Consider the following 92,028-nt stretch of genomic DNA (forward strand, 5'->3'; position numbering starts at 1 on the left):
CGGCAGCAGCGCAGCAGCGGCGGCGCGGCAGCGGCGCGGCAGCAGCGCAGCAGCGGCGGCGCGGCAGCGGCAGCGGCGCGGCAGCGGCAGCGGCAGCGGCAGCGGCGGGCAGGTGTGCCGGTCAGTTGTCCCGGTAGGACTCCAGGAGCCTCAGCCATACCTCGCTGATGGTCGGGTACGACGGGACCGCGTGCCACAGGCGGCTGAGCGGTACCTGGCCGGCGACGGCGACGGTCGCGGAGTGGATCATCTCGCCGACGCCGGGGCCGACGAAGGTGACGCCGCGGACGATCTCGTCCTCCAGGTCGACGACCATGCGGGCGCGGCCCTTGTAGCCGTCGCCGTACAGGCTCGCGCCGGCCACCGTCGCGAGGTCGACGTCGACGGCGCGGACGCGGTGGCCGGCCTGCTCGGCCTCGGCCAGGGTCAGGCCGACGGACGCCGCCTCGGGGTCGGTGAACACCACCTGGGGGACGGCGTCGTGGTCGGCGGTCGCGGCGTGCGCGCCCCACGGGCCGGAGTCCAGGTTCGGCACGCCGGAGGCGCGGGCGGCGATGGCGGCGCCCGCGATGCGGGCCTGGTACTTGCCCTGGTGGGTGAGGAGGGCGCGGTGGTTGACGTCGCCGACGGCGTAGAGCCAGTCCTGGCCCTCGACTCGGAGGCTGTCGTCGACGGGGAGCCAGGAGCCCGGTGCCAGTCCGACGGTGTCCAGGCCGATGTCGTCGGTGCGGGGGACGCGTCCGGTGGCGAAGAGGATCTCGTCGGCCTCGACGCGGTCGCCGGTGTCGGTGACGGCGACGACGGTGCCGCCCTCGCGCTTGACGGACTCGACGGAGGTGCCGGTGCGGATGTCGACGCCGGCCTCGGTGAGCGCCTCGGCGACCAGTTCGCCGGCGAACGGCTCCATGCGGGCGAGGAGGCCGTCGTTGCCGCGCACCAGGAGGGTCACCCGAGAGCCGAGGGCCTGCCAGGCGGTCGCCATCTCGACGGCGACGACTCCGCCGCCGACCACGATCAGTCGGCCGGGCGCGCTCTCGGCGCTGGTGGCCTCGCGGCTGGTCCAGGGACGTACCTCGGCGAGTCCGGGCAGGCCCGGCAGGGCGGCGCCGCTGCCGGTGCAGACGGCGACGGCGTGCCGGGCGGTCAGTACCCGGCGGGTGCCGTCGGGCGCGGCCACCTCGACCGTGCGCGGCCCGGCGAGCCGTCCCCTACCGCGGTACAGGTCCGCCCCGATGCCCTCCACCCACTGGACCTGGCCGTCGTCCTTCCAATGGGAGGTGTACTCGTCGCGGCGGGCGAGGACCGCCGCCGTGTCGAGTGGGTCTCGCACCGACTGGCTCAGACCGGGCAGGCGGCGGGCGTCCGCGCGGGCGAGGACCGGGCGCAGCAGGGCCTTGCTGGGCATGCACGCCCAATAGGAGCATTCGCCGCCGACCAGTTCGCTCTCCACGATCGCGGTGGACAGTCCGGCCGCACGGGTACGGTCGGCGACGTTCTCCCCCACGGGGCCCGCGCCGATCACGACGACGTCGTACGCGATGGAATCCGATTGCGTCATGGGGTCAGTCTGGTGGGTGGTGTGCGACGTGGCCACATGGGTACGTGCGCGGAATACCCACCAGGTCGGCAGTGTTGTGCCGACGGTTTACGCCTCGAACGCAGGAAGAGGGATCACCCATGACCAGCACCGTGGAGCTCACCAAGGAGAACTTCGACCAGACGGTCACGGACAACGAGTTCGTCCTGATCGACTTCTGGGCGTCGTGGTGCGGTCCGTGCAAGCAGTTCGCCCCGGTCTACGAGAAGGCGGCCGAGGCCAACCCCGACCTCGTGTTCGGCAAGGTGGACACCGAGGCGCAGCCCGAACTGGCCCAGGCCTTCGGCATCCAGTCGATTCCGACGCTGATGATCGTCCGGGAGCAGGTGGCCGTGTTCGCGCAGCCGGGCGCGCTGCCCGAGGAGGCCCTGACGGACGTCATCGGCCAGGCCCGGAAGCTGGACATGGACGAGGTCCGCAAGGCGGTCGCCGACCAGCAGGCGCAGGCCGAGGGCCAGGCCGGGCAGGACGGCCAGTAGCACCGCTCAGCACCAGTAACAACGGAACGAAGCCGGCCGGCCGGTCAGCTCGACTCGCGGTGCACCACCGCCGCGCCCAGCACCTCGTGTCGCTCGGGCGCGGCGCCCGGGTCGTGGACCGCGCGGTCGACCAGGGCGGCCAGGTCGCGGCCGGAGGGCAGCTCCAGGTGGACGGTGCTCAGCCGCGGCCGCAGCAGGCGGCCCAGCATCAGGTCGTCGGCGCCGATCACGGCCGCGTCGCCCGGGATGCCGAGGCCCTCGTCCTGCATGGCCCGCATCAGCAGCATCGCGTACTCGTCGTTGTACGCGAACAGGGCGTCGAGCCCGAGGGAGCGCCAGCGGGCGGCCAGCCGGGCGGCGTCCCGCTCCTCGTAGGCGAGGGGCAGTTCGGTGACGGTGGCGTCGGTGTCGCGCACGGCGCGGCGGGCGCCGGCCAGGCGCGGTGCCGAGAAGACCTCCAGCCCGTCCTCCGCGGGCACGACGACGCCGATCGCGCGGCGTCCGCGGTCGTAGAGGTGACGGGCCGCGGTGTGGCCGACGGTCTCGTGGTCCATGAGCAGTGCGTACGCTCCCTCGACGGCCTCGGGACCGAGGGTGACGACCGCCCGGGCGCCGGAGCGTTTGAGGACCTCCACGCCCCGCGGGCCGAGACCCGAGCCGGGTACCAGGACGGCGACCGGGCGCAGTTCCGCCCACGCCCGGGCGGCCTCGTCGTCGTGCGGGCCGACGGTGCCGTACTGCACGACGGTGTAGTCGAGGCGGCCGAGGGCCCCCTGGAGTTCGCTGAGGAACCGGCTGTAGAGCGGGCCGGCGGGGAAGGACGGCGCGGGCATCAGGACCGTACGGCTGTGCCCGGCGCGCAGGGAGCGGGCCGCGGCGTGCGGGACGTATCCGAGTTCCCGGGCGGCGTCGTGGACGCGGCGGCGGGTGGGTTCGCTGATCCGGACGGCGCTGGTGTTGTTGAGGACGTAGGAGACGGTCGCACGCGAGACGCCGGCCAGGCGGGCCACATCGGCGCTCGTGGGGACGGAGCGCGGTGCGAGGGATGCGGGGGCGGGCGGTTTCGGTATCTGCACCATGACGTACGGCATCTTGGCAGAAGCCGGATACGGGGCGGCGGGCGGGGCGACGCCGTCCGGATCGGACGAAATCGCTCCCCGTGGGCGCGGTGGTCGTCGCGGAGTCAGGCCGGGCGCTCGGTGCGGGTCACCCGCGCGATTCGGTGCGGGTCACCCGCGCGACGAGGTCGAGCCAGCCCGCCTGCAGCCGCGCCGGCGGTACCCCGCACTGTTCGGTGAGGTGGTGGACCAGGGCGGCGTCGAGGTAGGCCAGGAGCGTGTGGGAGAGCAGTTCGCTGTCCCCGTCCGGGACCGCCTGCCGCAGCAGCAGGGCGACGTGGCCGCGCAGGAAGCGGCGCGGTGCGGAGGTGTAGCGGCGTTCCGCGCTCGGCTCCGCGGCCAGTTGCAGGTCCATTTCGTCGATGGAGCGGCGCAGCATCGCGCAGCCGAAGGCGCGCAGCCGCTCGACGGGCGGCGCCCCGGGTCCCAGGGGCGGCGGGCCGCCGAGGAGTGCGGCCTGGAACTTCTTCTCGGAGTGGTCCAGGAGCGCCATGAGCAGGCCGGTGCGGTCGCCGAAACGGCGGAAGACCGTGCCCTTGCCCACCGAGGCCGCCGCGGCCACCGCCTCCATCGTGACGCCCGCCGCGCCGTGCTCGGCGACCAGCCGGGCGGCGGCCTCCAGCAGCCGGGCCCGGTTGCGCGCGGCGTCCGCGCGCAGGCAGGGCTCGTCCTCCTCGGCCCCCGTGCCCACTTGCAGCAGCTCGGGGGGACCGGCGGTCTCCTGGGGCTTCGGGAAGGGCGGCAGGGCGGCGGACATGACGCCAGCGTAAAGCATCGGGAAGAAAACTGGACCGCGGTCCGTTTGAGATGTTAGAAATTAAACGGACCTCGGTCCGGATCCTTATACGGCAGTGTTCCAGCAGCGTCTGTTCCCGCAGCCTCTGCTCCGTCAGTGGGAGTACTCATGTCTGTCCGCATCCTTGCGCTCGTCGGCAGCCTTCGCGCCGGTTCGCACAACCGCCAGCTCGCCGAGGCGGCCGCCAAGTTCGCGCCGGAGGGCGCCGAGGTGCAGCTGTTCGAGGGGCTGGCCGAGATCCCCTTCTACAACGAGGACATCGACGTCGAGGGCAGCGTCCCGGCCGCCGCCGCCAAGCTGCGCGAGGCCGCCCAGGCCGCCGACGCCTTCCTGTACTTCTCGCCCGAGTACAACGGCACCATCCCGGCCGTCCTGAAGAACGCCATCGACTGGCTGTCCCGTCCGTACGGCGCCGGCGCCCTCTCCGGCAAGCCCGCCGCCGTCGTCGGCACCGCCTTCGGCCAGTACGGCGGCGTGTGGGCGCAGGACGACACCCGCAAGGCCGTGGGCATCGCCGGCGGCAAGGTGATCGAGGACCTCAAGCTGTCCATCCCCGGTTCGGTGACCCGCTTCGCGGAGACCCACCCGGCCGACGACGCCGAGGTCGCCGCCCAGCTGACCGAGGTCGTCGCCCGGCTGCACGGCCACGCCGACGAGGCCGTCGCCGCCTGACCGGCACGCAGGACGCGTACGGGACCGGAGCTCGCCGAGCTCCGGTCCCGACGTGTGTGACGGCGGCGTGTGCAGGGGCGGCGTGCGTCCGGCGTGTGCGTCCCGGCGCGTGCGTCCCGGCGCGTGCGTCCCGGCGTATGCACCGCTGTACGTCAGGCCACCGCCGGCGCGGCCAGGTTGCGCAGTTCCTCCAGTGCGGCCGCGACCGCCGGACGCCGGTGACCGCCGCTCCGTGTGCAGGTCAGCAGCTTGCGGTGCGGCCGGTTGACGCAGGGCACTCGGACGATCGGCAGCTGCGGGGTCAGCTGGGCGAGCCGGGGTATCAGCGCGACGCCGAGCCCGTGGGCGACCAGGTGGGCGATGACGTTCCAGTCGAGCGCGTGATGGACCACGTCGGGAGTGAAGCCGGCGGCACCGCACGCCGACATCACGTGCGGGCGGCAGGGGCTCTGCGGCACGGGGGCGATCCACGGCTCGTCGGCCGCGAGGGCGAGATCGACCCCCTCCCGTCCGGCCAGCGGGTGGCCCTCGGGTACGACCAGGTCGAAGGGGTCGTCGAGGAGCGGCCGCTGGTCGAAGCGCGCGTCGGCCGACGGCGGGTTGGACGGGGTCGCCTCGACGACCGCCAGATCGGCCTCACCCTCGAAGAGCAGGTCGAAACTCTCCGCCACCTCGACCTCCCGGATCCGGACCGACAGCCGTGGATACCGTTCGCGCAGCCGCGCGGCCATCGGTGCCAGCAGCACGGAGACGGCCACCGGGAATCCCGTCACCCGCAGCGGCCCGGCGGGCGTCCCCTCCCCCGCCCGCAGGTCCAGTTCGGCCTCGTCCCAGCGGGCCTCGATGGCGTCGGCGTGCGCGAGCAGACTCTCCGCGGCCGGGGTGAGCCGGACCCCGCGGCCCTGCGGCTCCAGCAGGTCGACGCCCAGGTCGCGGGCGAGCTGGCGGATCTGCTGGGAGGCGGCGGACGGGGTGAAGTGCAGGGCGCGGGCCGCCGCGGTGACCGTGCCGTAGTGGGAGACGGCCCTGAGGACGTGCAGCCTGCGCAGGTCAATCATGAAGTGCACGCTTCACGGTGGAGTCCGTAAAGTCAACCTGGACGTGAACGGATCCGGGACCGCACCCTGTCAGTGGAGCGAGGATCGAACACCCGCCGACCGACGAACGAGGAGTCGCCATGTCCAGCACGACCGGTGTCGTCTGCCCGCACTGCGGGTGGCCCGACGGTGCCGAGCCCTTCCAGGTGGTGTCCGCGCACCCGACCGCGGCGGGCGGCACCCTGTGGACCCGGTGCGCCTGCGGTTCGCTCCAGGCCCGCGTCGTCGACGATCACGGCACCCGTGTCGTCTCGCGCGGCAAGCCCTCTCCGGCGGGCTGCTGAGGCGCCGGTGACCTCGGCGCCCGCGAGCAGCACCGAGCGGGAGTCGGCAGGAGCGACCCTCACACGTCCGAGGTTCACGCGGGAGCCGTCGTCTTCTTGACTGGTCGCGCAACAGAAAGACGCGCGACCTCATGGGGGTACCTATGCACCGCAGGAAGAACGTCCGCAGGAAGAACGTCGTCACGGCCGGGCTGGCGGCCACGGTCTCGGCCCTGGCCCTGACCGCCGCCGGCTTCGCGGTTCCGGCGCAGGCCGCCCCGTCCGCACCGGCGGCGGCCGGCGTGGACTGCGACGGCTGGGTGCACAACAACAACCCGGACCACGGCATCGCCGGCTGCAGCAACAACACCGACCGCACCGTCACCTTCCGCGCCGAGGTCGTCTGCGGCTGGGCGCCGGACGTGTCCGGACAGTGGGTGACGCTGGCACCCGGGCAGTACGGCGAGTCCTCGGGCGTCTGCGCGATCTACAGCTCGGGGGTCGGCAGCGTGGGCTGGACCATCCAGTAGGCCCGCGTCACGCGCCCGGCCCTCCCTGCCCCTGATCCTGGCTCCTCGCGGCCCACAGGCTCGTCGCCGTGGTGACCGCGAGGACGATCACGATGAAGCCGAGCGAGAAGGGGATGCCGATCTCGGGGACGTGGACCCCGGACTCGTGCAGGGCGTGCAGGATCAGTTTGACGCCGATGAAGCCCAGGATGACCGACAGGCCGTACGAGAGGTGCACCAGCTTCTTCAGCAGACCGCCGATGAGGAAGTACAGCTGGCGCAGGCCCATAAGAGCGAACGCGTTGGCCGTGAACACGATGTACGGGTCCTGGGTCAGGCCGTAGATGGCGGGGATGGAGTCCAGGGCGAACAGGACGTCGGTGGAGCCGATCGCCAGCATCACGACCAGCATCGGGGTCATGACCCGCTTGCCGTTCTCCTCGATCCACAGTTTCGTGCCGTGATAGCGGTCGGCGACACCGAAACGGCGTTCGATCGACTTCAGCAGCTTGTTCTCCTCGTACTCCTCGTCGTGCCCTCCCTTGCGGGCGTCCTGGATGAGCTTCCAGGCAGTCCAGATGAGGAAGGCGCCGAAGATGTAGAAGACCCAGGAGAAGGCGGAGATGATCGCCGCGCCGGCCGCGATGAAGGCGGCGCGCAGCACCAGGGCCACGATGACCCCGACCATCAGCACCCGCTGCTGGTACTGCGACGGCACCGCGAACTTGGACATGATCAGGACGAAGACGAAGAGGTTGTCGACACTGAGCGACTTCTCGGTGATGTAGCCGGCGAAGAACTCTCCGGCCGGCCCGCCGCCGGCGACCACGAACAGCCCCACGCCGAACAGGCAGGCGAGGACCACCCAGACGGCCGTCCAGATCCCGGCCTCCCGGATCGACACGTCGTGCGGCTTGCGGCCGATGAAGAAGTCGGCGGCGACGAGCACGCACAGGCCCGCGACGGTCAGCAGCCAGACGCTGAGGGAGACGTTCACCGGTACTCCTGTGACAGGCGACGGAAAGGGACCACGTACACGTTCTTGGTCAGGGTGTTTCCGCTGAGCGGCCCAGGCAACCCGGCACCGTGCGCGGCCTGCGCACCGAGGCCGGCGGGCCGGCCGACTCCGACGTGACGGGAGCCCCCGGATGACCACTGCCCCCTCGCATCCGCACCCCGCCCGGCCGGGCCCGCGCATCGGCGTGCTCGGCTCCTACGGCGGCTTCAACATCGGCGACGAGGCGATCCTGACCTGCGTCCTGAGCTGCCTGCGCGCGCAGCGGCCCGACGCGCACCTGATCGTCCTGAGCCGGAACGCGGAGCACACCCGCGCCCACCACCCCGAAGTCGACGAGGTGGTCCCCTGGGAGGGCGTCAGCCGCAACCACGTCCTGGACGTGCTGCCCGGCCTGGACCTGCTGGTCCTTGGCGGCGGCGGCATCCTCTACGACGGTGAGGCACGCCGCTATCTGCGGCTGGTGCACGCCGCGCAGACCCGGAACGTACCGACCTTCGCGTACGCCGTCGGGGCCGGGCCGCTGACGGACGCCGAGGACCGGGACGCGGTGCGCACCGTGCTGGCGGACATGGACGACGTCGTGGTGCGGGACGAGGAGTCCCGGCTGGTGCTGGAGGAGGTCGGCCTGGAGCGCGAGGTCGCCGTCACCGCCGACCCGGCCCTGCTGCTGGGGCCCGAACCGTTCACCGAGGCCATGATGCGCGACGAGGGCATCCCCTGCGGTGCCCGGCTGGTGGGGATGTCGGTGCGCGAACCGGGGCGGGCCGCGGAGAAGCTCGACGAGGGCGACTACCACGCGCTGCTCGCCGACGTCGCGGACTTCCTCGTGCGGCGGCTGGACGCGCACGTGGTGTTCCTGCCGATGGAGCGGCACGACGTACGGCACGCGCACGCCGTGCTCTCCCACATGACCGCGCCGGACAAGGGCCGGATCCTGCACGGCGACTACAGCCCGGGGCAGGTTCTCGGCTTCATGCGCCATCTGGACGTGGCCGTCGGCATGCGGCTGCACTTCGTGATCTTCGCGGCGCTCACCGGCGTGCCGGTACTGCCGCTGCCCTACTCCGGCAAGGTCTTCGACTTCGCGCGCCGGCTGGGCGCCCCGGCGCTGGTGGGCGTGGCGCGGGAGCAGGCCGGGCTGCTGCTGGCCGAGGTGGACCGGCTGTGGGACGAGTATCCGCAGCGCCGGGAGGACCTCCGGTCCCGGATCCGGGAGCTGTCCGCGGCGGCCCGGGAGACCTGCGTGCGCTGCGGCTCACTGCTGGACGAGATCGACGCGATCGGCGACGGACCGCGGGCACGGACGGCGGGGCACGAGCCGTACGCCGACGAGCCGCGGCCGTTGCACGCCTGACCCCCGAGGAGAGCCATGCCGATCCTGGAAGAGCCCCGCGAGCCCCGCACGGTCACCCTGCCCCCGCGGCCCGCCCGGCACGGGGGCCGGTGCGACGTCCTGGTGGTGGGCGGCGGTCCGGCCGGGTTCGCCGCCGCGGTCGGCGCGGCCGACGCCGGGGCCGATGTCGTGCTGGTGGAGCGGTACGGGTTCCTCGGCGGCAACGCGACGGTGGCGCTGGTGATGCCCCTGATGTCGTTCCACAACGAGCACAAGCAGGCCGCGTTCACCGAGTCCGGGGACACCTCGCGGCTGCTGCCCACCGACCACGGCGAGGGCGAGCCGGTGGTCGCGGGTGTGCTGTGGCAGCTGCTCGACCGGCTCATGGGGCGCGGCGGCTGTCTGCCGCCCTCGCCGAAGACCGGGTACACGGTCCCCTTCGACCCGGAGCTGTTCAAGCTCTCCCTGCTCGAGATGATGGACGAGTCGGGGGTACGGATGCTGTTCCACTCCTTCGCCTCCGGCGCGCTGCCCCTCGACGACGGCTCCGGCTGGCGGGTGGTGTTCGAGACGAAGTCGGGGCCCGTGGTGATCGACGCCGGGGTGGTCGTGGACGGAACCGGCGACGGTGACGTGGCGACCGCCTGCGGGGCGCCGTACGAGATCGGCCGACCCGAGGACGGGCTGGTGCAGCCGATGACGCTGATGTTCCGCGTCGCGGACTTCGCGCGGCCGGACTTCGCCGACTACGTGCGCGAGCACCCCGACCAGTGGCGCGGGGTGCACGGCCTGTGGGACCTGATCGAGGAGGCCAGGGCCAACGGCGAGCTGCGGCTGCCGCGCGAGGACATCCTCTTCTTCGCGACCCCGCACCCGCGCGAGGTCGCCGTCAACAGCACCCGGGTCAACCGCGTGCTCGGCACCAGCGTGTGGGACCTCACCCGCGCCGAGTACACGGCCCGGCGCCAGCTCTCCCAGATCGACCGCTTCCTGCGCACCCGCGTGCCCGGTTTCGAGGAAGCGTACGTGGTGCAGAGCGGCACGCACATCGGCGTACGGGAGAGCCGGCGCGTGCTCGGCGACTATCAGCTGACCGGCCACGACATCCTGGCCGCGCGCACCTTCCCGGACGTGGTCGCGCACGGCGCCTATCCGGTCGACATCCACAACCCGCGCGGCTCCGGCACCATCCTCAAGCGGGTTCCGCAGGGCAGCTTCTACGACATCCCGCTGCGCTGCCTGGTGCCCCGGGACACTGAGCGGCTGCTGGTGGCCGGGCGCTGCATCTCGGGGACGCACGTGGCGCACTCCTCGTACCGGGTCATGCCCATCGCGATGGCGACCGGCCAGGCGGCCGGGGTGTGCGCGGCGCTGACCGTCCGGCACGGACGCGGTCCGCGCGGCCTGCCCTACCGGATGGTCCAGCACGAGCTGCTGCGGCAGGGGGCCCGGCTGCGCGTATAGGTGTGCTGCGCGTATAGGTGTGCTGCCTGCCGACCCGGTCAGCTCGCCCAGTCCAGGAGGCGGTCCCGGGTCTCCGGGGCGCGGAGGTGGGCGAGGGACGCCTTCTCCAGCTGGCGGACGCGCTCGCGGGTGAGGCCCACGTGCTGTGCCACCTGGTGCAGGGTGCGGGGGCGGCCGTCGTGCAGGCCGTAGCGCAGGCTGAGGATCAGGGCCTCGCGGGGCGCGAGGGTGCCTACGGCCTCCCGCAGTTCCTCCGCGAGCGCCCGGAACTCGGCGACCTCGGGGGCCTGGAGCACCTCGGCGTCGGGGATGAGGTCGCCGACGACGGTCTCGCCGGTCTCGTCGACCGGGGTGTCCAGGCTGACGGCGTCCCGTCCGACGCGGCGCAGCCAGACGACCTTGTCCCCGTCGATGCCGCTCTCGGCGGCCACCTCCTCGGCGGTCGGCTCGCGGTCGAGGCTGCCACGGAGCTTCCGTTCGACCTTGGCCAGCTTCTGCAGCTGTTCCACGACGTGCACCGGCAGCCTTACCGTGCGCGCGTGGGTCGCCAGGCCCCGCTCGATGGCCTGGCGGATCCACCAGGTGGCGTACGTGGAGAACTTGAAGCCCTTGGTGTGGTCGAACTTCTCGACGGCCCGGATCAGGCCGAGGTTGCCCTCCTGGATGACGTCCAGGAGGGGCAGCCCGCGATGGGCGTGGCGCTTGGCCATCGACACCACGAGCCGCAGGTTGGCCCGCACCATGTGGTCCTTGGCGGCCTGGCCGTCGTGGACGGTCTCCTCCAGTGCGCGGCGCCGTCCGGGGGTCGGGGCGGGCTCGCCGGTGTCGGCCGACTCCAGTTCCTCCATGGCCCGGACACCGGCCTCGATGCGCCGGGCCAGGCTCACCTCGTCCTCGGCGGTCAGCAGCGGGGTGGCGCCGATCTGGGTCAGGTACTGGCCGAGCAGGTCCGGTTCCTCGTCGGGTTCCGGGATCCGGTTGCGCAGTCGCGCGGTGCGGACGGGTGCCCTGCGGTCCTCCCCGGGGCCCGCCGCGCGGGTTGGGATTCGTGCCGGGGGAGCCATGTCGTTTCCTCCGTCCCCTTCTGGAGTCCTGGGGTCAGTGCGGGGCGGGGGTGCCCCGCTCCCGCCGCAGCCGGCCGGTCACGACCATCAGGTCCGCCGCCGCCAGCAGGACGAACGCCGCGCACACGGCGGCGAGGGCCACCAGGCTGCCGCGTCCGGGGCTGTCGCCGGGGCCGGTGCCCGCGGCCCAGACGCCGAAGAACGCGGCCCCGGCGACGAACAGCGGCAGGAAGACGGCCGACAGCAGCAGTCGCAGCCGCAGCGGGCTCTGTGCGGTGACCGGTTCGGTGCCGGTGCGCGGGAAGCGGCGGCCGATCGCGCCGGACCGCGTGCGAGGGGCGGGTTCCGTGGCCCCGTCGGGGCGGCGTCGGTCACTCATGCCGTTCCTCCGTGGCGGTCGTGGACGTCGGTGGTGGGGGACGTCGGTGGTGGGGGGCGTGGGTGGTGGCGGACGTCGGTGGTCGGGGTCGGTGACCGCGCGCCTCGGTGACCGCGCGCCTCGGTGACCGCGCGCCTCGGTGACCGGGCGCCTCGGTGACCGGGCGCCCCAGTGGTCGGGGCGCCTCGGTGGTCGGGGCGCCTCAGTGGTCGGGCGCGGCCTTGCTGATGTCCGCCAGGGCGGAGTGGGGGTCGTCGGCGGCCGCGAGGTCGCCGAGGGTGACCACGCCGACCGGGACGCCGCCGTGCTCGACGACGGGGAGCCGCCGGACCGCGTGACGTCGCATCAGCTCGGCCGCACGCTCGGTGGTGTCGTCGGGTTCGAGGGTCACGACGGGCGGGGGCGTGCACACCGAGCCGACCGTGGTGTCGTCGGGGTCGCGGCCGTCGGCGACGCTCCGGAGCACGATGTCGCGGTCGGTGAGCAGGCCGAACAGGTCGCTGTCGTAGGTCACCAGGACGTCACCGACGTCCTCCTCGCGCATCAGCCGGGCCGCCCGGGCCACCGTGGTCATGGGCTCGACGGCCACCGCGGCGGGTGACATCACGTCTCGGATGCGCCGTGTCATGGTCGCGCCTCCCGGGGTGTGGGTCTCGGTTCCGTGCGGGCCGCGTAGCCCGCACCCGAGCCGGTAAACCGCTCTCCGGCGGCCGGCTCAGCCGAGGTCGATCAGGGCCAGGCCGATGTCGGGGCGGTGGGTCTTGGCCAGCTCGGTCGGGCTGTCCCGGACGACGACCTCCAGCGTCGGCCAGACCCGCCCGGACAGCAGGTGGCCGCCGCGGGTGGAGCCGTCGGACAGGCCCACCACGGCGTGCAGGTGCGGGGTCGGCCCGTCGTCGCCGACGGCGACGTCACCGATGAGCGACAGCACCTCGCACTGCTCCTGCACGGGGATGGGCCGGTAGTCCTTGGCCTGCCGGTCGAACCAGCCGACGACCGCCTCCGAGAAGGCGCCCACGGCGGTCACCTGGGAGGCGCCGAGGGAGCGGTCACGGGCGAAGGCGGTGAGTTCGGCGACCGCGTCCTCGCCGGGGTCGAGCACCACCACGTACACCGCGGACGGGCCGTCCTGCACCTGTTGCCACTTCATGCCCGCCGGGTACCCGGCACGGGTCGGGGCAACCCGCCCGGCCGGAGAGGGGAGGCCGAGTGTCCTTGGCCACCCTGCCGGGCGCGATCACCCTCGCCACCCGCCACGGACCGGGTGTACGGCCCTGACCGTCGTACTATTCCCGGCCGCCGGTTCCTCCCTGGTTCGGCCCCGCCGCGGCGGGGCCGAGTGCCCGGCGGAGCGCGGCGAGCCAGTCGTCGACCGGTCCGGAAGTGAGCAACCCGCTGCCCGCGCCCGCCAGTTCACCGGACGCGGGCAGCAGTCGTCCGTACGTCCGCTCCAGGGCCGCGCGGTCGCCGAGTTCCAGGGCGAGTGCGGCCTCGGCGCAGCACAGGGCCTCGTACAGGAGGTCGGGCGGGGGCTCCGGGAGGGCCCCCAGTGCCGTCCGGGCCTCGGCGTCGCGGCCGTCGGCGAGGAGGGCGAACGGTTCGGCCCAGGGGCGGTACGGCCCCCAGTCCGCGCGCGGGTCCACCTCCGCCGGCCGTCCGTGGGCCAGGCGCAGACCGAGCAGGGCGAGCGGCAGCAGTCCGCGTTGCAGGCCCGGCATCCCCGCGCCGTCGAGCCCCGCGGCGGCGGACCGGTAGGCGGCCGCGGCGCCGTCGTACGGGCTGCCGGTGGCGGCCCGGCGCAGGGCTCGGTACCACTCGGTGAAGACGGCCACGAGCGGCCGTTCGTGCCGTTCGGCCAGGCGGTCGACCGCGGTGGCGTGCTTGTCGGCGGCGGTGAGGTCGGCGAGTGCCGAGCGTGCCTGGAGCCGGATGAGGTGGCCGAGGACCACGTGGTTGACCAGGCCGTGCCGGGTGGCAAGGGCGACGAGTTCGGCGCCGATCGCGTCGCGGCGCGGGGCCAGTCCGGCGGTGGTGCAGGACTGCATGAAGACGCCGTTGAGGGCGAAGGCGAGCAGCGCGGGGTCGTCCAGGCGGCGGGCGATCCGCTCGGCCGCGTCCGCCGCCCGCGGTCCTTGCGGGGACCGGACACCCCGGGACTCCAGGGCGACGGTGGCCAGCAGGCGGCAGCGGTCGGCTCGGGCGGTGGTGTCGTCCGGCAGGGCGGCGAGGGTGCGCTCGGCCGCCGCGACGATCCGCCGGGCCCGTTCGGGGTCGTCGCTGCGGGTCCAGTTGGCGGGCACGTCGTAGGCGCCGATCACCCGGGCCGTCAGTTCCGCGTCGCCCGTCTCCTCCGCCGCCGCGACGGCCGTCGTACGGTGCTCCCGGGCGGCCTCCAGACCGCCGCCGCCGGTGACCGCGAGGGAGCGCAGCAGGCCGACGGTCGACTCCAGGCGGGCGTGGGCACCGGCGGCGACCGTGCGGTCGTACGCCTCGGTGGCGCGGGCCCACAGCCGGGCCGCCGCCTCCGCCGGCTCGCTGGGCGGGTCCAGGCCGGGGTCCTGGGCGAGGATGCCGGCCTCCAGTCGGCGCAGCCGGGGCCCGGGGTCGACGCCCAGCTGTCCGGCGAGCAGGGCGCGGGCGCGGCGCAGCACGGCGAGGGCGTCCGCCTGGCGTCCGGTCCGGTACAGGGCCAGGGCGAGCAGGCGCCAGGCCTCCTCGCGCCAGGGATGCTCGGTCAGGTGCGCGTCCAGGTCGGGGACCGCCTCGGCGGCGCGGCCCAGCTCCACGAGCAGTTCCGCGCGCCGTTCGACGGCACGCAGCCGCAGTTCGGTGAGCCGGGAGCGCTCGCCGCGGGCCCACTCCTACCCGCTGAACTCGGCGTAGGCGGGGCCCCGCCACTCCCCCAGCGCTGCCCGTAGCCGGTCCGGCGCCTGTGCGGCCGGCAGCCGGTCGGCCTGAGCGACGGCCGCCTCGAAACGCCACGCGTCCACCGCCTCCGGTGCCGCGCGCAGGGCGTACCCGGGCCCCTCGGTGACCAGCAGCCGGGCCGGGGCCCGCGGCGGACGGTCGGGTTCCAGGGCGCGGCGCAGATCCCCGACGAAGGTGCGCACCGCTCCCACGGCCCGCGGCGGTGGTTCGTCCCACAGGTCCTCGACGAGGCGGGCGAGCGGGACGACCCGCCGTCGGGCCAGGAGGAGGCGGGCCAGTACGGCGCGGTGCCGGGGGCCCTTGAGGGCGAGTACGTCGCCCGCGCGCTCGGCCGTGACCGGTCCGAGCACACCGAACGTGACCGCTTCCATGTTCCGTCCGCTCCGATCCGCCACCGTTCGCGCGATCACCACGGTACGCGTGCTGATCGGTTGCTGATCGAGGCCCGGCAGGCTCGAAGGCGTCATCAGCGAGACGCGAACAGGACCGATGTGAGCGGACCTGATGTGCGCAGACCCGATGTGACCAGACCCGATGTGACCAGACCCGATGTGACCAGACCCGATGTGACCAGACCCGGTGTGCACGGGCCTGATGTGACCAGAGAGGTACAGACCAGCCATGGAACCGACCATCCCGGGCTTCACCCACGACCGCGTGACGGTCGCCGACGGCGTCGCCCTGCACGTGGCCGTCGGCGGCTCCGGCAGCCCTATCGTGCTGCTGCACGGCTTCCCGCAGACCCATCTGATGTGGCGGCACGTCGCCGCCGACCTCGCGGCCGACCACACCGTCATCTGCCCCGACCTGCGCGGTTACGGAGACAGCGACAAGCCGGCCGACCCGGACGGCACCGCCTACGCCAAGCGGACCATGGCCGCCGACGTCGTCGCCCTCGCCCGGGCGCTCGGGCACGAGCGGTTCGCGCTGGCCGGACACGACCGGGGCGCCCTCGTCGCGGTGCGGGCGGGGCTCGACCATCCGGACGCGGTGACGCACCTGGCCGCGCTGGACGTGCTGCCGACCCTCGACATGTGGGACGTCCTGCACGGCACCACCGCGGCGGTGGGCTTCCACCTGTACCTGATGGCGCAGCCGCCCGGGCTGCCGGAACAGCTGATCGGCGCCGCGCCGGACGCGTTCTTCGGTCACTTCCTCGACAGCTGGACGCGGGACCCGGACGCCCTGCCCGCCGACGTACGCGCCGCCTACCTGAAGGCGTCCCGCGAGGCGGTGCCGTCCATCGTGGCCGACTACCGTGCCTCGGCCGGCATCGACGTCGCCCACGACCGGACCGACCGCGCCGACGGCAACCGGCTGCGGATGCCCGTGACCGTCCTCCAGCAGGACTGGGGCGCCGCCCTCGGCTACGACGCCGCCGCGCTGTGGCGGGCCTGGGCCCCGGACCTGCGGCACGACACCGTCGACTGCGGCCACTTCATGGCGGAGGAGGCGCCCGGCGAGGTCGCCGGGGCCTTGCGGAAGCTGCTGACGCGGTAGGGCCCGGGCGGGCCGGGCGTCGGCGGACCGGCGTACAACGGCCTGTTGTGCGGGGTCTCCGAGCGGTTGTTTGATCGGCGGGGCCGACACTCGCTTTGATGTCGGGCGTGACGGAGTCGGGCGTCGTGGGCGGCGGGTCGCTGGGGCGGCAATTCGGGTGGCTGTGGGCCGCGTACTCCGTCAGCACGTTCGGCACGCGGCTGGCGTTCGACGCCTTTCCACTGATCGCGGTCGTCGTGCTGGACGCCGGAACGGCGCAGGTGGCGGCGCTCGCGGCGGCCGGTCTCGCGGTGGGGGCGCTGGTGGCGGTACCGCTGGGGCCGTGGGTGGAGTTCCGGCGCAAGCGGCCGGTCATGGTCGCGATGGACCTGGTCCGGTGCGTGGTGCTGCTGAGTGTGCCGCTCGCGTTCGCGTTCGGCCGGCTCGGCTTCGCCCAGTTGCTGGTCGTGTCGGTCGTCGTCGCCGCGGCCGACATCACCTTCAGGGCAGCCGCCGGTTCCTGTCTCAAGGCACTGGTACGGCCGCGGGACCTGCTGACCGCGAACGGCCGGTTCGAGGCGACGGCCTGGACCGCGACGATGCTCGGGCCCCCGGTCGGCGGGGCCGTGGTCGGGATCTTCGGGCCGGTGGTGACCGTGGCGGTCGACGCGGTCAGCTATCTGCTGTCGGCGCTGGGGATCCGGGCGATCGGCGGCGGGGAGCCACGCCCGAGACGCGCCGACCTGCCTCGGCTGCGGGCCGGTGACCTGCTGGACGGCTGGCGGTACGTCCTCGCCTCGCCGGGTCTGCGTCCGCTGTTCCTCAACACGGTCCTCGTCAACGGCCTGATCATGGCGACCGCACCGCTGCTCGCCGTCCTCATGCTGGGCGATCTGGGCTTCGCGCCCTGGCAGTACGGTCTCGCCTTCGCGGTGCCCTGCGTCGGTGGACTGGTCGGCTCCCGGCTGGCCCACCCGCTCGTGGCACGTTTCGGGCCGCACCGGGTGCTGGTCACCAGCGGGGTGCTGCGCGTGTGCTGGCCCGTCGGGCTGGCCTTCGTCGGCCCCGGCACCTCGGGGCTGGTCCTCGTGATGGTCGTCGAGTTCGGGCTGATCACCTCCGTCGGCGTGTTCAACCCGGTGTACGCCACCCGTCGGCTGGACCTGACCCCGGCGGACAGGGTCGCGCGTACGCTGTCCGCCTGGACGGTCAGCGGGAAGCTGGCGACCGCGGGACTGACCGCGGTGTGGGGCCTGTTGGCGGGCCTGACCGGAACGCGTGCGGCCGTCGCGCTCGCGGGCGTACTGCTCCTCGCGACCCCGCTGCTGCTGCCGCGGCAGGACCATGTGTCCGGCCAAGCCCTGGTGGGGCCTACCAGTGACCGGTGAAGCCCAGTCGTTGTCGTTCCACGGGCCGCCCGACAGGAGCCCGTCGCCGCCCTTGCCCTTGCCCACGCCACGCCACGCCACGCCACGCCACGCCACGCCACGCCACGCCACGCCTGCAACGATTGACCCATCCCAACTCCCGTGCGGAACCCATTGCTTGCTACTGCGGCGGCACGCCCCGGCCGAGGGCGGGGAACTCCCGGCGGGCCTCGGCGAACAGGGCCGGGTAGTCGGTGCCGTGGGTGACCGCGGCGGCGAAGAGGGCGTCGAGCGCGGCACGCAGCGGGTCCGGTTCGGCCGCGGCACGCAGTGCGGGCATGGCCATGACCTGTCGCAGCGGGTTGCCGCGGCATCCGTCGAACGCGTCCGACGCGGTGCGAGTGATGCGGTCGTCGGTGAAGAAGCGCTCCCAGGCCCGCCGGGGGTCGTCGAACGGGGCCGGCAGGGGCTCCCCTCGGTCCAGCGCCGCCAGCGCGGGCGTGATCCAGTCGACGTCGTCCAGCCCCGCCGCGGTGAAGGCCCGGTGGGCGGCCCACCGCGCGAGGCGCCGCTGCGTCGCCGGACACACCGCGTCGACGGCGTCGAGCAGCTCCCGGTCCAGCGGGACGAGCCCGCGTGCGTCGCCGCCGACTTCCCGAACTCGCGGGCTGGGCAGCCGACCGCCCCAGGACAGGGTCTCCGCGCGTTCTTGCGCGCCCTCCGCGCTGCGTGAGGTCTGCCGGACGACCCGGTCCGCGGCGGGCGGGGCGGGCCAGAACTGCAGCAGACAGTGGCCGACCGGCCCGGCGACCTCGGCCGCGGTGGACTCGGTCTCCGCACTCCGGTCCATGCCACGTCCGCAGTAGCGCACCCGGTGGTCGGCGGGCGGCAGGTCCATCTCGCACAGCACCCCGTGACCGCAGGGCAGAACGGCGGTCGAGGGGGAGACTGGCCGGAAGGACGCCTCCACCACGTCCTCCCAGCCGTCGTCGAGCGGCGGGGCGGCCCCGTGCACCTCGACGGTCAGCCCGACCCTGCCGGTACGCAGGCCGGTACCCAGGAGGAGACGGCCGGGGACGGCCGCACCGCACAGACCGTTGATCTGTCCGGCGCAGGCCTCCGACGGTCCCGGACCGTGCGGGTCCCGCCGGCTGTCCACGTGGAACCGCCCGTGGACAACCGCCAGTTCACCGCTGTACACCCTCCGCATGACCGCCCCCTGATCGCGTCCGACTCACTGAGACCACCAGTATGCGGAGGGGGTCTGACAACGGGCCGGGCGACAAGTACGCCGACGGGTGTGCGGACGCCGATCAGCGCGCCCCGGGAACGTCCTCCGTGACGCCGTTCAGCGGCGACGACGGGTCGCTGCCGTAAGGGCGGGTGAAGGCCTCCATGGCGTGCCCGGAAGGGTCGATGAAATACACGCCCCGCCCGCCGTCGTTGCGGTTGATCCGGCGCGGGTGCCGGCCGTGCGGGTCGGCCTGAATGGGTACCCCGCCCTCCACGAGCCGGGCGAGGATCGCGTCGAACTCGCCCTCGGAGACGAGGAACGCGTAGTGCTGCACGGGGATGTCGATGTCGACGGTGGCGAAATCGAGGGTGACGCCGTTGGCGGTCGTCACGGGCAGGAACATTCCGGCCGGCTCGCCTACCTCCAGCCCCAGGGTCGCGGCGAGGAAGTGAGCGGACTTCTCCCGGTCGCGGGAGAGAACGATGGTGTGGTTGAACTCGACTGACACGGGTCAATGCCTCCACGGGCATCTCCGCGGCGCCTCCATGCCTCACCCGGACGGTGACCGACACGCGATGCCGCGCTGGGGATCTTAGACAAGGCGGAGCGAGGTGTCGATGCCGGGCGAAATCCCGTGGAACGCGGTGCGGGGCCCGTGGTCGAGCGGTCGGCCGTCGTCTTCACCGCCCTCAAACTGGCCGGCGCCGCCTACCTGGTGTACCTCGGGGTCGAGGCGCGAACGCGGGCGCCTGCGGGCCGCGTTCGCCGGTGACGGACGCGGAGATCGCGGTCGTTGCTCAGGTGGACGCCTGGTCGCTGTCCTTCATCGCGCCCCAGCCGTGCCAGCGCTCCACCTCGATCCAGGCACTGACCCGGGGACGGACCCGGTCCGGGTACGGATTGCCCGTGTAGTGCCTGGAGAGGCGGTCGATGCCGGTGAGGTCCTCGTCGTCGCGGGTCTCGGTGACACGGCCGATGAGGGTGACGTGGGTGTACCAGTCGTCGCCCGCGAGGACGGTGAGGGTCACGCGCGGATCGCGGCGCAGGTGCCCCAGGCGCACCCGGCCCTCGTCGAGGTTGATCAGGACCCGGCCGTCGTCCTCCCACAGGTACCAGGTGGGCGTGGAGACGGGGGCGCCGTCCGAGCGGAGGGTGGCCATGACGCACGGGTTGGGACGACGCAGCAGGTCGACGGCCTCGGACGGCAGCGGCGGCTTGGACATGCGAACTCCTCTGTTCCTTGGTGCTTTTCTTGGTTGTTCCACCCGGTACCCCGGGTGCGCTCAGTACCCCGGGTGCGCTCAGTCGGACGGCTTCTCGTCGAAACTGGCGAAGTACGCCGCCGCCATGTCCTCGTCGCCGTGCCCCTGCGCGGCGGCGCGCGCCAGGCGTTCCGCGCCGGCGGCGGCCACGTCGAGGCGCACGCCGTTCGCCTCGCCGGCCTCGACGATCAGCCGGGCGTCCTTCGCGGCGGTATTGACCGCGAACTGGGCCGGTGTCAGCGCGCCGTCACGGATCATCGCGGTCTTGGCGCGCAGGTAGCCCATGTCGAGCGGGCCGCCGGCGATGGCGTCGAAGAAACCGTCCGGGTCCACGCCCAGTGCCTTGGCGAGCGCCAGGACCTCGCCCGCCGCGTTGGTGGCGGCGAGGACCCAGCTGTTGGCCACCAGCTTCAGCCGGGTGGCGCTGCCGGCGGCGCCGTCCTCGCCGGTCCACACCGTGCGGGAGCCGACGGCGTCCAGTACGGGTGCCACCGCGTCCCGTGCGTCGGCCGGCCCGGCGGCCAGGACCAGCAGTTGTCCGGCCTCGGCGGGCTGGCGGGTGCCGAGGACGGGCGCGTCGAAGAAGACGAGGTCGTGTTCCCGGGCGAATGCCGCCAGGTCGGCGACCGCGTCGACGCCGGCGGTGGTCGACTGGACCCACGCGGTGCCGCGGCGCAGGCCGGGGGCGGCCTGCCGCATGACGTCGAGGGCTGCCGGACCGTCGTACAGCATGGTGAGGACGACGTCGGCGCCCCGCACCGCCTCCTCGGGGCCGCCCGCGACGTGCGCGCCGTCGGCGGCCAGGGGCTCGGCCTTGTCCCGGCTGCGGTTCCAGGCCCGGACGGTGTGCCCGGCCCGGGCGAGGTTGCGGGCCATGGCGGCACCCATGATGCCGGTGCCCAGGACGCTCACGGTGAGCTGGTCGGTCATGACGTCGGCTTTCTGTGCTCGTTCGGGTCGGTGGCCGGGGTCCCGGGCGCGGGACCCGGTGATCAGCCTGCCACCCGGTGGCGGGCGGCGCCGGTCGGATCCGGCGGGCCGGGCCCGGTGGCCGTCCACCGGGTCGGCGTCTCCGTGGCGCGGGCCGACGCGTGGAGGGCCGCGCCTGCGCGTCCCGTACGGTACGGCCGTGAGCGCCTTTACCGACGACACCGCCGACACCGCCGCCGACGACGACGCCGCCCCCGGCCGCTACGGCCCCACCGCCACCACCGAGGCCGACCCCCGGGACGTGGGCCGGGTGCGTACCGAGTACTCCCCCGCGCACGACGGGGACCCGGATCCCGGCGAGATCGTCTGGACGTGGGTGCCCTACGAGGAGAACGACGGCCGGGGCAAGGACCGGCCCGTGCTCGTCGTCGCCCGCGAGGCCGCCGGCACGCTGCTGGCCGTGCAGTTGTCCAGCAAGCGCCACGACGGGGACCGGGAGTGGGTACCGATCGGGAGCGGTCCCTGGGACCGTTCCGGGCGCGAGTCCTGGGTCGACGTGGACCGGGTGCTGCGGTTGCACGACGCCGGTATGCGCCGCGAGGCGTGCGCCCTGGACCGGATGCGGTTCAACCTCGTACGGCAACGGCTGCGGGAGCGCTACGGCTGGAGCTGACCGGGGCGGTCCGCCCCGTCCGGGAAGGCACGCGCGAACGCCTCCCGGACCGTGCCGCCCGGCGTGCGGTCCAGGATGCCGAACGCCACCCGCTCGAAGGCCGCCGCGAACCGTCCGCCGGGCCCGAGCAGCCCCCGGAACGCGCCCGCGACCTGGGCGGGGTCGTTGCGGAAGACCCCGCAGCCCCAGGCACCGAGCACCAGCCGCCGGTAGCCGTGGGCCGCGGCCGTCTCCAGCACCCGCTCGGCGCGTGCGGCCAGGGCGCCGGGCAGCTCGGCGGCCCGCTCCGGGGCCGTGCGCAGCACCACGCCCGCGTTCGGCGCGGCGGACGTGAGGAAGGCGGCGGTGTAGGGCTCGTCCAGCAGGCGGCCGCGGTCGTCGCGGAAGACGGGCACGGCGGGCGAGTGGATGACGCGATCCGTGTAGAACGGGTCGCGGTGGGCGCGGTGGTGATCGTAGAACCCGCGCGCCCGCAGCAGGCAGGTGTACAGCGCGGAGGCCCGGCACAACGCCTCCTCCTGCGCCTGGGCGCCGTTCAGGTAGCCGCCGCCCGGATTGCGGGCGGAGGCGAAGTTCAGCACGGCGACCTCGCCGCCGAGCCGGCGGGCGGCCTCCAGGCTGCTCTCGCCGGTGACCTCGAAGACCGTCCGCACCGGAGCGGAGGGGGCCGGCTCGACGGGCTCCGGCCCGTACATTCGCGTACCGTCGCGTGCCGCCTCGACCGCCGCCGCGATCGGCACCTCGCGCCCGTCGGGCGCACGGTAGGACCCCGCCGTCACGATCTGTTCCGTCCGCTGTGCGATACCCCGCAGGCGCGCGCTCACGGCGCCACCCCCGTGGACGCCGTGGCCGCGCGCCGCGCGGCCTCCCCCGTCGTGCTCATGAAGGAATCCTGGGTGATGCTGGTGATGCGGTGCAACGGAGTTTCCCGACCGGCGAACGACGGGGAAAGCCCCCGGAAACGGACGGGTCGCGGAGATTACCGAGCTGGAACGTCCCGTTATGCACCCTTGTGCGGAGCGACACGAGGGTCTTGGGTGGGACGAGTGTGCCGACCCGGCCCACCGTAAGAGGGTCGGCGGCATGGATGGAATCTCAGGAGGATCCCGACATGTCCGATGCGGTAAGTGGCTGTACCCGGCCACGCACCACCGTCACCGAAGCCGAGGTCGAGGCGCTGGTCCACGGCATCTGCTTCAAGACCGGTCCGCCGAGGCGCCTCGGTGTCGAAGTGGAATGGCTCGTCCACGAGCTGCGCGCGCCGCGGCTCCCCGTGTCACCCGAACGGCTCGAAGCGGTCTACTCCGCACTGCGGGCCGTGCCCCTGAGGTCGGCGCTGACCGTCGAACCCGGCGGCCAGCTGGAGCTGAGCTCGCTCCCCGCCGCCTCCCTGATGGAGTGCGTCGCCACCGTCTCCGCCGACCTCGACGCCGTCCGAGCGGTACTGCGCGAGGACGGTCTCGCCCTCGTCGGCCTCGGCCACGACCCCTGGCACGCGCCCCGCCGCTACCTGCGGCAGCCGCGCTACGACGCCATGGAGGCCTGCCTCGACCGCACCGGCCCCGCGGGCCGTTTCATGATGTGCACCTCCGCCTCCGTGCAGGTGTGCCTGGACGCCGGGCACGAGGAGCCCGGCCCCCTCGGTCACGTACGCCGCTGGTGGCTGGCCCATCACCTGGGCGCGGTGCTGCTGGCCGCGTTCGCCAACTCCCCGCTGGCCGGGGGCCGTCCCACCGGCTGGCGGTCCACCCGGCAGCTGCGGTGGACGCAGATCGGCACCGGCCGGGCGGGCGGCCCCCCGCTGGACGCCGACCCGCGCGGCGCCTGGACCCGGCACGTCCTGGACGCACCGGTGATGTGCGTCCGTCGGGATGGCGGGCCCTGGGACGTGCCCGAGGGCATGACCTTCCGGGAGTGGACCAGGACCGGGGTGCCGAGGCCGCCGACCCGGGAGGATCTCGACTACCACCTCACCACGCTGTTCCCGCCGGTCAGGCCGCGCGGCCACCTGGAGCTGCGCATGCTCGACGCGCAGCCCGGGGACGACGGCTGGATGGTGCCGCTCGCCGTGACGGCGGCGCTGTTCGACGATCCGGAAGCCGCCGAGACCGCCTACCGGGCCGTGAAGCCCCTGGCCGAGCGCACCCTCGGGCTGCCCGCCCCGCACAACCCGCTGTACGAGGACGCGGCCCGCGACGCCCTCACCGATCCGGAGCTGCGCGAGGCGGCCGTCGCGTGCTTCACCGCGGCGCTCGCCGCCCTGCCCCGGCTCGGTGCCACGACCGAGGTGACGGACGCCGTCGCCGGGTACCTGGAGCGCTACGTCCAAAGGGGCCGCTGCCCCGCCGACGACCTGCTGGACATGCCGGACGGCGCGAGCCGTGGCCCGCACGGGAGGGAGACCCGCCCATGACCGACCCCGCCATGGAGACCGCCACCGACACCACCGCCGACACCGTCGCGGCCGGTGAATCGGCCGTCGACGCCGAGACCCTGCGCGAGCGGGCCCTGACCACGCTCGTCACGGCCCGGGACCGCACCACGCTGCTGACCAGCTGCGTGGAGGGCCCCGACCTGACCGACCAGGTGTCGCCGCTGATGTCCCCGCTGGTGTGGGACCTGGCGCACATCGGCAACCAGGAGGAGCAGTGGCTGCTGCGCGCCGTCGCCGGGCACGAGGCGATGCGGCCCGAGATCGACAGCCTCTACGACGCCTTCGAGCATCCGCGCGCCGAGCGGCCGGGGCTGCCGCTGCTGTCGCCCGCCGAGGCCCGCCGGTACGCGGCCGACGTGCGCGGCCGGGCGCTGGACGTGCTGGAGGGCACCGCGTTCCACGGGACGCGGCTGACGGAGGCGGGCTTCGCCTTCGGGATGATCGCCCAGCACGAGCAGCAGCACGACGAGACCATGCTGATCACGCACCAGCTCCGCAAGGGCCCGCAGGCCCTGACCGCCCCGGACCCGGACCCCGTGCCCCTGTTCACCGGCCCGGCCGAGGTCCTGGTGCCCGGCGGCCCGTTCACGATGGGCACGTCGACCGAGCCGTGGGCCCTGGACAACGAACGCCCGGCGCACCGGCGCGAGGTGGCGCCCTTCTACCTCGACACCACGCCGGTGACCAACGGCGCCTACCGGGCGTTCATCGACGACGGCGGCTACGACGACCCGCGCTGGTGGACTCCGCAGGGCTGGGACCACATCCGCCGGCACTCCATCACCGCCCCGCTGTACTGGCGCCGCGACGGCGGGCAGTGGCTGCGGCGCCGCTTCGGGGTCACCGAGGCGGTTCCGGCCGACGAGCCGGTGGTGCACGTGTGCTGGTACGAGGCGGACGCGTACGCCCGCTGGGCCGGGCGGCGGCTGCCCACCGAGGCCGAGTGGGAGAAGGCTGCCAGGTACGACCCGGCCGGCGACCGCTCGGCCCGCTACCCGTGGGGCGACGCCGACCCGGGCCCCGAGCACGCCAACCTCGGCCAGCGGCATCTGCGCCCGGCGCCCGCCGGCAGCTACCCGACCGGTGAGTCGCCGCTCGGGATACGGCAGTTGATCGGCGACGTCTGGGAGTGGACGTCGAGCGACTTCGCTCCGTACCCGGGTTTCCGGGCGTTCCCGTACAAGGAGTACTCGGAGGTGTTCTTCGGTCCCGACCACAAGGTGCTGCGCGGCGGTTCGTTCGCCGTGGACGCGGTGGCCTGCCGGGGCACGTTCCGCAACTGGGACTATCCGATCCGGCGGCAGATCTTCTCCGGGTTCCGCACCGCCCGGACACCGGAGGCTTACTGATGTGCCGTCACTTCGCCTACGTGGGCCCCGAAGAGCCCCTCGGCGGGCTCCTCGTGGCGCCGCCGCACGGCCTGTACCGGCAGTCCTGGGCGCCCAGGCACCAGCGCTACGGCACGGTCAACGCCGACGGGTTCGGCGTCGGCTGGTACGCCGAGGGCGACCCGGCGCCGGCGCGGTACCGCCGGGCCGGGCCGATCTGGGCCGACCAGTCCTTCGCCGACCTGGCCCGGGTGGTGCGGACCGGCGCGCTGCTCGCCGCCGTGCGGGATGCCACGCTGTCGGGTGCGGACGCGGAGGCCGCGGCGGCGCCGTTCGCCTCGGGGACCTGGCTGTTCAGCCACAACGGTGCCGTGGCGGGCTGGCCCGGTTCGCTGGCGCGGGTGGCCGGGACGCTGCCGCCCGAGGAACTGCTGTCGCTGGAGGCCCGGAACGACTCGGCGCTCGTGTGGGCGCTGGTCCTGGCCCGGCTGCGCGCCGGGGACGACGAGGGCCGGGCGCTCGCCGAGACGGTCCTGGAGGTCGCGGCGGCGGCCCCCGCCTCCCGGCTCAACCTGCTGCTCACGGGCGGCGCCACCATCACGGCCACCACCTGGGGCGACACCCTGTGGTATCTGACCCGTCCCGGCGGCGGCACGGCGGTCGCCTCGGAGCCGTACGACGACGACCCGCGCTGGCAGGAGGTCCCCGACCGCACCCTGCTCGTGGCGAGTCGCACGGACGTGCAGCTCACTCCGCTCAAGGACCCGGGCGACAACGCCCTCGCAGACGCTTTCGTCTCCCCGAAGGAGCCCCGCACGTGAGCCCGTTCCGTCTCACCCGCACGCTGCCCGAGGACGCCACGGGCGCCGCCCTGCGCGCCGACGTCCTGGCGGGCCTGACGAGCACGCCCAAGTGGCTGCCGCCCAAGTGGTTCTACGACGCCCGGGGCAGCGAGCTGTTCGAGGAGATCACCGCGCTGCCCGAGTACTACCCGACCCGGGCCGAGCGGGAGATCCTCGTCGACAGGGCCGGCGAGATCGCCGCGGCGACCGGCGCCCGCACCCTGGTGGAGCTGGGCTCCGGTTCCTCGGAGAAGACGCGGTTCCTGCTCGACGCGCTGACGGGTCTGCGCGGCTATGTGCCGGTGGACGTCAGCGAGAGCGCCCTCACCCAGGCAGGTCAGGCGCTCGTCGCGGAGCGGCCGGAACTCCAGGTGCACGCGCTGATCGCCGACTTCACCGCAGGGCTGACCCTGCCCGAGACGCCGGGTCCCCGGCTGGTGGCGTTCCTCGGCGGCACGCTCGGCAACCTGCTGCCCGGCGAGCGCGCCGCGTTCCTGACCGCCGTCCGGGCCCTGCTCTCCCCGGGCGACGCCCTGCTGCTGGGCACCGACCTGGTCAAGGACGAGCGGGTGCTGGTCCGGGCGTACGACGACGCGGCCGGGGTGACGGCCGCGTTCAACAAGAACGTGCTGTCCGTGCTCAACCGTGAGCTGGAGGCCGACTTCGCGCCCGCCGCCTTCGAGCACGTGGCGCTGTGGAACGCCGAACGGGAGTGGATCGAGATGCGGCTGCGCGCGCGTACCGCGCAGACGGTCAAGGTCCAGGCGCTCGACCTGGCCGTGGACTTCGCCGAGGGGGAGGAGCTGCGTACCGAGGTGTCCGCGAAGTTCCGACAGAAGGGGGTGCGTGCCGAACTGGCCGCGGCCGGCTTGGAGCTGGCCCGTTGGTGGACGGACGGCGAGGACCGGTTCGCGCTGTCGCTGAGCGTGGCGCGATGAGCGTCGTACGGTGAGTCCGCTGCGCTGACACCGCGGCGCGTCAGCGCGCGAGCACGCGTCAGCGCGCGTCAGCGCGCGTCGCGGTCCAGCAGTTCGGTGATGCGGTCGGAGGCCTTACGGGCCTCCGACTCCGCGTCTCCCCCGGTGAGCACCTTAGTCATGTACTCCTTGATCGGATTGTCCGCCTCGACCGCGCCCCAGCGGGGCGTGCCGGGAGTCGCCCGGCCCTGCGCGGCGCCGGCCGCCATGGCGGCGACCCCCTCCTCGTCCGCGACGGCCTTGGCGAGCGACTTCTTGTTCGGGACGTAGTTCATGGTGCGGGCCAGGTCGGTGTTCCATTTGGTGCCCACGAGCGCCTCCACCACGGCGAGGGCGCCCTCCCGTTCGTCGGTGTTCTTCGGGACGACGAGGTCGGAGCCGCCGGTGAAGACGGCGCCGGGCTTGCCGGCCTTCTTGCCGGGCACGGAGAAGAAGCCCAGTTCGCCCTTGAGTTCGGGGTTCTCGCGCACGATGGACTGGGCGAGCCCCGGCACCGCGATGATCTGCGCGACCTGCCCGTTCGCGAACACGCCGGCCTGCGGCGGGTGTTCCTCGTCGGCGTCCAGCGGACCGTCGCCCAGGGTCTGCAGCTCGCGGTAGAAGTCCATGCCGCGCAGGGCGGCCTCCGAGTCCAGGGCGCCCACCCAGGTGCCGCCCTCCTGGGTGGCCAGCTCACCGCCCTCGTCCCAAATGAAGCCGGAGAGCGTGTACCAGTCCTGTCCGGCCAGGTAGATGCCCTGGTCACCGCCCGTGTCGAGCTTTTCGGTGACGGTGAGCCACTCCTCGCGGGTGCGGGGCGGCTCGGTGACTCCGGCCTGCTCGAACAGGTCCTTGCGGTAGATGACCACGCGGTTGGCGGCGTACCAGGGGATGCCGAACTGCTGGGACATCCACTGGCCCGGTTCGGCGAGGCCCGGCAGCCAGTCGCGGATGCCCCAGTCACGCATCGACTCCAGCGTGAGGTCCAGCAGCCGGCCGCCCTCCGCGTACTGCGGGACCTGGGTGTTGCCGACCTCGATGACGTCGGGGCCGTCCGTGCCGTCGGCCTTCAGCGCGGTCTGCACCTTGTCGCCGATCCCGGTCCACGACTGGATCCGGATGTCGAGGTCGAGGTCGGAGTGTTTCCGCTCGAACTCCTCGGTGAACCGCCGCAGGAAGTCCTGCGAGGCGCTGTCCTTCATCAGCCACACGGTGACGGTGCGCCGCTCGTCCCCGCCGTCCTGCGATATCAGGCCGCAGCCGCTGAGCAGGGAGGCGGACACACAGACAAGGGCGAGCAGGCGACGTCTCACGAGGGGTCCTTCTGTCTGACGGACAGGGGGCGGAGCGGACAGGGAGGTCCTGCGCACGCGAAAGGAGACCCGACGTGGGGGGACGAGCCCGAGGCTCGAACGGGTGTCTGGGATTTTGGTATGGACCAATGCCTAGGTCAAGGGGTGACGGGCGGTTACCCTGCCGGGCCCCCGGACACCTCGCGCTCCGTCGCGGCTTGGGGCACGGTTGGAGTGATGCACGACACACCGCCGCCCCGCGGAAGGAGCACCCGCATGTCGAACCACACCTACCGGGTCACCGAGATCGTCGGCACCTCGCCCGACGGCGTCGACCAGGCCGTCCGCAACGGCATCACCCGCGCCTCGCAGACCCTGCGCAACCTGGACTGGTTCGAGGTGACCCAAGTGCGCGGCCAGATCGAGGAAGGGGAGGTCGCGCACTGGCAGGTCGGCCTGAAGCTCGGCTTCCGCCTGGAGGAGTCGGACTGACGCCCCGCTGGCTCACAAGCTCACGGGCTCACGGGCTCACCGTGACGGTCAGGTACGCCCCTCGCGCTCCTGTGCCACGCGCAGCTCGGCCGAGCGGGCCGCCCAGCGTGCCCGGACGACGGTGAATCCGGCCCGTTCGGCGTCGTCGCACACCAGCTCGTCGTCGTCCACGAGGACCCGGACCTCGCGGGTGCGGGCGAGCCGCTGAAGGATCTCCAGCTTGGTCCGCCGGGCGGGCCGGCGGTCGGCGTTGCCCCGCATGTGCACGGGACCTTCTGGCAGGCCGTGCGCGGTCAGCCAGTCGAGCGTGTCGCGCCGGCAGCGCTCCGGCCGCCCGGTCAGATAGACGATCGCGCACTCCTCGGCGCTCTCCCGCACCAGTGCGATGCCCTCCGCGAGCGGCGGATCGTGCGGCGCGGCGGCGAAGAAGGCGTCCCAGTCGCGCGGCCGGCGCTCCAGGAACCGCTGCCGGTGCGCGGTGTCGGCGAGGGTGTTGTCCAGGTCGAACACGGCCAGCGGGGGCCTGCTGCTGTCGGTCACCCGTCCACCCTAGGACTCCGTGCCGGGAATCCTGACGCCGCCCGGACGTTGAACACCGTGTGAGCTCAGTGACCGCGACCACCCGCTTCTCCGTCCTCGACCGCTCCCGCATCCGCGAGGGCCACACCGGCGCGCAGGCGCTGCACGACACCGTGGAGCTGGCGCGGGAGGCGGAGCGGCTCGGCTACCACCGGTTCTGGGTGTCGGAGCACCACGGCGTGCCCGGAGTGGCCGGCTCGGCCCCGACCGTGCTGGCCGCCGCCGTCGCCGGTGCCACCCGGCGCATCCGGGTCGGCACCGGCGGTGTGATGCTGCCCAACCACCGGCCCCTGGTCGTCGCCGAGCAGTTCGGCGTACTGGAGTCGCTCTTCCCCGGCCGGATCGACATGGGGCTCGGCCGCTCGGTCGGCTTCACCGACGGCGTACGCAGGGCGCTGGGCCGGGACAAGGACGACGCCGAGGACTTCGCCGCCCAACTGGAGGAACTGCTGGGCTGGTTCCGGGGCACCTCACCGACCGGAGTGCACGCCCGCCCCGCGGAGGGGCTGGCCGTGCCGCCGTTCGTGCTGGCCATGGGCGAGGGCGCGGCAGTCGCCGCCCGGGCGGGCCTGCCGATGGTCATCGGGGACCTGCGCGACCGCGACCGGATGCGCCGCGGCATCGACCGCTACCGCGCCGGGTTCCGCCCCTCCGAGTGGAGCCGGGAACCGTACGTCGTGGTCTCCGGGACCGTCGCCGTGGCCGACACCCCCGAAGCGGCCCGGCGGCTCCTGCTCCCGGAGGCCTGGTCCATGGCCCACGCCCGCACCCGGGGCGCCTTCCCTCCCCTGCCGCCGGCCGAGGAGGTCGAGGCCCGGACGATGACCGCCAAGGAGCGCGACCTGTACGACTCCGGTCTCACCGGGCACATCTCGGGCACCGAGGAACAGGTCGCCGACGAGCTGGAGTCGCTTCTCGGGGACACGGGCGCGCAAGAGGTGCTGGTGACCACGAGCACGTACGACCGCGAGGCGCTGCTCGACTCCTACGCGCGGCTCGCCCGCGTCGTCGGCGCCGGGGCGGCCACCGCCGCGGAGTAGAATCGCGGCGTTTGTCCCCCCGCCCCCACCGGTCCTACCAGCCCCACCGGTCCCGCCCAACGGCCGTCGCCGAAGACCGTACGGAGTTCCCCGCGATGCACAGCCCCCACGACCCGTACGTCCGGGTGCGCGACGCCCGCGAGCACAACCTCAAGAGCGTGGACGTGGACATTCCCCGGGACGTGGTGGCCGTGTTCACCGGTGTGTCGGGGTCGGGGAAGTCGTCGCTCGCGTTCGGGACGGTCTACGCGGAGGCGCAGCGACGCTACTTCGAGTCGGTCGCGCCGTACGCCCGCAGGCTGATCCACCAGGTCGGAGCCCCGAAGGTCGGCGAGATCACCGGGCTGCCGCCCGCCGTGTCGCTGCAGCAGCGCCGCTCGGCGCCCACGTCCCGCTCCTCGGTCGGCACGGTCACCAACCTCTCCAACTCGCTGCGGATGCTGTTCTCCCGCGCCGGCGACTACCCACCGGGCGCGCCGCGGCTCGACTCCGACGCCTTCTCGCCGAACACGGCGGCGGGGGCGTGCCCGGAGTGTCACGGGCTCGGCCGGGTGCACCGTACGACCGAGGAACTGCTGGTCCCGGACCCGTCCCTGTCGATCCGGGACGGCGCCGTCGCGGCGTGGCCGGGCGCCTGGCAGGGCAAGAACCTGCGGGACGTCCTCGACGCGCTCGGGTACGACGTGGACCGGCCGTGGCGCGAGCTGCCCGCCGAGCAGCGGGAGTGGATCCTTTTCACGGACGAGCAGCCGGTGGTCACCGTGCACCCCGTGCGGGACGCGGGCCGCATCCAGCGGCCGTACCAGGGCACGTACATGAGCGCCCGACGGTATGTGATGAAGACGTTCTCGGACTCCAGGAGCGCGACACTGCGGGCGAAGGCGGAGCGCTTCCTCACGAGTGCGCCCTGCCCGGTCTGCGGCGGCGGCAGGCTGCGGGCCGAGGCCCTGGCGGTGACCGTCGGCGGGCGCACCATCGCCGAGCTGGCCGCGCTGCCGCTCACGGAACTCGCCGGGATGCTGCCGACCGGCGGCGAGACGGCCCGGGTGCTCACCGGGGACCTCACCTCCCGCATCGCGCCCGTCGTCGAGCTGGGGCTCGGCTACCTGAGTCTCGACCGCCCGACGCCCACCCTGTCGGCGGGCGAGCTGCAGCGGCTGCGGCTGGCGACACAGCTGCGCTCCGGGCTGTTCGGGGTCGTGTACGTCCTGGACGAGCCGTCCGCGGGACTGCACCCGGCGGACACCGAGGCGCTGCTGACGGTGCTGGAACGGCTGAAGGCGGCCGGCAACTCGGTGTTCGTGGTGGAGCACCACCTCGGCGTGATGCGCGGCGCCGACTGGATCGTGGACGTCGGCCCACGGGCGGGCGAGCACGGCGGGCGGGTGCTGTACAGCGGTCCCGTCCCCGGGCTGGCCGAGGTCGGGGAGTCCGCCACGGCCCGCCACCTCTTCGACCGCTCCCCCGCTCCCGCCCGTGCGGTACGGACTCCGCGGGGCACGGTGACGGTCGGTCCGGTCACCCGGCACAACCTGCGCGGGGTGACGGCCGAGTTCCCGCTCGGTGTGCTCACCGCGGTGACGGGCGTCTCCGGCTCGGGGAAGTCGACGCTCGTCGGCGAGATCACCGAGGACCTGCCGGGAGTGGGTCGCCTGGTCTCCGTCGACCAGCGGCCGATCGGCCGCACCCCGCGCTCCAACCTGGCCACGTACACGGGCCTCTTCGACGTCGTACGCAAGGTGTTCGCGGCCACCGACGAGGCGCGGAAGAGGGGTTACGGCGTCGGGCGTTTCTCCTTCAACGTGGCCGGTGGGCGCTGCGAGACCTGCCAGGGCGAGGGGTTCGTCAGCGTCGAGCTGCTGTTCCTGCCGAGTACGTACGCGCCGTGCCCGGACTGCGGCGGGGCGCGGTACAACCCCGAGACGCTGGAAGTGGCGTACCGGGGACGGAACATCGCCGGTGTGCTGGATCTGACGGTGGAGGAGGCGGCGGAGTTCTTCGCGGACACGCCGACGGTGTCACGCAGCCTGGCCGCGCTGCTCGACGTCGGGCTGGGCTATCTGCGGCTCGGCCAGCCGGCGACCGAGCTGTCCGGCGGCGAGGCGCAGCGCATCAAGCTGGCGAGCGAGTTGCAGCGCGGGCGTCGCCGGTCCACCCTGTATCTCCTCGACGAGCCGACGACCGGTCTGCATCCGGCCGATGTCGAGGTGCTGATGCGCCAGTTGCACGGCCTGGTCGACGCCGGGCACACGGTGGTCGTCGTCGAGCACGACATGGCCGTGGTCGCGGGCGCCGACCGGGTGATCGACCTGGGGCCGGGCGGCGGCGAGGCGGGCGGCCGGATCGTCGCCGCGGGGCCGCCGGCCGAGGTGGCACGGGCGAGCGGGAGTGCCACCGCGCCGTATCTGTCCCGGGCCGTGGGCAGCGGGACGCGCCGGTGAAGGCGCTTCACCGGCGCGGGCCCTCGTGGTGACGGGCGGGGACGGTTACTCGCGGCCTCGCCGGGTGTCGTCCTCGGTGAAGGCCTCGGTGTCGGCCTCGATCCGCTCCTTGCGGACCCGGCCGCGTACCGTCTCGTCCTCGATGTGCTCCTCCGTGGTCATCCGGACGCGCTCCACCGGCACCGTCTCGGTCTCCACGACGGGGCGTTCCTCGTGCAGCGTGACCTCGTGCTCGTCCTCGCTGATCTCCGGTCCGGAGAGCGCCTCGCCACGGTTGGCGTCCGTGATCGGCTCGCGCTCCACCCGCACTTCCTCGTGGCTCACCGGAACGGTCTGCTGGACCTCTTCGGTGACCACGTACTTGCGCAGCCTGGCCCGGCCCGACTCACGCCTTTCGACGCCTACGTGCATCTGCTCCTCCGAGCGGGTCATGGCGTCGTCGCCGCGCATGTCCGTCCGGTCCGGCGTCTCCTGGTAGCCGGTCGTGCCGCCCGCCGCGCCGGCCATTCCGGCCGTACCGGCGGCTCCGGCGGCTCCGGCCGCTCCGGCCGTGCCCGTTCCCGCCGCCCAGCGGCCGTCGTCGGTCCGCTCGGCCTCGGACAGCACGCTGTCCCAGTTGATGCCGTAGTAGTCGTAGAGCCGGTGTTCCTCGGTCTCCGACAGATGGCCGCCCGCGTCGACGTCGACATTGGGCGCGCCCTTGACCTGGTCCTTGCCGTAGGGGACCTCGATGTGGTCCTGCACCAGCGCGGCGTCGCGGATGGGCACGAAGGACTCGTTGGAGCCGAACATGCCCGTCTTGACGCTCACCCACTCGGGGCGCCCGGTCATGTCGTCGAAGAAGACGTGCTTGGCGTCGCCGATCTTGTTGCCGTCACCGTCATAGACCGGATGGTCCAGGACGTTGGCGATCTCTTCACGGGTGATCATCTGGCATCACCCTCCTTCCGGAGTGCCTGCTTTCCGGATGTCCGCATCAGAGGTACGGAAACGTACGGAAGCGCACCATACGTCACAAATGCCACATACTTTTCGAAGGTGCTTTCCCCTGGGCGGCGTGGGCGAGCGAGCGACGGTCGGGGTGGCCGCCCGGTCCGATGACCGGCCGTACCTCCACCTCCGCGGTCAGCCCGCGCGCCGACGCCACCCGCCACAGGGAGGCGAGCAGGGTGTCCTCCCCGACGAACGCGGGCGCCGTACTCACCGCCCGCTCCCCGGCCCGGTACCGGATGTGGACCGGCTGGACCGGCACTCCGGCGTCCAGGGCGGCCTGGAAGACGGCCCGGCGGAAGGGCCCCTGAGCCCGTCCGCACCAGGTGCTGCCCTCGGGGAAGGCGGCGACCGCGGCGCCCGCACGCAGGGCCCGCGCGAGCACGGCGACCGTGTCCGGCAGGGCCCGCAGCCGGTTCCGCTCGATGAACAGAACCCCTCCGCGCGCGGCGAGGGGCCCCGCCACCGGCCAGCGCCGGATCTCGCTCTTGGCCAGCATCCGCGCGGGGCGCACGGCGGCGAGCAGCGGGATGTCGAGCCAGGAGACGTGGTTGGCGACGAGGAGCAGCCCGCCGGCGGGCGCGGCGGCGCCCGTGACGCGAACCCGGACGCCTGCGGCCCGCACGATCCACCGGCACCAGCGTCGCACCACCGCCGCGGGAACCTGCCTGCCGAGCGGGGTCAGCACGATCGCGATCCCGGCCAGCAGCAGAACGGCGACCGCCGTCAGCCGCAGCACGGCGCGCGGTACGGCGGCCGCCGCCCGGGACGGCTCCACGCACGCCCCGGGGGTGCAGGGCGCGGCGGGCAGCCAGGCGCTCATCAGGCCGGGACGAGCGAGAGGAAGTGCCGCAGATAGCGCGGGTCGACCCGGCTCATCGGCAGCAGCACGTAGAGGTCGGCGACGCCGAAGTCCACGTCGTGCGCGGGTTCCCCGCAGACCCAGGCGCCGAGGCGGAGGTAGCCGCGCAGCAGGGCCGGCAGTTCGGTACGGGCGGCGGGCGCCGCGGTGCGCGGGACCCACGGGAGCAGCGGCCGTACCCGGAACTCCTCGGGGGCCAGGTGCTTGGCCCGCACCCGGTCCCAGGTGCCCGCGGCCAGGGTGCCGCCGTCGGCGAGCGGGATGGAGCAGCAGCCCGCCAGCCACTCGTGGCCCTGGTCGGTCATGTAGCGGGCTATGCCGGCCCAGATGAGCCCGATGACGGCACCGTCGCGGTGGTCGGGGTGCACGCAGGACCGGCCGACCTCGACCAGCCCGGGGCGGATCGCGTCCAGCGCCGCGAGGTCGAACTCGCTCTCCGCGTACAGCCGCCCGGCGACCGCCGCGCGCTCCGGCGGCAGCAGTCGGTAGGTGCCGACGACCTGCCCGGTCGTCTCCTCCCGCACCAGCAGGTGGTCGCAGTAGGCGTCGAAGGGGTCGACGTCGTACCCGGGCTGCGGGCTCGCCAGCAGGGCACCCATCTCCCCGGCGAACACCTCGTGCCGCAGCCGCTGCGCGGCCCGCACGTCCTCCTCGTCGCGGGCGAGGGCGACGGTGTAGCGGTGGGGTGCGGCGGGCTTCGGGGGGCGGTCCGCGGTCAGTACGCCGGTCATGGCACTCTCCTGGTCACGAGCGGGGGCGGCGACGGCGGGCCGACGGTGTACGGTCCGCCGCACCTGTTCTTCCGCTGCCGGTTGGCCGGTGCGTGACCTGGGCCGGGAGAGTGGATGTTGGGCTGTTGAATGCCAGGGGCCAAAGCGAGACGGGGCCGGGAGGAGCACCTCCCCCGGCCCCGTCCGTCCGCACCTTTCGGCGAACGTTGTGTCGGCTACCGCTTCGCCACCTTGCGCGTCGCCCGCAGCCACTCCTTGTTCATGCTGGTGATGGAGACGAGCGGAATGCCCTTGGGGCAGGCCGTCGCGCACTCGCCGGCGAGGGTGCAGCCGCCGAAGCCCTCGTCGTCCATCTGCGCGACCATGTCCAGCACCCGGGTCTCCCGCTCGGGCGCCCCCTGCGGCAGGACGTTCAGGTGATTCACCTTCGCGGACGTGAAGAGCATCGCCGCCCCGTTCGGGCAGGCCGCCACGCAGGCGCCGCAGCCGATGCACTCGGCGTGCTCGAAGGCGAAGTCGGCGTCCGGCTTGGGCACCGGGGCGGCGTGGGCTTCCGGCGCGGCACCGGTCGGCGCGCTGATGTAGCCGCCTGCCTGGATAATGCGGTCGAAGGACGAGCGGTCGACGACCAGGTCCTTCACGACCGGGAAGGCGGACGCCCGCCACGGCTCGATGTCGATGGTGTCGCCGTCCTGGAAGGACCGCATGTGCAGTTGGCAGGTGGTGGTGCGCTCGGGGCCGTGGGCGTCGCCGTTGATGACCAGCGAGCAGGCGCCGCAGATGCCCTCGCGGCAGTCGTGGTCGAAGGCGACCGGGTCCTCGCCCTTGAGGATGAGTTCCTCGTTGAGGGTGTCGAGCATCTCCAGGAAGGACATGTCGCGGGAGATGCCGTCCACCTCGTACGTGGACATGGCGCCGTCGGCGTCGGCGTTCTTCTGCCGCCATACGCGCAGGGTGAGCTTCATGCGTAGCTCCGCTGAGTGGGGTGGACGTACTCGAAGACCAGGTCTTCCTTGTGCAGGGCCGGGGCCTCGCCCGTGCCCGTGAACTCCCAGGCGGCGGCGTACCCGAACTCGTCGTCCCTGCGGGCGGCCTCGCCGTCCGGGGTCTGGGACTCCTCGCGGAAGTGACCGCCGCAGGACTCGGCCCGGTGCAGCGCGTCGAGGCACATCAGCTCGGCGAGTTCCAGGTAGTCGACGACGCGGTTGGCCTTCTCCAGGGACTGGTTGAACTCCTCGCCGGTGCCCGGGACCTTGATGCGCCGCCAGAACTCCTCGCGGATCTGCGGGATGCGCTCCAGTGCCTTGCGGAGCCCGGTGTCGGTGCGGGCCATGCCGCAGAACTCCCACATCAGCTCGCCGAGTTCGCGGTGGAAGGAGTCCGGGGTGCGGTCTCCGTCGACGGAGAGGAGCAGGCCCAGCCGGTCCTCGGTCTCGGCCAGCACCTCCTGCACCACCGGGTGGCCGTCGTCCACCTCGTCCTTGTGGGGATTGCGGGCGAGGTAGTCGTTGATGGTGGCCGGCAGGACGAAGTAGCCGTCGGCCAGGCCCTGCATCAGCGCGGAGGCGCCGAGCCGGTTGGCGCCGTGGTCGGAGAAGTTGGCCTCGCCGACGGCGAACAGGCCGGGGACGGTGGTCTGGAGGTCGTAGTCGACCCACAGCCCGCCCATCGTGTAGTGCACGGCGGGGTAGATCCGCATGGGGACCCGGTACGGGTCCTCGTCGGTGATCCGCTGGTACATGTCGAAGAGGTTGCCGTACTTGGCCTCGACGGCCCCCCGGCCCATGCGCTTGATGGCGTCGGCGAAGTCCAGGTACACGCCCTGGCCGCCGGGGCCTACTCCCCTGCCCTCGTCGCAGACGTTCTTCGCGGCGCGGGAGGCGATGTCACGGGGCACCAGGTTGCCGAAGGACGGGTAGATGCGCTCCAGGTAGTAGTCGCGCTCGTCCTCGGGGATCTTGTTCGGCGGACGGTCGTCGCCCTTGGCCTTCGGCACCCAGATCCGGCCGTCGTTGCGCAGCGACTCGCTCATCAGCGTCAGCTTGGACTGGTGGTCGCCGGTGCGCGGGATACAGGTAGGGTGGATCTGCGTGAAGCAGGGGTTGGCGAAGTAGGCACCGCGCCGGTGCGCCCGCCACACGGCGGTCGCGTTGGAGTTCATGGCGTTGGTCGACAGGTAGAAGACGTTGCCGTAACCACCGCTGGCGAGGACGACCGCGTCCGCGAAGTACGTGTCGATCTTCCCGGTGACCAGGTCCCGGGCGACGATGCCGCGCGCCCGGCCGTCCACGACGATCAGGTCGAGCATCTCGGTGCGCGGGTGCATCTCGATGTTCCCGGCCGCGATCTGCCTGCTGAGCGCCTGGTAGGCGCCGAGCAGCAACTGCTGACCCGTCTGGCCCCGGGCGTAGAACGTACGGGAGACCTGGACGCCGCCGAAGGAGCGGGTGTCGAGCAGGCCGCCGTACTCGCGGGCGAAGGGCACGCCCTGGGCCACGCACTGGTCGATGATCTCGACCGAGATCTGCGCGAGGCGGTGCACGTTGGACTCGCGGGAGCGGAAGTCGCCGCCCTTGACGGTGTCGTAGAACAGGCGGTGGATCGAGTCGCCGTCGTTGCGGTAGTTCTTCGCGGCGTTGATGCCGCCCTGCGCGGCGATGGAGTGGGCGCGGCGCGGGGAGTCCTGGTAGCAGAACTGGACGACGCGGTAGCCCTGTTCGGCGAGGGTCGCGCCGGCCGAGCCGCCCGCGAGGCCGGTGCCGACGACGATGACCGTCTGCCCCCGCCGGTTGGCGGGGTTGACCAGCTTGGCCTCGAAACGGCGGGTGTCCCAGCGTTCGTTGACGGGTCCGGCGGGGGCCTTGGTGTCGGCGACCGGCTCACCGGTCGGGTAGTCGGCGTAGGTTGTCATGTCAGCTCACCACTCCGGTCATGACGCCCACGGGTACGGCGACGAAGCCGACCGTGAGCAGCAGCGCGAGGACGTTCGCGACGGTCTTCAGGGCGCGGTCGCGGGTGCGGCTGCCGGCGCCGAGGGTCTGGGCGGCGCTCCAGAATCCGTGCCGGATGTGCATGCCGACGGCGAGCACCGCGACGATGTAGATGACGTTGCCGTACCAGGTGGAGAAGGTGTCCACGACGTTCTGGTAGGGCTTGCCCGTCTCGAAGCCGCCGGGGTGCACGGTGCCGGTGGTCAGGTCCAGGATGTGCCAGACGATGAACAGGGCGAGGATGATCCCGCCCCAGCGCATGGTGCGCGTCGCGTAGCTGGCCCGCTTCTTCTTGTGCACGTACTTGCTGGGCCGCGCCTTGATGTCGCGGCGGCTGAGCTGGTACGCGGAGACGGCGTGGGCGACGACGGCGACGACCAGCACGACGCGGATCACCCACAGCGTCCACTCGTAGTGCATGAACGGTTCGCCGACCGTGCGCAGCCAGTGGGCGTACTCGTTGAACTCGCTCGTCCCGAAGAAGATCTTCAGGTTCCCGATCATGTGGGCGACCAGGTAGAGCAGCATGACGAGACCGCTGACCGCCATCACTGTCTTCTTGCCGACGGTCGAGTCCCACACGGTGCGCGCCATGGACGGCCGTCGGTCCGTCCGCGTTGCCAGAGCCATGGCACAGGACGCTACGGGGCCGAGGGCCCATCGGTCCAAGACATGGTCTGCCTGGTTTCCATAGGCTGTAGCTATCGGACACGTATGCTCGGGGTATGCAGTTGCAGCAGCTCCAGTACTTCGTGGCGGTCGCCGAGACCCGGCACTTCACCCGGGCCGCGGAGACGGTCCACGTGGCCCAGCCGTCGCTGTCCCAGCAGATCAAGGCGCTGGAGCGGGAGCTGGGCGCCGACCTGTTCCTGCGGGCGCGGGGCAACATCACGCTCACCGACGCCGGGGAGGCCCTGCTGCCGCTGGCCCGGCGCATCCTGGCCGACGCGGACACGGCCCGCCACGAGGTGCTGGAGCTGGCGCAGCTGCGGCGCGGGCGGGTACGGCTGGGCGCCACGCCGAGTCTGTGCACCGGTCTGCTGCCGGACGTGCTGCGTGCCTTCCACGACCGCTATCCCGGCATCCAGCTCATGATCGAGGAGGGCGGCTCGCACGACCTCGTCCGGGAGCTGGCGCGCGGCGCGCTGGACCTGGCGCTGGTCGTACTGCCGCTGCCCACCGCGTCGCCGGCGCTGACCACGGTGGAGCTGCTGCGGGAGGACCTGGTCGTGGTGTCGTCCCCCGAGTCGCCCCGGCCGGGCGGCGGGCGGCGGGCGGTGCGCATCGCCGACCTGGAGGGCGAGCGGCTGGTGATGTTCCGGCACGGGTACGACCTGCGGGAGCTGACCGTGGCCGCGTGCCGCGCGGAGGGCTTCGAGCCGGACTTCGCGGTCGAGGGCGGGGAGATGGACGCGGTGCTGGGGTTCGTGCGGGCGGGGCTGGGGATGGCGGTCGTGCCCCGGATGGTTGCGGCGCGGTCGGGGCGGGGGCTGCGGGTGACTCCGTTGGCTCGGCCGGGATTGTACCGGACGATCGCGCTCGCCCATCGCAGCGATGTGGCTCCGCCTCGGGCGGCTCGGGAGTTGCAGCGGATGTTGCTTGAGCGGTGACCCTCCCGGGAGGGTGCGGGCAGGGCCCCGGTCGCGTCGTAGGGGTGCGGTGTTCGTTCGGGGGTGCGGGTGCTCTGTGGCTGAGCGCGCAGTTCCCCGCGCCCCTTCAGGGCGTTGCCCGCACCCTTCTCACATCGTCATGTTCCCTACGCCGTCGCGTCCACCAGGGCCAGTTCGTGCAGACGGTCCGGTGGGCCCGGGCGGGCGTAGTACCAGCCCTGGGCCGTGTCGCAGCCCAGTATGCGCAGTTGCTCGGCCTGGGCGCCGGTCTCGACGCCCTCCACGGTGACCGCGAGGTCCAGGCTGTGGGCCAGGGCGACGATGCCCTCGACGATCTTGAGGTCGACGGGATCGGCCGGGAACTGCTGCATGCTCTGGGTGAAGGAGCGGTCCAGCTTGAGGACGCTCACCGGGAGCCGCCGCAGGTTGGCCAGGTTGGAGTAGCCGGTGCCGAAGTCGTCCAGCGCGATGTCGACGCCCATCTCGGCCAGCCGGCGCAGCGGTTTGAGCAGGTCGTCGTCGGCGCCGATCAGGGCCGACTCCGTCACCTCCAGGCACAGCGCGTCGGGCGCGACCCCGGTCCGCTCCAGGATGTCGACGGTGTCCTGGACCAGGCCGGGGTGGGTGAGCTGGCAGGGCGAGAGGTTGACGTTGATGCGCAGCGGGCCGGCGGCGGTCGTCTCGCCGTACCGCTCCCGCCAGGCGCGGGCCTGGCGCACCGACTGTTCCAGCACCCAGCGGCCCAGCGGCACGATCAGTCCGGTGTGCTCGGCGAGCGGGATGAACCTGTCGGGGCCGAGCACCCCGTGCTGCGGGTGCAGCCAGCGCACCAGGGCCTCGGCGCCACGCACGCTGCCGTCGCCGAGGTGCACCAGCGGCTGGTACTCGATGAAGAACTCGCCCCGTTCCAGGGCGGCCGGCAGCGCGGTCGTCAGGCCGTGCCGGGTGATGACGCGGGCGTCGGCCTCCGGGTCGGCCAGCTCGTAGCGGTTGCCGCCCGCCGACTTGGCCCGGTACATGGTGATGTCGGCGCTGCGCAGTACCTCGGCCGGGCTGCGCTCCCCGGCCGGGCCCTCGACGATGCCGATGCTGCCGCGCACGGTCAGCTCGCGGCCGTCGACGCTGATCGGGGCGAGCAGCGCGTTCATGATCCGCCCGGCGAGTTCGTCGACCTCGTGCCGGGTGCCGGGGCCGGTGGTCAGCGCCACGAACTCGTCGCCGCCGAGCCGGGCGACCATCTCGCCGGGCGCGGTGGCGCAGGACTGCAGACGGTCGGCGACCTCCACGAGCAGCCGGTCGCCGGCCGCGTGGCCGAGGCTGTCGTTGACGGTCTTGAAGCCGTCGAGGTCCAGGTAGCACAGGCCGAAGCGCTGTCCCGGGCCCGCGTTCAGAGCCTTCTCCAGACGTTCGAAGAAGAAGCTGCGGTTGGGCAGGCCGGTGAGCGCGTCGTGCGTGGCCTCGTAGCGCAGCCGCAGGTTGAGCAGCCGGCGTTCGGTGGTGTCCTCCATCAGCGCGAGCTGGTACTGCGGGGTGCCGTCGGCGTCGCGCAGCAGGGAGACGGTCAGGTTGGTCCACAGGACCGTTCCGTCGGGCCGGTAGAAGGCCTTCTCCAGGTGGTAGGCCTCGCGCTCGCCGCGCACCAGCTCGTCGTAGAGCCGCCAGGTCTGGGGCGCGTCGTCGGGGTGCGACCACTCCCTGACGTTGCGACCGCGCAGCGTCGGGTCGGCGACGCCGAACATACGCATCAGGGCCCCGTTCACCTGGAGGACGTTGCCGTCCAGGTCGGCGATGCCGATGCCTATGGCGGCGCCCTCGAAGACCGCGCGGAAGCGGGCCTCGCTGGCGTGCAGGGCCTCGGCCACCACACCCTGCGCCCGCAGGGCGGCCTGCGCGATGGCCTCCTGTTCGGCGAGGGTCCGGGCGCGCAGCGCCGCGGCGAACCCGGCCGCCATGGCGTGCTGCATCCGTGCCGAACGGGCCCGCAGGGCCTCGGGGTCGCCGTCCTCGCCGCAGTAGAGCACGAGGTAGGCGTCGACGCAGTCCAGCGTCCGGGCGAGCGCCTCGGGGTCGGTGCAGTGGGAGTCGACGAGCGCGGCGCCGACCGCCCTGGCCTCGTCCGCGTCGAGGCTCCGCGCCCGCAGCACCTCGCTCAGCCGGCGGGCCAGCGGCAGCAGTTGTTCCTCGAACTCGGGCCGGGTCGACGACGTCGAGGTCACCGGGAACACCGCCCGGCTCCAGATCGTCGCGAACCGGCGCAGTCTGTCCTCCGGCCCGTCCGGCTCCGCGATCACGCCGTACGCCCCACGCCGGCGAACCCGGAGAACGTATACGGGTCCTCGTCCTCCGGCGCCTCCCCGGGCCGCCAGCGCGGCATCGGAACCAGTCCGGGTTCCACCATGTCGTACCCCTCGAAGAACCGCGCGATCTCCTCGCGCGAACGCATGATCAGCGGATTGCGGATGTCCTTGTACACGTCCACCGCGCCCCCGGCCCGCTCGGCGGGCAGCGGGATTCCCTCGTAGGAGGCGTGCGTGAGCACGAGCAGGCTGCCGGGCGCGAGCGCGTCGCTCAGCTCGGCCACCGCCGCATACGGGTCGTCCGCGTCTTCCACGAAGTGCAGTATGGCAACCAGCAGCAGGGCCACCGGCCGATTCAGGTCGATCAGCCGCTCCACCTGGGGGCTGGCGAGGATCTCCCGCGGCTTCAGGAGGTCGGCGGCGACGACGTCCGCGTCGTCGTTGCCCGCCAGGACGGCCTCGCTGTGCGCGACCGCCACCGGGTCGTGGTCGACGTACACGACGCGGGCGCCGGGGCGGCTGCGCGTGGCCACCTCGTGGACGTTGCCGAAGGTGGGGATGCCGGAGCCGATGTCCAGGAACTGGTCGATGCCCTCGTCGGCCGCGAAGCGCACGGCGCGGCGCATGAACGCCCGGTTGGCCTGCATGATCTTGGGGAGGCCCGGCATGAACTCCATGGCCCTGCGGGCCGCTTCCCGGTCGACCTCGAAGTTGTGCGAACCGCCCAGGTAGAAGTCGTAGATCCGGGACACGCTGGGCACCGAGATGTCGATGCTGCGAGGGGCCCAGGCGGGACGCTCCATCTAGCTCTCCAAGGCATTGGCGATCCGGTGTTCGAGCTGAGGCTACTGATCGCCTGCCAAACGGGCGAGCCCAAACGGAAATTGACCGTCCGTTCCCGGTCACTGCCTGCGGCACGTGCCGCCTGCCAAGGCACACCAAAACGCGCGAACGGGACCGTCCCCTCCGCCTGGGTGCGGAGGGGACGGCCCACGGTCGCGCGCCGAAGGCCGGCGGGCGGGAGTCCGCTACTTCTTCGGCGCGCCGACCGGCTTTCCGTCGGGCGAGACGGCGTACCAGGTGCCGCCGACGCCCTGACCGTTGGTGTCGCCGGCCTTCTTGTCACCGGCGAAGGTGTAGATCGGCCAGCAGTCGACCGTCTGCTGCTCGGCGCCGTCGGGCCGGGTGAAGGTCATCAGGTCCTTCTTGACGACGCCCTCCGTGTCATCGGGCTCCACGGGCGCGACGACCGGCCACTTCTCCAGGCAGGCGCCGGTGCAGGCCGACACGGGCTTCGGCCAGGCCTCGTCCTTCATGAAGCGGTAGACGGTCATGCCGTTCTTGTCGACGACGATCTCGCCGAGCTTCGGATCGTTGCGGGTGGACAGTCCGGGCTGGTCGGCGGCCTCGGCCTTCTTGCCGTCGGCGGCGAGCGCGTACCACTTGCCGCCCACGCCCTGGCCCTTGACGTCTCCGGCGGCGGTGTCCTTGGCGTAGCGGTACGCCGGCCAGCCGCCGATGGTCAGCTGTTTGGTGCCGTCGGGGCGGGCGACCTCGCCGAGCAGCGCCTTGTCGATGCCCTCACCGGCGAGGGCGTCGTCCGCGGCCACGGGCGGCCAGGCGGTGGCGCAGTCGTTCTCGCACGTCGTCTTGGGCGGCTTGGCGGTGTCCGCGTCGAAGCGGTAGAGGGTGCGGCCCGCTCCGTCGGTCACCAGCTCGCCGATCTCCGCGTTGGTGGAGACGGACAGCTTGCCCGCGGACTCCGGCGGGCTCGCCGACGCCTTCGCGCCGCCCGTGCCGGTCCCCAGTCCGTCGCCGGCCCCGGCCCCCGCTCCGATGTCGCCGACGTCGCCGGGCGCGGCCGTGGCGCCCACGTTCTGGCTGCCGGTGGCGCCGCCGCCGTCCTGGCCGCACGCCGTCGTCAGCGCCAGCACCACCGCAGCGCTCGCCACGAGTGAGGCGCTCCGCCAGGAGGTCTTCATCGTCAATCCCCGATCGTCACGAAGGTGTTGGGGCGGCCGCTGCGCCGCCGCACGACACTGGGTACGCATGGCGCTGCCGGTTGTGTTCAACGGGGCCGCGGTTTTCTTTCCCGGCCGGACCACTACGGCGACCGCGCCGGCGACCACCACGGTCTCGCCCGACGAGCGGCGGACCCCCTCGGCCTGCGTCCCGCGCCCGCAACGCTCCCGCTCGTACACACGTGCACCTCCTTGGCGGCAGAGGTGTGCGCTGGTCAAACCGCTGGTCGGCCCGTGTCCCTCCTTCGGGGCAATCGTCCGGTAATCGGGCGTGGCCCGTCGCGGCAGGCTCCATGATCTGCGTCGTGCATGGACCCGAACCGACCCGATCCGCCTCTGCCGGACGGGTGTTGGCCCTGGTGACGCTGACGTTCACACTCGTCGGCGTACCGGTCGGCCCGGCGCAGGCCGACGCCTGCGCGTATGCGTCGACCGGACCGGGCGGCACCGACGCGGTTGCCGTCGCCGGGAGCGACTCCTGGCCCACCTTCCCGCCGTGCCCCGAGCCCTCACCGACGCCCACGCCGACCCCGCCACCCAAGCCACCACCGCCACCACCGCCTCCGCCTCCGCCTCCGCCGGAGCCCACTCCCCCGCCGCCCCCCGCGCCGAAGCCTCCCCGGCCGACGCCGCCCGAACCGAAGCCCGAGCCGCCGCCTCCGCCGCCCCCGGTGCCGGCCCGGCCCGCCCCGGCACCGCCCCCCAGCCCCACCCCTACGCCGACCCGTCCCGCGCCCCCCGCGCCCGCCCCGTCGTCGGCGACGCCCACGCCGCGGCCGTCGCTGAGCCCGGTGCACTACCCGCGCTACCGCGCCGCCCGGCCGCAGCAGCGGTCCTCGCGCGGGGCCACGTCGCCGCTCGTCTTCGTCCTGCTCATCACGGTGCCCGCGGTGGTCGCCGTCGCCGCGCTCCGTGCGCGCTGATCCTCTGGAGCATCTCTTGCCGGAATGGCTTGTTCTCACCCTCGCGATGCTGGCGGCCTGTGTCGTGGTCGTCATCATCACCCTCGTACGGCACCGCAGGGCGGACGACGACGAGGACATCACCGAGACCCCGGACGTCATCGAGTACATGACGATGTGGATCGGCGTGGTGTACGCCATCGTCCTGGGCCTGGCCATCGCCGGTGTCTGGGAGGCCCGTAGCGCCGCCCAGGACCACGTACAGGCGGAGGCGGTCGCGCTGCACGAGATCTCGGAACGCGTCCGGGTCTATCCGCCCGACGTCCGTGACCGCATCCGGGAGGATGTCAACGCCTATGTCGGACACGTCGTCACCACCGAGTGGAAGACCATGGCCGACCGGGGCGAGGTGACCGAGCGCGGCACCGAACTCCTCGACCGCGTCCGCGCGGACGTCACCGACTACGAGCCGAGGACGGACTTCGAGGCCCAGGCGTACCAGCCGCTCGTCGACCAGGTGACCGCGGCGGACCAGGCCCGCATCTCCCGGGCGGAGTCGACCGGGGCGACCATGCCGGGCGTGGTGTGGTTCGGGCTCGTCGCGGGAGGCGTCATCACGGTCGGCATGGTCTTCGCCCTGCAGATCCGGCGTACGGCACGCGAACTGATCCTCGCCGGGCTGTTCTCGGCGCTGATCGCCTTCCTGCTCTTCCTGATCTGGGACTTCGACGCACCGTTCAGCCGCGGCGTCGCGGCGTCGACGGATCCGTTCCTGAACCTCTTCCCGGGCGCCAAGGACTGAGGCGTCCACGCGAACGGCTCTCTACGGGCGTCCCCCGGCGGCCCCTGCACCGGGCACCCGCCGGGGGACGCCCGACACGCCGTCACCGTCCCCTGAGCGGCCCACACACTTGCCCCATTCGCGCGACTGCGATCGCGCCGACGCGCCCGGCTTCCTAGCGTTTCGGACATCGAGGTGCATTTCTGGCGCGAGCGGAACAGGTCCGCCGCTGCTCCTCGGGGACCCGGAGGATTCACCATGCGCGCGATACCCGCCGCCTCGGTCGCTCTGCTGGGCGTCGCCGCCCTTTCCGCCTGCGTACCGGCCGGGGCTGCCGTAGGGGGCAGCAGTTCGACGTTCGGCTTCACCGTCCACCCCGCCGCGGTCGCGCCGGGCGGCGAGGTCACGCTGGGGGTGGGCCGCGCTGCCGGCGGCTGCCGGGGACGCGTCACGGTCTCGTCGGCGGTGTTCGACACGGTCACCATCCCGCGGCACGAGTCGTCCGCGACGGCACAGGTGGACCGGGACGCCAGACGCGGGGCGGTCTACCAGGTGACGTTCGCCTGCGCCAAGACGACCGGAACCGTGAACCTGACCATCGCGGGCCACCACTCCGACCACCCCACGCACGAACCCCGCCACCCCTCCAAGGGCGTGCACGCAGGCGAGGGCGGCAGCGTCGCCGGGTTCGACGTGACGGAGATCGGGCTCGGCGCCCTGCTCATCGCGGGCTCGGTCGGCGCGGCCTACCACCTCTCGCGCCGCCGCTCCGGCGAGGACGGCGTCTGACGCCTCCCCGCCCCGCATTCCGGACAGGAGTTCGCCCCGGATCCGCAACGGGTCCGGGGCGAAGCCCTGTCGACGTGCGACGCGCGATCCGGCCGTGCGACGCCGGCGCGCGGTCCGAAGGGGCCGTACGGACCCGCCTGTGAAGGCGAGCCCGTACGGTGACGGACGAAACGGACGGGGACGGTTCAGACCCTCCGCTCGGCCCGGCGGCGCATCCAGAACAGGCCGCCACCGGCGACGGCCGCGGCGACGAGCCCGCCGCCGATCGCGATGTCGGTCGGGGTCGCCCCGCTGGAGCTGCTGCCGCCGATGCCGCCGCGGACGCCGCCGATGACGGTGAAGGCGGCCGGACGCGTCAGTCGCCTGCCGGAGCAGTTGACGGTGATGTCGTACGAGCCCGGCCGGGCGTCCTCCTTGATGGTGGCGGTGCCCTTGGAGGTCTCGTTGGCACCCTTGACCGGGGTCAGGTGGGTCGTCCGGAACGCGTCCGAGGTCATCGTGCCGCCCTGCGGGCAGCCGTCGACCGTGACGGTCATCTGGCCGCCGCGGGCGATCACGCTGGGCAGGGCGACGATGTTGGACGGCTGGTTGTGGTCGCCGCCGGCGGTGGCCGTGGGGGCGGCCAGCCCGAGGACAGCGACCGCGGCGCCGGCTGCCGCGAGGGCACGAGTGTTACGCATGTGATCCTCCGCGGAAGACGCCCCGGGTCCCGTCCCCGGTCGATCGGCGAGAAAGCGCCTCCCAGAAAGACCCTCAGTTGACCTGCGCCGAGCCGCATTTCGGGAATGGTCCGTCCTGGTGAGGGGGCATACCGGGCCGGTGGCGCGCGAGTGGATATCGCCGCAGGTCACGGACCGTCAGGAATTTCCTGCCGGGGAAATCCCGGATGGCTCACGGAAGGGCGTGCGCGCCACCCGTTCGCCGCCGCCCCGTCGCCGGTCGGGCGCACGGCGCTTAGCGTGCTCGTATGCGCGAATGGCACGGCGACGGCCGGGTCGAGAGGGGATGGCGAATGTATGAGCCCGAGTTGGCCGAAGAGGAGGAGCACCGGAGGAAGCGCGCTCCCTGGGGCGTGATAGCGCTTGTTCTGCTGACCGGGCTCGCGCTCATCCGGAACGGTTCGGGGGAATTCGACGCGGGCCCCCCGCAGCCGGCGTCGGCCGCCGCCTCGGACACCCGCGTCGCAGGGGGCGACGGCGCCGCCGCGGGCCTCACGCCGCTGCCGTACTCGGTGCCCGACCGGGTCGGCATTCCCGCCATCCAGGTGGACGCGCCGATGATGCCGGTCGGTCTCGACGCGGACGGCTGGGTCGGCGCGCCGCCGCCCGAGGACCCGAACCTGGCCGGCTGGTTCACCGGCGCGGTCACCCCCGGGGAGAAGGGCACCGCGGTCGTCGTGGGCCATGTCGACAACCAACAGGGTCCCGCCGTCTTCTACGGGCTCGGGGCCCTGAAAAAGGGAAACAAGGTCGACGTGCACCGCCAGGACGGAAAGACGGCGGTCTTCGAGATCTACGGCATCGAGGTGTTCGAGAAGGACGATTTCCCCGGCGACCGGGTGTACGCCTCCAAGGGCAGCCCCGAATTGCGGGTCATCACCTGCGGTGGCGGTTTCTCCAAGCAGAACGGATACGAGGGGAACGTCGTCGCCTTCGCCCGCATGACCGGGGTCCGCTGAGCGTGCCCCGGCCGGGCGGGCGTCGCGGGCGTCAGACGTAACGCCGCCGGGGAACGGTGAGGTGGTAGCCGGAGTCCAGCAGCTCCGGCAGGTAGGAGCGCAGGGCGCGGACACTCTGCGAGCGGTCGCCCCCGGCGTCGTGCGAGAGCACCACGACGCCGGGGGCGGCGCCGTCCTCGACCCGGTCGACGATGGTGCCGGTGCCGGGGGTGGTCCAGTCGAGGGTGTCCACGGTCCAGGCGAGCGGTTCCATGCCGAGTTCGGCGCCGAGCTGGAAGGCGGCGCGGTTCCACGCTCCGTAGGGGGCCCGGAACCACCGGGGCGGCTCGCCGTAGGCCTGCTCGACGACCTCGCTCGTGCGCTCCATCTCGGAGCGGATACGGCGCCGGCCGAGGCTGGTCAGCAGCGGGTGGGACCAGGTGTGGTTGCCGACGACGTGCCCTTCGTCGGCCATCCGGGACAGCAGGTCCCTGTTGTAGTCCGCCATCTCACCGCACACGAAGAACGTCGCGCGCACGTCGTACTTCGCCAGCGTGTCCAGGATGTCCGGGGTGTAGCGGGGGTCGGGTCCGTCGTCGAAGGTGAGCAGCATGGTGCGGCCCCGGCCCGACACGCGCAGGATCGGCTCGCTGCGCACCGGGGTCCGCGCGGGCGCGGCACGCGGCGCACCGTATCCGGTCAAGGGCTGCAGGCGGTACGCGGAGGGCTTGAGCGGGCGGTGCGCCGGGGAACCCGGGGCGGGGGCGACCGGCCGGGCCGGGCCGTCCCTCAGGGCCACCGCGAGCGCGCCGGCGGTGCCTGCCGCTCCCACGGCCGCGGCGCCGGCGAGCAGTGCGCGGCGTCGTGTCAGCAACTGATCCTTCTTCATGACTCATCAGTCGCCCGGCCACGGTCCGGCGCACCTGAGCAACACCGGTGCGGCGGCACGAAACCACCCGCACGGCCCAAGATCACGAGCGACCGGATAGCCTCGCCGCGTGACGGAACAGCACTCCCAGCAGTTCGAACGGGGCACGGACGGGCCGAAGGTCATCGTCGCCGGGGTCGACGGCTCCGACTCCTCGCTCCGGGCGGCGGCGTACGCCGGCGGTCTGGCCCGGCGGCAGCGCGCGCTGCTCGCCGTGGTGTACGTGCAGCCGGTGCTGGCGTCGGGCGCGGCGCTCGGGGCGCCGGTGGCGGAGACGACCGACGAGATCGCCGAGGACCTGGTGGCCCAGATCCGGGAGGCGACCGAGCGGTCCAAGGGGGTATTCGACGTGCGCTGGGAGTTCCACACCTTCCGCGGCGATCCCTACAACGGGCTGGTCAAGGCGGCCGACGAACTGAAGGCCGACGCCGTGGTGGTGGGCGCCTCCGAGCAGGCCGGACACCGGATCGTCGGTTCCGTCGCGGTGCGGCTGGTGAAGGCGGGTCGCTGGCCCGTGACAGTGGTGCCCTAGGGGCGTCGTTCGGATCTTGCCGGGGTCGCGGCCGGTTGCAGGGCACCGTTGCCCGGAGTCGGCCTGATCCGAACGACACCCCCTGGCACCGGCGGGTGCGGTGCGTGCGTCGTGGCTTCCGTCGCGGGCGGGTGTGAGTCATCATGATCCACCGTCAGCCGTTTGCCGTTCACAAAGAGGTGAGGCGCGTGGCCGGGTTCCGCATGGGCGAGGGCGTTCTCCGCCGCAAACCCATCGAGCATATCGAGGACACCGAGGGCGGGGAGGGCACCGGCCTGCAGCGGACGCTGGGGCTGTGGCAGCTGACCGCGATCGGCGTGGGCGGCATCATCGGGGCCGGGATCTTCACCCTGGCCGGCACGGTCGCCAACGGCACGGCGGGACCGGCGGTCCTCGTCTCCTTCCTCATCGCGGGCGTCGCGAGCGCGGCGGCGGCACTGTCGTACGCCGAGTTCGCCGGGATGATCCCGAAGGCGGGTTCCGCCTACACCTACGGATACGCGGTCCTCGGTGAGCTGGCGGGCTGGTTCATCGGCTGGGACCTGCTCCTTGAGTACACGGCGATCGTGGCGGTCGTCGCGATCGGCATCTCGGGCTACTTCAGCTTCCTGGTGGGCGAGATGGGCGCCGACATCCCGAACTGGATGCTGGGCGCGCCGGGTACCGGGGACGGTCACCGGGTCGACCTGTTCGCCGCGCTGCTGTGCCTGCTGATCGCGTACCTGCTGAACCTGGGGATCAAGAACGCGGCCCGCTTCGAGATGGTCGTGGTGGTGCTGAAGGTTCTGGTGGTGCTGCTGGTGATCGGGGTCGGCGTCTTCCACATCGACACCTCGAACTACAACCCGTTCTTCCCGTACGGGGTCGGCGGTGCGTTCACCGGTGCGGCGACGGTGTTCTTCGCGGTCTTCGGCTACGACGCCATGTCGACGGCGGCCGAGGAGTCGAAGGACGCCCAGCGGCACATGCCGAAGGCGATCATCTACTCGCTGGTCATCTCGATGGTGCTGTACGTGGCCGCCTGCCTGGTGCTGACCGGCATGCAGAACTACAGGAGCATCGACCCGGAGAGCGGCTTCTCGACGGCGTTCAAGTCGGTGGGGCTGAGTTCCCTGGCCGACGTCATCGCGGTGGGCGCCATCATCGGCATCCTCACCGTGATGTTCACCTTCATGCTGGGCGTCACCCGCGTGTGGTTCTCGATGTCGCGCGACGGGCTGCTGCCCAAGTGGTTCGCGAAGACCCACCCGACGCGGCACGTGCCGACCCGGGTGACCTGGATCGTCGGGTTCGCGTCGGCCGCGATCGCCGGGTTCCTGCCGATCGGCGAGGCGGCCGAGCTGACCAACATCGGCATCCTGCTGGCGTTCGTGGTGGTGTGCGCGGCGGTGATCGTGCTGCGCTACCGGCAGCCGGACCTGCCGCGCACCTTCCGCACGCCGTTCATGCCGTTCGTCCCCGCCCTCGGGATCATCTTCTCGATCTGGCTGATCACGTTCCTGCAGTGGCAGACGTGGGCGCGGTTCGCCGTGTGGTTCGCGCTCGGGCTGGTGATCTACTTCGGCTACTCGTACCGGAAGTCGGAGCTGGCGCGCCGTTAGCCCGGCCTACTCCCCCATCACCAGCCCGTCCTCGGCCGCGCCCCGGCTGAGCACGACGTCGCGGATCCGGTCCCGCACGGCACGCAAGTCGGCGCCCTGCTCCAGCGCGCGGTTGAGGTTCACCACCCGGCCGGCGTCCACGTCGAACAGCTGCGGGACGAACTCGGCGCGGGTCACCCGCCAGCGTTCGCCGGGCCGGGTGGGTGGGGCGAAGGTGAAGCGGCCGATGGTCGACTGGTTGCCGCGCGGATCGCGGTCACCCTCGCCGTTGATCATCTCGCCCGCGATCTGGTCACCCATCCCGTAGATCACCCAGGTGCCGTTGACCTTCTCGTACGCCTGCGGGACATGGGCGTGGGTGCCGAGGATCAGGTCGATGTCGGGGCGGTCGCCGGTCCGGGCCGCGGTCAGGCTCTCGGCCAGGTCCAGCTGGTCCTGGTCGGGCTCGTCCTGCCATTCGGTGCCCCAGTGCAGGGACACGACGACGATGTCCGCGCCGGCCTCCCGGGCGGCCCGGGAGTCCGTGAGGATCTGCCCCTCGTCGATCATGCCGACCGCCCAGGGCTGCTCCTCGGGAATCGGGTGGCCGTTGGTGTGCAGGGTGTAGGCGAGGTGGGCGACGTCGGCGCGGCCCGCGCGCAGGACCGTCGTGGTGCGCGACTCGGCCTCGGTGCGCGCCGTGCCGGCGTGCCGTACACCGGCGCGGTCGAGGGCGTCCAGGGTGCGGCGGATGCCGTCGGCGCCGTCGTCGACGCTGTGGTTGGAGGCGGTGGAGCATCCGTCGTAGCCGGTGGCGGCCAGCGCCTCGGCCACCTGGGGCGGGGACTTGAAGAGGGGGTAGCCGCTGTAGTCGCCGTTCGCGCCGTACACGGTCTCCATGTGACACAGGGCAAGGTCGGCGCGCGAGACGACGGGTGCGGCGCCGGCGAGCATGGGGCGGAAGTCGTAGCCGGTGCCGCCCGCGTCGAAGCGGGCCCGTTCGATGATCGAGTCGTGCGGGAGTACGTCGCCGGAGGCGACCAGGGTGAAGACGCCGGTGTCCGCGGCGGACGGGGCCGGGGCCGGCCGTTTCGGCGGTTCGTGGTCGCGGGCCTGGCAGGCCGCGCCCACGGTGAGAAGGGCGGTCAGGGCCAGGGCCACCTGCCGACTGCGTGTGATCATCCGTTCACTCCGCTGGGGTCGCACACACCGATGAATAGTCACATTTACTTACAAATAGGTAATGAGGCTTACGGCGCCCCAGGCGGCTCCGACACGCCCATTAGCCCGTCCGGCGTGCGCGAACGGGGTGCACCGACCGTTCGAACGGGGTGCGCCGACCGTTCGTCGAACCGTTCGTCGACGCGATCGACCGTCCGTCGCACACCCGTGCGCGCGCCCTGTCCCCGGGCGGCGGCCTGCGATGCCATACGGCCATGACGGCCGGAATCACCCTGACGGACAGGACGAACGGGACGACCGCCGAGCACGAGCTCGCCGCACTGCAGCGCGAGCACGGCCGGCCGCTCTTCGCGTTGCTGCTGCGGCTCAGCGACGGCGACCGGCAGCGCGCCGAGGACCTCGTGCAGGAGACCCTGGTCCGCGCCTGGCAGCATCCCGAGGCGCTGCGCGCCGACGACTTCGACTCCGTACGGCCCTGGCTGCTCACCGTGGCCCGGCGACTCGCGATCGACGCGCGCCGGGCCCGGCAGGCGCGGCCCGCGGAGGTCGGCGACGCCGTGCTGGACAACGCACGGGTCTGCGCCGATCACGCCGAACGGGCCGCCGCCGCCCTGGATGTGCGCGAGGCTGTGAAGACACTCACTCCGGAGCACCGTGAAGTCCTGGTGCTGGTGTACTTCCAGGGGGCGAGTGTGGCGGAAGCCGCGGCAGCCCTCGGCATCCCGCCCGGTACCGTGAAGTCCCGCGCATACTACGCGCTGCGCGCCCTGCGCAGGGTGCTACCGGGATACGCCGCCGACCTGCGGTGAAACCGACCGTATGGTCAAACCTCCGTAAAGCGCCTTGCCCAGGACCCCGGTTGAGTAATCGGCTGTCCTCATCCGTGTTCCGGACGGGGGCCCATGACCCGGGTCGGGCGACGCGTACGCACCGGAGGAAGGCAGGAAGGGATGTTGCACAGAGGGCAAGAGAGCACGGACGGCACCGGTGGGGGCGAACTGACCGTTCCCATGGCATGGTTGTACGCCGAGTACATCGCCGACGAGCTGCTGCGGACCGGCGATCTGATGCCGCCGACGTCCTTCGAGTTCCGCGCCGGGCGCGACGCCCTGGCGCTGACCGTCTTCCTGTCCGACACCGACGACGAGCTCGGCGGCATCCGGGTCATCACCCGGCTGGAGACCTGGCTGTCGCTGACCGCCTACGACCAGCCGTGGCACGAGTGGGTGCGGGTGCGGCTGGCCGAGGTCACCGCCGACGCGATCGCCGCCGGCCGGTACTCGCCGGACCTGGAGCTGGCGCGGGACGCCTGGCGCTGGCTCCAGGAGACCGAACTGCTCGCCCCGGACCTCAACGCGGTCCCGGGCGGGGCGGTGACCGGGGAGGACGAGGGGCCGAAGGTATGGACCCCGGCGTGGGAGCTGGGGCTGCCGCTCGGACACCTGGCCATCCATCTCTTCTAGAGTCCGGGCCGGTTTCCCGGGGGCCCGGCCGGTTTCACGAACTTCTTCACGGGCGGACCAATCCACGGGCCCGGCCGCTCCGAACCCCTTGGTCGCGATTCTGTCCGTGGCTTGAGTGATTCGGCTGTCCGGTGCGTACGGGTGGGAGCAAGGAGTGACCCCACCCACACCCAACGGCACGAGGATTCGGCATGAGGTCCCTGGAAAGGCATCGTGACGTCGGCGCCTACGCGCTCGGCGTGCTGGACGAGGCGGAAGCGTTCCGCTTCGAGGACCACCTCATGGAGTGCCCCCGGTGCACGGCGCAGGTGACCGAATTCGGCCCCGCCACCCGTCAGTTGATGCTGTACCGGCGGGCGACGCCACGCCTCGTCCACCCCATGACCAGGCCCGGCCCGAGGCTGCTGGACCGACTGCTGTCCGAGGTGACCGCGCGCCGGCGGGCCGGCCGCAGGCGGGTGCTGTACGCCGTGGCCGCCGCGGTCGTGTGCGCCGCGGCGGGTCCCGGCGTCGTCATCTACGCGGGGCAGGCCGACCCGGCGGTGCGGGTCGCCGCGACCGACGAGCGGTCCGGGGTGTGGGCGCGGGTCACCACCGAGGACGAGGTCTGGGGCACCGATGTGGAACTCGAGGTCAAGGACGGGTCGGGGCCGCGCTCCTGCCGGCTGATCGCCGTCGGCCTCGACGGCACGGAGCAGACGGTCACCAGCTGGAACGTCCCCGGGCACGACGCCCGGCCGAACACCATGCACGGCGGGGCCGCCCTGCATCCCGACCAGATCGCCCGCTACGAGGTGCGCACCGCGGAGGGGGAGCACCTGGTGACGCTTCCCGCCGACTGAGTCGTCACCGCCCGTCGAGCGTCTCGCGCCGGATCCGGGCGCAGGTCTGGCCGAGCAGCCGGGAGACGTGCATCTGGGAGATGCCCATGCGTTCCGCGATGCGGCTCTGCGACCAGTCCTCGAAGAAGCGCAGGTAGAGGATGGCCCGTTCGCGCGAGGGCAGCCGGCGCACCGCCTCCTTGACGCTCTCCCGGTCGACCACCAGCTGGAAGGCGTGGTCCGTCTCCCCGAGGACGTCCGCCAGCCTCGGCCCTTCTCCGTCCGCGCCGCCGCCCGCGTTCCCGGCGTCGAGGGACAGGGCACGGTAGCTCTCGAGAGCCTCCAGTCCGTCACGGACCTGCTGCTCGGACAGCCCGGTGTGCCGGGCCAGATCGTCGACGGTGGGGCACGCGTCGCCGGGGCCGAGGGCCAGTTCCACATAGGCGGCCCGCACCCGGTCGCGCAGTTCCTGGACGCGGCGCGGCACCCGCACGTCCCAGGTGCGGTCGCGGAAGTGCCGCCGCAGCTCCCCGCGGATGGTGGGTATCGCGAACGGCTCGAACGGCCCCCTGGCCGGGTCGTACCGCCTGATCGCCTTGAGCAGTCCCAGGGCGGCGACCTGGCGCAGGTCCTCGGTGCTCTCGCCCTTGTCACGGAATCGGGAGGCCAGCCGGTGGGCCATGGGCAGCCAGACCCGGGTCAGCTCCTCCTGCAGCCGCTCCTTCTCGGGGCCGTCGTCCAGTACGGCGAGACGGGCGAAGGCCGCGGTGACGGCGTCCGGGGTGTCGGGCGCGGGACGCGCGACCGCGGCTGCGGTGGGGTGCGGGCGTGCGGCGACATGAGTCGGCATACTGCGGGGTTCCTCGCTGTGGGCTCGGTCACGTTCTCTCCGACCTTCTCTGCCCATGCACCCCTTGGCCGCATTCGGGACTTTCGTCCCTAAGTGTGCGGAACCGTAACTTTTCTCGCTGAACCGGGCGGCGCTACTTGAGCAGCCGGGACAGCCTCCGGTCCGCCAGCGGCTTGCCGCCGGTCTGGCAGGTCGGGCAGTACTGGAGCGAGGAGTCGCTGAAGGAGACCTCGCGAACGGTGTCGCCGCACACCGGACAGGGCTCGCCGGTGCGGCCGTGCACACGCAGCCCGCTCTTCTTCTCGGCCTTGAGCCGGCCGGCCGCGATGCCCCGGGAGCGTTCGACCGCCTCGGTGAGCGTGTCGCGCAGGGCGGCGTACAGCCGTGCGGTCTCCTCGTCGGTGAGCGACGCGGCGAGTCTGAAGGGGGACATCTTCGCCGCGTGCAGGATCTCGTCGCTGTACGCGTTCCCCACGCCCGCGATCAGGCTCTGGTCGCGCAGGGCGCCCTTGAGCTGCCGCCGCTCGCCTTCGAGGAGAGCGGCGAAGCGCGCCTCGTCGAAGTCGTCGGCGAGCGGGTCGGGGCCGAGCCGGGCCACGCCGGGCACCTGCCGCGGGTCGGCCACGACGTACACGGCGAGCCGCTTCTGCGTGCCCGCCTCCGTCAGGTCGAAGCCGGCGCCGGTCTCCAGGGCGACGCGCAGGGCGAGCGGACCCTTGCCGGGGCGGGGAAGGCCGCTGGGGAGGCTGTCCTTCCAGTGCAGCCAGCCCGCGCGGGCCAGATGGGTGACCAGATGCGGGCCGCCGGCGGTCTCGACGTCGAGGAACTTGCCGTAGCGGTGCACCGCGGTCACCTGGTGGCCCTCCAGGGCGGTGAGCGGAGGGGCGTACGTCTTCAGGACGCTGATCGCCACGGGCAGTACACGGACGATCTCGCGGCCGGCGAGATGCTCGGTCAGGAAGTCCCTGAGCGCCTCGACCTCGGGCAGTTCGGGCATACGTCCAGAGTGCCACCGTAGACCGACAGTGCCAGTGGGGTTCAGCCCGCGCGGTGGGACACCACGAACTCGGACCACACGCACTTGCCGCCGCCACGCGCCTCCACGCCCCACTCGTCGGCGAGCGTCTCCACCAGGAGCAGCCCGCGTCCGGAGACACCGGCGTCCCCGGCTTCGCGGCGGCGCGGCAGGGCGCTGGAGGAGTCCTCGACCTCGACCCGCAGCCGGCGGTCGGTGCCGGTGAGCAGCCGCAGGGTGACGACGGCGGAGCCTTCGGTGTGCATGAGGGCGTTGGTGACCAGTTCGTCGGCGACCAGCTCGATCTCGTCGCTCTGACCCGCGGCGCCCCAGGCGCGGACGGCGGCGCGGATCATGTGCCGGGCCTCGGTGAGGGCCTCGGGGTCGCCCGGGGACACGTGCTGCTGGAGCCGGCCGAAGGTCCGGGGAGTGTTCACCCCGTGGCGGCGCAGCAGGAGCAGCGCCACGTCGTCGTCGCCGCGGCGCTCCTCGGCCACGTCGATGAGCCGGTCGGCCAGGTCCCGTACGTCCTGCGGGCCGGAGGCGACCAGTGCCGTGAGCACTTCTATCCCCTCGTCGAGGTCGGCGCCGGGCTGCTCGACCAGACCGTCGGTGCAGAGCAGCAGGGTGTTGCCCGGGTCCAGCTCGACGGTGGAGACCGGATAGGCGAGGCGCCCGAACTCGGCGGACAGGCCGAGCGGCAGCCCGCCCTCGACGGGGACGCGGCGGCAGGTTCCGTCGCCTCGCCGCAGCAGGGGGTCGATGTGCCCGGCGCGGACCACCTGGACCACTCCGGTGCCCAGGTCGGCCTCCGCGTACAGGCAGGTCGCGAAGCGGTCGGTGTCGAGTTCGTGGAGGAAGACGGAGGCCCGTGCCATCACCGTGGCCGGGGGGTGGCCCTCGGCGGCGTAGGCGCGCAGCACGATGCGCAGCTGGCCCATGACGGCGGCGGCGTGCGTGTCGTGGCCCTGGACGTCGCCGATGACGGCGCCGACGCGGCCGCCGGGCAGCGGGATCAGGTCGTACCAGTCACCGCCGATGTCGCGCCCGAGGGCGCCGCCGATGGTCGCCGCGCGGTAGCGGACGGCGACGTCGCAGCCGGGCACGCTGGGGATGGAGCGCGGGAGCATGGCCTGCTGGAGGCCCTCGGCGAGGTCCATCTCCTGCTCGTAGAGCATGGCTCGCTGCAGGCTCTGCGCGATGCCGCTGCCGAGCGCGACGAGTACGTTGCGGTCCTCCGCGGAGAAGCCGCGCCGGTCGCTGTAGAGCAGCCCGATCGCGCCGATCGGCCGGGCCTGGGCGATCAGCGGCAGGTAGGCGGCAGCGGTGATGTTCAGGTGGGTGATGCTCTGCCACAGGCGGGGATAGCGCTCCGCGAAGTCCTCCGGCGACTCGATGAAGCGGGGGCTGAGGGTCCGTACGGCCTCGCTCATCGGGTACGGCTCGTCGATCCGGGTGACGCGGGTGCCGGGGACGAAGCTGTTGTCGGGGCCGTCGGCGACCAGCCGGATGCGGCCGGCCTCGACCAGGCCCATCACGAGGCTGGTGGCGCCCAGGCGGGTGAGGCCGTGGGTGTCCCGCAGGACCTCGATGACGTCGTCCACCGTACGGGCGTGCGCGAGTGCGGCCGTGGCGAGCTGGACGACGTTGGTGAGCCTGCGGCGGGCCTCGTCCTGCGCGGCCTGCTCGCGGCGGGCCTCGATGTCGCCGACCTCCTGGGTGGCGTCGCGGACGATGCCGATGATGCGGCGGGGGCGGCCTGTCTCGTCACGGCGGATGTAGCCCTGGGTGCGGGTCCAGCGCAGGGTGCCGTCGCGGCAGCGCAGCCGGAAGTAGGTGCCGTAGTTCTCGCTGCCGTCCTTCATGGCCTGGGCGACCAGGGCGTCCAGGCGGCTGCCCTCCGCCGCGGGAACGCGCAGGGAGAGCGACTCGGGGCGCCCGTCGTACTCCTCGGGGCGCAGGTCGAACACCTCGTAGGCCTGGGCGTCCATGTGGAACAGTCCCGTGTCCAGGTCCCAGTCGAAGCTGCCCATGCGGTTGAGCGCCAGGATCGGGTCCGGGTGGGCGGGCCAGTCGTCCGGGAGTGACGGGGCACTCGCTCCCCGATCAGCCATGGGCCCCACCTTGCCAGGATTTGCCTGATTCTTCGACTCGCTCGGCTTCTTCGGCTTGTCAGAAGACATCCGCGGGAGCGCCGTCGCCGGGCAGGTCGGGAGCGTCCGGAGCGGTCTCGGGGCCGGACTCGGTCGCGTCGCCGGTGGGTGCGTCGGCCGGGTACGGCACTTCGTGCAGCTCTTCGTACGGCTCTCCGTACGGCTCCTCGTACAGCCCTCCGGACGGCTCCTCGTACAGCCCTCCGGACGGCTCCTCGTACAGCCCTCCGGACGGCTCCTCGTACACCTCCTCGGGTGCCTGTTCCCTTACCGTTTCGCTTACCTCTTCGCTTGTCTCTTCAGGGCTCGGCGGGGCGCTCGGTGCGTCGGTCGCCTGGGTGGCGGGAGGCGAGGACGGTGCCGGAGTCGGTGTGCCGGTGGCCCACGCGGGCGTGGGCACGGGCCGGTCGTGGCGGGTGTCGTGGCCGAGCCGCCGCCCGATCCAGGTGTCGTCCACGGTGCTGACGAGGGTCAGGCCGGTGATCGCCCGGGGTGCCGGGATCACCGCGATCACCTCGGAGGGCCGGTAGCCGGGCCAGGGCGTGCCGCGGGTGACGGACTCGTCGCCGATCGCGGCCGGCGCCTTCAGCGGGTTGCCGCAGGCGCAGCGCACACGCGGCACGCCCCGGTCGTCGACGAGGACGGCGGTACCCGTCTGGAGGACCGCCTGGTATCCGGCGGCCCGGCCGTCCCGGTAGCCGTGGTTGGTGACCCGGGTGTCGGCGCGCAGTACGACCGGGGTGAGTCCCCGCAGGTAGTCGGGGAGCGCCGCCGCGGAGACCCCGGCGACCTCGGCGAAGGCGCGTGTCCGGGCCGGCTGCGCGGCCAGATGGCCGATCTGCCGGGTGACGTCGCAGCTGCCGACGTGCTGGATGCCGCCGTAGAGGCCGGGCGTCCCGCCCGAGAGGGGACGCATCCCGTCGAGGGCGACGGACGTGGCGCCCGCGGGCACGGACGGCGGCGTTCGGGTGGCCGGGGGCGGGGTAGCCGTCGAGACGGCCGTGGACTCCGTGAACGGGTCCGGGCCCTGGGCGGCGGACGGTTGGAGGTGGAGTACCGCGCCCGTGTCGGCGGCCGGGTCGCCGTCGGCACCGGCGACACCGCAGCCGGTGGCGCCGACGAGGAGCGCCACCGAGAGCAGGCAGGCGGATCCGGAGGGGCCGAGAGGTGTCCGCACCGCGCGCTCCTGTCGTTCGAAGAAGAACAAGCAATAACAATCGAGACAATCGGGCACTATTGTCTGCTTCGCCCACTCTGGTCACGCAACCGGAACGGCGGCGCACGGAGAGTGACGCACGGAGAGAGCGACGCACGCTAGGAGCGCGGCACGTGGAGTGGTTCACCGCACCCGACTACTGGCTGAGCCGACTGGTCTTCCAGCGGGCCCTGGCCGTCATGTACCTGGTCGCGTTCCTGACGGCGGCCCTTCAGTTCCGTGCGCTGATGGGCGAGCGCGGTCTGACGCCCGTGCCCCGGTTCGTCGAGCGGGTGCCGTTCAAACGGGCGCCGAGCCTGTTCCAGCTGCACTACTCGGACCGTCTCTTCGCGGTCGTGGCCTGGACGGGCTGCGCGGTGTCGGCGGCGCTGGTGGCGGGGCTGGACTCGTTGCTGCCGCTGTGGGGGGCGATGCTGCTGTGGCTGGTGCCGTGGGTGCTGTACCTGTCGATCGTCAACGTCGGGCAGACCTGGTACTCGTTCGGCTGGGAGTCTCTGCTGCTGGAGACCGGGTTCGTCGCCGTGTTCCTCGGCAACGACGAGGTGGCGCCGCCGATCGTCGTGCTGTTCCTGCTGCGCTGGCTGCTGGTCCGGGTCGAGTTCGGGGCGGGGCTGATCAAGATGCGCGGCGACGAGTGCTGGCGGAAGCTGACCTGCCTGGACCACCACCACGAGACCCAGCCGATGCCGGGCCCGCTGAGCTGGTTCTTCCACCACCTTCCCCGCCCCCTGCACCGCGCCGAGGTGGCCGCGAACCACGTCACACAGCTCGTCGTGCCCTTCCTGCTGTTCACGCCGCAGCCCGTCGCGACGGCCGCCGCGGCGCTGATGATCGTGACCCAGCTGTGGCTGGTGCTGTCGGGGAACTTCTCCTGGCTGAACTGGATCACCATCGTGCTGGCCCTGTCGGCGGTCCGTTTCCCGGCCGATCCGCCGTCCGTGTCCGCCGCGCCGCTCTGGTACGAGGTCGTGGTCCTCGCGGTGGCGGCGCTGCTGGTGTTCCTGAGCCACCGGCCGGTCCGCAACATGCTCTCCCGCCGTCAGGTGATGAACCGCTCCTTCGACTCGCTCCACCTGGTCAACACCTACGGCGCCTTCGGGACCGTCAGCCGGGTCCGCTACGAGGTGGTGATCGAGGGCACCGCCGACGAGGTGGCCCGCGAGGACGGGGACTGGCGGGAGTACGAGTTCAAGGGCAAGCCCGGTGATCCGCGGCGCTGGCCGCGCCAGTTCGCGCCGTACCATCTGCGGCTGGACTGGCTGATGTGGTTCGCCGCGCTGTCCCCGTCGTACGCCGGGTCGTGGTTCGGCACCCTGGTGGAACGGCTGCTGGAGAACGACCGGGCCACGCTGAAGCTGCTGCGCCGCTCCCCGTTCCCGCCCGACGCGCCGCCGCGCTTCGTCCGCGCCCGGCTGTTCCGCTACCGGTACACGACGTGGCACGAGCTGCGGGAAACGGGCGCGTGCTGGGAGCGTACGTATGTGCGGGAGTATCTGCCGCCGACGCGGCTGGTGGGCACGGTCCGGTGACCGTCGCGGGTGGACGGGCCCGGCCCGCCGAGCGAGCCGGGCCCGTCCCGCGCGCTACGCGCGCTTCAGCCGCAGGGTCATCAGCTGGAACGGGCGCAGCCGTACGGCGATCCGGTCGCCGTCGGCCTCGACCGTGGACTCCTCCTCGGCGAGCGGGCGTTCCAGCAGGTCGGTGACCGCCACCCCCGCGACCGGGAACCCGGCCGTCAGGGTGGCCCGAACCCGGCCGCCGTGGGCCTCGTGGAAGCGCACCACCACGTCGCCGCTGCCGTCGTCGGCCAGCTTGACGGCGGTGACCACGACCGCGTCCCGGTCGGCCGAGACCAGCGGCGCGACCTCCCCGGCGCCCGTCACGCGCCGCTCGGGCAGGTTGATCCGCCAGCCCTCGCGCACGGCGTCGCCGACGCCCGCGCCCGGCACCAGCGCGTGCCGGAACCGGTGCACGCCCTGGTCGGTCTCGGGGTCGGGGAAGCGCGGGGCGCGCAGCAGGGAGACCCTGAGTGTGGTGGTCGTACCGGCGTCGCCGTCGGTGCGGACGGTCCGGGTGACGTCGTGGCCGTACGTCGAGTCGTTGACGACGGCCACGCCCCAGCCGGGCTCCCCCAGGTGGACGAAGCGGTGGTTGCAGGCCTCGAACTTGGCCGCCTCCCAGCTGGTGTTGGTGTGCGTGGGCCGGTGGAAGTGCCCGAACTGGGTCTCGGACGCGTACCGTTCGGCGTGCACGTCGAGCGGGAAGGCGAGCTTGAGGAACTTCTCCGTCTCGTGCCAGTCGACCTCGGTGTCCACCTCCAGCCGCCGCTCCCCCGGCGCGAGCGTCAGCACCTGGGTGACGCGGGAGGAGCCGAAGGAGCGGACGATCCGCACCGAGGCGCCGTCGTCGCCGGGGGCGACCTCGTCGGCGTCGGTGAGGTCGGTGACCGTGTTGCGGTAGAACTCGTCGACGTCCCAGGCGTCCCACATGTTCGGGAAGTCGGGGTGGAGCTGGAGCAGGTTGCCCGCCCCGCCCGGCGCGATCGTCTCGCGGTCGGCGGCGATGTCGTACGCCGACACCACCAGGCCCCGGTCGTCGATCTCGACCCGCAGCAGGCCGTTGTCCAGGACGTGTCCACCGCCGGGGCGGGGGGTGAGGCCGGTGCGGCCCTCGGTGGCGGGGGTGGCGGCGGCACCCGCCCGGACACCGGCCCGGGTGTGCGGGGCGGCGTTGAAGACCAGCGGGGTGTCGCCCTCGCCGGCCAGGGCGCGCTGGGCGGCGTCGATGATCCGGTTCAGCTCGTCGGCGACCCGGTCGTACGTCGCGCGTGCCTCGCGGTGCACCCAGGCGATGGAGGAGCCGGGCAGGATGTCGTGGAACTGGTGCAGCAGCACCGTCTTCCAGACGCGGTCCAGGTCGTCGTACGGGTAGGGGAACCCGGCGCGTACGGCCGCCGTGGCCGCCCACAGCTCGGCCTCCCGCAGGAGGTGTTCGCTGCGGCGGTTGCCCTGCTTGGTCCTGGCCTGGCTGGTGAGGGTGGCGCGGTGCAGTTCGAGGTAGAGCTCGCCGACCCAGACGGGCGGCTCGGGGTTCTCGGCCTCGGCCTTCTCGAAGAATGCCCGCGGGGTCTCCCACTCGACCGTCGCCGAGCCTTCGAGGTCGCGCAGCCGGGCCGCCTTGGCGACCATCTCGCGGGTGGTGCCGCCGCCTCCGTCGCCCCAGCCGGTGGGGGCGAGGGAGTGCCGGGCGACGCCCTTGTCCTTGAAGTTCTTCGCCGCGTGGGCGATCTCGCTGCCCTTCATGGAGCAGTTGTAGGTGTCGACGGGCGGGAAGTGCGTGAAGATCCGGGTGCCGTCGATGCCCTCCCAGCGGAATGTGTGGTGCGGGAACTTGTTCGTCTGCGACCAGGAGATCTTCTGTGTCAGCAGGTACTTGGTGCCGGCCGCCTTGATGATCTGCGGCAGCCCGGCCGCGAACCCGAAGGTGTCCGGCAGCCACGCCTCGTCGTTCTCGACGCCGAACTCGTCGAGGAAGAACCGCTTGCCGTGCACGAACTGCCGGGCCATCGCCTCCGAGCCCGGCATGTTGGTGTCCGACTCCACCCACATGCCGCCGGCCGGCACGAACCGGCCGTCCGCCACGGCCTTCTTCACGCGGGCCCACACCTCGGGGCGGTGGTCGCGCACCCACGCCCACTGCTGGGCCTGCGACATGGCGAAGACGAAGTCCGGCTCGTCCTCCAGGAGGGCGGTCATGTTCGACGTCGTGCGGGCCACCTTGCGCACGGTCTCGCGCAGCGGCCACAGCCACGCCGAGTCGATGTGCGCGTGGCCGACGGCGCTGATGCGGTGCGCGGAGGGGACGGCGGGGGCGGACAGTACCCCGGTGAGGCGGGAACGGGCCTGTTCGGCCGTGCCGTTCACGTCCTGGAGGTCGACGGCGTCGAGTGCCTTGTCCACCGCGCGCAGGATCTCCCAGCGCCGCGGCGACTCCACCGGCAGCTCCGCCATCAGCTCACCGAGCACCTCCAGGTCGAGCACGAGGTGCCAGACCGTCTCGTCGAGGACCGCGAGATCCATGCGGGTGAGCGTGTACTGCGGCTCGCCGCCCGCGGTGTCCTTGTCGCCGAGCTGCGTGGGCACGAAGGGGTGGTAGTCGAGGATGACCGGGTTGGAGGCCGCCTCGACGTGCAGGCGCACCTCCTCGCCGCCCTCCGCGGGGGCGCCGATCCGCACCCACTGGTTGCGCGGGTTGAGGCCCTTCACCGGGGTGCCGTCGGGCCGGTACACCAGGCCCTCGCACTGGAAGCCGGGCATGTTCTCGTCGAAGCCGAGGTCGAGGATCGCCTCGACCGTCCTCCCGGCCCAGTGCTCGGGCACGGTCCCGGTGACGCGGAACCAGCTGGTGCCCCAGGGGGCGCCCCAGCGGGCGCCCACCTCGATGGGCTCGGGGTCGGACGCGAGCCCCTCGGCGACCGGCACGGGCTCGCCGGGGGCGTTCCACACCTCGACGTCCAACGGCACGGACTCGGGGTACACGGCGGGGCGGATGCGCTCGTCGAGGACGCGCTTGAGGCGGGCTTCGACCAGGTTGCGGTCGTCATGCATGCGGGTGCTCCGGGGTCGGTGGGGCGGGTGGTTACCAGGGGTGGGTCACGGTGACGGGGCCCGACGTGGTGTACAGCTCCCCCACGGCGCGTACTTCGAACCGTGCGGTGCGCTCGCCCTGCTCGGGGCGCAGACCGCCGGCGAACCAGGCCCGCTGGCAGGTGCCGCCGAGGAAACGGCAGGTGCCGTTGGCCAGGACGGGGTGGAGAGTTCGTCAGCTGCTTGCAGGGCAGCGTGCACGAGGGTGGTTTAACTCGATCGTGTGATCGTCGGCTTCCAGGCTTGTGACGTCATGGGCCGTTTGGGCTAACGTAACCGTGCGATCTGGGACGTCGGGTACGGCACCAGTGTGCGGGGCCCCTGCTCCACCAGAGTGATGGTTCAGGGCCTCCCCGTCACCTCTGGTCATACTCATGTGGCCAGGTCGCGCAGGGAACTGGCCTCCCGGGACCGGATCACGTACAGGATGCGTGTCGCCGCCCTGGGGTTGAGTACGCCGGGGACCAGTGCGCCCAAGACCGTTCGGGGCGTGCGGCTGAGCAGGCTCACTCCTGCTCAGTCCAAAGGAACGGTGTAGTGGCGTACGTCGTCACTGTAGGAGTGGTTCCAGGCGAACCACAGATCGCCGCCGCTCGCGGGGCGGTGGGGCAGCGGGCGCCGTCGCCACACTGCTGCCGCCCCGCCAGGCGTCGGCGAAGTCGAAGGAGACCGCCGGGCGCGCACCCTCCGTACGTACCACCCAGCGCCGTGACGGCAGCCGGTCCTGGAGGCCGAGGTGGTTCCAGGCCGCGTCCGACGTCACGGTGCCCTCCTCGTACCACCGCAGTCCGTGCCCGGAGTTGAAGACGCTCGAGAACGGCAGGGACGTGACGGTCGACCGGTCGGCGACCGACACGGCGGGCGCCCGCCAGCCGTCCTCACCGCCCGCGCCGTCCGGACGTGAGGGGTCGAGTGACGCCCCCGTCCAGAACCGGTCGTCCGCGGCGTGGAAGTCGCCCGGGGTCCGCCGGTCCGCGGGCAGGTGGTTGCGGGTCCACTCGGGCCGGTACAGGCCGACCGAGGTGATGTGCGCGGCGTCCCGCGGCACGATCGCGTCCCAGTTCTCGGACGTGTTCCAGCCGTTCGCCTCCACGTCCACGCCGGCCCACAGCTCGTAGCGGCCGCGGCCCAGCCGCTCGGCTCGCTCACCCGAGGAGGAGAGGCGGTCGGCGGTCCAGCGGAAGTCGACGAACATGTCGTCGGCGTGCGCGAAGAAGGCCTCGTTGCGGTCGTTGAGCGCACCCTGCCAGGTGACCGTCCCGTCCACGGTCATCGCGTCGTACCAGGTCACCCGCTGTCCCTTGGCCGCGGCGAGGGACTTGAGCTCCCGCACGAAGCCGAGCATGTCCGCACCGAGCGCGGCGTCGCCGCCCTCGGTCTCGGCGTTGACGAACCAGCCGTCGAAGCCGTGGGCCTCGGCGACGGCGACCAGTTGCGCGGCGAGCGGGAACCGCCCGGCGGCGTCCTTCTGCACGAGGTCGCGGGTCCACCGCAGCTGCCCGCCGTGACCCACGGGTGGGAGGAAGACGTTGCCGAGGACGGGCACGCCATGGCGGTGCGCGGCGTCCACGACCGGCGCGTTCGGGGCGAGGATCAGCCCTTCGCCCGCGGAGCCGCCCCAGAAGACGAGTTCGTCGACGTACGCCCAATGAGTGAGGGCGTAGTAGTCGGCGGTGGCCGAGCCCTGGGAGGGGTTGGCCGCGGTGTTCCCGAAGGAGACGAGGGACTGGATGCGGGCCTGACCGGCGCGGGCCGTGGCGTTGGCGGGCGTCGGGGTGAAGCGGTCGGCGAGCGGCACGGAGGCCGCGTTGAAGGCCAGGTCGCGGTCGTGGTCCGCACGCCAGTCCTTGAGGCTGCGCCAGGTGATCCCGTCGCCCGGGGTGCCGGACGGCAGCGAGTCGGGGAACCAGTAGGAGGCGTACGGCTGGAGCGCCGCGGCCGCCCGGGCCTGGCCCCCCGCGGCGGTCGGGGCGGCGGTCGCGGGCAGGGCGGGCGACAGGGCTGTCGCGGCGCCGGCGAGCAGGACGGTGCGTCGGGTGGGCTTCACGAGCGGGCGCCTCCTTGGCGGACGTGGAGTCCGTGCGGGGTGGGAAGGACCTGGTCGGGAGTGATTACCTCGGTGATGCCGCGGGCCGCGAGGTGCTCGGTGTCGGCGGTGCGCGTGTCGAGGACGGTGGTCGGGCGGGCGCCGTCGGCGACCAGCCGGAAGAAGGCGTCGAAGACCGCGCCGCCGGGCGCGCAGGCCGAGCGCGTGGCCGGGTCGGCCGGGACGGCCAGCGCGGTGGTGCGCGGGGCGGGGGCGGGGTGGGCTCCCGCACGCGCCTCGCGGGCGGCGCGGGCCAGGACCTGTGCCGTGTCCTTGGGACGGCGGTCGTTGGTGAGCAGGCCGAGCCCGTACTCCAGCTCCGGGAAGTCGGCCAGTGCCCTGGACACGTCGTGGGAGCACCACCAGGTGACGCCCCAAAGGCCGGGGCAGTCCAGGGCGTTGGCGATGGTGGCCTCGGTGAAGGCGGCGGCGTACTCGGCGGGGACGAGGGGGGCAGGGGCGCCGACCTCCTGGAGCCACACCGGGCGGTGCGGGTCGTCGGCCCAGGCCTTGCTCAGCTCGATCAGGTAGGCGGCGTGGTGCTCGCTGGGCACGGAGGTGCGGCCGTGGCGCTGGGCGGTGCCGTTGAAGACCCAGGAGTGCACGGCCGTCACGGCGCCCCGCCGGGCGGCCTGGGCCGGGGTGAACGGCTGGTCGTCCTGGTACCAGGTGGCGTCGTACTCGGCGTGCAGATGCATCCGTCCCGGGGCGCCCTCCTCGCAGGCGGCGAGCATCCGCTCCAGCCAGGCGTCGATCTGGTCGGCGCTCGCCCGGTCCGGGTCGGGGTGGGGCCCGGCGGAGAACTGGTTGACCTCGTTGCCGAGGGTCATGCCGAGGAAGTTGGACCGCCCGGCGAGCGCGGCGGCGAGGGTGCGCAGGTAGGTGGCCTGGCCGTCGATGACCTCGGGGTCGGTGAACAGGTTGCGTCGGTGCCAGGTGCGGGTCCAGGCCGGTAGGTAGTCGAAGCTGCTCAGGTGGCCCTGGAGGCCGTCCACGTTGACGTCGAGGCCGCGTTCGCCGGCCGCGTCGACCAGCTCCACCAGATGCCCGACCGCGCGGTCGCGGATCAGGGTGCGGTTGGGCTGGAAGTAGGGCCACAGCGGGAAGACCCGGATGTGGTCCACGCCCAGCGCGGCTATGGAGTCGAGGTCGGCGCGTACGGAGTCCGCGTCGAAGTCGAGCCAGGAGTGGAACCACCCGTCGCTGGGCGTGTAGTTGACGCCGAAGCGCACGGCAGAAGACATGCGGTGTCCTTGTCAGGGGGAAGTGGGGTGGATCAAGCCCTGATGCAGGGGGAAGTGGGTGGATCAGCCCTTGACGGCGCCCTCGCCGACCCCGCGGAAGAAGTACCGCTGGAGGCAGGCGAAGAGGACGATCAGCGGCGCCACGGCGATGATCGTGCCCGCGGCGACGAGGCGCTCGTCGTTGGCGAAGGTGCCGTGCAGGTAGTTGAGGCCGATGGTGAGCGTGAAGTTGGACGGATCGCTCAGCACGATCAGCGGCCACAGGAAGTCGTCCCAGGCACCCATGAAGGCGAAGATCGCGACGACCGCCAGGGTGCCCTTCACAGCGGGCAGGGCGATCCGGTAGAACCGCTGCCAGACGTTGGCGCCGTCGACGAAGGCCGCCTCCTCGATCTCGTAGGGCAGGTTGAGGAAGGCGTTGCGCATCAGCAGGACGTTGAGGGCGCTGACGCAGCCGGGCAGCAGGACGCCGACCAGGGTGTTGTTGAGGCCGAGCTCCCGCATGGTGGTGAACTGGGCGATGATGATGCCCTCCACCGGGACGAGCATGGTCAGGATGAAGACCAGTGTGGCGACCCGGCGGCCGCGGTAGCGCAGCCGGGCCAGGGCGTAGCCCGCGAGCGCGGCGCCGACGCAGTTGGTCACGACGTTGGCGACGGCGACCTTCAGCGAGTTCAGCGCGTAGTCCCACACGGGGATGGTCTCGGCGACCCGCTCGTAGTTGTGCAGGGTGGGATCGGAGGGCAGGAACTTCGGCGGGGAGCTGAAGATGTCCTCCGTCGGGCCCTTCAGCGAGGTGGACAGCTGCCAGACGAACGGGCCGATGGTCAGGGCGAGCACGCCGAGCAGGAGCAGGTAGCGCAGGACGAGTTCCCAGACGCGTACCCGTCGGCCGTTCTGGTCGGTGATCCGGGGTTCCCGGTTCCGGGCCGGGGACGGGGTCGGCTGCTTCGCGGCGGGCCGGACCTTCTCCATGACACTCACGACTCCTCCTTCCGGTCGGCGCGCAGCACGAGCAGCATCAGGACGAGGGTGACGACGAAGACGACGACGGAGATGGCCGAGGCGTAGCCGACGCGTCCGGTCAGGCCGGTGCCGGTGCGCTGGACGAGCATGACGAGGGTGGTGTCCTCGCCCGCCGGACCGCCGTCCGGGCCCGCCATCAGGTACACCTCGGAGAACACCTTGAACGCGGCGACCGAGGCGAGGGCCGCGACCAGGACCATGGTGGAGCGCACGGCGGGCATGGTGACGGTGACGAAGCGGCGCAGAGCGCCCGCACCGTCCACGGCGGCGGCCTCGTGCAGCTCGCGGGGCACGTTGGCCAGCGCCGCCAAGTAGATGATCATGTAGTAGCCGAGGCCCTTCCAGACCGTGACGGCCATGGCGCTGAGCAGGATCAGCCACTGGTCGCTGAGGAAGCCGATCCGGCCGACGCCGATGGTCTCCAGCACCGAGTTGACCAGGCCCCGCTCGTCCAGCATCCACACCCAGATCAGCCCGACGACGACGATCGAGGCGACGACCGGGGTGTAGAAGGCGGACCGGAAGAAGGAGATGCCGGGGATGCTCTTCTGCACCAGCATCGCGAGCAGCAGCGGCAGCAGGACCAGCGCGGGCACGACCCCGAGGACGTACAGGGCACTGTTGCGCAGGCCGATCCAGAACATGTCGTCGTGGAGCAGTTCGCGGAAGTTGGCGAGGCCGACGAACTCACCCGGGACCAGGGTGCGACGGTCGGTGAAGGAGTTGACCAGCGTCGAGACGAACGGATAGAGGATGAACGCGCCGGCGATCAGCAGCCCGGGGGCGGCGAACAGCCACGGACTGCTGGGCAGTTGGCGGCGCACACGGCGCGTGCCGGAGGACACGGTGGAACTCGCCATGACGCTCAGCCCTGCTGCTTCAGGAGCCGGTCACACGCCTTGACAGCGTTGTCAAGAGCTTCCTTCGGGCTCTGCTTGCCCTGGAGCGCCTTGGCGACCTCGTTGCGCAGCTCGGTCTTCATCTGCTCGCTGAACAGCACCGGCGTGTAGTTGACGGCGGTCTTCAGCGACTTGGCGGCGGCCACCCGGACCCGGGTCTCGTCGGTCCCGTCCTCCTCGGTGAAGTACGGGTCGTCCAGCGAACCGGCGCTGCTGGGAAAGACGGCGACCTGCTTCGCGAACGACATCTGGTGAGCGGCGTCGGTGGCGAAGCGGGCGAAGGCGACCGCGGCGGGCTTGCGCTCGCTCTGGGAGTTCACCAGCAGGCCCATCACGTACATGTTGACGTGGCCGGTGCTGGTGATCTGGTCGGTGATGCCGATGTTCTCGTACAGGCTCGGGGCCTGCTTCTTGAAGTTGGCGAGGTCGAGCGCGCTGCCGGGGTTCATGGCGACGGCACCGGTGAGGAACTTCTTCCCGGACGACTCGGGCGTGGCCGTCAGCGCCTGGGAGTCCAGGCCTCCGGCGTCGTACAGCTCCTTGTAGCGGGTGAGGAGTTCGACGCCCTTGGCGTCGTTGAACGCGAAGGCCGTGCCGTCGTCGTTCATGAGCGGGACGCCGTAGCGGCCGAAGTCCTCGATGGTGGGCACGTTCGCGAGCGTGGCCACCTCGCCGTCGGTCTTCCGGGCGAGCCGCAGCGCGGTGTCGAAGAGTTCGTCGTAGGTCGTCGGCGGCTTGTCGGCGTCGAGACCGGCCTTCTCGAACAGGGACTTGTTGTAGAAGAGCGGGCCGGTGTTGAGGTACCAGGGGAACGCGTAGGTCCCCTCCATGCCCGGCACCTGCTGGCTGGCCCAGGCGGCCTCCAGGTAGTCCTTCTTGTACTGCCCGGCGGCCTGGTCCAGGTCGAGGGCGAGGCCGGCCTGGGCGAGCGGGGCGGCGAGGTCCGGGGAGACGTTGACGACATCGGCCAGGGTGCCGCCGGCGGCGTCGGCGCTGATCTTGTCGGCGTAGCCCTCGGCGGGCTGGTCGATCCACTTGACGTGGGTGCCGGGGTACTTCTTCTCGAAGTCCGCGATCAGGTCCTCGAAGTACGGCTTGAAGTTGGCCCGCAGGTTCCAGGTCTGGAAGGTGATGTCGCCCTCGACCTTGCCGGAGGCGTCGGACGAGCCGCCGTCACCTCCCGACCCGCAGGCGCTGAGCGGCAGGACGAGGGCGGCTACGGCTGCGACAGCGAAGCTTCTGCGCGATGTGGGCACGGTGACACGTCTCCCTGGAGGACGTCGGCGGCTGGATGCCAGCGACCATGCATGGCGCGTTCGCGGAAAGTCAATGGATTCACTGGAACTAATGAAGTCGAGGCAGCATTAGTCCAGGTCAGAGCGGCGTGAACGGACACTTGCTCAATGGACTAATGCGCTTTAGGATCTTTCTACTCAAGCGCATTAGCTCACGCAGCTCACGCAGCTCACGCATGGAAGGAAGGGGGCGTGCATGCCGGCCAAGCGGCCTGCCGCGCGCCGGCCGACGATGAAGGACATCGCGCGGCGGGCCGGGGTCTCCGAGAGCGCGGTCTCCTTCGCGCTGAACGACCGGCCGGGGGTCTCCGAGATCACCCGGGACCGCGTGCGCCGGGTGGCCGAGCAGTTGGGCTGGCGGCCCAGTACCGCGGCCCGCGCGCTGTCCGGGGAGGGCGCGGCGACGGTCGGCTTCGTGCTGGCGCGGCCCGCGCACACCCTCGGCGTGGACTCCTTCTTCCTGCAACTGGTCTCCGGCATCCAGGAGGTGCTGGCGCGGCGTCATCTCGGTCTGCTGTTCCAGGTGGCGCGGGACGTCGACGACGAGTGCGCGGTCTACCGGCGCTGGTGGGCCGAGCACCGCGTGGACGGCGTCCTGGTGGTCGACCCGCGCACCGACGATCCGCGCCCGGACCTGCTCGACGAACTCGGCCTGCCCGCCGTGGTGATCGGCGGCGCGCCCGACGAACGCCATCCGGGGCTGTCGTCGGTGTGGGCGGACGACGCGGGCGCGATGGCGGCGCTGGTGGACGGGCTGCACGCGCTCGGCCACCGGCGGATCGTGCACATCGCCGGACTGCCGGGCCTCGCCCACACCGAGCGCCGCATCCGCGCTCTGCGCGCCGAGGCGGGGCGCTGCGGCCTGACCGAGGTGCAGTCGGTGACCACCGACTACTCCGACGCGGAGGGCGCCGCCGTCACCCGACGCGTCCTGGAGGCCCCCGGTCCGCCGACCGCCCTGATCTACGACAACGACGTGATGGCCGTCGCCGGGGTCGCCGCCGCGGCCGAACTCGGTTTCTCGGTACCGGCGGACGTGTCCGTGGTGGCCTGGGAGGACTCGGCGCTGTGCCGCATGGTCAAGCCGTGGCTGTCCGCGCTGTCCCGGGACAGCGTGGAGTTCGGCCGCACGGCGGCGACGGAACTGACCGCCCTGCTGGACGGCGGCCCCGCGCGGACGGTGCGGGTGCCGGTGCCGCGGCTGATCGAACGGGACAGCACGGGGCCGGCGCGGTCGGGCTGAACGGGGGGTCGGCCTGAACGGAGGGGGTCGGCCTGAGCGGGGGGCTCCTGCAACCGGGGGCCTCGGCTGGAACGGGGGTCGGCTGGAACGGGGGTCGGCTGGAACGGGGTGAACGGGGACGATCGGCCTGAACAGGGCGGTCGGCGGGTCCGGACTCTCGACGCGGAGGCGCCGGAAGGGCAGAGTGCGTCCTGCTTACTCGCCAGTAATCACCTCCCACCGCCACCCGAGGAGCCCCCCGTGACCGACTGGGCCGGCCGCACCGCCGCCGAGATCGCCGCCGCCGTACGGGAGAAGCGAGCCACGCCCCGCGAGGTGGTGGCAGGGCATCTGGCCCGGATCGAGCGGCTCGACGGCCGCGTCGGCGCCTTCCGCACGGTGCGCGCCGAGGCGGCGCTCGCCGAGGCCGAGGAGGTCGGCGCCCGGGGTGATCTGGGCGAACTGCCGCTGGCCGGCGTGCCGGTGGCGGTCAAGGACAATCTCGCGGTGCGCGGCGAGTCCACCCGCAACGGCTCCGCCGCGACGCCCGGCACGCCCGCCGGGGACGACCACGTCACCGTGGCCCGGCTGCGGGCGGCCGGCGCGGTGGTGGTCGGGCTGACGAACGTGCCCGAGCTGTGTGTGTTCGGCACCAGCGAAGGCGTGCACGGCACCGCCCGCAACCCGTGGGACCCGACTCGCTCGGCGGGCGGTTCGTCGGGCGGGAGCGCCGCCGCGGTCGCCGCCGGGATGGTGCCGATCGCGCTCGGCAACGACGGCATGGGCTCGCTGCGCATACCGGCGGCCAACTGCGGTCTGGTCACCGTCAAGCCGGGGCACGGTGTGGTCCCGGCCGGGATCGGCGACGGCGACTGGTTCGGCATGTCGGAGAACGGGCCGCTGGCCACGACGGTCGAGGACGCGCGACTGATGCTGGCGGTGCTGGCGGACGACCTCGCGGACGGCGAGCCGCCGCGCCCCGCGGCGCCCGGCACCCTCCGCGTCGCGGCCTCCCTGCGCAGCCCCCTGGCCGGCATCACCGTCTCCCGCCCGTACAAGGACGCCGCCCGCGAGGCGGCAGGGATGCTGATGAAGGCGGGGCACCAGGTACGACGGGCGGACCCGCCCTATCCGGCGACGCTGAGCCTGACCGCCCTGACCCACTGGACGGCCGGTACGTCCGTGGACGCGCGGGAACTGGACCGGCGGCTGCTGGCCAGGCGGACGCGGGTGCACGCGGCCCTGGGACGGACCTTCGTACGCACGGCCGCCACCGGCGAGGGCCAAAAGGGGCTGCGCGAACGCCTGGAGCCGTTCTTCGCCGAGTACGACGTCCTGCTCACCCCGGCGCTGGCCCGCCGCTCCCCCAAGGCCGGGCCCTGGCACGAGCGGGGCTGGCTGCGCAACATCCTGGCCAACACGGCGTACTCGCCCTTCACACCGCCGTGGAACCTGACCGGCTGGCCCGCGATGACGGTGCCGCTCGGCACCCTGTCCTCGGGCGCCCCCTGCGCCATACAGCTGGTGGGGCGCCCGGGGTCGGAGGCTGCCCTGCTGGAGCTGGCGGGGCGGATCGAGGCGCTGCGCCCCTGGCGGCGGACGGCGCCCCTGGACTGAACGGCGTTCTACAGCGCCCGGTACATGATGTGCAGGCCGACCCGTCCGTGCCGGGGGTGGTCGAAGGCGTCCGGCACCGTGCCCAGGATCGTGAAGCCGAGGGAGGTCCAGAGCCTCACGGCCGGGTTGGTCTCGACGACGGCGTTGAAGACCATGCCCCGGTATCCGTCGGCCCTGGCGGCGGCCAGGATGTGTTCGGCGAGGGCGCGGCCGGTGCCGCGGCCGGCCCGGTCGGGATCGACCATGAAGCCGGCGTTGGCGATGCGGGCGGCGGGGCCACCGTAGTTGGGGGTGACGTAGGCGGAGGCGACGACGGTGCCGGTGTCGTCCTCGGCGACGTAGACACGCTTGGCGGGGTTCGTCCACAGGGCCCGGGCGTCCTCCTCGGACGTGTCCGGGTCCCAGGCGTAGGTCTCGCCGGCGGCGACGATGCGGTGCCAGAAGGGCCAGATCCGCGGCCAGTCGCCGGCCGTCGCTTCCCTGATCAGCATGGGCGTGAGTCTCGCACGCCCACGCGTCCGGCAGCTCCCGCGGGTGGCGTCGCGGGTCAGTCCACGCTGGGCAGGATGTGGGGCTCGGCGAGGTCCTCCTCGTAGCCCGCGAGACGGATGGGGGCGGACCGGGCCCATACGTCGAGGCTGCCGATCTCTCCGGGCCGGCGGCCCGCACGCTCGGTGCGTTCCTTGGGGCGTTGTTCTGGATTCGTCGTCGTCTCCGGTGTCACCGCGCACTCCTTATGTGTCGGGTCACCCTCGGGGCCTGTCGGCCGGTCTCCCGTCCGGCGCCCGGCGCCCGCTCGGGTGTGAGTCGAATGCAGTTCGGACGCGGTGGCGCCGGTCACTCGTGCGAGAGCAGGCCGTTGTGAACCGGCTTGTCCCATGACGGACCTTGGGTGTGGGTAGGGCCCTGTGCTGCCGTCCGTCCGCTCCAGATTAACCAAATGAGCGGGGGTGCGCTCTATGGGGCCCAAAACATGGGAGAACCATTGCCCTTCGCTCCGCGCACAGTTGGCCCCAGTCTGCCCGGGTACGCCCGCATCTGCACCGTGCACAACTCACCCATTCGGCCCACATCGCCGACCGCACCTTCGATTACCGGCGGCGACGGGGCGCGCAGTTAAGTTGCCGTTGGCTGCGGCGCAAGCTCGCCATGGTCTGCTGCCGGTCGGCAACGGCTGTCTCGTGGGAGGACCGAGGCATGGAACTGCGCAGCGTCGAGGAGCTGATGGACCTGCTGTACGCCTGCCGGGGCGAACGGTCCGCCGCCGAGCACGGCAGCGGACCCGTGGACCTGCACGGGCACGCGCTGCGGACCGCCGCGCTGCTGCGCCGGCGCCGCCCCGCCGACAAGGAACTCCAGGTCGCCGGTCTGGTGTCGCCCGTGGGCCGGCTGCTGTGGCCCGGCAATCCGGCCGGCCGGACCGCCGACGCGGTGCGGCCACTGCTCGGCGCGCGCGTTGCCCGCCTGCTGCGCCGGCACGCCCACCCGGAGGCCTGGGCCCACGACGACGACCTGGTCAGTCTGCACCAGGCGGACGAGGAGGCCCGCACCGCCGTCTTCGACGCCGGGGTCCTCGAGGACTGGCGCACGGTGCTGGAACTGACGGCGGCGCGGAACTCGCGGCTCGGCGCCGTCGACTGAGACGCCCGCGCGGAGGACGTGCGAGGTGTGCCCGAGGTCCAGGAGGCCGCGCAGTGCCCCCGACGGGCGGCAGGCCCAAAAGGGCTGGGCCTGTACGGGATCGAACCACGAAGTACGCGTGACCGGCGCACCGGGCACACCGGCGCTCGCCCCAGACCAGGTCGCCGCCGCGCCGACGGGCCGGCGGATTACCGCCGTTGACGCGATGACGGCCGTTGACGCGGCCTACCGCCGACGGCTCGGTGGGCCCGTCACCACTTGCCGGGCGCGTAGTCCTTGAGGAAGACGCCGTACAGGTCCTCGCCCGCCTCGCCGCGCACGATCGGGTCGTAGACGCGGGCGGCGCCGTCGACCAGGTCGAGCGGGGCGTGGAATCCGGCCTCGGCCAGGCGCAGCTTGTCGTAGTGGGGCCGCTCGTCGGTGATCCAGCCGGTGTCGACCGAGGTCATCAGGATGCCGTCGGTGTCGAACATCTCCTGGGCACTGGTCCGCGTCACCATGTTCATGGCGGCCTTGGCCGCGTTGGTGTTGGGGTGGCCCGCACCCTTGTAGCCACGGGCGAACACGCCCTCCATCGCCGAGACGTTGACGACGTAGGCGCGTCCCGCGGGCGCCTTGCGCGCGGCCTCGGCCATCGCCGGCCGCAGCGCGCTGATGAGGATGAACGGCGACGTGTAGTTGCACAGCTGGGTCTCGAGGAGTTCGACCGGGGAGATCTGCTCGATGGTCTGGACCCAGGTGTTGCTGTCGACGACGTCGGGGACCAGGCCGCCCGCGTCGATGGCGGTGCCCTCGCGGTGCCGGACCACGCTGGCGTTGCCCGCGACCAGGGCGAGGTCGGCCACCTTCTGCGCGTCGAGGCCCGTGGCACCGACGGGCAGCGCGGCCAGGCCGTCCACCGCACCGGAGTTGAAGGCGCCGATGACGTGGTGGGCGGGCAGTTCACCGGCCGGCAGCGGGGCGCTCTCGCCCTCGACGAGCGCGGCGTAGGCGGAGGGCAGACGGCGCACGGTCTGGGTGGCGTTGTTGATCAGGATGTCGAGCGGGCCCTGCTCGGTGACCTGGTCGGCCAGGGCCACGGCCTGGGCGGGGTCGCGCAGGTCGATGCCGACGACCTCCAGGCGGTGGATCCAGTCCGCGGAGTCGTCCATGGCCTTGAAGCGGCGGATGGCGTCCTTGGGGAAGCGGGTGGTGATCGTGGTGTGCGCGCCGTCGCGCAGCAGCCTGAGCGCGATGTACATGCCGATCTTGGCCCGGCCGCCGGTGAGCAGCGCGCGCTTGCCGGTGAGGTCGGCGCGGGCGTCGCGGCGGGCCCGGTTCTCGGCGGCGCAGCTCTGGCAGAGCTGGTGGTAGAAGTAGTCGACCTCGACGTACCGCTGCTTGCAGATGTAGCAGGAGCGGGGGCGCTGGAGTATGCCCGCGATGCTGCCCTCCTCGGTGCGGGAGGAGGGCAGGATCCCTTCGGTCTCGTCGTCGATGCGCTCGGCGGATCCGGTGGCGGTGGCCTCCGTGACGGCCTTGTCGTGAGCGGTCTTGGCGGCCCGGCGATCCTGACGGCGGCGCTGCTTGACCATCCGGTAGATGTGCGAGGTGGCCCGGCGGACCCGGATCGCGTCGGGGTGGTCGAGGTCGATCCCGTCGAGCTCCTCCAGCACGCTCAGGCAGACGGCGAGCCGCTCCGGGTCGATACCGGGGCCGTACGCCGCCTCGTCGCCGGACGGGTACGCCGCCGCCTCGTCACCGGGCTCGCGCACCACCTCGTCCGTGGTCGCCGAACCGTCCTGTGTCACCGTCATCGCCGCTGCCGTTCCCTGGTCACCGTCGCGGCGCTCCGAGACGCGTCCGCTTTCGAACAGCGGATTTTATTCGGCGCCTGGGCACGGAGCCAAACCCGTCCGCCTCAGGGACCGCAGGCGGTGAGCAATGTCTCCACCTCCTCCGCCAGGGCCAGGGCGAACCGGTCGAGGTCCGGCACCGCCTTGGCGTCGGCGACCAGGCCGTAGTGGACCTGTCCGCGGTACGTCGAGACGGCGACCGCCAGCGAGTGGCCGCGGGCCAGCGGGGCCAGCGGGTAGACCTCGGTGAGCTGGTGGCCGCCGAGCCGCAGGCCGAGGCTGGGCAGGGGCACGCTGGTGACCAGGATGTCGAACCAGAGCCGGGCGGCCTGCCCGACCAGCGGCCCGCCGAGCCGGTGACCGAGCGCGGGCACGTGGTCGGCGAGCAGGGCGACGGCACCGGCGCCCCGGCCGGGCCCCGCGTCCTTGTTGCGGTCCATGGCGGCGCGGACCGTGCCGAGGCGGGACAGCGGGTCGGGGTCGCCGACCGGAAGCCGTATCAGGTAACCGGAGAGCCGGTTGCCCTGCGGGTGGGCGGTGCGCGGGCGGCGCTTGGAGACCGGGATCAGGGCGCGGGGCGCGACACCCTCGCTGCCGTCGCCGCGCTCGTCCAGCCACCGGCGCAGGGCTCCGGCGACGACCGCGATCAGGACGTCGTTGACGGTGCCGCCGACGGTCTTGCGCACTCGGTGCACGTCGTCGAGGTCGACGGCCACGCCCGCGGTGCGGCGGGTGCCGGAGGAGTCCGCGGTGAGCGCGGCCGAGGACCGCACGTCGAGGGTGGACAGGGCCGCGGCGGCGCCGATGTCGAGGGCGCGGCCCGCGTCGGACAGGGCGCCGCGCAGCTTCTCAGGCAGTCCGCGTACGTCCGGGAGAAGCCCTCGCGGAGGCTCCTCGGGCCGGCGCCGGGGTGCGGGGAGGCCCATCGGATCGAGGATTCCCGCGGCGAGGGTCAGGGCCCGCAGGCCGTCGGCGAGGGCGTGGTGGAACTTGAACAGCACGGCGAAGGAGCCGCCGTCCGCGCCCGGCAGCACGTGGGCCTCCCACGGCGGCCGGCCGCGCTCCAGCGGGCGTTCCATGAGGCGGCCCGCCCGGGCGTGGAAGTCCGTCGTCGGGGCGTGCAGCCGGACGTGGTCGAGCGGGTCGAAGCCGGGGTCGGGCTCACGGGTGGCGCCGCCGAAGGAGAACGGCCGGCGCAGGGCGAGCGGCGGCTGCCAGGTGTCCCGGATCCGCATCCGCAGTCCGGGCACCGCGGGGGCGCGGGCGGCGAGCAGGTCCGCCGCGTGGGCGCCCGCGGTGGTCGAGTGGGCCGTGAAGACCCCGAGTGCGCCGAGGTGCATGGGGTGCTCGGCGGACTCGATGTTCCAGAACGCCAGGTCGAGAGGAGCGAGCGGATCGGAAGTCAAGGGCTTGCCTCGCAAGGACGGCGCATGGACGACGGGTGGACAAGCAGTCAATCGTCCTCCGCCGATTACGGTCAAGTACGATCAAGCTACGCACAGTTAACAGCAGATTAAAGTCACGCCCCTGGCGAGCGGGGCGGGACTCCAGGGACTCATGGGGCGTCTGTGCTCAGGTCGGCGGAGGTGGCGCCGCCTGCGGTGACGTTCCCCACCCGGACGGGTGCGGGCCGACCGTGTCCAGGGTGCGGTCGGCACGGTCGAAGGCCGGAGTGGACAGGCCCGTGAAGGGGGCCGTCACCCACTCGTCACGGCACCCGCTGCCCCTTGCCCAGCGCGATCACGCCGCCCTTGGAGACGGTGTACAGCTCGGCGTCCCGCTCCGGGTTGACGCCGATCGTCGCGCCCGGCGGCACGTCGACGTTCTTGTCCAGCACCGCCCCCCGCACGACCGCGCCCCGGCCGATGTGCACGTTGTCGTGCAGCACCGAGCCTTGTACGACCGCTCCCGGGTCGACCACCACGCCCGGCGAGAGCACCGACCGGGTGACCTGCCCACGGATCAGACAGCCCGCGCTGATGATCGACTCGCTGGCGATGCCGCCGGCGTTGAACCGGGCGGGCGAGAGCTGGGTGGAGTGGGTGTAGATCGGCCAGTCCCGGTTGTAGAGGTTGAACGCGGGCCGCTCGGCGATCAGGTCCATGTGGGCGTCGTAGTAGGCGTCGAGGGTGCCGACGTCCCGCCAGTAGCCCTGGTCCCGGGTGGTCTCCCCCGGCACGTGGTTGGCGCTGAAGTCGTACAGCGCGGCCTCGCCCCGGTCGGTGAGCTGCGGCAGGATCGAGCCGCCCATGTCGTGCACGGAGTTCTCGTCCTCCGCGTCCCGGTGCAGGGCCTCGATGAGGGCCTTGGTGGTGAAGACGTAGTTGCCCATCGAGGCGAAGACGCACTCGGGGTCGTCGGCCAGTCCGGGCGGGTCGGCGGGCTTCTCCAGGAAGCCGGTGACGGTCTGGCCGTCGGAGCCCGGGGTGATCACGCCGAAGGACGGCGACTCGCCGCGCGGCACCCGTATCCCGGCCACGGTCACGCCCGCGCCGGACTCGATGTGCTGGGTGAGCATCTGGCGCGGGTCCATCCGGTACACGTGGTCGGCGCCGAAGACCGCGACGTACTCGGGCTGTTCGTCGTGCACCAGGTTCAGGGACTGCAGGATCGCGTCGGCGCTGCCCAGGTACCAGCGCGGGCCCAGGCGCTGCTGGGCGGGGACGGGGGTGACGTAGTTGCCGAGCAGGCTGGACATCCGCCAGGTGGTGGTGATGTGGCGGTCCAGGGAGTGCGACTTGTACTGGGTGAGGACGCAGATCCGCAGGATGTCGCCGTTGACCAGGTTGGACAGCACGAAGTCGACCAGCCGGTACGTGCCGCCGAAGGTGACCGCGGGTTTGGCGCGGTCCGCGGTCAGGGGCATCAGGCGTTTGCCCTCTCCGCCCGCCAGCACGATCCCGAGCACCGAAGGACCTCCACGACGCATGGCCGCTCCCCTCACCCTCGTTCACCCCCGGCTGCCCCGGGGCGGGGCGGCCTAAGCCTGTTCGAGGGGCTCCTCGTACTACGCCTCTTGAGGATCTCCTCGTACTACGACGCCTGCTTGCGGATCTCCTCGTAGAGCCGGACGGTGCGGCGGGCGACCGCGTCCCAGCCGAACTCGTCCACCGCGCGTTTCCGGCCCGCCTCGCCCATCCGCCGGGCGGTCTCCGGATCGCCGAGGACGGAGTCCAGTGCCTGGGCGAGCCCCGCTTCGAAGTCGTCGTCCCGGCTGCCGTCCCCGTCGCCGTCCTTGGGGACGAGCACTCCCGTTTCGCCGTGCGCCACGACCTCGGGGATGCCGCCGACCCGGGAGGCGACCACGGGCGTGCCGCAGGCCATCGCCTCCAGGTTGACGATGCCGAGGGGCTCGTACACCGAGGGGCAGACGAAGACCGCGGCGTGGGTCAGCAACTGGATCACCTCCGGGCGCGGCAGCATGCGCGGGATCCAGTACACGCCCTCGCGGGCGCGGCTCAGCTCGGCGAAGAGGTCGCGGAACTCCTGGTCGATCTCGGGGGTGTCCGGGGCGCCGGCGCACAGTACGACCTGCGCGGCGGGGTCGATGTCCCGTACGGCGCGCAGCAGGTGGGGCACGCCCTTCTGGCGGGTGATGCGGCCGACGAACAGGACGTACGGGCGGGAGCGGTCCAGGCCGATCCGGTCCAGCGCGTCGGTGCCGGGGTCGGGCCGGTAGAGGGTGGTGTCGATGCCGTTGTGCACGACGTGGACCCTGGAGGCGTCCAGCGCCGGGTAGCAGCCGAGGATGTCCTCGCGCATGGCGCCGGACACGGCTATCACCGCGTCGGCGGCCTCGACCGCGGTGCGCTCGGCCCAGCCGGAAAGGGCGTAACCGCCACCGAGTTGCTCGGCCTTCCAGGGGCGCAGGGGCTCCAGCGAGTGGGCGGTCACCACGTGCGGGATGCCGTGCAGCAGCTTGGCGAGGTGGCCGCCGAGACCCGCGTACCAGGTGTGGGAGTGGACCAGTTCGCGTCCTTCGAGGGTGGCGGCCATGGCGAGGTCCACGGAGAAGGTGCGCAGCGCGTCGTTGGCGCCGTCGAGCGCGGGCCAGGGGCGGTGGCGCAGCACGCCGTCGGTGCGGCCCTCGCCCCAGCAGTGCACGTCCAGGTCGACGAGGCGGGCGAGATCCCGGGCGAGGAACTCGACGTGGACGCCCGCGCCGCCGTACACGTCCGGCGGGTACTCCCGGGTCAGCAGTCCCACACGCACCCGGAACCTCCCGTGCTCGGCGGCTGGTCCCCTCATGGTCACCCAGACGGGGCGCCTGGGGAAGAGCGCCGGGGCTGCGGGGACCGAGGAGGGTGGGGGAAGCAGCAGTCGCCGCAGACCCCTGAGCCGGGCACCCGGTAGTAGAGGCAGCAACTGCGGCGCCGGAAGCCGGTATCGGTGAGCGTGCCGGTGGTGGCGAGCAGGGGCTGGGCGAGCAGGCCCGCGGTCAGCGAACGAGCGCGGGCGGCGGTGTCGACACGGTCGTGGCGGCGGGCCCAGCGTTCCAGTTCGCGGCCGGCGCCGGCCAGCGCGGAGGCCGCGTTGCCCCACAGCAGACCGGTCGCGACACGGTACCGGGCGTGCAGGGCCGCCGTCAGTGGCGCCAGGTGGCCGTCGAGCACGACCTCCGCGAGGGTGCCGACGTCACCGGGCAGGGGGCGCACCTCGGTGAGCCACAGGTCGTCGGGGACGGCGGCGTCGGGGTCCCAGTGCAGCAGCCGCGGGGCGAGGTCGGGGACGCCGCCGTAGAGGGCGGCGCACCCGAGGGCCACCGACCACAGGCGGGCCGCGAGCCCTTGGTGGGCCACGGAGGCGGCGACGCGGATCTCGGGGGCACGGAGTGCGGCGGCGACCTTCCGGACGCGGAAGGCGACCGGGTCTTCGCGCTCCTCGTCCCGGACGGCCGGTGCCGCGTTTCCGTGTCTCCGCGCGTACGCGTGTGCGAGGCTGGGGAGCGGCCGGGGCGGCGGCGGCTGCGACGCGTGCCGTGACGAGTGCTGGGACGCGTGCAGGATGGAGAAGCCGCCCAGCGGGCGGAGTGCGGCAAGTCCTGGGTCGAGGTCCACGGAGAGCAGTAGTATCAAGCCCCTTAGGGGCGTGGGTCAGGGGTCCGGGTCTTGAGTCGCCCACCCTGGGGAGGACGGCACCGCCGTCGTACTCCATCGGCAGTAGGACCCAATGAGTGCTCAGGGACGACGACGGGAAGACCCTGAGACGGCATCGTGTTGTCCATGGAAGACGACCGTTCGCCGCGCCGGGCCCAGGGCCCCCGCCTCACGCAGAGGAGCAGCCGATGAGCGCCCTCGCGTTGTCCGTGCTGCTGTCGCTCGTCTCCGCCGTGGCGTACGCGGGCGGAGCGATCGTGCAGGAGCAGGTCGCGGCGTCCTCCCCGGGTGCTCAGTACGCTCCCCTGCGCCGGCCCGGCTGGTGGGCGGCGGTCGGACTCAACGGCCTCGGCGGTCTGCTGCACGTCGTGGCTCTCGCCCTCGGTCCGCTGAGCCTGGTGCAGCCGCTGGGTGCGCTCACCATCGTGTTCGCCCTGCCCATGGCGGCGCTGTTCGTTGGCCGCAAGGCCGGCGCGACGGCATGGCGCGGTGCGCTCATGGCGACGGTCGGTCTCGCGGGGCTGCTGTCCCTGGTCGGCGCGTCCGACGCGCAGTCGCTGGACACGGGGCAGCGGGTCGGGGCGGCCGTCGTCACCGGCGGTGCGGTCGTGGCGCTGATGATCGCCGGCCGGGCCGCGCACCGGCACCCGGCCGTCCGCAGCATCCTGCTGGCGACCGCGTCCGGCATAGCCTTCGGTATGTCCTCGGTCTTCACCAAGACGGTCGCGGTCGACTGGGCCGGCGGGATGTCGGCCGCCGACCTGCCGTCCCTCGCCGTGATCGGTGTGCTCGCCACGGCGGGCATGCTGCTGTCGCAGGCCTCCTACCGGGGAGCCGGCCTCGCGGCCCCGCTGGCCACGCTGACGGTCGTGAACCCGGTGGTGGCCGCGGTGGTCGGCATCACGATGTTCGGCGAAACCTTCCGCTACGGGACGACGGGCACCGCGCTGGCCCTGAGCTGCGGTGTGGTCGCCGCGGGCGGACTGATCCTGCTGACGACGGAGCGGATCGCGCGGGAGTCCGCCGAGGGGGTCATCGCGCGGGGGTCCGCCGAGGAGCTCATCGCGCGAGGGTCTGCCGAGGAGGTCGTGGCGGTTCCGGCGGCCGCAGAGTCCGCCGCGTCCGCGGCGGTGCCGGTCCAGGACACGCCGGTTCGGAAGGTACGCGAGGTTCGGCGGGAGGCCCGGGAGGTTCGGGCGGCCCGGGACGGAGGCGGGACGCGGGTCGCCCCGCTGTCCGACAAGGTCATCGTGCCCTCCCCGGCGTCACCGGCGGTCCCCGACACCGTCCTCGCCGAGGAGAGGTACGCGGAGCGGTACAGGGACCGGGAACCGGCGGAGAGCGACGACACGCCGCTCTCCTACGGCCCCTTCTACGGCGGTCCGTTCGTCCCGCCGCCCGTTCTCAGCCGGAAACGGGTACGGATCAGATCCTGACGCCGCCGGCCCGCAGATACGCCACCGGGTCGACGTCGGAACCGAAGCCGGGCCCCGTCCGCACCTCGAAGTGCAGATGCGGGCCCGTGCTGTTGCCGGTGGAGCCCGAGCGGCCGATGCGCTGGCCGGCGCCCACCGACTGACCGTCCTTCACCGAGATCGCCGAGAGGTGCGCGTACTGGGAGTAGCGGCCGTCGCTGTGCCGCACGACCACCTCGTACCCGTAGGAGCCACCCCAGCCGGCGCTGACGACCCGGCCCTCCGCGACCGACTTGACCGAGGTGCCGGTGGGCACGGGGAAGTCGACGCCGGTGTGGTAGCCCTTCGACCAGGAAGAGCCCGCCTGGTGGTACGGCGTGCCGGTGGAGGCGTCGACGGGCGCGACGACGCCTTGGCGGGTGGTGGCCTTGTCGGCCTTGCCGGCCGCCTTGTCCGCCCTGTCCGCCTTCTCCTTCTTGCCCTGCCCGCCCTGCTTCTCCTTGCCACTGTCCGGGGCCGACTTCTTCGGCTGCTTCTGCTTCTGCTGCGGCTTGGTCGCCGTCGCCTCGGGCTTCTCGGCCGTCCTCGGCTCGGCGCGGGACGTCTTGGCGGTCGCCTCGCCGCGCACTGCCAGGCGCTGGCCGGGCAGGATCAGGTCGGGGTCCGTTCCGATCGCGTCGCGGTTGGCGTCGTACAGCCCCTGCCAGCCGCCCCGGACCTGCTGGGCGTCGGCGATGCCGGACAGGGTGTCGCCGGTGACCACCGTGTACATCCTGGCCTTGCCGGCCCGGGATTGCGGGGTGGTCTGGGGCTGGACGTCCTGCACCGAGTCGGACTTCCCGGCGGGCCTTTCGGTGGACTTCTTGGCGGTCCGCTCCGGACCCTTCCCGGTCCCCGCGTCCCCGGCCGGGCGGATGTCCGGGGCGTCGCCGCCCCGGGCCAGTCCGGCGCGCTCCGAGCACACCGGCCAGGCGCCGGGGCCCTGTCCGTCGAGTACCTTCTCGGCGATGGCGATCTGCTGGTCCTTGGTGGCCAGATCCGCACGTGGGGCGTACTCGGTGCCGCCGAACGCCTCCCAGGTGGACTGGGTGAACTGCAACCCGCCGTAGTAGCCGTTGCCGGTGTTGATGTCCCAGTTGTTGGTGGACTCGCAGGCGGCGACCTTGTCCCAGGTCTCCACGTCGGCCGCCTGCGCCGTGCCGGTACCGATGAGCGGGAGCGCCAGTCCCGCGCCACCCGCGGTGACGGTCAGTGACGCGCGGTTGATCCTGTTCGGCTGATACCGGCGGTGCCGGCCGCGTACGGCCATGGAGGTCCCCCTCGACATTGCGTCAGGAGTGGCAAAAGTAAGTGCTGCTAACAGGCCATGACAAGACGGCAATCGGCCGGTTGGCCGTGCCAAGTGGCCAGGAACGGGTGGCCGTTGGCCGGATGCGACGTCCGCCCGCTGAGGCGCCGGGCCCCTCCTGTGCGTACTGGAGTCCGCCGGATCAGGAAGTGCGACCCGAGTACCGGCACGTCAGGATGGTCGAGCGGACAGACCGGCGATACTGGCAGGCAGTACTGACGGGCACGACGGCACGACGGCACGACGGCACGACGGCACGACGGCACGACGGACACAGGGCACCACAGACACCAAGGTCACTAGGAGCCAACCCAATGAGCACTACAGCGCAGATCGGCGTCACGGGCCTCGCGGTCATGGGCCGCAACCTCGCCCGCAACTTCGCCCGCAACGGCTACACGGTCGCGGTGCACAACCGGACCGCGTCCCGCACGCACGCGCTGGTGGAGGAGTTCGGGAGCGAGGGCGACTTCGTCGCGACCGAGACCGCCAAGGAGTTCGTGGCGGCGCTGGAGCGGCCCCGGCGGCTGGTGATCATGGTGAAGGCCGGTGACCCGACCGATGCGGTGATCCAGGAGTTCGCCCCGCTGCTGGAGCCCGGCGACATGATCATCGACGGGGGCAACGCCCACTTCGCGGACACCCGGCGCCGGGAACGCGAACTGCGCGAGCAGGGCATCCACTTCGTCGGCACCGGCATCTCGGGCGGCGAGGAGGGCGCACTCAACGGCCCGAGCATCATGCCGGGCGGCTCGAAGGAGTCGTACGACTCGCTCGGGCCGATGCTGGAGAAGATCTCCGCGAAGGCGGCGGACGGGGCGCCCTGCGTGACGCACGTCGGTCCCGACGGCGCCGGGCACTTCGTGAAGATGGTCCACAACGGCATCGAGTACGCCGACATGCAGCTGATCGGCGAGGCGTACCAGCTGCTGCGCGATGTGGCCGGGTACTCCCCCGCGCAGATCGCCGACATCTTCCGCACCTGGAACACCGGCCGCCTGGACTCCTACCTGATCGAGATCACCGCCGAGGTGCTGTCGCACGTGGACGCGGCGACGGGCGAGCCGTTCGTCGACGTGGTGGTCGACCAGGCGGAGCAGAAGGGCACGGGCCGCTGGACGGTGCAGATCGCGCTGGACCTGGGCGTGCCGGTGTCCGGCATCGCGGAGGCCGTCTTCGCCCGTTCCCTGTCCGGACACGCGGCGCTGCGGGAGGCCTCGCGCGGGCTGGCGGGGCCGAAGGCGTCGGCGCTCGGCGAGTCGGAGGCAGCCGCCTTCGCCGACCGCGTCGAGCAGGCGCTGTACGCGTCGAAGATCGTGTCGTACACGCAGGGCTTCCACGAGATCGCGGCGGGCAGCGAGGAGTACGGCTGGGACATCGACCTGGGCGCGGTCTCCGCGATCTGGCGCGGCGGCTGCATCATCCGCGCGGCCTTCCTGGACCGCATCCGCGCCGCCTACGACGCCCGCGCGGATCTGCCGAGCCTGCTGTCGGACGAGACGTTCGCGCAGGAGATCGCCGACGCCCAGGACGACTGGCGCGAGGTCCTGGTCGCCGCGACCCGGCAGGGCGTGCCGACGCCCGGCTTCGCCGCCGCCCTCGCCTACTACGACGCCCTGCGCGCGGAGCGGCTGCCGGCCGCGCTGACGCAGGGGCAGCGGGACTTCTTCGGAGCGCACACGTACCGGCGGACCGACCGGGACGGTGCGTTCCACACGCTGTGGGGCGGTGACCGGTCGGAGGTCACCGCGTAGTCGTGCGTAGTGATCAGTGCGTAGCGATTAGTGGGGGGGGCGGCGGGCGGCCGGTGCGGTCGTCTCTGACGCCCCCCACCCCCGTGCTCCCGTGTCCGCGGCCGTCGCCCGTGGCTCAGGTGAGCGGTGGGCCCGGCTCCGGGTTGGGCACCGGCTCCGGTCCCGGCGGGATCGGCGACGGCGAGGGCTCGGGAGGGCCCGGGGGCGGTGGCGTCGGCTGCGGGCCGGGCCCCGGAGGCTGAGGTGTGGGTTCCGGGCCGGGGCCCGGGGGCGGAGGCGGGGGTGTCGGCTCCGGACCGGGACCGGGGCCGGGATGCGGGGGCGCCGGGGCGGGGCCCGGGGGCGGCACCGGGTCCGGGTGCGGCTGTGGCTCCGGGTCCGGCCCCGGAGTGGGTCCCGGGGTGGGCCCGGGCGGGACGGGATCCGGATACGGGTTCGTCATGACGCTGTCCTCCGGCCAGTCGGTCGACGTCGGCTCTGGACTTGTCCCCCGCCTACCCGACGGCCGCTTCCCCACTCACTCCCCCGCGTGAACATCCGGACCCGGGTGGCCCACCGTGCCGGGTGACCGGGGTGGCGGCGTGCGCTGTCCGAAGCGTGCCGCCGCCGCCCCGGCGGCCAGTCCCGGCGCGGGGCTGGCCAGCACCGGGACAGAGGCCTTCGTCAGTTCCCGGGCCGGCGCCATGGACGCCTGGGCCAGAACGATCGCGTCGGCATCCGAGACCACGTCGGCCGCTTCCGCCACCAGCCGCAGGTAGCCCTCGGTGTCGCCGCCCTCGAACCGCGGCCAGGCACCGTGGACCAGGAGGGCCCGCACCTCCACGGGGCGTCCGGATCTCCTGGCCTCCTCCCCGATCAGTGCCGCGGTCGGCGCGAGCGTGCTTTCCAGGGCGGCGAGGACGACGACGCGCGGACCCGCGGCCACCGCGGCGGCGGCCATCGGCCGGTCGACCCGCAGCACCGGCACCCCGGCCCCGTCGGCGGCCGCCTCGGCGACACCGCCGATGGTCGAGCAGGTGCACAGTACGGCCCGCGCACCTTCGGCGACGGCATGCCGCAGCACGGCCCGCACGGCGTCCGTCACGGCCTCCGGCCCCTCGCCGCGCGCCCGGTCCAGCAGCTCGGCGTCGACGTGATGCCGTAGCTCCAGACCCGGGTGCGCCTCGTCACGCAGGGCGTCGAAGACCGGGACGTGAACGGGCGAGGTGTGCAGCAACGCCAGCACTCGAGCCCCCTCCGTAGTTGCTCGTGATGCCAGGGGCGTCCCCGGTTCAGAACCGATCGGGATGCGCCACGAGCCACTCCTTCGCCGCGCGCAGCAGCTCGGGATCGGCGGCGGGTGCCTCGTCCGGGTGGCGCTCGGCCCACTTCACGACGTACGTACACAGCGGGGCGACGGCGACGCCCTCGCCCCGCGCTACGGCGTACAGCTCACGCGCGAGCGAGCCCGCGATGCCCTGGCCCTCGTGGGCCGGCTCGACGACGGTGTGCACGGGGACGAGGGCGCGCTCGGGGGCGTCCAGGCCGAAGTACTCGATACGCCCGACGACCTCACCGTCTGCGACCGCGTCCAGACGGCCCGCCGCCCGGTCGTCCCGGATCTCGATGTCGCTCACGGCCACGCTCCTCGTCCGCGCAGGTTGCGTACGTCAGGCCGACACGGCCTGCGGGCTGCGTTCCTGGTCCGAGCCCGGCACCGGCTCCGACGCGTCGGCGCCCAGGGCGACGATACGGTTGTCGCCGTCCACATGCACGACCCGCGGCCGCAGCGACCTAGCCTCGGCGTCGGTGACCTGGGCGTAGCTGATGATGATCACCAGATCGCCGGGGTGGACGAGATGAGCGGCGGCCCCGTTGATCCCGACCACGCCGGACCCCCGCTCGCCCTCGATGACGTACGTCTCCAGCCGGGCACCGTTGGTGATGTCCACGATGTGCACGAGCTCACCGGGCAGCAGATCGGCGGCGTCGAGCAGATCCGCGTCGATGGTCACCGAGCCGACGTAGTGCAGGTCGGCCTGGGTGACGGTGGCGCGGTGGATCTTGGACTTGAACATGGTGCGCAGCATGTTGGACTCCTGGAAGACGGCTCCCTGCCTGCTTGCTGCAGGTCAAGGGCGTTCTTCACTGTACAACGGGACGCATGGGCTCGGAGATCGTTCATGAGGTCTCTCTGGTGAGAAGGCTCCCTGTCGGTGCCACGCCGTGTTTCCGGCCACTCCGGTCGGCCCTGGGCTGACCGGAGCGCATGCCGTCGGGCGTCCTTCGTCACTCGTACCCCCGTCGCTGCCGCGGGGCTCCGTTCCGGTGCGTGGGCCTGGAGCGGTCCAAGTCACGGGAGGAGAGCGGGACGTACGTCACTTGGCGCGGTCCCCGGTTCCTACGTCGCCGCGTCCGCGAGCAGGCGCAGCGCCAGCTGCCGCAGTTCGGGGCTCGCGTTCTCGGGGCTGCCGGTGTCGAACGGCGGGTCGGGATCGTATTCCACGGCGAGTTGCATGGCCCGGCCCACCTGGTCGCCCGCCAGTCGCGCGGCGAGGTGCAGTCCCATGTCGATGCCGGCCGAGACCCCGGCGGCGGTCACGATCTTGCCGGCTTCGACGAAGCGCCCCGGGGTGTAGACGGCGCCCACCTCCGCGAGATAGGGGCGGGAGGCCCAGTAGGTGGTGGCGGGCAGGCCTCGCAGCAGACCGGCCGCACCGAGGATCAACGACCCCGTGCAGACGGAAGTGGTCCATGCCGTTCTGCGGTGAATGTGGCGTATCCAGTCGAGGACCGCGGGATTGGCCATCGTCTCCGTGGTGCCGCGCTGTCCCCCGCCCGGCACCAGCAGGATCTCCGCGCGCGTCACGCTCTCCAGGGAACGCTCGGCCGCCAGGCTCAGCTCGCCGGTGTCGGTGCGGACCCGTCCTGCCCTCTCGGCCACGGTCGTCACCGTCACTCCCGGCACCCGGCACAGCACCTCGTACGGTCCGACCGCGTCGAGGGCGGTGAAGCCGTCGTACAGGAGTACCGCTACCCGTACCTCCCCCTCCTCTCCTTCCTCTCCCGCCACGGCCTGCCGTGCCGCCGGTTCGGCCCGCGCCGACGACGCCCCACCGGCCGTCACCAGCCCCGCGCCGAGACCACCCGCCACCACTGTCCGCAGTAACCGGCGACGATCACGGTCCGTCTCCGTCATGTCCGACTCCCTGTCCCGAGACGCGCCCCCCGGCGGGGCGCCGACGGACAAGCAGTCGCCGCGCGCCGCCGACGAGTTCCCGGCAGCGCGCACCCTCTTCTTTGGGAGTCGCCCCGTTCAGGAGCCGAGGCTCCGCAGGGATGCCGCGAGTGAGCTGATGGCCGCGGGGTTGCGCGGGCTCTCGACGAGGTCGACGTAGTCGAGAACGACGATCCGGTCGTTCTTGATGGCGGACACGTTGGCGAGCGGCTTGTAGGACTTGAGGAACTTCCGCTTCTGTTCCGCGGTGATGTCCCCGTAGTCGTTGATCACGATGACCTCGGGGTCGCGGGCGACGACCGTCTCCCACCCCACGGTGGTCCAGCTGTCCTTGAGGTCCTTCATGATGTGGTCGCCGCCGGCCTTGGTGATGATGTCGTGGGGCCCCGCGAAGGCGCCGGACGTGAACGGTTTGTCCTCGCCGCTGTCGTAGAGGAACACCCGCGGCCGGTCGGTGCCCTTCGGAGCCTTCGCCTGTGCTTCGGCCACCTGCTCGCGGAACGAGGTGACGAGGGTTGCGGCCCTGTCCTCGACGTCGAACACCTTGCCCAGGTTCCGCAGGTCCGAGTACAGCGCGTCGAGCGGCGTCATCACGCCGCGGGCCTTGCCCTGTCCGTTGCGGCACGACTCGGTGAGCAGGTACGAGTCGATGCCGACGCGTTGCAGCGCGGCAGGAGTGAAGCCCTCGTCCTCGTTGAAGCCGTAGTTCCAGCCGGCGAAGACCAGGTCGGCACGGGCGTCCAGTACCAGTTCCTTGTTGATCCGATCCTTGGAGAGCCACTCGGTCTTCTGGTAGCCGTCCTTCCACGGCACCGCCGTGAGGTCGCCCTTGTCGTCGGGCATGACGTATCCGGCCATGTGGTCCTCGAGGCCGAGGGCGAACATGATCTCGGTGATTCCCACGTCGTTGGTGACCACGCGCCGCGGAGCCCTGTCGAACGTCTTCTTCTCGCCGCAGTTCTCGATCGTGACCGGGTAGTGGCTGCCGGACGACGCCGTGGCGCCGTCTCCCTTCTCCTCCTCCTGCGAGACGTCCGCACCGCAGCCGGTGACGGCGAGGGCCAGGACGAGAGCGAGGGCGGCGGGACGTGCGAGGTTGGGCATGGTGGAAGCGACTCCTTCGAGGACGGACCAGGGAAAGCGGACTAGGCGGACCAGGGCCTGTCTGACAATTCGCGTCGTCGCCCGGAGGGCGGCCTCGCGGCGTCAGGTGCGTGCTCTCGGCGTGCCGGGCGCAGAGCCTCGTACTGG

82 protein-coding genes and 4 pseudogenes are annotated in these 92,028 nt (G+C 72.6%); 33 read left to right on the plus strand and 53 right to left on the minus strand.

The features are described from left to right. Positions 1-121: 121 nt before the first annotated feature. Positions 122-1,558 carry a dihydrolipoyl dehydrogenase family protein gene (locus tag ACFCZF_RS26805; RefSeq protein WP_376673807.1) on the minus strand — a complete coding sequence of 479 codons (1,437 nt, stop codon included), beginning with the start codon at positions 1,556-1,558 and terminating at the stop codon, positions 122-124. A gap of 119 nt (positions 1,559-1,677) precedes the next feature. Here ACFCZF_RS26805 and trxA point away from each other — a divergent pair, with 119 nt between their 5' ends. Beyond that, complete coding sequence (gene trxA / locus ACFCZF_RS26810) at positions 1,678-2,076, plus strand: thioredoxin (protein ID WP_376673808.1); 399 nt, start codon at positions 1,678-1,680, stop codon at positions 2,074-2,076. Between the two features lie 44 nt (positions 2,077-2,120). Here the strand turns inward: trxA and ACFCZF_RS26815 are convergent, their stop codons facing one another. Both ACFCZF_RS26815 and ACFCZF_RS26820 read right to left on the minus strand, forming a co-directional pair. After that, the gene (locus ACFCZF_RS26815) at positions 2,121-3,155 is read right to left on the minus strand and encodes a LacI family DNA-binding transcriptional regulator (protein ID WP_376673809.1); all 1,035 of its coding nucleotides are present in this window, start codon (positions 3,153-3,155) and stop codon (positions 2,121-2,123) included. Between the two features lie 127 nt (positions 3,156-3,282). After that, positions 3,283-3,951 carry a TetR/AcrR family transcriptional regulator gene (locus ACFCZF_RS26820; RefSeq protein ID WP_375917278.1) on the minus strand — a complete coding sequence of 223 codons (669 nt, stop codon included), beginning with the start codon at positions 3,949-3,951 and terminating at the stop codon, positions 3,283-3,285. A gap of 147 nt (positions 3,952-4,098) precedes the next feature. On the opposite strand from ACFCZF_RS26820, the gene ACFCZF_RS26825 reads away from it, so the two are divergent. Continuing rightward, positions 4,099-4,662: an NAD(P)H-dependent oxidoreductase gene (locus ACFCZF_RS26825; protein WP_376673810.1), complete on the plus strand. Its 564-nt coding sequence runs from the start codon at positions 4,099-4,101 to the stop codon at positions 4,660-4,662. A 152-nt stretch (positions 4,663-4,814) separates the two neighbouring features. Here ACFCZF_RS26825 and ACFCZF_RS26830 read toward each other — a convergent pair whose 3' ends face one another. Continuing rightward, a complete protein-coding gene (locus tag ACFCZF_RS26830; protein WP_376673811.1) occupies positions 4,815-5,720 on the minus strand; it encodes a LysR family transcriptional regulator in 906 nt (301 codons plus the stop codon). Positions 5,721-5,839: 119 nt separating this feature from the next. Here ACFCZF_RS26830 and ACFCZF_RS26835 point away from each other — a divergent pair, with 119 nt between their 5' ends. Both ACFCZF_RS26835 and ACFCZF_RS26840 read left to right on the plus strand, forming a co-directional pair. Next, entirely contained in the window at positions 5,840-6,043 is a 204-nt protein-coding gene (locus tag ACFCZF_RS26835; RefSeq protein ID WP_376673812.1) for a hypothetical protein, read from the plus strand. Between the two features lie 143 nt (positions 6,044-6,186). Continuing rightward, the gene (locus ACFCZF_RS26840) at positions 6,187-6,552 is read left to right on the plus strand and encodes a hypothetical protein (RefSeq protein WP_376673813.1); all 366 of its coding nucleotides are present in this window, start codon (positions 6,187-6,189) and stop codon (positions 6,550-6,552) included. 7 nt (positions 6,553-6,559) lie between these two features. Here ACFCZF_RS26840 and ACFCZF_RS26845 read toward each other — a convergent pair whose 3' ends face one another. Continuing rightward, entirely contained in the window at positions 6,560-7,528 is a 969-nt protein-coding gene (locus tag ACFCZF_RS26845) for a TerC family protein (protein WP_376673814.1), read from the minus strand. 151 nt (positions 7,529-7,679) lie between these two features. Between ACFCZF_RS26845 and ACFCZF_RS26850 the strand changes: the two genes are divergently transcribed. Next, positions 7,680-8,903, plus strand: a complete 1,224-nt coding sequence (locus tag ACFCZF_RS26850; RefSeq protein ID WP_376673815.1) for a polysaccharide pyruvyl transferase family protein — start codon at positions 7,680-7,682, stop codon at positions 8,901-8,903. Positions 8,904-8,918: 15 nt separating this feature from the next. Further along, the gene (locus ACFCZF_RS26855; RefSeq protein ID WP_375917257.1) at positions 8,919-10,346 is read left to right on the plus strand and encodes an FAD-dependent oxidoreductase; all 1,428 of its coding nucleotides are present in this window, start codon (positions 8,919-8,921) and stop codon (positions 10,344-10,346) included. A 38-nt stretch (positions 10,347-10,384) separates the two neighbouring features. On the opposite strand, the gene ACFCZF_RS26860 is transcribed toward ACFCZF_RS26855, so the two are convergent. The 5 genes and pseudogenes from ACFCZF_RS26860 to ACFCZF_RS26880 form a co-directional block, all read right to left on the minus strand. Continuing rightward, the gene (locus ACFCZF_RS26860) at positions 10,385-11,410 is read right to left on the minus strand and encodes an RNA polymerase sigma factor RpoD/SigA (protein WP_376673816.1); all 1,026 of its coding nucleotides are present in this window, start codon (positions 11,408-11,410) and stop codon (positions 10,385-10,387) included. Between the two features lie 34 nt (positions 11,411-11,444). After that, positions 11,445-11,789 (minus strand): DUF6343 family protein, encoded by a 345-nt coding sequence (locus tag ACFCZF_RS26865; RefSeq protein ID WP_376673817.1) that lies wholly within the window; start codon positions 11,787-11,789, stop codon positions 11,445-11,447. A gap of 202 nt (positions 11,790-11,991) precedes the next feature. Then, positions 11,992-12,417 carry a CBS domain-containing protein gene (locus ACFCZF_RS26870; protein ID WP_376673818.1) on the minus strand — a complete coding sequence of 142 codons (426 nt, stop codon included), beginning with the start codon at positions 12,415-12,417 and terminating at the stop codon, positions 11,992-11,994. Between the two features lie 87 nt (positions 12,418-12,504). Further along, positions 12,505-12,939: a PPC domain-containing DNA-binding protein gene (locus tag ACFCZF_RS26875; protein WP_376673819.1), complete on the minus strand. Its 435-nt coding sequence runs from the start codon at positions 12,937-12,939 to the stop codon at positions 12,505-12,507. A 136-nt stretch (positions 12,940-13,075) separates the two neighbouring features. Further along, positions 13,076-15,088, minus strand: a pseudogene (locus ACFCZF_RS26880) (BTAD domain-containing putative transcriptional regulator). A gap of 250 nt (positions 15,089-15,338) precedes the next feature. On the opposite strand from ACFCZF_RS26880, the gene ACFCZF_RS26885 reads away from it, so the two are divergent. Both ACFCZF_RS26885 and ACFCZF_RS26890 read left to right on the plus strand, forming a co-directional pair. Continuing rightward, complete coding sequence (locus ACFCZF_RS26885) at positions 15,339-16,217, plus strand: alpha/beta fold hydrolase (RefSeq protein ID WP_376673820.1); 879 nt, start codon at positions 15,339-15,341, stop codon at positions 16,215-16,217. A 98-nt stretch (positions 16,218-16,315) separates the two neighbouring features. Continuing rightward, positions 16,316-17,584: an MFS transporter gene (locus tag ACFCZF_RS26890; protein ID WP_376673821.1), complete on the plus strand. Its 1,269-nt coding sequence runs from the start codon at positions 16,316-16,318 to the stop codon at positions 17,582-17,584. A 160-nt stretch (positions 17,585-17,744) separates the two neighbouring features. On the opposite strand, the gene ACFCZF_RS26895 is transcribed toward ACFCZF_RS26890, so the two are convergent. Both ACFCZF_RS26895 and ACFCZF_RS26900 read right to left on the minus strand, forming a co-directional pair. After that, on the minus strand, positions 17,745-18,773 hold the full coding sequence (locus ACFCZF_RS26895; RefSeq protein ID WP_376673822.1) for a hypothetical protein: 1,029 nt from the start codon (positions 18,771-18,773) through the stop codon (positions 17,745-17,747). A 103-nt stretch (positions 18,774-18,876) separates the two neighbouring features. Continuing rightward, the gene (locus ACFCZF_RS26900) at positions 18,877-19,305 is read right to left on the minus strand and encodes a VOC family protein (protein ID WP_376673823.1); all 429 of its coding nucleotides are present in this window, start codon (positions 19,303-19,305) and stop codon (positions 18,877-18,879) included. 135 nt (positions 19,306-19,440) lie between these two features. On the opposite strand from ACFCZF_RS26900, the pseudogene ACFCZF_RS26905 reads away from it, so the two are divergent. Continuing rightward, positions 19,441-19,573: pseudogene (locus ACFCZF_RS26905) on the plus strand (LysE family translocator); the annotation flags it as partial. Between the two features lie 21 nt (positions 19,574-19,594). Here ACFCZF_RS26905 and ACFCZF_RS26910 read toward each other — a convergent pair. Continuing rightward, complete coding sequence (locus ACFCZF_RS26910; RefSeq protein WP_376673824.1) at positions 19,595-20,020, minus strand: PPOX class F420-dependent oxidoreductase; 426 nt, start codon at positions 20,018-20,020, stop codon at positions 19,595-19,597. A gap of 78 nt (positions 20,021-20,098) precedes the next feature. Further along, complete coding sequence (locus ACFCZF_RS26915; RefSeq protein ID WP_376673825.1) at positions 20,099-20,989, minus strand: NAD(P)-dependent oxidoreductase; 891 nt, start codon at positions 20,987-20,989, stop codon at positions 20,099-20,101. Positions 20,990-21,188: 199 nt separating this feature from the next. Between ACFCZF_RS26915 and ACFCZF_RS26920 the strand changes: the two genes are divergently transcribed. Next, positions 21,189-21,662: a type II toxin-antitoxin system PemK/MazF family toxin gene (locus ACFCZF_RS26920; RefSeq protein ID WP_376673826.1), complete on the plus strand. Its 474-nt coding sequence runs from the start codon at positions 21,189-21,191 to the stop codon at positions 21,660-21,662. Here ACFCZF_RS26920 and ACFCZF_RS26925 read toward each other — a convergent pair. Then, on the minus strand, positions 21,647-22,486 hold the full coding sequence (locus ACFCZF_RS26925; RefSeq protein ID WP_376673827.1) for a TIGR02452 family protein: 840 nt from the start codon (positions 22,484-22,486) through the stop codon (positions 21,647-21,649). The genes ACFCZF_RS26920 and ACFCZF_RS26925 overlap by 16 nt on opposite strands. A 287-nt stretch (positions 22,487-22,773) precedes the next feature. Between ACFCZF_RS26925 and egtA the strand changes: the two genes are divergently transcribed. The 4 genes from egtA to egtD are packed head-to-tail and all read left to right on the plus strand — an operon-like array spanning position 22,774 to position 27,204. After that, complete coding sequence (egtA, locus tag ACFCZF_RS26930; protein ID WP_376673828.1) at positions 22,774-24,075, plus strand: ergothioneine biosynthesis glutamate--cysteine ligase EgtA; 1,302 nt, start codon at positions 22,774-22,776, stop codon at positions 24,073-24,075. Next, positions 24,072-25,445: an ergothioneine biosynthesis protein EgtB gene (gene egtB, locus ACFCZF_RS26935; RefSeq protein ID WP_376673829.1), complete on the plus strand. Its 1,374-nt coding sequence runs from the start codon at positions 24,072-24,074 to the stop codon at positions 25,443-25,445. The genes egtA and egtB overlap by 4 nt, the downstream gene beginning before the upstream one ends. Then, complete coding sequence (gene egtC / locus ACFCZF_RS26940; protein ID WP_376673830.1) at positions 25,445-26,245, plus strand: ergothioneine biosynthesis protein EgtC; 801 nt, start codon at positions 25,445-25,447, stop codon at positions 26,243-26,245. Before egtB ends, egtC begins: the two co-directional genes overlap by 1 nt. After that, positions 26,242-27,204, plus strand: a complete 963-nt coding sequence (gene egtD, locus ACFCZF_RS26945) for an L-histidine N(alpha)-methyltransferase (protein ID WP_376673831.1) — start codon at positions 26,242-26,244, stop codon at positions 27,202-27,204. Before egtC ends, egtD begins: the two co-directional genes overlap by 4 nt. Before the next feature lie 68 nt (positions 27,205-27,272). On the opposite strand, the gene ACFCZF_RS26950 is transcribed toward egtD, so the two are convergent. Further along, positions 27,273-28,535 carry an extracellular solute-binding protein gene (locus ACFCZF_RS26950; RefSeq protein ID WP_376673832.1) on the minus strand — a complete coding sequence of 421 codons (1,263 nt, stop codon included), beginning with the start codon at positions 28,533-28,535 and terminating at the stop codon, positions 27,273-27,275. 255 nt (positions 28,536-28,790) lie between these two features. On the opposite strand from ACFCZF_RS26950, the gene ACFCZF_RS26955 reads away from it, so the two are divergent. Next, entirely contained in the window at positions 28,791-29,006 is a 216-nt protein-coding gene (locus ACFCZF_RS26955) for a dodecin (RefSeq protein ID WP_121745613.1), read from the plus strand. 48 nt (positions 29,007-29,054) lie between these two features. Here the strand turns inward: ACFCZF_RS26955 and ACFCZF_RS26960 are convergent, their stop codons facing one another. Beyond that, the gene (locus tag ACFCZF_RS26960; RefSeq protein ID WP_376673833.1) at positions 29,055-29,546 is read right to left on the minus strand and encodes a hypothetical protein; all 492 of its coding nucleotides are present in this window, start codon (positions 29,544-29,546) and stop codon (positions 29,055-29,057) included. A 59-nt stretch (positions 29,547-29,605) separates the two neighbouring features. Between ACFCZF_RS26960 and ACFCZF_RS26965 the strand changes: the two genes are divergently transcribed. Together ACFCZF_RS26965 and ACFCZF_RS26970 are read left to right on the plus strand one after the other, a co-directional pair. Beyond that, positions 29,606-30,625 (plus strand): LLM class flavin-dependent oxidoreductase, encoded by a 1,020-nt coding sequence (locus ACFCZF_RS26965; protein WP_376673834.1) that lies wholly within the window; start codon positions 29,606-29,608, stop codon positions 30,623-30,625. Between the two features lie 95 nt (positions 30,626-30,720). Beyond that, on the plus strand, positions 30,721-33,066 hold the full coding sequence (locus ACFCZF_RS26970) for an ATP-binding cassette domain-containing protein (protein ID WP_376673835.1): 2,346 nt from the start codon (positions 30,721-30,723) through the stop codon (positions 33,064-33,066). Between the two features lie 45 nt (positions 33,067-33,111). On the opposite strand, the gene ACFCZF_RS26975 is transcribed toward ACFCZF_RS26970, so the two are convergent. The 6 genes from ACFCZF_RS26975 to ACFCZF_RS27000 all read right to left on the minus strand — a co-directional run bounded on the left by ACFCZF_RS26975 (position 33,112) and on the right by ACFCZF_RS27000 (position 39,233). Beyond that, positions 33,112-33,996: a DUF2382 domain-containing protein gene (locus tag ACFCZF_RS26975; RefSeq protein ID WP_376673836.1), complete on the minus strand. Its 885-nt coding sequence runs from the start codon at positions 33,994-33,996 to the stop codon at positions 33,112-33,114. Between the two features lie 82 nt (positions 33,997-34,078). Then, a complete protein-coding gene (locus ACFCZF_RS26980; protein ID WP_376673837.1) occupies positions 34,079-34,879 on the minus strand; it encodes a lysophospholipid acyltransferase family protein in 801 nt (266 codons plus the stop codon). Next, entirely contained in the window at positions 34,879-35,649 is a 771-nt protein-coding gene (locus tag ACFCZF_RS26985) for a GNAT family N-acetyltransferase (RefSeq protein WP_376673838.1), read from the minus strand. Before ACFCZF_RS26985 ends, ACFCZF_RS26980 begins: the two co-directional genes overlap by 1 nt. A gap of 215 nt (positions 35,650-35,864) precedes the next feature. Next, positions 35,865-36,614 (minus strand): succinate dehydrogenase/fumarate reductase iron-sulfur subunit, encoded by a 750-nt coding sequence (locus ACFCZF_RS26990; protein WP_375917184.1) that lies wholly within the window; start codon positions 36,612-36,614, stop codon positions 35,865-35,867. Then, complete coding sequence (locus ACFCZF_RS26995; protein WP_376673839.1) at positions 36,611-38,560, minus strand: fumarate reductase/succinate dehydrogenase flavoprotein subunit; 1,950 nt, start codon at positions 38,558-38,560, stop codon at positions 36,611-36,613. The genes ACFCZF_RS26990 and ACFCZF_RS26995 overlap by 4 nt, the downstream gene beginning before the upstream one ends. Before the next feature lies 1 nt (position 38,561). Continuing rightward, positions 38,562-39,233, minus strand: a complete 672-nt coding sequence (locus ACFCZF_RS27000) for a succinate dehydrogenase (RefSeq protein ID WP_376673868.1) — start codon at positions 39,231-39,233, stop codon at positions 38,562-38,564. 131 nt (positions 39,234-39,364) lie between these two features. On the opposite strand from ACFCZF_RS27000, the gene ACFCZF_RS27005 reads away from it, so the two are divergent. After that, positions 39,365-40,249, plus strand: a complete 885-nt coding sequence (locus ACFCZF_RS27005; protein ID WP_375917178.1) for a LysR family transcriptional regulator — start codon at positions 39,365-39,367, stop codon at positions 40,247-40,249. A 146-nt stretch (positions 40,250-40,395) separates the two neighbouring features. On the opposite strand, the gene rmdA is transcribed toward ACFCZF_RS27005, so the two are convergent. The 3 genes from rmdA to ACFCZF_RS27020 form a co-directional block, all read right to left on the minus strand. Then, the gene (gene rmdA / locus ACFCZF_RS27010) at positions 40,396-42,540 is read right to left on the minus strand and encodes a cyclic Di-GMP phosphodiesterase RmdA (protein ID WP_376673840.1); all 2,145 of its coding nucleotides are present in this window, start codon (positions 42,538-42,540) and stop codon (positions 40,396-40,398) included. Further along, the gene (locus ACFCZF_RS27015; protein WP_376673841.1) at positions 42,537-43,349 is read right to left on the minus strand and encodes an SAM-dependent methyltransferase; all 813 of its coding nucleotides are present in this window, start codon (positions 43,347-43,349) and stop codon (positions 42,537-42,539) included. Before ACFCZF_RS27015 ends, rmdA begins: the two co-directional genes overlap by 4 nt. Positions 43,350-43,574: 225 nt before the next feature. Then, positions 43,575-44,528, minus strand: a complete 954-nt coding sequence (locus ACFCZF_RS27020) for an SCO0930 family lipoprotein (RefSeq protein ID WP_376673869.1) — start codon at positions 44,526-44,528, stop codon at positions 43,575-43,577. Between the two features lie 830 nt (positions 44,529-45,358). Here ACFCZF_RS27020 and ACFCZF_RS27025 point away from each other — a divergent pair. The 3 genes from ACFCZF_RS27025 (at position 45,359) to ACFCZF_RS27035 (ending at position 47,039) form a co-directional block, all read left to right on the plus strand. Further along, complete coding sequence (locus tag ACFCZF_RS27025; RefSeq protein WP_019330432.1) at positions 45,359-45,490, plus strand: hypothetical protein; 132 nt, start codon at positions 45,359-45,361, stop codon at positions 45,488-45,490. A 16-nt stretch (positions 45,491-45,506) separates the two neighbouring features. After that, entirely contained in the window at positions 45,507-46,271 is a 765-nt protein-coding gene (locus tag ACFCZF_RS27030) for a DUF4239 domain-containing protein (protein ID WP_375917168.1), read from the plus strand. 237 nt (positions 46,272-46,508) lie between these two features. Beyond that, positions 46,509-47,039 (plus strand): hypothetical protein, encoded by a 531-nt coding sequence (locus tag ACFCZF_RS27035; RefSeq protein ID WP_375917165.1) that lies wholly within the window; start codon positions 46,509-46,511, stop codon positions 47,037-47,039. Positions 47,040-47,224: 185 nt separating this feature from the next. On the opposite strand, the gene ACFCZF_RS27040 is transcribed toward ACFCZF_RS27035, so the two are convergent. Continuing rightward, on the minus strand, positions 47,225-47,719 hold the full coding sequence (locus ACFCZF_RS27040) for a hypothetical protein (RefSeq protein ID WP_375917162.1): 495 nt from the start codon (positions 47,717-47,719) through the stop codon (positions 47,225-47,227). Between the two features lie 332 nt (positions 47,720-48,051). Between ACFCZF_RS27040 and ACFCZF_RS27045 the strand changes: the two genes are divergently transcribed. Beyond that, positions 48,052-48,717, plus strand: a complete 666-nt coding sequence (locus tag ACFCZF_RS27045; RefSeq protein WP_376673870.1) for a class F sortase — start codon at positions 48,052-48,054, stop codon at positions 48,715-48,717. Positions 48,718-48,748: 31 nt separating this feature from the next. Here the strand turns inward: ACFCZF_RS27045 and ACFCZF_RS27050 are convergent, their stop codons facing one another. Beyond that, the gene (locus ACFCZF_RS27050; RefSeq protein WP_376673842.1) at positions 48,749-49,585 is read right to left on the minus strand and encodes a polysaccharide deacetylase family protein; all 837 of its coding nucleotides are present in this window, start codon (positions 49,583-49,585) and stop codon (positions 48,749-48,751) included. A gap of 109 nt (positions 49,586-49,694) precedes the next feature. Here ACFCZF_RS27050 and ACFCZF_RS27055 point away from each other — a divergent pair, with 109 nt between their 5' ends. Further along, positions 49,695-50,156 carry a universal stress protein gene (locus tag ACFCZF_RS27055; protein ID WP_376673843.1) on the plus strand — a complete coding sequence of 154 codons (462 nt, stop codon included), beginning with the start codon at positions 49,695-49,697 and terminating at the stop codon, positions 50,154-50,156. 188 nt (positions 50,157-50,344) lie between these two features. Next, positions 50,345-51,757 carry an amino acid permease gene (locus ACFCZF_RS27060; protein ID WP_375911604.1) on the plus strand — a complete coding sequence of 471 codons (1,413 nt, stop codon included), beginning with the start codon at positions 50,345-50,347 and terminating at the stop codon, positions 51,755-51,757. A 6-nt stretch (positions 51,758-51,763) separates the two neighbouring features. Here ACFCZF_RS27060 and ACFCZF_RS27065 read toward each other — a convergent pair whose 3' ends face one another. Further along, the gene (locus tag ACFCZF_RS27065) at positions 51,764-52,918 is read right to left on the minus strand and encodes a CapA family protein (protein ID WP_375911601.1); all 1,155 of its coding nucleotides are present in this window, start codon (positions 52,916-52,918) and stop codon (positions 51,764-51,766) included. Positions 52,919-53,172: 254 nt separating this feature from the next. Here ACFCZF_RS27065 and ACFCZF_RS27070 point away from each other — a divergent pair, with 254 nt between their 5' ends. The 3 genes from ACFCZF_RS27070 to ACFCZF_RS27080 all read left to right on the plus strand — a co-directional run bounded on the left by ACFCZF_RS27070 (position 53,173) and on the right by ACFCZF_RS27080 (position 55,223). Further along, entirely contained in the window at positions 53,173-53,727 is a 555-nt protein-coding gene (locus tag ACFCZF_RS27070) for a sigma-70 family RNA polymerase sigma factor (protein ID WP_375911599.1), read from the plus strand. Positions 53,728-53,868: 141 nt separating this feature from the next. Next, on the plus strand, positions 53,869-54,381 hold the full coding sequence (locus ACFCZF_RS27075) for a hypothetical protein (RefSeq protein WP_375911597.1): 513 nt from the start codon (positions 53,869-53,871) through the stop codon (positions 54,379-54,381). 191 nt (positions 54,382-54,572) lie between these two features. Beyond that, the gene (locus ACFCZF_RS27080) at positions 54,573-55,223 is read left to right on the plus strand and encodes a zf-HC2 domain-containing protein (protein ID WP_376673844.1); all 651 of its coding nucleotides are present in this window, start codon (positions 54,573-54,575) and stop codon (positions 55,221-55,223) included. Between the two features lie 4 nt (positions 55,224-55,227). Here ACFCZF_RS27080 and ACFCZF_RS27085 read toward each other — a convergent pair whose 3' ends face one another. The 4 genes from ACFCZF_RS27085 to ACFCZF_RS27100 all read right to left on the minus strand — a co-directional run bounded on the left by ACFCZF_RS27085 (position 55,228) and on the right by ACFCZF_RS27100 (position 60,397). Then, complete coding sequence (locus tag ACFCZF_RS27085; protein ID WP_376673845.1) at positions 55,228-56,052, minus strand: SigB/SigF/SigG family RNA polymerase sigma factor; 825 nt, start codon at positions 56,050-56,052, stop codon at positions 55,228-55,230. Positions 56,053-56,185: 133 nt separating this feature from the next. After that, positions 56,186-57,049, minus strand: coding sequence for an Fpg/Nei family DNA glycosylase (locus ACFCZF_RS27090; RefSeq protein ID WP_376673846.1), 864 nt, complete (start codon positions 57,047-57,049; stop codon positions 56,186-56,188). A gap of 41 nt (positions 57,050-57,090) precedes the next feature. Next, complete coding sequence (locus tag ACFCZF_RS27095; RefSeq protein WP_376673847.1) at positions 57,091-59,181, minus strand: SpoIIE family protein phosphatase; 2,091 nt, start codon at positions 59,179-59,181, stop codon at positions 57,091-57,093. Positions 59,182-59,239: 58 nt separating this feature from the next. Next, positions 59,240-60,397, minus strand: a complete 1,158-nt coding sequence (locus ACFCZF_RS27100; protein WP_376673848.1) for a DUF6777 domain-containing protein — start codon at positions 60,395-60,397, stop codon at positions 59,240-59,242. A gap of 152 nt (positions 60,398-60,549) precedes the next feature. Here ACFCZF_RS27100 and ACFCZF_RS27105 point away from each other — a divergent pair, with 152 nt between their 5' ends. Continuing rightward, positions 60,550-61,965, plus strand: coding sequence for a lipase maturation factor family protein (locus ACFCZF_RS27105; protein WP_376673849.1), 1,416 nt, complete (start codon positions 60,550-60,552; stop codon positions 61,963-61,965). A 54-nt stretch (positions 61,966-62,019) separates the two neighbouring features. On the opposite strand, the gene ACFCZF_RS27110 is transcribed toward ACFCZF_RS27105, so the two are convergent. The 7 genes and pseudogenes from ACFCZF_RS27110 to ACFCZF_RS27140 all read right to left on the minus strand — a co-directional run bounded on the left by ACFCZF_RS27110 (position 62,020) and on the right by ACFCZF_RS27140 (position 71,593). Beyond that, complete coding sequence (locus ACFCZF_RS27110) at positions 62,020-65,043, minus strand: alpha-mannosidase (protein ID WP_376673850.1); 3,024 nt, start codon at positions 65,041-65,043, stop codon at positions 62,020-62,022. A 31-nt stretch (positions 65,044-65,074) separates the two neighbouring features. Then, positions 65,075-65,260, minus strand: a pseudogene (locus ACFCZF_RS27115) (hypothetical protein); the annotation flags it as partial. A 440-nt stretch (positions 65,261-65,700) separates the two neighbouring features. Next, positions 65,701-67,129, minus strand: a pseudogene (locus ACFCZF_RS27120) (endo-beta-N-acetylglucosaminidase); the annotation flags it as partial. Next, positions 67,126-68,412 (minus strand): glycosyl hydrolase, encoded by a 1,287-nt coding sequence (locus tag ACFCZF_RS27125; protein ID WP_376673851.1) that lies wholly within the window; start codon positions 68,410-68,412, stop codon positions 67,126-67,128. The gene ACFCZF_RS27125 and the pseudogene ACFCZF_RS27120, both read right to left, overlap by 4 nt. Positions 68,413-68,475: 63 nt before the next feature. Beyond that, a complete protein-coding gene (locus ACFCZF_RS27130; protein ID WP_376673852.1) occupies positions 68,476-69,396 on the minus strand; it encodes a carbohydrate ABC transporter permease in 921 nt (306 codons plus the stop codon). Then, positions 69,393-70,298, minus strand: a complete 906-nt coding sequence (locus ACFCZF_RS27135) for a carbohydrate ABC transporter permease (RefSeq protein ID WP_375911568.1) — start codon at positions 70,296-70,298, stop codon at positions 69,393-69,395. Before ACFCZF_RS27135 ends, ACFCZF_RS27130 begins: the two co-directional genes overlap by 4 nt. Positions 70,299-70,303: 5 nt before the next feature. Beyond that, complete coding sequence (locus ACFCZF_RS27140) at positions 70,304-71,593, minus strand: extracellular solute-binding protein (RefSeq protein ID WP_376673853.1); 1,290 nt, start codon at positions 71,591-71,593, stop codon at positions 70,304-70,306. A 235-nt stretch (positions 71,594-71,828) separates the two neighbouring features. On the opposite strand from ACFCZF_RS27140, the gene ACFCZF_RS27145 reads away from it, so the two are divergent. Next, positions 71,829-72,875: a LacI family DNA-binding transcriptional regulator gene (locus ACFCZF_RS27145; RefSeq protein WP_375911562.1), complete on the plus strand. Its 1,047-nt coding sequence runs from the start codon at positions 71,829-71,831 to the stop codon at positions 72,873-72,875. 240 nt (positions 72,876-73,115) lie between these two features. After that, a complete protein-coding gene (locus tag ACFCZF_RS27150; protein ID WP_376673854.1) occupies positions 73,116-74,471 on the plus strand; it encodes an amidase in 1,356 nt (451 codons plus the stop codon). Positions 74,472-74,479: 8 nt separating this feature from the next. On the opposite strand, the gene ACFCZF_RS27155 is transcribed toward ACFCZF_RS27150, so the two are convergent. After that, the gene (locus ACFCZF_RS27155; RefSeq protein ID WP_376673855.1) at positions 74,480-74,962 is read right to left on the minus strand and encodes a GNAT family N-acetyltransferase; all 483 of its coding nucleotides are present in this window, start codon (positions 74,960-74,962) and stop codon (positions 74,480-74,482) included. Positions 74,963-75,018: 56 nt separating this feature from the next. Continuing rightward, positions 75,019-75,195 carry a hypothetical protein gene (locus ACFCZF_RS27160; RefSeq protein ID WP_375911553.1) on the minus strand — a complete coding sequence of 59 codons (177 nt, stop codon included), beginning with the start codon at positions 75,193-75,195 and terminating at the stop codon, positions 75,019-75,021. Between the two features lie 473 nt (positions 75,196-75,668). Here ACFCZF_RS27160 and ACFCZF_RS27165 point away from each other — a divergent pair, with 473 nt between their 5' ends. Next, positions 75,669-76,112 carry a hypothetical protein gene (locus ACFCZF_RS27165; protein WP_375911550.1) on the plus strand — a complete coding sequence of 148 codons (444 nt, stop codon included), beginning with the start codon at positions 75,669-75,671 and terminating at the stop codon, positions 76,110-76,112. Between the two features lie 251 nt (positions 76,113-76,363). Here the strand turns inward: ACFCZF_RS27165 and ACFCZF_RS27170 are convergent, their stop codons facing one another. From ACFCZF_RS27170 to ACFCZF_RS27190, 5 genes are all read right to left on the minus strand, one after another. After that, positions 76,364-77,908: an SDR family NAD(P)-dependent oxidoreductase gene (locus ACFCZF_RS27170; protein WP_376673856.1), complete on the minus strand. Its 1,545-nt coding sequence runs from the start codon at positions 77,906-77,908 to the stop codon at positions 76,364-76,366. A gap of 104 nt (positions 77,909-78,012) precedes the next feature. Then, on the minus strand, positions 78,013-79,353 hold the full coding sequence (locus tag ACFCZF_RS27175) for a wax ester/triacylglycerol synthase family O-acyltransferase (protein WP_376673857.1): 1,341 nt from the start codon (positions 79,351-79,353) through the stop codon (positions 78,013-78,015). Between the two features lie 302 nt (positions 79,354-79,655). After that, positions 79,656-80,876 carry a glucose-1-phosphate adenylyltransferase gene (gene glgC / locus ACFCZF_RS27180; protein ID WP_376673858.1) on the minus strand — a complete coding sequence of 407 codons (1,221 nt, stop codon included), beginning with the start codon at positions 80,874-80,876 and terminating at the stop codon, positions 79,656-79,658. A 104-nt stretch (positions 80,877-80,980) separates the two neighbouring features. Next, the gene (glgA, locus tag ACFCZF_RS27185) at positions 80,981-82,159 is read right to left on the minus strand and encodes a glycogen synthase (protein WP_376673859.1); all 1,179 of its coding nucleotides are present in this window, start codon (positions 82,157-82,159) and stop codon (positions 80,981-80,983) included. A gap of 38 nt (positions 82,160-82,197) precedes the next feature. Beyond that, positions 82,198-83,004, minus strand: a complete 807-nt coding sequence (locus ACFCZF_RS27190; protein ID WP_376673860.1) for a (2Fe-2S)-binding protein — start codon at positions 83,002-83,004, stop codon at positions 82,198-82,200. Positions 83,005-83,231: 227 nt separating this feature from the next. Between ACFCZF_RS27190 and ACFCZF_RS27195 the strand changes: the two genes are divergently transcribed. After that, positions 83,232-84,479, plus strand: a complete 1,248-nt coding sequence (locus tag ACFCZF_RS27195; RefSeq protein WP_376673861.1) for a DMT family transporter — start codon at positions 83,232-83,234, stop codon at positions 84,477-84,479. On the opposite strand, the gene ACFCZF_RS27200 is transcribed toward ACFCZF_RS27195, so the two are convergent. Then, positions 84,469-85,767, minus strand: coding sequence for a transglycosylase family protein (locus ACFCZF_RS27200; protein ID WP_376673862.1), 1,299 nt, complete (start codon positions 85,765-85,767; stop codon positions 84,469-84,471). The two genes, ACFCZF_RS27195 and ACFCZF_RS27200, sit on opposite strands and share 11 nt — an antisense overlap. A 353-nt stretch (positions 85,768-86,120) precedes the next feature. Between ACFCZF_RS27200 and gndA the strand changes: the two genes are divergently transcribed. Next, a complete protein-coding gene (gene gndA / locus ACFCZF_RS27205; protein WP_376673863.1) occupies positions 86,121-87,560 on the plus strand; it encodes an NADP-dependent phosphogluconate dehydrogenase in 1,440 nt (479 codons plus the stop codon). Between the two features lie 517 nt (positions 87,561-88,077). Here gndA and ACFCZF_RS27210 read toward each other — a convergent pair. The 5 genes from ACFCZF_RS27210 to ACFCZF_RS27230 form a co-directional block, all read right to left on the minus strand. Continuing rightward, positions 88,078-88,785 (minus strand): aspartate/glutamate racemase family protein, encoded by a 708-nt coding sequence (locus ACFCZF_RS27210; protein WP_376673864.1) that lies wholly within the window; start codon positions 88,783-88,785, stop codon positions 88,078-88,080. A 46-nt stretch (positions 88,786-88,831) separates the two neighbouring features. After that, positions 88,832-89,176, minus strand: a complete 345-nt coding sequence (locus tag ACFCZF_RS27215; RefSeq protein ID WP_376673865.1) for a GNAT family N-acetyltransferase — start codon at positions 89,174-89,176, stop codon at positions 88,832-88,834. A gap of 33 nt (positions 89,177-89,209) precedes the next feature. Continuing rightward, entirely contained in the window at positions 89,210-89,629 is a 420-nt protein-coding gene (gene panD / locus ACFCZF_RS27220) for an aspartate 1-decarboxylase (protein ID WP_375911518.1), read from the minus strand. Positions 89,630-89,940: 311 nt separating this feature from the next. Then, positions 89,941-90,738 (minus strand): DJ-1/PfpI family protein, encoded by a 798-nt coding sequence (locus ACFCZF_RS27225; protein ID WP_376673866.1) that lies wholly within the window; start codon positions 90,736-90,738, stop codon positions 89,941-89,943. A 117-nt stretch (positions 90,739-90,855) separates the two neighbouring features. Continuing rightward, complete coding sequence (locus tag ACFCZF_RS27230) at positions 90,856-91,881, minus strand: ABC transporter substrate-binding protein (protein WP_376673867.1); 1,026 nt, start codon at positions 91,879-91,881, stop codon at positions 90,856-90,858. Between the last annotated feature and the right edge of the window lie 147 nt (positions 91,882-92,028).

Source organism: Streptomyces sp. NPDC056296, assembly GCF_042268605.1.
GTDB lineage: Bacteria > Actinomycetota > Actinomycetes > Streptomycetales > Streptomycetaceae > Streptomyces.

Bases quoted from the DNA above. Each gene is read 5' to 3' on its own strand.
- ACFCZF_RS26980 (WP_376673837.1), bottom strand. From the start codon at position 34,879: ATGAGCGCCTGGCTGCCCGCCGCGCCCTGCACCCCCGGGGCGTGCGTG.
- ACFCZF_RS26840 (WP_376673813.1), top strand. From the start codon at position 6,187: ATGCACCGCAGGAAGAACGTCCGCAGGAAGAACGTCGTCACGGCCGGG.
- ACFCZF_RS26915 (WP_376673825.1), bottom strand. From the start codon at position 20,989: ATGACCGACCAGCTCACCGTGAGCGTCCTGGGCACCGGCATCATGGGT.
- ACFCZF_RS26860 (WP_376673816.1), bottom strand. From the start codon at position 11,410: ATGGCTCCCCCGGCACGAATCCCAACCCGCGCGGCGGGCCCCGGGGAG.
- ACFCZF_RS27020 (WP_376673869.1), bottom strand. From the start codon at position 44,528: ATGAAGACCTCCTGGCGGAGCGCCTCACTCGTGGCGAGCGCTGCGGTG.
- ACFCZF_RS27040 (WP_375917162.1), bottom strand. From the start codon at position 47,719: ATGCGTAACACTCGTGCCCTCGCGGCAGCCGGCGCCGCGGTCGCTGTC.
- trxA (WP_376673808.1), top strand. From the start codon at position 1,678: ATGACCAGCACCGTGGAGCTCACCAAGGAGAACTTCGACCAGACGGTC.
- ACFCZF_RS27230 (WP_376673867.1), bottom strand. From the start codon at position 91,881: ATGCCCAACCTCGCACGTCCCGCCGCCCTCGCTCTCGTCCTGGCCCTC.
- ACFCZF_RS27000 (WP_376673868.1), bottom strand. From the start codon at position 39,233: ATGGCGCGCACCGTGTGGGACTCGACCGTCGGCAAGAAGACAGTGATG.
- ACFCZF_RS26805 (WP_376673807.1), bottom strand. From the start codon at position 1,558: ATGACGCAATCGGATTCCATCGCGTACGACGTCGTCGTGATCGGCGCG.
- panD (WP_375911518.1), bottom strand. From the start codon at position 89,629: ATGCTGCGCACCATGTTCAAGTCCAAGATCCACCGCGCCACCGTCACC.
- ACFCZF_RS26830 (WP_376673811.1), bottom strand. From the start codon at position 5,720: ATGATTGACCTGCGCAGGCTGCACGTCCTCAGGGCCGTCTCCCACTAC.
- ACFCZF_RS27035 (WP_375917165.1), top strand. From the start codon at position 46,509: ATGCGCGCGATACCCGCCGCCTCGGTCGCTCTGCTGGGCGTCGCCGCC.
- egtC (WP_376673830.1), top strand. From the start codon at position 25,445: ATGTGCCGTCACTTCGCCTACGTGGGCCCCGAAGAGCCCCTCGGCGGG.
- ACFCZF_RS27050 (WP_376673842.1), bottom strand. From the start codon at position 49,585: ATGAAGAAGGATCAGTTGCTGACACGACGCCGCGCACTGCTCGCCGGC.
- ACFCZF_RS27070 (WP_375911599.1), top strand. From the start codon at position 53,173: ATGACGGCCGGAATCACCCTGACGGACAGGACGAACGGGACGACCGCC.
- ACFCZF_RS26955 (WP_121745613.1), top strand. From the start codon at position 28,791: ATGTCGAACCACACCTACCGGGTCACCGAGATCGTCGGCACCTCGCCC.
- ACFCZF_RS27225 (WP_376673866.1), bottom strand. From the start codon at position 90,738: ATGACGGAGACGGACCGTGATCGTCGCCGGTTACTGCGGACAGTGGTG.
- gndA (WP_376673863.1), top strand. From the start codon at position 86,121: ATGAGCACTACAGCGCAGATCGGCGTCACGGGCCTCGCGGTCATGGGC.
- ACFCZF_RS27145 (WP_375911562.1), top strand. From the start codon at position 71,829: ATGCCGGCCAAGCGGCCTGCCGCGCGCCGGCCGACGATGAAGGACATC.
- egtA (WP_376673828.1), top strand. From the start codon at position 22,774: ATGTCCGATGCGGTAAGTGGCTGTACCCGGCCACGCACCACCGTCACC.
- ACFCZF_RS27165 (WP_375911550.1), top strand. From the start codon at position 75,669: ATGGAACTGCGCAGCGTCGAGGAGCTGATGGACCTGCTGTACGCCTGC.
- ACFCZF_RS27045 (WP_376673870.1), top strand. From the start codon at position 48,052: ATGTATGAGCCCGAGTTGGCCGAAGAGGAGGAGCACCGGAGGAAGCGC.
- ACFCZF_RS26990 (WP_375917184.1), bottom strand. From the start codon at position 36,614: ATGAAGCTCACCCTGCGCGTATGGCGGCAGAAGAACGCCGACGCCGAC.
- ACFCZF_RS26995 (WP_376673839.1), bottom strand. From the start codon at position 38,560: ATGACAACCTACGCCGACTACCCGACCGGTGAGCCGGTCGCCGACACC.
- ACFCZF_RS27195 (WP_376673861.1), top strand. From the start codon at position 83,232: ATGAGCGCCCTCGCGTTGTCCGTGCTGCTGTCGCTCGTCTCCGCCGTG.
- glgC (WP_376673858.1), bottom strand. From the start codon at position 80,876: ATGCGTCGTGGAGGTCCTTCGGTGCTCGGGATCGTGCTGGCGGGCGGA.
- ACFCZF_RS27015 (WP_376673841.1), bottom strand. From the start codon at position 43,349: ATGGAGCGTCCCGCCTGGGCCCCTCGCAGCATCGACATCTCGGTGCCC.
- ACFCZF_RS27090 (WP_376673846.1), bottom strand. From the start codon at position 57,049: ATGCCCGAACTGCCCGAGGTCGAGGCGCTCAGGGACTTCCTGACCGAG.
- ACFCZF_RS26870 (WP_376673818.1), bottom strand. From the start codon at position 12,417: ATGACACGGCGCATCCGAGACGTGATGTCACCCGCCGCGGTGGCCGTC.
- ACFCZF_RS27075 (WP_375911597.1), top strand. From the start codon at position 53,869: ATGTTGCACAGAGGGCAAGAGAGCACGGACGGCACCGGTGGGGGCGAA.
- ACFCZF_RS26815 (WP_376673809.1), bottom strand. From the start codon at position 3,155: ATGGTGCAGATACCGAAACCGCCCGCCCCCGCATCCCTCGCACCGCGC.
- ACFCZF_RS27005 (WP_375917178.1), top strand. From the start codon at position 39,365: ATGCAGTTGCAGCAGCTCCAGTACTTCGTGGCGGTCGCCGAGACCCGG.
- ACFCZF_RS27125 (WP_376673851.1), bottom strand. From the start codon at position 68,412: ATGTCTTCTGCCGTGCGCTTCGGCGTCAACTACACGCCCAGCGACGGG.
- ACFCZF_RS26910 (WP_376673824.1), bottom strand. From the start codon at position 20,020: ATGTCCAAGCCGCCGCTGCCGTCCGAGGCCGTCGACCTGCTGCGTCGT.
- ACFCZF_RS26850 (WP_376673815.1), top strand. From the start codon at position 7,680: ATGACCACTGCCCCCTCGCATCCGCACCCCGCCCGGCCGGGCCCGCGC.
- ACFCZF_RS26835 (WP_376673812.1), top strand. From the start codon at position 5,840: ATGTCCAGCACGACCGGTGTCGTCTGCCCGCACTGCGGGTGGCCCGAC.
- ACFCZF_RS27155 (WP_376673855.1), bottom strand. From the start codon at position 74,962: ATGCTGATCAGGGAAGCGACGGCCGGCGACTGGCCGCGGATCTGGCCC.
- ACFCZF_RS27135 (WP_375911568.1), bottom strand. From the start codon at position 70,298: ATGGCGAGTTCCACCGTGTCCTCCGGCACGCGCCGTGTGCGCCGCCAA.
- ACFCZF_RS27095 (WP_376673847.1), bottom strand. From the start codon at position 59,181: ATGGCTGATCGGGGAGCGAGTGCCCCGTCACTCCCGGACGACTGGCCC.
- ACFCZF_RS26895 (WP_376673822.1), bottom strand. From the start codon at position 18,773: ATGCGGAGGGTGTACAGCGGTGAACTGGCGGTTGTCCACGGGCGGTTC.
- ACFCZF_RS27065 (WP_375911601.1), bottom strand. From the start codon at position 52,918: ATGATCACACGCAGTCGGCAGGTGGCCCTGGCCCTGACCGCCCTTCTC.
- ACFCZF_RS26865 (WP_376673817.1), bottom strand. From the start codon at position 11,789: ATGAGTGACCGACGCCGCCCCGACGGGGCCACGGAACCCGCCCCTCGC.
- ACFCZF_RS26975 (WP_376673836.1), bottom strand. From the start codon at position 33,996: ATGATCACCCGTGAAGAGATCGCCAACGTCCTGGACCATCCGGTCTAT.
- ACFCZF_RS27085 (WP_376673845.1), bottom strand. From the start codon at position 56,052: ATGCCGACTCATGTCGCCGCACGCCCGCACCCCACCGCAGCCGCGGTC.
- ACFCZF_RS26855 (WP_375917257.1), top strand. From the start codon at position 8,919: ATGCCGATCCTGGAAGAGCCCCGCGAGCCCCGCACGGTCACCCTGCCC.
- ACFCZF_RS27080 (WP_376673844.1), top strand. From the start codon at position 54,573: ATGAGGTCCCTGGAAAGGCATCGTGACGTCGGCGCCTACGCGCTCGGC.
- ACFCZF_RS26970 (WP_376673835.1), top strand. From the start codon at position 30,721: ATGCACAGCCCCCACGACCCGTACGTCCGGGTGCGCGACGCCCGCGAG.
- ACFCZF_RS27110 (WP_376673850.1), bottom strand. From the start codon at position 65,043: ATGCATGACGACCGCAACCTGGTCGAAGCCCGCCTCAAGCGCGTCCTC.
- ACFCZF_RS26825 (WP_376673810.1), top strand. From the start codon at position 4,099: ATGTCTGTCCGCATCCTTGCGCTCGTCGGCAGCCTTCGCGCCGGTTCG.
- ACFCZF_RS26890 (WP_376673821.1), top strand. From the start codon at position 16,316: ATGTCGGGCGTGACGGAGTCGGGCGTCGTGGGCGGCGGGTCGCTGGGG.
- ACFCZF_RS27200 (WP_376673862.1), bottom strand. From the start codon at position 85,767: ATGGCCGTACGCGGCCGGCACCGCCGGTATCAGCCGAACAGGATCAAC.
- egtB (WP_376673829.1), top strand. From the start codon at position 24,072: ATGACCGACCCCGCCATGGAGACCGCCACCGACACCACCGCCGACACC.
- ACFCZF_RS26875 (WP_376673819.1), bottom strand. From the start codon at position 12,939: ATGAAGTGGCAACAGGTGCAGGACGGCCCGTCCGCGGTGTACGTGGTG.
- ACFCZF_RS27170 (WP_376673856.1), bottom strand. From the start codon at position 77,908: ATGACGGTGACACAGGACGGTTCGGCGACCACGGACGAGGTGGTGCGC.
- ACFCZF_RS26885 (WP_376673820.1), top strand. From the start codon at position 15,339: ATGGAACCGACCATCCCGGGCTTCACCCACGACCGCGTGACGGTCGCC.
- ACFCZF_RS26820 (WP_375917278.1), bottom strand. From the start codon at position 3,951: ATGTCCGCCGCCCTGCCGCCCTTCCCGAAGCCCCAGGAGACCGCCGGT.
- ACFCZF_RS26985 (WP_376673838.1), bottom strand. From the start codon at position 35,649: ATGACCGGCGTACTGACCGCGGACCGCCCCCCGAAGCCCGCCGCACCC.